The organism is Paenibacillus polygoni, from assembly GCF_030263935.1.
Taxonomy (GTDB): Bacteria; Bacillota; Bacilli; order Paenibacillales; family Paenibacillaceae; genus Paenibacillus; species Paenibacillus polygoni.
In genome coordinates, this window is the sequence record NZ_CP127162.1 from 2,203,704 (window position 1) to 2,319,046 (window position 115,343).

Here is a 115,343-nt window from a genome sequence, read left to right on the forward strand (position 1 = left end):
ACTCACTTTACCTATCGAGTTCCGATCCATTAGCACTGCAATATTCTATTGAAGAAATGAAAGAGAACAATATTTATATTAATAATGTGTATAAGAACCGGCAAGGTGAAGAACAGATGGTTTTACTTATGTCCGTATTCACGTATGGTTTTATCGCGTTAATTACGCTAATATCTGTTGCTAATATTTTTAACACCATCTCAACCAGCATTTCGCTTCGGAAACGTGAATTTGCGATGCTGAAATCAATGGGAATGACGCCAAAAGGTTTTAGAAAAATGATCAATTATGAGAGTATCTTCTACGGGATCAAGTCCCTGTTATATGGTCTTCCTATAAGTATCCTGGCGATGTACCTCATTTACCGATCTATGATGAACAGCTTCACATTCGGATTTTCACTACCTTGGCTTAGTATACTGTTTGTTATCTTAGCTGTGTTTTTGATTGTAAGTGCGGCTATGCTGTATTCCAGCTCCAAAGTGAAGAAAGAAAATATCATTGATGCGTTAAAACAGGAAAATATTTAATTCAGTTACGCTGCTCATCGGATTCAATCCAAAAAGAAGCTCTGCTATTCAAATTTAGTTCTAACGAATAGGCGGAGCTTCTTTTTCTATATTTAAGTGAATTAATTTCATAGCACCTTTAGCTGCTTAAGTCGAAGTTTGTTAGAAGATGCTCCATTTCATCTCTTGTGAGATCTTCTCAAGTAACTCGATCCCGGCTTGACTATTTCCCTTATCATTCAGTGAGGGTCCAATGACCCCAATCCCATAGCGGCCTGGAACCAGTGCTAAAATACCGCCAGACACCCCGCTCTTGGCAGGTAAGCCGACTTGTATTGCAAATTCACCAGAAGCATTATACATTCCGCAAGTTGTCATGAAAGTCTTTGCTATTTGAACAACCCTATGCGGAATCAGTTCTTTTCCAGTCAAAGGATCTGTCCCATCACAAGCTAGAACTAAAGCCATTCGTGCTAAGTCAGCGCAATTGACGAGAATAGAGCAGTGACAAAAGTAAATTTGCAGCACCTCTTCGACATCTCCATCAAGAACACCATTTCCTTTTAAAAAGTAAGCAATAGAACGATTCAAATGTCCTGATTCAAGCTCTGAGTGAAAAACATCTTCATCATGTTTTAGGTTATTATTATTCGCAAGTTCTTTGAAAAATTGAAGAATTCGTTCTGATTTCTCTTGTTGACTGCTCCCATGAATTAAAGAAGAGACCATAATGGCTCCTGCATTAATAAATGGATTGAAAGGAATACCGGGTCTAACGAGTTCAAGCTTAAGCATGGAGTTAAAGTTATCTCCAGTCGGCTCCATACCAACTTTACTAAATACTTTATCTTCTCCATTATCCATAAGAGCTAAAATCAGGGTGTACACTTTAGATATACTTTGCATCGTAAAACACATTTCAAAGTTTCCAGCGGAAGCAAATTCTCCTTTTGTGTTCAAAAGTGTGATCCCTAAGGCATCATGAGAGGCTTTTGCTAATTCAGGTATATAAGAAGCGACTTTTCCAGCAGAGGAGTGAGGTACACTTGATTTAACCCATTCAGGAAGTTGCTTTCGTAACTTTTCAATCTCGATATTCATCATCGGGTGCTCCTTTTCATCAAACATGTAGGGGAGAAAATGAATCATCTTACTTTTCCCACATATCGGAAGGATTATAAGTGAAGGGGGATAATAATTAAGAGTGAAGAAAAAAGGAGGAGACAATGAAATCCTTACTACCCATTCGAGGTACTCGGCTATATGTTGAGGAGTACAATAACACAGGCGAAGAGGCATTATTATATTTACATGGAGGACCTGGAGCGAGCTGCGTAGATTTCTGTTATCATCAGGCATTGGCGTTATCGGAAAAGGTAAGAGTCATTGCTTTTGACCAAAGAGGAGTCCTGAGATCTGATCCTATATCAGAAGGAGAAACGTTTGGCATACAAGATATCATAGAAGATTGTGAGGCAATACGGATTCATTTAGGGATTCGTCAGTGGACTGTATTAGGTCATTCATTTGGTGGATATGTGGCATTTAACTATGCGGTTCAGTATCGGAACAGTGTAAAAAGAGTAATATTCGAAACCCCTTATTTTGATATTAAGAACTCGATGACAAGTTTTATTCAGCGTGCCTTACCTATTTTTCAGTCTCTAGAACATCAAGAGGGGATTAAGGAGTGTCATCGGTATATAGAGGGAGATTTCTCAGCAAGTGATCTTTGGAATGCTTGGGGGGAGATTGGGCAACAATTAGGCGAACATCGTGATCATCTCTATTTTAAAGGCATGGACCCAGAGGTATATAATGAATTGGTAGATCAATTGGTTTCACCGGGTGAACTTTGGGAAAAGGGTCAGATACATATCAATAAACTGCAGGAGGAGGGCGAATTTTTTAAAAGCGTACTTCCAAAGCTCCACAAACTTACTCAGCCTTCCCTGTTAATTACAGGTGTATTCGATCCCGTATGTACAGTAGAACAACAGGGTGCCTACAGACAACAAATATCTGCTCATTCCATTGTAACTTTTGATAATAGTGCTCACTTTCCAAGACTTGAAGAACCGAAGAAGTATCAGCAGGCAATTATCAATTTTATAGAACACAACTAGAACAATACAGGAATGAATGAGACCATGATATGGGAATGGTACATGGAATGGATGTTATTCTGTATAATATTTCGCTGATAGTAAAAAATGCGGCAATAGCAGAAATGTCTGCTACACCGCATTCAATACTTTTATGAATCTTTTTGTTCTTCTTTTACTTCTTGTTCTTCAAAAAACGTTACTTGATTTCCTCCAGATTGCTTTGATCGGTATAAACACTCATCCGCTATTCAAATTATGATACCGACGTTTGGATCATAAAGTCCAAGTTAGATTTATCATGTTTATCACTAACTTATTACAATGCTGTATTCTTCACCTATCATACAAGGGGTTTTGAAGTATATAATCAACTTCATTCGTTATTTGAGTTGTCTTATCCTCACTTTCGCCTAAAAAGAAGCAGATTGACGAGCGACTCATTCTTTTCGATATGTCACGTTTCTTAATTTGACCATCTCTATTGATTCATCTCCAAATAAACCCATTAAATTCAATTCATCTAGTTCGTTCAGCGCCTCGTGATAATTTCGTATTTCATCGAGTTACCCTTTATAAATTAGTTATTTAAAAGTCAATCTGGTACAAATAATGTGTTAGATCTCCAAATAGAGGACTACTAAAAACAAATTCCAAAATAAGAAGCAACAGAACGAAAATAATTAAAAAGGAGATTCCTGCTCCGAGTCCCTTCATTAAATATTTGTAAAAATCCTTCATAAAAATATCCTCCATAATCTAACAATAAAGGCTGATTAAAACGACCAGCTTCATTATCAATATACTACTAATTAGTACATTGTTTCTAGTATGATGTTTTTACATGACACTTTCAAACAAACCATTGTTTATTTAGGGGAATTCCAGGATCCTTCACATAAGTATCATGTAATACCAGCGGAGCTTACAAATAACAAAATAGCGATTATTGTATGTACGGATATAGAAAACAACCAGATACAAGATAGAATATCTAGTAAAGTTATTTCCGAAAAAGGAGATCAGCGGAATCAAAATTGGAAGGTACTTTGGGGAAGCTGGGTTAGAAAATTAAAAGATATCCACGTTAGCTACAACGAAGTGTAGACGATCTAGCTACTGATTTTTGAGCTAAAGGCACTACAGAGCTAACTATAAAATAGGGTTGGGGGACTGATGAATGAGTAAGAATAATGTTATTAAGGATAAAAAGCATTTTGAAGAGGCACTACGTTTGGTTACAAAAATGTTTAACTATGAACAACGACTGCCAAATCAAGTTTATAAAGTTCCTTTTGAAAAGACTGTTGTATTTGATTTCGATCATGCATTGAGTCGTCACTTTTGGAGCGAACTTGAAGAATTGATTGGCTTTTTCGGTGATTCGTTTGCCATTATTGCTGTTTTAGACCCTTATCCGGTAGATTACTATTATAATGAGTTTTCTGAATATAATTGGTGCGTTTTACAAAAGGGAACAACGGCTGATGAATACTGGAGTATTCTTGAACAAGGGCCTGAGGAGAGCCCTGCTGATTCTATTTTAATTAATTCTGAGGTCATAGTATGGATATCTTCGAAGATGAAGTGGGCTATATGGGGAGAACGGAGTTATGGTATTTGTGTTCTGGGTTTAAATGATGGTGACATTAGTGGCTACGAAAGTGAATCATGGTTTACCATGGATCAAGCAATTTCCGAACTATTGCCGCTTAACTTTAGAAATTGTACCGTCCCCGAAGAAATTACCTCGATGTTGTTGAAGTGCTACAAATCCAATTAGCATAGTAAACCCGAAAGTGAAATTATTGCAGACTCTATGGAATTAAACGTCCAGGAGGACTTAGTGCAGCAACTTATCTCGCAAATCAAGAAGGTAAGCTGTGTTTATATTGAACTTCTGAGGGAGCAGCGAGTAGTATAGAGTTCAAGAAAGAACTGGGGAACCTGCACATTACGTAAATCCCATTTATAGACGTAATGGCACATGTCAAACAATTCATTCAAGTAGGATTTAATGATCCTCACTCTCTAGGAACATACGGGAATTAGCTATGGTGGAGGACTTTCCATATGGATCATTTTGCAGACCAATTGTTTTAAAGGTCCTGCTTTTTGAGTGCATCCTCGTCACATCCCACGAAGGAAGAGGGCTTTGTGAATGGAGGAGACTCCCCGAGGGTGGAAAAGAAAAGTATTAGAAGCAGCAGCGAACGTGCTTTTTTGACAGCCCGTTCGCTTTTTCACTATTCTTGGTCAATCGTTTTACCCAGCACTGCCATTCGTCTGGATCATTCATGACCGGTATGCTCTTTCCTTAACACTCGCGTAGAAGATGCACGTTGCAAGGGGCATGACCCAATTGGTAGTGAGTCTTAGAATAACTAGGCAGACATCAAGAGCCACATCCCCGGTAAAACAATTAACAAGCTCAATTCACCTATCACCTGGCTGCAACGATTGCCGTGTCAAGGGAAGATGAGTTGCACGGGAATGACGGCGTTCTTAGGAGAATAAATATCTTCCAATTGTTCACCTAACAGCTTTACAGCTATTCTTGCCATTTCTTGTTCATCCTGCTGGACATAAGCTACGCCTGAGAGATGTGGATTATCGAAAGAGAGCAATTCAATATTTGAGTGATCATTCAGACGACTGATAGCGGCCGATGTAAGACGTGCGGTTTCTTCAGTCAAAGAGAAGGCTGCCGTAATTCCACTATGGTTCCGCAGGAAATCGCTTACATAATCCAATGCTTGCTCCCCGCGCAGGATGTCGAGAGGGATATGACACCACAGACTTTTATCAATCGAGATGCCTTGGTCTGTGTAAGCCTGCTCAAAGCCGAGCGTGCGATCCTCGACGGCTGTATTGGCATTTTCAGGTGAGATAAGCGCAATTTTCTGATGACTCTTGGATAGTAAATAGGAGACCGCCTTGTAGGCACCGCCGCAATTGTCAGATGTAATGGTGTACGTCTCAATGTTTCGCAGATAGCGGTCAATGAACACGCACGGGAATTTATCAAGTGACAGACGCAGTAATGATTCGTTGTACTTCTCATCTTCTGTTGGAAAAACGATTAGCCCCTTCACACCGAGATCCGTTAGTGTACGAATGACGTTTGATTCGATAACGGAGGACTCGCGCGTGATGCTTAGTATCATGCTGAGGCCAGCTTCTTGCAGGAATTGTTCCGTGTAATTAACGAGCTTCTGAATAACACGAGTTCTCATCGTCGGAATGATGAAGCCGATGAGCGGCATGGAGAACGCGCTGTGTGAGGATGGCAGAGATTTAAAACCAGAAACAACAAGACTAGAGGATACGAATGAGCCTTTGCCTTGTACGCGTATAATTAGACCTTCGTCAGCTAGTAGGGTTAGGGCGTTCTTGACGGTTATTTTACTTACTCTAAATTCGTCCATTAGTTCCTGCTCAGAAGGAATACGGTCCGTAGGCCGAAGCTGTCCTGATTTAATTTTCTGTATAATATCTTCTCGAATTTGTTTGTAGAGCGCCAGCTTTTTCAAAAAGTTAATCTCCCCATAAACTTTTATGATTTTATAATCAATTGGTTATATAAAGCATATTTCATTTATATTATAATACGGCATGTAAAGCGCTTACAACCCAATATTTGAGAGTTTGTTGCAAAGGGGTCTTTTCTTTAAACGGTTAGAAATATGTTAAGGATGGTGGTGCCAAGGTAGATTAAACCCGCTTAAATTAACAGAACTAACTTTAAAATGTATAACCATAAAAAGAGAGGATGACGAATAAATGAAAAAACGCAGTACTTTAATCTCCATCGTTACAGTCCTTATTATGTCACTTGTTATTACTGCATGTGGTAATCCTTCTGATTCAAAAAAGGAGACACAGCAGTTAGGCACTAATGCTGGTGAGAATGCTACAGAATTGTCATTCTGGACATTCGTGGATTTGCACGGTAAGCATTTGGATAAAATGCTAGGGTTATGGAATCAACAAAACCCGGAGAAGCAGATTAAGTTGAATGTAACGGTTATGCCTTACGATGATATGCATAACAAGCTTTTATTGGCTGTTACAAGCGGAAAAGGTGCTCCTGATATCGCTGATATCGAGCTAGGTCAATTCCCTAAATTTATGGAAGGTGACAACGTTCCACTGGAATCTTTGAATGATGTATTTGCACCATACAAAGACGTTGTCGTTCCTTCACGTGTTCAGATTTACAGCAAAGATGACCAGGTTTATGGTTTTGATTATCACGTAGGCGCTACGCTTGCTTTCTATAACACTGAAATTCTTGAACAAGCAGGTGTTGACTACAAGACTATCAAAACTTGGGAAGATTATAAACAAGCAGGTATCAAGGTTTATGAGAAAACTGGTAAGTATTTAGGAACTGCGGATACATCAGCTACATGGCAACAATCCCTGCTGCTTGCTCAGCAAAACTCTGATTTCACAGATGAGAATGGTAATCCAAAAGTTAACTCGCCTGAAATGATTAAAGCGCTTGAGATGTTAGTCGATCTGCAGAAAAACAATGTTATTCATACGATCCCTGGTGGACAGCCGGATACAGAAGAAGCTAAAGGTGAATACAACAAAGGCAACTACGCTAGTGCTTTGATGCCTGAATGGTACATGTCCCGCTTTGTAAACGAGATGAAAGATCTTAAAGGTAAGTATGCAATTGCTCCATTGCCTGTATTTAAAGAAGGTGACCCACGTTCCGTTGGACTGGGTGGCACGGGTACAGTTGTTACTAAGAATGGTAAAAACGTTCAGTTAGCAAAAGAATTTGTTGCTTTTGCTAAGCTTTCAAAAGAAGCTACTACTGAAATCTGGAACACGCTTGGATTCGACCCAATTAATATGGATGTATGGAAGGATGAGTCTGTAACTAAAAACCCTGATAACGAGTACGTCCAATACTTCAAAACAAATGCATTTGATACTTTGAATGAAATCAAGGACGAAATTAAAGCGATCAAGTCCGTTAAAGCTTCGCCGACGATCAGCAATATCTTCAATACGGTTACTTTGAATGCTATCTTTGAAGATGGCCAAGACGTGAAGGAAGCCCTGGATGAAGCACAAGCAGCAATTGAACAAGAATTGAAATAAATATGATAAGTAAATGATTTGATTAAACCTGTCGGCAGGTATAGTGGTCGGCAGGTTTAACCATAGTCAAGGGAGATTGAGAATATGATAAAGAGATTTGTATACTCTCAAAAAGTTGCACCTTATGTTTTTGTATTGCCATTTATACTCATATTTCTAATATTCTGGTTCTATCCGCTTGTAAATTCATTCGTAATGAGCTTTCAAGATAGGATGTTGGGACAAGATCCAAAATGGGTTGGTGAAGCGAATTATTCGAAATTATTGACAGATAAAGTGTTTTTGACGGCTATTAAAAACAGCGTGGTGTACATGTTAGGAACCTTAGTGCTGCTAATTCCTTTTCCAATGTTATTTGCCGTTATGATAAACAGTAAGTTAATGGTGGGAAGAGAGTTTTTTAAATCTTCGTTCTTTCTCCCTGCATTGACATCTGTCGCAGTTGCGGGTACCATTTTCCGCCTTACATTCGGTGAGATGGAAGGTTCATTAATGAACAGTTTCCTAGGTCTATTTGGTGTAGAGCCTATTAAATTCTTGAAAAACGGAGAATGGAGTATGGCAGCACTGTTAATCCTCGCATGTTGGAGATGGACAGGCGTTAATATGCTTTACTATCTATCCGGTTTGAAAAGCATTGACAATGAATATTATGAGGCTGCTTCAATTGACGGAGCATCTGCTTGGCAGAAGTTTAGAACGATCACAATGCCTTTATTGAAGCCGACCACGGTATATGTTACGACAATTAGTATTTATGCAGGTTTAGCCATGTTTACCGAGAGCCTGATGATGTTTAACGGTAACAATTCACCCAAAAATATCGGCTTAACGATTGTTGGATTTCTATATAGACAAGGAATTGAGAAGAATAAGCTGGGTTACGCAGCTGCAGTTGGTATTATTCTTTTAGTTATTGCTATGGTTATCAATTTAACACAGTTGAAATTTAGTGGAATGTTCAAAAAGGAGGAGGATTAAAATGGGCAAGAGTCAGACGAGGAGTAATATGATTTCCAGATTAGTAATTATTTGTTTTTTCATTATACTATTCATTATAATTATGATCCCATTCTATGCAGTGGCCCTATCTTCCTTTAAACCAGGTGAATCATTAGTTAGATATGGTCTTAACCTAAGTTTGGATTTTAAAATCATGAGTTTTGATAATTTCATCTATCTGTTTACTGGAGAACACGATTATTTCGTATGGTTTTGGAACAGTATGATTTTAACAATCGTTCAAGTCGTTTTAACACTTTTTGTAAGCGCATTTGTTGCATATGGTTTTGCAGCATATCATTTTAAAGGTAAGAATTTTCTCTTTATATGTGTCTTGCTCATTATGATGGTGCCTTTCGAAATACTGCTGGTTCCTTTGTACAGTCTAATTAATGATTTGAAAATGGTGAATAGCTACTCAGCAATCATTCTGCCGGGTATAGCCAATGCCGCGACAATATTTTTCTTTAGGCAATATCTAAGAAGCATACCCAAAGAGATTATTCAATCTGGGCGGATTGATGGCGCAAACGAATATGCGATTTATTTTAGACTAATTATGCCGATTATGAAGCCATCATTTGCGGCAATGGCCATTCTAAATGGTATGAATAGCTGGAATAACCTGTTGTGGCCATTCATGGTTTTGGGAGATCAGAGTAAATATACACTTCCCATCGGTTTGAAAACGTTGTTAACTCCTTATGGCAATAACTATGACCTATTGATCGTGGGCTCCTTCTTCTCCATTATTCCAATTTTCATATTGTTTATTGCTTTCCAGAAATATTTCATAGACGGTATGACTGCAGGTGCTGTTAAAGGGTAGCTGGAAGTTGACTATAGAAATCGGTTGAAAACAGATCTTTTTCCGAAATGAATTATTCCACTAAAGATATCCATAAGAAAAAGCCGATTGTCTGAACACTGTTCAGCACAATCGGCTGCTTTTTCCAAGAAAGAGCAAGGGTTAAACTTATAATTTCATTTTCGTAATACATATATAAGGAGTATGAACTTCGAAGAGATCGTAAGTAAGATCCATATCCATAACAGCTTAGATGTCAGCTTAAGCATAAAACACCCTCGTGAATATCAAAATCTACAACACTTAAAGCGTAAGTATTTTAATGTGAGAGACTTAATGGTCTTAAAAATTTATAAATTATGTAACATCCATCATAAAATCTAATTGTGTAAGATCTTCTCAGAAAATTAACGGCGTTCAGTAGCTTGGAATGGATGTTATTCTGTATAATATTTCGCTGATAGTAAAAAATGCGGCAATAGCAGAAATATCTGCTGCGCCGCATTCAATATTTTTATGAATCTTTTTGTTCTTCTTTTTCTTCTTGTCCTTCTTCATAAAACGTTACTCGATTTCTTCCAGATTGCTTTGATCGGTATAAACACTCATCCGCTATCCGAATAATGTTACCGACGTTTGGATCATGTAGAGGATAGAATGCCACGCCAATACTGCAGCCAATGGAAACATGATTAAAATCAACGATAAAAGGCTTGTTCATTAAAGTGATGATTTCTTCAGCAAGATCAAGAGACTCTTGATAGGAATCCGCTTGTGGTGATCGAAGAATAAGCAGAAACTCATCTCCTCCCAACCGAACGGTAATGTTGCCGGGTTTCGTAACCATAAGAAGTCTTTGGGCAACTTTCTGCAAAAGTAAATCTCCTACTTGATGACCTAGGGTGTCATTCACTTTCTTGAAGCCATCCAAGTCGATATACATAAACGAAAGTGTCTCGAAGGGAATATCGAGATGTTCAATCGTTTCTTCCAGATAACGTTCAAGCGCGATCCGATTCGGAAGTCCGGTCAATTGATCTTGTTCGGCGAGAAGTTTCATATCTCCGAGTGCCGATTCAGAACGACTTAACGATTCAACTAAACTTCGCAGCGAAGTAGAGAGACTATGTATCTCAGTAAACCTCTTGTATTCAGGAATCGTCACATTATTACCCGAACGAAGCTGATTTGCTGCAGATGTTATTCCGCGAATGGGTCTTGAAATCGTCTCAGCAAGGAACCAACCGATCGTGGCAAATATAATGGATGCTATAATACCAATAAAAATAAAACTGTTCATCATTTGGCTCATTGAAGAGAATGCGACATCCGTAGGTTGTCTAACCAGTACAGTCCAGCCGAGGCCTTCGTAATTCAGATATCCATCTCCATAGGCATAACCCGTAAGATAGCTTTTCCCATTGGGCCATTCTTCTACTTCCCAATCATTCTCCCCTTTTTGACTTTTTGCAACGCTGCTAATATTAAGTTTCTCACCCACCATATTCTTCGGGCCAAGAAGTACCGTACTGTCTGCTTTACTGATAATGAATAATTCTAAGTCTTTTATATGGTCCTTCTGAGGTTCGAGAATTGTTCGCTGGACTTCCTTTGACCATTCCCAGCTTAAGTGAGCAGCAAGTACACCAATAGTAGTTCCGGATTTACCTTGTACGGGTATACTGATATCAACGAACTGTAAGGGTTCTCCCGTTGGATTTGGAAGGAGTTTCGAGAGTAATACAGCTTCATGAACATCTCCGATAAACTTCCCTTTGACACCTTCTTTAAAAACGGGGCGCTCAGCTATGTTGGTTCCTACTAATATTCCGTCGGTTGCAGCAAGCACTTCGCCTTGATCGTCCATAAATCCAACCCAGGAGAAAGAGGGGAAGCTCGCTTTTAATTGATTAAGTAACTTTTGGTTCTTGTCTACATCTTGAGTTTGTTCCATTTTGATCATTGATGCTAGAATTTCAACTTCACCTGCACGGGACCACATGAAGCTATCGAGTTTGTCTGACATTTGATAAGCGATACTCGAAAGGGATTGACCAATCTCATTTTGTAATCTCACAGCCGAACGATTGCTTAAGATGGACCCAAAGATGGTAGTTAATAGAATGACAAATGATGTGAATGTTAGAACAAGAATGGTACGTAATTTAATCATAACAGCCTCCCACGTCTAATATATTTTAAGACTCACAGAACGAGGCCTTTTTTATAAAGTGAACAGAGTGAACATAACATAAGCAGGAAAAATAATCCATAGAACTTGTCGTTTTTTATCACTATTTGATATTTTTTTTGCATTAATATGAAAGTGAATTGATCTTACAAGAAAATAGCTGAAGAGTTAAGATGTGTGTATTAATACAGACAGACAACCTTTTAGCCTGTATATTTCTTTGTTGACCCATTGCTACTGTGCGATTTGTATTTCTTATTTTAGTTAAGCCTGAGTAAGAGTGTGGAGGAATGTAATTGAACACGATACGTAATAACAGCCCGGAGGACGGCGTGACATACCATTCTGTGATTTCGGCACTGGAGAAGAACTTAGCAATTATTCGATTTGATCTTGAACGCCGTGTAACGTATGTGAATGAAGGATTTGCGACAAGCATGGGTTATTCGAGAGAAGAAATGTATGGGATGTTACATAAGGATTTATGCTTTTCCAAATTTGTGAATAGTTCGGAGTACGAAGAGTTCTGGAGCAATATTCTTTGTGGGAAAACTTATCAGGATAAGATCGAACGTAAAGATGCGAAGGGGAATCAAATATGGCTAGAAGCTACCTATATGCCAATTTTTGATGATAAGGGCGAGAAGATTCTCGCTGTAACTAAGGTAGCCACCAACATAACGAAACGCCAAAATAATCTTACGGCTGTTGTAGATGAACTCAAGGAAATGTCTATGGTCCTAAACAAACGTGCTGAAATGGGAATTGAAAGCAGCGAAGAGTTGTTGAAAAGTATTCTTTCTATTGCGAATGTATCTGCCATAAATACGCAAACGCTTACAGGTTTACAGGAGGAAGCTAAATCCATTCAAAACGTAGTAACAACGATTCGTAATATCTCCTCCGAGACGCAGCTCCTCGCACTTAATGCGGCAATCGAAGCTGCCCATGCAGGTGAGTATGGCAGAGGGTTTGATGTTGTGGCTAAAGAAGTGAAGAAACTGTCTTCGATGGTAGAGAATTCGATTGTTGAGATACGAGACAGTGTACAGGGCATTACGAAAGAGATTTCAAATATATCTCAAGGAACCATGGAAATTCAGGATTATATTGAACAAAGTCAACAGCAGATTGAGATTGCCATGAAGGATTTTACAGTGGTACTCTCCTCCGCACAGGAACTGGATTCCAAAGCAAAACAAGTGATCACGATTGTATAAATATAATTGAAGGGCATGAAAAATTACTCATGCTCTTTTTAGTATGGGAATTTCAGTCAGGAGATTGAAGTTGAACGAATACCTTGTTATAATTTATGGATATAAATGGGAGGAGGGCGACATGATGCCAGTAATTTTGTAATGAGTTATCTTATAAGGATTATCACCATTACAAGGATACAGAGCAAAGTGTTGGTTTTATCACATAATGCAGTGAATCCTTGAGGAAGTTATCTGTATTATGGGATATGGCTTTCCTGGTCATCAGCTTTGTACTCCTGCTATTATGAGGAGGTTCACATGAAGCGTGTAATCAGTACAAGTGATGAGATTTTAACGATAGATTGCAAAGATATAATGCTGAGAGAGTATATAGAAGAGGACTTAGATGCTTTTCACGATCTGACTTGGCAACCACATTTTCATGAGTTTCTAGTAGATTGGAATGTGTCTAAGGAGCAGAGAAAAGAATGGTTTCATAAATACGAAATCCCGGAGAATAAACGATTCTTACAAGCTGTATCTACAGATGGAGATATTGGAGATATTCGTTTACGTCTTGGAATCATCTCAAGAGCGACAGGTAAGTTCATTGGAGTCTGCGGTACGGGGGTGCTAGACAAAATCACTCCACCCAAGAGAGAAATTTATTACGGGATTTCAAACGAATATCGAAATAAAGGGTATACTACACAAGCGGTGAAGGGTCTCATTCATTACTTGTTTAGTAATACGAATACCGAGCAACTCATTGCTATTGCACAGATCTGCAATCTTCCATCTAATCGGGTGATCAATAAATCCGGATTTGTGTATGAACGTGATATAGAGATTGAAGAAAAGAAGTTTCACTATTACACAATAAATAAAGAATAAGAGAAAGACGAAAAGGTTAAGGGTTGCCATTTAGGCAGCCCTTTCCTTGGTTAGAGGGGATAAATAGATGAAAGGAGCTGTTAGAGTGGAATTAATCGCTGAAATTTCCGACATAGATCTAGGTTTAATGAGCAGTAACTTACCTGATCAGGTTCATATACGAAAAGCTGCAAGAGCAATCATCTTAAATGAATCTAATCAAATTGCCCTCCTTTATGTATCGGAAAAGAACTATCATAAACTGCCAGGGGGTGGGGTGGAGGCTAATGAAACATGGTCAGAAGCTTTACAGCGTGAAGTAAAAGAAGAGGTTGGGGCGACGATCGAAATGATCGCTAATCTTGGATCAATTATTGAACATCGAGGTCGGCATCATTTAATACAACAATCCTGCTGTTATCTAGCTAGAGCGGTCGAAATGAGCCATACACCATCTTTTACAAAAGAAGAACAAGCAAATGGATTCCAATTGAAATGGATGAATTATGACCAAGCTGTTTCATTAATAAAACATGATAAACCAAAAGATTATGTCGGCCAGTTTATTCAAAAAAGGGATTTTCTTTTTTTACAAAAAGTGAAGATGTATTGCAAGGGTATGTAAATGCATTTATATCAAAACTTTAAATCTTAATTTTAAAATATAAGAGAGACTTGATTTTATGATTCTCTTAATGTTATACTTCTCTGTGCTAAAAATCACTGTTTACGAGATTTATTGTGAAAGATTACTAACATATAAGTAAGCTTGTTCCCAGAAAGCTCGTGACAGATTATTTTACATACAGGAGGAACATATAATTATGGAACGCGTACAAGGTAAAGTAGCTATTATCACAGGTGGAGCATCAGGTATTGGTCTTGCAACAGCACAAACTCTTGCTAAAGAAGGTGCTAAAGTTGTTATTGCAGACTTCAATCAAAAAGGTGCTGAAGCAGCAGCTCAAGAAATCGTAAATCAAGGCGGCGAAGCAATCGGAGTATTCTTGGATGCTTCTAAACTTGAATCTATTAAAGAAACAGTAGATAAAACCGTTGAAACCTACGGAACGATCAACATTCTGTTTAATAACGTTGGTTTGACGAACTTGAAAAAAGATCTGGATGTAGTGAATTTAGATCTTGAAGAGTGGGATCACCTAGTCAACGTTAACCTGAGAAGTGTACTTGCTGGATGTAAATATGCAATTCCTCATATGGTTAAAGCTGGCGGGGGTGCAATCATTAACACCGCTTCAATGGCTGGATTCGCTTCTGATATTATTCGTACAGCATATGGTACAACGAAAGCAGCTGTCGTACATTTGACTAAATACGTTGCTACACAATACGGTAAACAAAATATTCGTTGTAATGGTGTTGCACCAGGTCTTATTCTTACACCAGCAGCTAAAAATAACTTGTCTCCTGAACTATTAGATACATTTATGAAATATAATGCTCTTCCTTACCACGGAGAGCCAGAAGACATCGCTAATACCGTTCTTTTCCTTGCTTCAGACGAATCTAAGTTCATCACAGGACAAACGATCCAAGTAGAAGGCGGACATTACCTTGCTAACCCAACGGTTCCGGACTTCGTTGCAATGAGTAAAAACCAATAATAATGATATCGGCTTTATAAAGTGATTCGGTTAATATCTATATCTGATAAAAAGCACTCTTCCATTTCTATGGGGGAGTGCTTTTTGACAATTACAGTTAGCCGATTACAGTGACATGTTTAATTATTAAACCGATTTGGCGGAGATGATTGATAAGGCGAGTTGTACTGGATCAGACTTTTCACAAATGGTACGCATCCAATCGCAGGATAACATGTATAAACATTTATAGAATAAATGTGTTTATACATTATATGAAGACCAAAAAAAGGAGGAAACCAATGAGGTTAAAGTTAATAATAATATTACTTATATCAGTTTTACTCGTTGCTTGTTCCAATGATAAATCTATCCAAGTTAAAAAGGAGGGAATCGAGAACACTACTATAGAACAAACGGAAAACGAGACGAAAATAACAAAAGAATTCGTAGAAAAAAACGCCAAGATCGGTTTATCTTATGATGAAGTTAGAGAAATATTTGGAACAGAACAGTATTCTGGAATCATGGATCGTACAATGACGTATGTTTATGATTCCACAACTTATAAGCCATTCACGTATAACCAAAGTGGTGATGCAGTAGCTTCGGAAGAATTAAAATCAGGTAAACTAGATTATCAGTTGTACATTAATTTTTTTAGAGAAAAGGCTTACTATTTTCAGTATTATTTTGAAGGCGAAGATGGTGAGGTATGGGGTTATCAAGTATCTAGTGAAGGTGAGTTTTTGACTAGAACAACGGGCAACTGATTTAAGTGAAAGAATAAATGAGTACATTCAAAAAGAACTTACATTACGAGACAGGGGATGCTTGTATGATATATGTGATTAGACATGGTCAAACCGATCTGAATAAAGAAGGCAGGCTCCAGGGAAGAAAAGGATTACCGCTTAACGAATATGGAATCGAACAAGCAGAAATAACAAAAAAAGAAATGAATGGTGTAAAATTTGACTATGTGTTTTCTTCCCCGCAGGTAAGAGCAATCCAAACCGCTGAGATCGTGAGTGGAATGAAAGCAACCATAGATGCAAGACTAGATGTTTTTGATCTGGGAGAAGCTGATCTGCTACATAGAACAGAAGTGATCATGAGCGGATCAACGCCTGATCCGTCGATTTATCAAGGTGTTGAAGACATAAATGAATATATCAAGAGAGTATTTCATTTTATGAAGGAACTTGAATCAATGTATGGAAACACTCAAGTGAATATTTTGTTGTCAGGTCACAGATGTACAACAGGATGTATTGGAGCATACTTCTTGGGTACTCCAGAGGACGGAAATTTACTACAATTTGCATCGGTGAATGGAAAATATAAGACATACCATTTCACATCAAATGAAACTATAATGGCTGATGCAGCTAATCCTCTTGAAACAGGGCAATAAAATGCCGGGCACTTTTAGAAAGATAGCGATCCTTTAACCAGACAATCCCTACATCCGATTCAGAGTTTATGTCCGCAATGGACAGCATTTTAATAACAGGTAACGGGAAAGAGGCCATTACCGATCTTGGGAGAATCGTTCCTCCAATTCCTGATGCTACAAGTGCAATAATGATGGCTACACTCGAACACTCGCATATGACAGCAGGTTCAAAGCCGTGTCGTTTACATTCATTCATTACCCGGTTATGCATGGCCGTCGTTTCGTCTGTCTTTAATGTTAGAAAGGGGATATCGGCTAGATCGTGCATTCTTATTGAATCATGAGTTGAAGCTAATTCCCAATCACTTGGGAGTACGGCAACAAAAGGATCCGAAGGCAGATGTAATACAGAATAGGGACTCATTTCAGAAGTCGCTTCAAATGGCAATCTAGCCACAATGAGTTCAATTGTTCTTTGCTCTAATTGTTTAGCTAATAGAAAGTGATCGCCTTCACTAATTTTAAAGGTTACTTCAGGATATTGCTCACGAAACATCTTAATTTTTGGTGGCAGAAGGGAGATACAGGATACAACTGCGCCGATGGAAAGAATCCCCAGGACGCCTTCTTCCACCTCTTTCACTTCCTGAATCGTTTCATGGAACTGCTGAATGAGGAGTTCGGCTTTTTGCCGCAAAATCTCTCCTGCAGAGGTAAGATAGAGTTTGTGTCCGCTGCGATCAAATAAGGTAACCTCTAACTCTTGCTCCATTTGTCTGAGTTGACGACTTAAGGGGGGTTGTTCCATATTCAACACTTTGGCAGCGCGAGTAATTTGTCCTTCGTTTGCTATGGCCAGAAAGTAGCGCAATTGCCGAATGTCCATCATTCTCTCTCCCAACAATCATACCTAAAAGGTATGCATAATCTATAAAAAAGATATTTACAATATACTTTAAGAGGTGCTACAATTCAACACAATAATAGTTTGGAGAAAGTATGGTGGTAATCGTGTCATTATCAATGGAAATCGAACTTACAAAAACGAAAAAACAGAAGCCGGCTCCAAATGAGCTTGGTTTTGGTAAGTATTATACAGACCATATGTTCATGATGGACTATGATAATCCGGAAGAAGGCTGGCATAACCCGCGGATCATTCCTTATCAACCGATCTCTCTAGATCCTGCGGCTAAAGTATTTCACTATGGACAAACTGTATTTGAAGGAATGAAGGCGTATCGTACTTCTGATGAAAGAATCCTTTTGTTCCGTCCGCAAAAAAACTTTAAACGCCTGAATTTGTCGAATGATCGTATTGATATTCCACAAATTGATGAAGAATTTGCTCTGGAAGCATTGAAGCAATTAATTCAAATTGATCAGGATTGGATTCCTACCGAAAAAGGAACATCTTTATATATCCGTCCATTTATCATTGCAACGGAAGCTTCACTGGGAGCGTCCACTTCAACATCGTACCAATTCATTATCATTCTATCTCCTGTCGGTTCCTATTATCCAGAAGGAATTAAGCCAGTAAGAATCTATGTTGAATCTGAATATGTTCGTGCTGTAAAAGGCGGAACGGGTATGGCAAAAACAGCGGGTAATTATGCTTCCGGATTAAAAGCTCATTCCGGCGTTGCGGGTAGCGGTTTTGCCCAGGTGCTGTGGTTAGATGGTATTGAGCGGAAGTATATTGAAGAAGTAGGAAGCATGAACGTTTTCTTCAAGATTAATGGGAAAGTAGTAACACCTGCTTTAACGGGAAGTATCTTGGACGGGGTTACTCGGAACTCTATTCTTCAGTTATTAAAACACTGGAATATCCCGACAGAAGAGCGCCTGATTTCTATTGATGAGTTGTATGAAGCGTACACTAACGGTACTTTGGAAGAATCCTTCGGTACAGGAACAGCAGCGGTGATCTCACCGATTGGTGAACTTCAATGGCAAGATAAGAAGATGATCATTAACGAAGGAAATACTGGTGAATTATCAGCTAGATTATATAATGCACTTACGGGTATCCAGAATGGGGAGCAAGAAGATGTGCTTGATTGGATGGTTGAAGTCAAGTAACTTCGTAGGTTTTTCATGATAACTTGTAATCTAAATAAAAGAACCTTCATCTGTAGATGAAGGTTCTTTTTTATTACGTATACTATAGCAATTCGCGACGAAGATCTGCTCCTGATTTAGGAGATAAGTAGGAAAGTGGAATATCAAGAACGGTTCTTGCTCCGTTTTGTCCTTCACTGCTGAGACGGTATGCAGCTCTTGCATAAGCGACAAGTACGCTCGCAGTAAACTCTGGATTACTCTCGAGTTTTAGACTGAATTCCATGATTTGTTTTGTGCCTTTGCCTGTTACACCGCTGCGAATAACAAATCCGCCATGAGGCATGCCTTGATGCTCAGCCTTCAACTCTTCTTCCGTGATGAAATGTACATTCGTGTTATAGTCAGCGAAGTAGTTCGGCATAGTTACGATTGCTTCTTTAATCGCTTCAAGATCAGCGCCTTCTTCAGGAACAATAAAACATTCACGAAGATGTTTATCTCTTGTCGTAAGTTCTGGTGTTTCACCGGAACGAATGCTCTCAATGACTTCTTCAACAGGAACAGTGTATTGCACACCTGCTTTTACTCCCGGTACACGGCGAACAGCATCGGAATGACCTTGGCTTACGCCTTTACCCCAGAAAGTAAAATCTTTACCTTCAGGAAGGATAGATTCAGCGAGCAAGCGGTTTAGTGAGAATAAACCCGGATCCCATCCTGTAGAGATGACACTAAGGTTATTTCCTTTCACTGCTGCTTCGTTCACTTTGTCATAAAATTCAGGAATTTTCGCATGAGTATCAAAGCTGTCCACTGTGTTGAACATACTTGCTATAGCAGGGGTTTGTTCAGGTAGATCCGTTGCGGAACCTCCGCACAAGATCATTACATCGATTTTACCTTTATACTGTTCTACGGTAGAGATATGTTCGAATTTCGCACTGCCATTAGCAGACGTCAATTGATCCGGCTGACGACGAGTGAAGATAGCTACAAGCTCCATGTCTGGATTTTGTTTGATGGCAAGTTCCACACCGCGCCCCAGATTTCCGTATCCTACGATACCTATTTGAATAGTTTTACTCAAGAAAAGTCCTCCTCTAGTTGAAAATAGCAAATACATAGTTATAAGTATAAAGATCAGATATCAAATGTAAACTAAAACTTCGAATCCTAATTAGATCTTCACGCAATATAACGATAAATATAACATTTAGTGTAAACATATGTACGATTAATGCAAACCTATGTTGGATTATACAAAGACTTTGAACTTGATAAGTATATCTCATTTAAAGATATTTGACTTATTACCCGTTTGAATTTGGTCGATACCGGTTACTAGAAAAAGAAGAGTTTATACAATTAATAGATATCCAAAATGCTTAATGGATCAAACTTACGAGAAAAATGGAGGGATTCACCATGTCTGAACAAGATCAATATAAAGTGCAGGACCCAACTACTCAGTATCCGAAAGCAACAAGTGAGTGGAAACAAAAGCAACCTGAACCAGGATTACAGAAGGAAATGAATCCCGTGCCGGATGCAGGGGAGTCAAGTTATCGTGGAACCGGACGCTTAGCGGGGCGCAAAGCAGTCGTAACCGGAGCTGACAGCGGAATTGGACGTGCTGCAGCGATTGCTTTTGCTCTTGAGGGTGCCGATGTTGTATTATCATACTTACCTGAAGAAGAGGCTGATGCCAAAGAGGTTGTTCAGCGGATCGAAGAAGCAGGAAGAAAGGCAATTGCCATTCCAGGTGATCTGAAAGATGAGAAGTACTGCGAACAGTTAATAGAAGATGCAGTCAAAGAACTTGGCGGTATTGATATACTGGCGAACGTTGCAGGTAAACAGCAATTTGTAGAAGACATCGCAGATCTTACAACAGAACAGTTTGATGCGACTTTTAAAACAAATGTATATTCCACGTTCTGGTTGTGTAAAGCGGCGATTAAACACATGAAACCGGGAAGTTCGATTATCAATACGTCTTCTATTCAGGCCTATACCCCAGCGCCGATTCTACTCGATTATGCGACAACGAAAGCGGCCATTAATACATTCAGTAAAGCTCTTGCACAGCAAGTCGCTAGCAAAGGAATACGGGTGAACGTGGTAGCTCCAGGTCCGGTATGGACACCGCTTCAAGTGGTAGGAGGACAGCCTACTGAGAAATTAGCAGAGTTTGGTGCAGATGTACCAATGGGTCGTCCTGGTCAACCTGCTGAAATGGCGCCAGCCTATGTATTCTTGGCAAGTCAAGAATCCAGTTATGTGACAGGTGAGACCCTTAATGCCAATGGCGGCGTTCCTTCCCCATGATTTGATGTATATAAATAATATAGAAAAAGGAGCTAGTTTCCAAAGTGAACTGAACCCTATTAAGTAGACAGTTTTAAAAAAAGGATGTGCCGCTGTTTAAGCGGCAATGAGATGACTTCGGTATGCTGCCGGAGTCATCTTTTTTAATGTCCATTGCTTTCTTGTATTGTTATAGTGGTCCATGTAATCATCAACCATTCGTCTTAGTTCTACTATACTGGTTGCTTGTTTATAAGGTATTTCATCTTTCATGTGCCCAAAGAAGGATTCCATTGGCGCGTTATCTAGGCAGTTCCCTCTTCGCGACATAGATTGTAGGAGTCCCATCCTCTTTACACGAGACTGGTACTCCGGATGGGTGTAATGAAAACCTTGATCCGAGTGAATCATGGCTTCCGGATGTAGTCGATTCCCGATAAAGTCTTCTAGTTTGCTTAACGTTCGATAGACAATTTCCATCCGTAAACTCGTTGAAAGTTCATAAGCGACAATTTCCCGTGTCGCCACATCTTTTACACAAGACAAATAAGCCGTTTTACCACCCTGAATTTGCAAGTAAGTAATGTCGGTTACGAATGTTTTCCCAGGTTCCTCTTGGTTGAACTGACGTTTTAAGTGGTTTGGTACCTGGCGGTGAGCTTCTGTAGCTTTGGCTAGCGTACGATAAGGATTTGCTCTTCGTACTTTGGCAAAGAACTGAAACTTGCGCATTAAACGTAAGATTTTTTTATGATTCATGGGCTGACCGGCCTTTTCAGCAACTTTCATATACAAACCACGATAACCAATTTTCCCATTGGCTTGATCATAAATTTCTTTTAGAAAGAGATAATCTTGATAATCTGATTCTTCACTCAGGGTTCGTTTTTCTCCGTTTTGAAGCCACTTGTAATAGCCACTAGGACTTACTTTAGCTACTTCACATAAGTAACGGACCATGTTTTTTAATTGATAGAGTCGAATCGTTTCATTGATGGCTTGGTATTTCTCTCGAGCTGTTAACGACGATTCTTCTTCGCCTGCCTTTCTAACTCGTCTAGCTTTTTTAGTAAAGACAACTCCGCCTCTAGCAATCGAATACGAGCTTCTGCTTGAGATAATTTCCTTTCTGCGGAGGCATTTTCTTTCTTAGGACGTCCTTTACTGCCTTTTCCTCGACGTTCTTCAAAAAAACCATTTTCTCCATAGGTTTGAAAGGTTCTGCGCCAACGATCTAAAGCACTTCGTGCTTTACTTAGGCCAATCACCTTCAAATCAAATCCAGCTTCTGTGAAAATTTCTGCCGGTCCTTTGCCAGCTTGGTTTTGTTTAACCGCTAGTACTTTGAAGTCAGGAGTATATTGAATCGTTCGATCTGTCACGATTCTAACATTTGGATTGGCCTCTAATTGTCTTTGTTGGTGTTCATTAAAGATAATCTTACTCATGAAAAATACTCCGTTCTAAAAAATTGTAATGTTAGTATAACGGGACTTTTCTAGAAAGAAAATAGAAAAACCCCGAATGGCAGTCACTTTTTTAAGTGTCTACCATTCGGGGATCAGTTCAAAGTGGGAATTAGCTCCTTTTTATTTGTTCTAAAATCGGCGTCCTGTATACTGATCCCGCTATGTATTTTACTGTTACATGATCCCAGATAGCAGGGTTATAGTATGTACAACTTGTTTATAAATAAAGGTTTGTATATATATTCATAGAATAACTGTATATGCAAATTTAAAATATGAAAATTTAAGGATTCCAGGATTGCTTCAACAAAGGGAGGAACTTCAACAGTGGAAAATGAAATCACAGCAGCTTTTGGTCGCGTAAATATAGACGAGGTTGTAAGCCGATATGGTATAAAAGCAGAAGCTTTACGTTATATTGGCGGTTTTCAGAACTTCATTTACGAATGCCAGGTGGAGAACAAAGAGTACATCATGAGATTTACTCCAAGTGCGCATCGTGACCAAAGTGATGTGCAAGCAGAGCTAGAATGGATTCTTTATTTAGCTGAGAATGGGATATCTGTATCTTCACCAGTACCCTCCACTTACGGAAGGTGGACTGAAACTTTAGAATTAGAAGAGATGTATGTTACAGCTACACTCTTTGACAAAGCCAAGGGAAAGAAAATAGATTACCCCGATTGCCTTAAAGATCAGGAACTATACGAGAGATTAGGGAGAGTAACGGGTAGAATGCATGCTTTATCAAAATCGTATAAACCTTTAAATCCTAAGACTATAAGACATCACTGGACGGATAATTATTACTTGAAAAATATCGATATCTTGCCAGATTCCCATACTAGGGTAAGAGAATGCTATTTAGAATTGGTACGTTCGATTCAGAAGCTGCCAATAAGTGAAGAAGCTTACGGATTGATTCATGGGGATATTAATAATGCGAATTATTTAGTCGGTGAACAAGGCGAGATCACATTGTTTGATTTTGATGAAGCCCAGTATAGTTGGTTTGTGGAAGACATCGCTATACAGCTGTATTATCTGGTGTATGTATATGGGGGAGAGGAAGGCAAGAAACTTAGAGAAGATCAAGCGAGTAGATTTATGGAACCTTTTCTAAAGGGGTACCGCGAAGAGAATCAGCTTGAAGATCGATGGTTACAACAAATGCCTTTATTCTTAAGACTCAGAGAACTTATTGTATACATAGGAGCTTTTCGAAATTTTGAGGGTGATGAAACCTTCAGCCATTCGGATAACCCGTGGTTTAAAGATTGGATTAGAGAAAGCAAGACCCGTTTAGAAACAGGAGAACCAATCGTGAATATATGGGGGTAATTGAGATGACAACGAAGTATATGGGTGCAGCGGCTGTTATTTTAAATTCGGAAGGACATATTTTGTTAGTAAAACACAGCTATGGCAAGAACAATTGGGATTTGCCGGGAGGGAAATCCGAAGAGAAGGAGTCAGCAGAGGAGACAGCGATCAGAGAAGTACGTGAAGAAGTTGGAATTACCGTACATACCGAGCAGTTAACGGGTGTATATTATGATCCGAACTTTGACATGCATCATTTTGTATTTATAGCAAATAAGTCTTCTGATCAAAAACCTGTGCCATCTTCGCCCGAGATTCTAGAATGCGGGTTTTACGATATTGCGGACTTACCTAGACCCATTAGTGATTTTACCTACAGACGTATCCAAGATGCAATTCGAACAGAACGTCAACAATTATTCCATACCATTGGACCGAGACAGTGGATTGAATAATTCTTCGTCTAACAACAGTATAATAAATAGAGAGGGCCGCCTTATTCAGGCGGTTTTCTTATGAGGATTTTTGAGAACCTAGATCTATAACAATTTCGTAACCTCAATCGACCTTTTTTCGTATTACTGCTATGAACATGTCTTATTAACAGACTGAATAGGATGTAGATTAGTTGATGTTTATGGAGAAATCTCTTACAAAGCATAAGTAGACATGATGAATATAAAGAAGTTGAGGTAATCCATTAGATGAATAAAGAAATGAAAGTTCGTGCGGAACATTGGTATCAAGAAGCAAAGCAGAAAGCATCAGCGTATTATGAAACACTTTATAAGCAGTTTGTAGATAAAACGTATGTATCTTTTTTAACAGAAGACATTTTGTTATGGAAAAAAGATCACGTTCGTGAGCATTCCATTATCCAATTCGTAAAGCGAAGAAAGAAAACACCGGATTCAAATGACTATTATCAGTACATGAAATGGCTGCATTACACAGGGAAATTGGATGATTATTTAGATCGCAGCGTCTCCTACATTTATATGAGAGACCTTGGTAAAGCACTGGATGATCCGCATACGCAGATTCGAATTCAGCGTTTGATTAGAGATATTAAAAAGTATCTGCTTACTCCTGGAACAGCGAGTAATCGTGAAAAACCTGATTTCATTAACTTTGCTTCCTTTTATAGATGGGCACAGAAGGAAAAAGTAGAGAATGCAACCATTTGGGTAATGAACAAACTGAAGCGTGTCTCTGCTCATATCCCCAAAGAGATGGACGCTGAACAAGCACAGCGTAAACTAATGAAGATCATTATTGGGGTTGTACTTCACGTAATGGAAGAGATGGATGATGAGGTATCGCCAGAAGAACGAGCTGAGAGATTAGATGCAGCCATTCGTTTGGGGTATTCGTATGGACTCACTTATCCATTCATAGACGACCTATTAGATTCGGATGTACTGAGTAAAGAGGAGAAAGAACAATATTCAGAGATGATACGAATCTCGCTTCTCACCGGATCAGTTCCGGATCTAGAAGAGTGGACTGGAACAAACTTAGAAATGGTTCAGTATATTCATACTGAGCTTCGAGAAGCTTTTGAATTCATTCGGGATTATCAGCGAGCAGAAACGCAGGCTACTTTCTTAGAACAATCGTATGTATTTTTTCAATCTCAAGATCAAGATCGTGTTAAGGATCTATCTAATGGAAGTTATACAAACGAAGACATTTATCTGCCGATCATTATCAAATCTTCATCGTCGCGTCTTATCGTTAGATCCGTGATTAGTGAACCTATGGATGAGGGATTTGAAAATCGAACTTTTGCTTATGGCATCTACAATCAGCTCGCGGATGACTTTGCAGATATGTTTGATGATCTGCGGGACGGAGCAGTCACGCCTTATACTTATTATTTAACATACCGACACCAGCGGCCGGATTTAATTAATCCTTTTGAACTGTACTGGGCTGTTATCTCCAATCTAATTCGTAACGTATACCATTCGGATGCAAAGACTCGTGAAGTGATTCTCGATCGTGCTATTAATGGATTAAAACGCTATAAAAAACGTGTAGGTCCTGGCAAATACAATGAGATTATGGATATTTTCACATCCAGCATACCGGAATTTAACCGGCTAATTCAGCAGATGGTTGAAAAAGCAGAAGACGTGGATTTTTTTGATAAACTGCTTCGAGATCAGCTGCTGACCGTGATGAAGAACGAGCGTCTTGAAAAGGAAGAATTTATAAACACGATAAACACAGCGCAAACCGAGATTAACCGCCTGCTGAAAATATCGAAATCGGCTCAGGCTTCATTGCTGAAAGAACCGCTTACGGATGCAGCCAACTATAGTCTTGCAGGCGGAGGCAAACGAATTCGTCCCGTTATGGCTTGGGTTATGGCAGTGAAGGAATATGGCTTACGATCATCCGCTATTGCACCGCTGCTGCGTTCGCTCGAATATATGCATACGGCATCACTTATTTTCGATGATCTGCCCACACAGGATAATGCGGCAACTCGCAGAGGACACGCTACTTTACATGAAGTGTATAATAGTGCAACTGCAGAATTAACAGGGCTATTTCTAATTCAAAAGGCAACGCAGGAGCAATCTTCACTAGATGCATTTGACCCAAAATCTGTCCTGGCTTTGATGCAATATTCTTCTCAAAAAGCAGGAGAAATGTGTATGGGTCAGGCGATGGATCTAGAGTCCAAGGGGAAAGAACTCACGCTAGATGAACTGAATACCATTTGTTTTTACAAAACGGGAATTGCATTTGAAGCTTCTCTAATCATGCCGGCCATTCTTGCGAGCGTAGAAGAAAAGGAAATCGCAACTTTAAAGAAATTTGCTTATCATGCAGGTATTGCTTTTCAGATAAAGGATGATCTGCTTGATCTGCAAGGAGATATGCAGTTGCTTGGGAAACCTACGGGAAAAGATGTACAGAATAATAACTCGACTTTTGTAACCGTACTTGGAGCGGATGGTGCAGCACAAGCCATGTGGGAACACTATTGTTATGCTGTAGATGCTCTAAAAGAGATGCCTCGGAATAGTGCTTTTCTTAAGCATATACTGAACTATATCATCCATCGAGACCAGTAGTATGCTCGTAAAACTTATCAGATGAAAAAGAAGTGTTGGCATATACGCTAACACTTCTTTTTTTGCTTATGTATTAGCTGTAAATTTGTCATTTGAATATAGCTATTGCCTTTAGAATCTCATGGTAATAATCTCTCCATATTTTAGTATTAGTCACTTCGCTCTGTAACCCAGTCTTTTGTTTATCAGTTTCCTTTTGTATCTCGTGTTTATGAAATTCTCTATCTTTCATGTTGATCACGTCCCTTCTATATTTCATTTTATAGAGTTAAAAGACTTAATCACATGACGAATATAACGTATTTTTAGGTTATACTATTAATATGATACAAAATGGGAAAGGATTTGTTTACAAATGAAAATTGATGATATCGATATTTCTATTTTGGCAGAACTTACGAAAGATGCACGGCTTTCCATGAGGGAACTCGGGAGACTGGTCAATCTGTCAGCTCCGTCCGTGACAGAACGGGTGAAAAGGTTAGAAGACTATGGAATGATTGAGGGCTATACGATTCAAGTCAATCGTAAAAAGCTTGGATTCACCATGGATTGTTTAATAGAAATAACGATTCAACATGGGGATCACAAACGCTTCAGAGCTTTTGTGGAAAATTATCCTACCGTCTTATCTTGCTACCGAATTGCAGGCAGGGCGTGTTATATGGTGATGCTGACCTTAAGTCAATTAGAGGATATCGAAACGTTTTTAGATGAAATTTCAACGTATGCTTCTACATCTACACATGTGGTTTTTTCTGAAGTTAAAATAAATACAGCATTAGAACAGCACACGCCGCTTTTGTCGTAACATACGAATCATACTACTCAAGAAAATAGCTTTACAAAAAAGAAGAAAGCTTACAGAAATTAAATAACGAGAGGTATGACGCTATGGCGCTTGGAGTATTATTTATTATGTTTGTTATTATATCGATCCTGAGTCTCGTTAGTATCGCACTAATGTTTATGGTAAAAGATAGGAAGGTAAATAATATTGCTTTTTCTATTACAGTAATTCTTGGTTTAGTGATTGGATTTATGAATGTTACCGCACTCCCAAGTAATGAAACTACAGAGAAAATCACTGTAGGTGCTGTTGGAACAATGGCCTTAGTTGCGGTTATTTGTAAACTCATGAAAAAGAACGTCCTTGCCAGGATTCTGGCTGCTGCTTCCGTTATATTAGGAATCTTTCTGCTCTTCTGGTAAAACGATAGCATCCACGCTTTTCTAGTTGAAGTAACAAGAAGCGCGGGTGTTTTTTGTTGTCACATCAAAATCTGTTTAAGCAAATACCAATGCGTGGTGGAATTTCAAGTGAATTCAGGGTTAGGTTAATAAAAATGAAAACATTTACAATTATGATAACATCTATATAATCAAAACTAAGAAGCATGTAAAAAAGAGGGAGGAAGGTGGGATTGTATGGCTATGTATATCATTGTGATTGTCGTAGCAGTAATTGGGGGAGTCGGTACCGTACTTGTAGGTTTATCAAAAGAGAATGCAAAGCAAAACCATGAATATGAAAGTAAATCCAAAGAAAATATAGGTAAGATTGTATTATTTTATCTGGTTGCGATTATAGCTTTTATTATTTTGTGGGTGCTGTTAATGGATTAGCAAACCGACATTGGTTGAATTTCATAAAATGACATATAGTTGTCAAGATTATAGTGCCATTTAGTGCTCTTTTTACTTTACAATAAATGCATTGGCAGATGAAAGGAGCAATCACATGGAATTCGTTACGATGATGGCTGTAGTTATACTGTTATGCTGTTGGTGGGCATTGGCTTTGTTCTTCAGACTTGCAAAAGATGACCATTAATAAACAAACAACTCATGAACGTAATAACAACAAAATATGAGGTCTAACAAATACATAAGGAGCCGCGGAAACGCGGTTTTTTTGTTTGGAATAAATACATCCTTTGTCCGGTCCTACGAACAAAGGATGTATTTTTATTATATAAATCGTATGGACAGCGATCTGAGATAAGAACATGAAACTGAACTATTTTTACTATAAAAACCTGGTATGTATGTTTATTACATTGACGTGGCATGTAAATTTCGTTTATAGTACGACTGTACTTCAATACACAAAAGCCAAAAAGCAAAAAAGCTTAAAAGTAAAAAAGTGAATTTGACTTACGTATGATAAATATTGAAAACGTGAAGATATGAGATCATATCTAAACAGGTATAAGGAGCTTCCATCATGGACAGACAGCTTAGTTTTTCAAAAAGTATGACGCTTATTATTTTTATTCTCGCATTATTATTTGTATCCATATTTCTATTAAAAGCAGAGCCGCACATCCCGCTTCTCTTCACTACAGTAGGTGCAGCTGTGTTGCTTCGTATATTCGGAGTTTCTTGGGAAAAACTAGAGTCCGCTATAATCCAGGGGATTCAAACGGCGATTATGCCTATTCTCATACTCTCACTCATTGGTATTCTGATTGCGGTATGGATGATGAGCGGAACGGTGCCGACCATTTTATTCTATGGTATGGATTATGTTAAACCTCATTTTTTTGCAGTGAGCGCATTATATATTACCATTATTGTCTCTATGTTTACCGGCAGTTCTTTTACTACGGTGAGCACGGTAGGTGTTGCTCTGATGGGAATTGCTTTAACGACAGGTATTACACCGACAATTGCAGCAGGGGCCGTTATTTGCGGTGCATGTTTTGGAGATAAAATGTCACCGCTCTCGGATACGACGAATTTTGCTCCTGCGGTGGCGGGTATTTCTATTTTCACTCATATTCGTAATATGCTGTTTACTACACTGCCTGCACTAATTCTAACAACGGTCTTTTTCTTATTTTTACCTATGCCGGCTGCCATTGATCTATCGTCTATTCAAGCAATCAAGTTTGCATTACAAGATGGATTTCATATTCATTGGTTAACGTTGTTGTCTCCCATTGCCGTGATTGTATGCTCCGTCAAGCGGGTACCGATTCTTCCAACACTTGTGGTTGGGATTGTCAGCGGATTACTTATTACTGCACTTATTCAACAGCAGACGTCTGTTAGCTTCTGGTTCAGCGTGATGCAGAGTGGTTACGTCAGCTCGATTACGAATGAGACAGTAGCTTCGATCGTGAATAGGGGTGGACTTCAGTCGATGATGGGATCTGTATCCCTGATCTTGATCGCCTTATCGCTTGGTGGATTATTACAATACTGCGGTGTAATTGAAGCCTTTTTCCGGAAGTTGATTCAGCCGCTGAAACGTAAGAGCAATATTGTTCTGATGACGGGAGCCTCCTCCATCGCGGTTAATGGAATGACAGGTGAGCAGTATTTGTCTATTCTCTTACCAGGTCAGATGTTCAAGGATGAGTATACTCGCAGGGGGATTCCTGCCAGAACATTGTCGCGAACACTGGAGGATTGCGGGACACTAGTTAACCCACTGATTCCTTGGGGGGTTAGCGGAGCCTTTTTCGCAGCAACTTTAGGGGTGCCAGTTATTGAATATGTTCCTTATGCTACATTTTTATGGCTAAGTCCAATGATTACGTTTGCTTATGTTCTAATTCCCAAGTTGCAGAAACAATCGTTAGAATAGGAATAAGGAATAGGAATGAGTAATAAGAACAGTGGATGTAAATGTAAATGCGTTTAACTAAATACTTTCTAAGAAGAGTCGCGTAGATCGCGACTTTTTTTTGTATAGCTGGTGGGAAAAAACGATTTTAAAATGAATAGTATTTTGTAAAATATTACATAAAAATAAAGGATGTAGTATAATTCGGTATGCTCGTTAATCTGATGAAATACTTTTGCGAAGCGTTGAGATTAGATTTGTTAGAGGAATCTTATTTACATACATTAAATTCTGGAGGTTATCATGAGAGAAATAGATTACACGGATTATTTTTGGCAGGATGAGAAGGTGAGGCTGCGAACAATACAGGAAGAAGATTGGGAAAGCAGTTACATTAGTGATTTCGATACGCCTGCTCGTATTTTACTAGAATGTGCTGTGGAGTTACCGCCTACCATTGTAGGAGCGAAAAAATTCGTAGAAGATAACGCAAACTTTTCGTCCACAAATGGACGGATTATGTTCACTATTGAAAACCTGGATGGCGATAATATTGGCGGTATTAATCTAAACAGTATCAACGAGAGGAACGGGACATTTAGTATAGGGATTGTCATTGATAAAGAGTACCGCGGTAAGGGTTATGGAACGAGCGCCATGAAAATTCTATTAAAATATGCATTCCTAGAACGAAGACTTAATAAATTTAATGATTATGTTCTTGAAGGAAATGTCGGTTCGGCGCAGATGATGAGGAAACTCGGTTGTATTCAAGAAGGGGTCCGACGCCAGGTGGTATACGTTAATGGTAAGTACTTAGACTTTATATTGTTCGGGTTAACGAAAGATGAATTTATTGAAAAACAAAAGGAAGATGGAGCATGAATAACAGGGGGAAGCAAACGCAGACGTATTTTCCAGTTTCTTATTCAACGTTATCTGATACGGCACTACGGAAATTTATAGGAATGACTTATGGTCTGAATGATATTACGGAGTTTCGTTATTTGCTTCGCGGGATGAATGATACCTATCTTATGAAAACAACAAAAGTTAACTATGTGTTTAGAGTTTACAGGGCGGATCGAAGATCTGAGTATTCTGAAGTTGCTTTTGAGATTGAATTGTTAACCTATTTAGATGGGAAAGGGATCCCGGTATCTCTACCCATAGCTGATCAGAGCGGGAATTTCATTCAAACGCTGAACGCTCTAGAAGGCAACAGATTCGGCGTGCTCTTTTCATTTGTAGAAGGGACCGAAAGGTCTATTGATGATGAAGAAATAAGTCATCTATTTGGTAAATCAGTAGCTGATATTCATACGAAAACAGATGGTTTTCAGTCTGAATTTACGAGACAGCCATTAGACTTGGCGTATCTTATCCACCAATCATTCGTCTCGATCGAACCCTATATGAATCATCGAAGTGTGGATTTTGAGTGGCTTAGAACGTTTGCCAAACAATTAGAAGAAAGACTGCTTGAATTCCCGCTAGAAGAGTTGGACTGGGGAATCTGTCATGGTGATCTTCACGGAAATACGAATGTAAGCTTCAAAGAAGATATGTCATACACTCATTATGATTTCGATCTATGTGGATTTGGATGGAGAGCATACGATATTGCGGAATTTCGACTCGCGAGGGAAGTACGACTTCGTCATGATCCGGACAAATTAGAGCGACTATGGAATGCATTTATTGAGGGCTATCAATCGGTAAGAAGTCTCAGCGAAAAGGATTTACAGGCAGTACCGATGTTTGTGGGAATAAGGCAGCTCTGGTTAATGGGGTTATGTCTAGGAGATTCTCATATTCATGGAAGTATTGATTTTGACGATGATTTTATTAGCGAGAAACTAGATTTCTTTAAGAACTTGCAAGTTTAAAATAAATTTGAATGCGATTACACTGTAAAATGTATTAAGGCAAGAAGCCTGCTTTGTTCGATATTTGGCTGAAATCAATAATAAAGGCCCATACCTATCCATAGAGGCTAGAAGGTGAATTATACGGAGGAGATAAACTTATGAAGATTAGATCTGTTTCCCTAGGAATCATTAGAAAAGAAGATCATATTCTGTTTGAAGTTATTCGCTTTCCTGGCATAAGTACAACATTCTATCGACCGATCGGTGGAACAATCGAGTTTGGAGAAAATAGTAAACAAACATTAATAAGAGAGATTAGGGAAGAAATAAATCAGGAAATTGAAGAGCTACAATTAATCTCTGTCATAGAGAACATTTTTGGTGTTTTGGATGATAGAGGACATGAAATAGATTTTATTTATGATGTGAATTTGAAAGATAAGACCTTCTATGATCTTGAAGAGGTGGATGGATTAGAAGGAGACCAGGCTTATAAAGCTCAATGGAAACCACTACATTTTTTCGAATCGAATTCTGACGTGAAGTTGGTTCCAGATGGGCTGCTAGATTTACTCTCACAACGAGATAACAACCATATTAGTGTAATTAAGCACGTGAAAACGAACTAATGTCGTTGAGAGTAGCAATAGATTCGGCGCGGATCAAGCTGTGCATTATTTGCATAAGCTTGAACGTAATTCAAAGCAATTCAAAGGGCGTGAAAACGTATGGTTAGGTTAGTAAAGCCAAATGTAGAATTGGAGAAGGAATATTTATCTTTTTATGAAGAGTGGAAGGAATCAGGTGAGGATATGGTTCCATGGGTCATAAGTCAAGATCCAAGTGATTTCCCTAAGATGCTTAGACTATTGTCAAATAATGAAAGAAGTATGGGCCAACCAGAAGGCAGGGTTCAAAATTCAACTTTTTGGCTGGTTGACAAAAGTAATAAAGTATTAGGGGCGGTAAATATTAGGCATCAATTAACACCACATTTGTACAATGCAGGAGGGCATATTGGTTATGGTATTCGCCCGTCTGAAAGATTAAAAGGTTATGCAACCAAACTATTAGAACTATCCTTAAGTGAAGCTAAGAAAATCGGAATAAAAGAGGTATTAGTTGTCTGTGATGCTGATAATATGGGATCGGAAAGAACCATCATGAAGAATGGTGGGAGAGCCGATGCAGATTACATAGAAGATGACGGAAATATAATTAAACGATATTGGATTGACATTGTCTAACTCGAATAAGCCATAGACATCTAATAAGAGCGATTTCTTAACATCCTAAAGGGAAGGGAGGATCCAATACATTATGACACCATATAGATTAGAGCAGGCAGATAAAAATAAGTTTGCAGTTCATCAAGTAATCTATTCTAACTCTGATATTGAGATGTGGTATGACTGGAATACTCGCCTAAATGACACAAAATTCACAAACCAATGTTTTTGGATCATGCGCGGCGAGGATAGAATTGGAGGGGTGATAAAGATGAACGATACGGCAATGTATCCGTTTATGATCCCGCCTTTTTCTGATCGACAACAACTGTGGAACATATTATTAACATGTTGCCATGATCTAAGGCGTATCAATGGAGTTCTGCAAGAGGATGTAAATATACTGCACTCATATGGTTTTAAAATAAATGTAATTAAGCAGGTTATGTGCTGTCCGGCTGGTACGCATAAGGAACCGGTACCTCCCAGTGGATTATCCCTGTACTTATTAGATGATTCTTTTGATATAACAAGATTTAGGAATGTAATGAAAGAAGGATACAGTGGTGGAATAGATTACGAGATCTTTGGTGTTCCAAGTGACGAGAAGATATTAGAGGATATCTCGTATCTTATGCAAGTATACAAACATAGGAATCTTTCCGTATATGTCGTAGATGAACAAAACAATGAAATTGTGGGACTTTGTATCGCAGGTATCAGTGAAAAAATGCCCTTGGGTTTTGCAGAAATCGGGGAGTTATGTGTTGTCCCTCAGTATAGGCACAAAGGAATTGCAGAGTACATGCTTAACTACATAAAACAATCAGCTAGTGCGTATACGGAAGTAATAAAATTATGTGTTACTGTGGGAAATAATGCGGAATTGCTATATAAGAAAACAGGATTCCAGGCAGGACCACGATTTGCAAGGATGACAAAAAGATAATGAATCGATCTAAAAAAATTATGCGAAACTACTAATCTTTTTAATAGAGAGGTGTGGAATGAAGCTATTTCATTTTAGTGAAAATCCAGATATTAAAATCTTTAACCCTCGAACAATTTATGATCAAACAGATGCAAAAGTCTGGACAATTGATAAGTATCATGCTCCCCATTACTATTTTCCAAGGGACTGTCCAAGAGTCTGCGTTTGGCCTAAAGAAGATACAAAAGAACAAGATATTACTCGGTTTTTTGGAATGTCTCAGGTGAACCGGATGATTGCAATTGAAACAGATTGGTATGATCGAGTCAGAAAAGGATCTATTTATCGCTACGTTTTTGATTCAGCAGACTTTGAATTAGAAGAAGAAAATGCAGGATATTATGTAGCAAGACGCCCGGTTATGCCAATCGATGTTGAAAGAATTGATGACTTGGTCACAGCTATTTTGAATGAAGGGATAGAACTCAGGATCACTCCTTCTTTGATGCCTATGATAAAACATGTACTGGAGTCTACAATCAACTTCTCCATGATCCGGATGAGAAATGCAAACAGGAGTAACCGAACATGAGGATCATCGTGACGGGCGGAGCTATTATAAGAGACAACGAAGGACGAATATTACTTCAAAAAAGATCGGATTATGGCAAAGAAACATTAAAGCTCGAATTTAAATTTATTGAAGATATTAATATAGAAGATATAAGCACTGTACAAAGACCCGTATTTGAAGATGTAAAGAGAGAAGTAATAACCATACTCAGAACTTAAACCTGTAAGTTTAATGGAGAGCTAAGAACCGTATACGAAAGGACTGGAGAGATTGAAGTATAAAATACTTGTCGCATCAGTCATTGTCCTTTTCTTCATATTCATTTCAATACAATATGTACCCGCATTTTTTGAAAGTGAAAAATACTATTTATCAATCCAGGAGGGAGAATATTTCATCTCAACCATTCCTTTAATTCACATCGTAGAAAACAGCTTCCCTTCAGGATCAGTTTGGTATGACACTCAGGGCAATGAAATATTAAGAATGGGTATATCTAATAATGATATCTTATGAGAAATTCATCAAGATGATCATCAAGATGACAAAGCCTGACAAATTATATCTAAGGAGCAAGTTTATGAATATCAAAGTGCAGTTAACCAGTAAAGAGGAATCACACATTATAAAAAATATATATCCTTTATATCTCTATGATCTATCAGAACACTATATGAGGTATCCAAATGTTCATGGGATTTATGAAGAGAGTGATGATTTTAAAACACTAAGTGATCAATACGATGTTCAAAATATTTGGTGGGAAAAACCAGAGAGCTTGTATCCCTATTTAACTTTAGTAGATGATTGTCCAGCGGGATTTATCCTCATTGCTACTTCCCCGTATTGTGCAGAGAATGTTGATTATTTTGTACATGAGTTCTTTTTACTGCGTCCTTATAGAGGTCGAGGTATCGCGGAACAGGCTGCTACCAAAGTATTTGAGCAATTGAAGGGGAGATGGGAGTTGTTCACCAATCCTTCTGAAAGAAACCAAACAGGACAAAGATTTTGGCGAAAGACGGTTTCTAATTATAGTAAAGGCGATTATGTTGAGTTAAATGATGATACCTTTGACGGTCGAAAAATAGTATTTCGGTTTAATAATACAGAGAAGTAGGTTTTTAAATAGGATTCTCCAAAAGGAGGAACTCAAATCTTGATTGTATTTTTGTTTATTGCTGTTTATATAATGCCAATATTAGGTTTTTTGTTCATAGTCGCACTATTAAGAGCAATCAAAAAAATTGTGAAAAATAAGTCATATACAGCTGAACTATTTTGGAGTGGGCTTTTATTTGGCATTATTGTGTGGTGTATTGCTATAGTTGCTATATCTAGTGAATTGTAACAAACACTCCACCTCGAACAGTCATCTTTACCGCAGTGAATCAACTATTCATACAAAAGGAGTTGTTAAAAGTGGATCAGAAAGCAGCAGGTATTGCAGCCAACGAAACACCAGAAGGAACACAGATTATATACGGGGATTTTGCAGGGGGAGAATCTTACTATTCATGCAGTTACCGCCCTGACGTAGTTTATGCCAAATATGGCGATGTGGAACGAAGACTGCAGATCGTAACGCCCTCCCGAAGCGGATACAAGTTTCCTCTAATCGTATATATACAAGGATCCGCATGGAGAAAACAGGATATATATGCTTCCATTCCTAATCTCGTTCAGATGGCGGCTAAGGGATATGTGATTGCCAGTGTAGAAATACGGGACACGGATGTTGCACGTTTTCCAGCTGCTGTGGAAGATGTGAAATGCGCGATTCGATATATGCGTAAGAATGCAGAGGAGTATGGGATAGATCCGGAAAGCGTAGCGGTATGGGGCGATTCGTCGGGCGGACATCTTTCCTTAATGACGGGTCTTACGATGGGCGAGTATGATAACGGTCTATACAGTGAGGAGTCAGACGAAGTTAGTGCGGTCATCGATTATTATGGGGTTACGGACCTGCTGACTTTAGGAAAATACAATAATATTCTTGATCATGATGCGGCTGATTCTCCGGAAGGCTTGTTCATTGGTGGTAAGGTACAGGAACATACAGAATTGGCGAAGAAGGCAAGTCCTCTTCATCAAGATCTAGATAAGTCGCTTCCACCGATTCTTATTGTTCATGGAGACAGTGACCATGTTGTACATATAAACCAGAGTATAGAGATGTATAAAGCGTTAAAAGAGCATGGACAGAGAGCATTCTTCTATAAAGTAGTAGGCGCAGATCATGGACCCGGCTTTTGGAATTCACAAGTGCTTGACGTCACGGCGAAATTCTTATCTACTCACTTACATCGACCTCGATGAACAGGGAACGTATGAATTAGAAGAGGTGCTCACTGTACATGTTAAAATAAGACATCATATCCTGTCGGTAATTTCCAATTATCTTATGATTATTTTATTCCTTTTTCTTTTACAAACTGTTCAAGAATTTTATAATCTTCCGTAACCCTTTTAAAGGGTAAAGTTTCAAGTACCTTCTCCCTGTAATCCTTTTTGGCTGCAATGGATAGACGGGAATCGAGTATGCTGAGTACACCAAGGTCAGTCTCACTGCGAATCAGACGTCCGGTTCCTTGTCTTAACCGAAGCAGCATGTCCGGTACGAACACTTCTTTCAAGGGATTCTCTACCAGAGAGGCCTTGTATTCATAGACAGGATCCGAAGGAACAGGGAAAGGCAGACGGAAGATAATTAACTGCGACAAATCGGAACCTTCAATATTTATGCCTTCCCAGAACACACCGGTACTTAGAAGGACGCCTTTACTGCTTCGAAATTCAGCAATCACCCCGTCCTGAGATGAGCCTTCTCTTTGCACATGTAACGTCCATGCAAGCTTCTCAGCAAGTAACTTCTTATGAACATACTTCATATCCTCCTTAGCTGAAAAAAGGACCAGTGTTCGTCCGTTCGTTACATTACAAAGCCTTATCAGTTCCTTGTATGCCGCTTCAAGATAATGTTCTCGGTTCTTATGGTTATAGTAGGGCACATCTTTGGCAATATACATCATGGTATGGCAGTCATAATTAAACGGTGAAGCTTGGCGCTCCATATAATCTCCCCTGTATCCAAGGGACTGTGTAAGATATGAGTATTGTTCCGAAAGTGTCTCACCACTCTGGCAAAGCGTTGCTGATGTTAAGATAACCGAAGTCTTGCCGTTAAATAAGGAGTATTTTAAAAATTCGCTAATGCCTTTTGGACAGATACTTACGGTGGCATCGCGCTGAGTTTTACTTGCCCAGATGAGATAGTTGTCCTCCACACCAGCAAGCACCTCAAAGAGATCGATCAGTCCATTCATGGCTTCATAAATATGGTCGATTTCTCGTTCATGCCGGGAAGTTAAGACAGAAAGGCTGAGATTAAACTCTTTCAAGATCTGCACTCCACGTTTTAAGGGAATGCCTGTGATCTTTGACACTTTAATCCGGTCATTGTCCTGCTTGGCTGTCTGAAGCAGGTCTGTCTCTACTTGTTTGAAAATATGACTGACACACTTTTTTAACCACTTAAATTGCGTAAAAAGATTCTGATCTGCAGATTGCTTGTAAAGAAGCTGTAGAGCATCATCCAAAATACGGCACGTTCGCCGGAATGTGAACTCGAGCGTTCTCGCATCTCTAACCTTTGCTTCTAGATTATGAGCTTCATCAATAACGATTAGAGCCGGCCGTTCAGTGATTAATCCCATGGAACCTTCTTTTTTCTTCATTAAATCACGAATGAGCAGGTCCTGATTTACGATAATAAAATCCATGGCATTCGTGCTGGCATTCGTGCTGGCATTCATTTTAGCTCGCATCTCGTAAAATGAACATGTGCTTTTATACTGGCAACGTTCAAATGTACAATCATTTACACAGACGTCGGACCATAGTGAGTCACTAACTCCGCCCTTAATATCTGCTCTTTCATCAATATCATAATTCACTATACGCTGAGCTAGCGTAGACAATGGGGAGTTTGAATTACCTGACTTACCTGACATCATCAGGTCTGCTGCTCTAAATCGGCATGCATACTGTCCCATACCTTTTCCAACCACAGAGCGAACAGATGTAAATCCGAGCCGGCTCCCGATGAATCTTAGATCTTTATGGATCTGTTCTGAGAGCTGTATGGAGGAGGTTGCAATAATGATCGGTTGCTGCGAGATCAGGTTAATGAGCAGACTAGGAATGAGATATGCAAAGGACTTACCAATACCGACTCCAGCTTCAATCATCGCATTATGGCTATGTATATAAGCATCAGCGATATCCAGAGACATATCTTGCTGACCCATCCGCTCATTAAGGCCTAGTCTTGAAAATTTATCATACATTCGGAAGATGGCATTTATTAATGGGGTTTCCATATCCTTTTTTGTTCCCTGCTTCTGTAATTTGTAGAGATCACTTAACCCGCTAATCACGATCGCCTCTTTTCAAAATCAATCATCTAAATACTACAATTTTTGGTGTGGTTGTAATTATCTTCGATGCTATCTTAGCCGTCAAGTGCCTGTACCTATCTCTGAAAGGTTGTGAATTCATGTTGAATTATACGAATACCACGAAAGAACTCTTTGAAAGCGGTATCGATACAGCAATTATCTCAATCGGTGCTACCGAACAGTTTGGTCCTTATTTGCCTATGCATTTAGATAATTTAATTGCGGAAAGATATGCTGAAGTATATGGCAGAGCGCTAGATGCATATGTACTCCCTACCATACCTTTTAATACTTCTGAGGAACATGCGAATTATAAAGGAACGGTAACCATTAGCCCGAGCTTAATAATGATGATGCTAGAAGAGATTATAAATGCGTTAACGAGACAAGGATTCAAGAAGTTTGTGATATGCTCAGGGCATGGCGGTTCTTACTGGGAAGGGGCATTCATTAAGCACATTAATTATAAATATCCTGAAATAATAGTCATTCATCCGCATCATAATCATGATGCATGGTCAGTTGCCATACAGGCAGCAGAACTGGAAGGATTAGATGAAATGCACGGCGGTTTATTGTCGGTATGTACTGCCATGTGGTTATGCCCGGGTCAGGTCAAATTAGAATCTATGGGATCGAAAATCCCCAGTGTAAACAGAAACTATGCTGACTTTATGGGCTGGGATAAGTTAACCTCAGACGGGTGTTGGGGTGAATTTGATCCAGCATTATATACTCCGGAAGAGTTAGCCGTTAAGGGAAAGATATTTTGGACTACTTTTATGGAGAGAAAAGCAGAAGGGCTCAAGGAACTTTTAGAGGATGCATATAACAGAAAGATTCATATCTCGAAAAATCTATAGAAGTCAAAACTTAGGAGCAGAAAATATGAACCAATTAGTTAATGAAGCTGTAATAAAACTAGCTGAAACCATTCAGTTACCTGAAAGGGTATTTCATATTGATGATTTACCTTGGGTTCCTTTTGATGGCGGTGATGAAGAGGATGTTAACTGTTACTTTAAACCGCTGCGATTTGATCTATCCACGGGGACTTGGACGTACCTTTTTAAAATAAAGAGCAATAAAGTGCTAACTCGTCACCGTCATACGGGTGGATCTGTTATTGGTTACAATATACAAGGACAATGGACATACGAAGGACGTAACTGGACTGCGAAACCTGGGACTTTTATTTTTGAGCCTCCTGGAGATATACACACTCTGATGACTGGTAATGAAGAGGTCATTACACTATTTATTTTAGGCGGTTCACTTCAATATTTTGACGTGAATAATAATGTTATTGGTCAGGATGATGTCTATTCCGTATTAAATAAGTATAAGGACTATTGCAGTGAAAAGGGAATAAAAATAGTGGATGATCTTATTTATTGAGTAGTAATCTTAAGGTTTAAGGTTTAAGGTTTATACATCGTATAACAATGTAATTTCAATAGGGATAAGCTGATGTGTACGATCTTTTTCAAGAAGTAAGGGGGTGTTTTCCTCTGAGGATGTTTTATAAAGAATTAGGTGCTTCTGAAGATTCTCTCCTTGTTTTCATACATGGGGGAGGAGTCAGCGGTTGGATGTGGGAGAAGCAATTGGAATACTTTCATAATTATCATTGTTTAGTTCCGGACTTACCTGGACATGGTCTCAGTTCAAGAATGGATTTTTCAATTCATAGCAGTGCGGAAGGAATCGGGAGTTTAATTCAAGCAAAAGCGCAAGGTAAACAAGTGATACTGGTTGGATTCTCTCTAGGTGCCCAGATTGCTATTAAAATACTAAGTTTGTACCCTGATCTCGTAGATTACGCAATAATTAACAGTGCGCTTGTTAGGCCGATTCCATTTGCTAATAAAGTGATTAAACCTACGATCCGATTGACTTATAGATTAACAAAAAATCGTACCTTTTCGAAAATCCAAGCAAAACAGTTATATATCGGCACAGAAATGTTTGAGACGTATTATAAAGAAACAACGAATATGGAGCGAAACACGCTTATCAAGATTCTTGAAGAAAACATGTCTTTTGGCATACCGAAAGATTTCAGCAGGTCTAAAGCGAAGATTCTAATTACGGTTGGGGATCATGAAAAACAAATAATGAAAAAATCTGTAACAGACTTGCTGGATAAAAATATGAATTGTAATGGGCTAATCATACCGAGTGTTGGTCATGGAGTATCCCTGGCTTTACCTGATCTATTTAATAAAATGGTTGATGCTTGGATTCATGACAGAGAATTACCTAGTGGTCTAATTCCTGTTATAAAGTAATGCAGTAAAAGATTATTGAGATCCTTTTTGTATGGGGGAATAGCGAAAATGTATTTTGTTCTAGGAATGATCCTGAGTGCGGTCGTTTTTTTGCTTCTTACGTCAACTGGTGGAGAAATGGGAGGGTTTATTTTTCTGATTATATTAGCTGGTTTGATAGGATCACTTTACGGTCAGAATCAAAAATTAAAAGAGAGACTAAATAATTTGGAAAAGTTCCATGGAATAGATGAAACAAGTGAATTTAATATGGATGATGAAGACATTGAAAAAGAATTAGAACAGTATATCGAACCGAGAGACAATAATAAATGATGGAGATGAATGAATGCGGAACCGTGTTATCCTATTTCTTATATTTCTTATTATTTTGGTTGGATGTAAATCAGGTAAAGAGACTGTGGTAAGACCAAGTCCAACATTTTACTCAGATCAAGTAGCTATGATTGGCGTGGAGAAGAAACTCGGAATACTTGGGCCTGATTTCGTTGTAAATACAGCAAACAAATATATGTGGCATTTTTGGGATACTAATGAAGAACTTCAATTAAAATCTTTGAGAGTGGAAGCTATAAACGTTAAGACAAAACAAAAAGTAAAAGGTTTAGTGAAAGATGTCAGTACCCCTCAAGAAACATTAGTCTGGGAATATGATTCTATTGGCGGTCCTAATAATGGAGCTGATGCACATACACCTTCCATTCTCATGCTTCCTTCAAGTGGACTTTGGCAATTGGATGCCTATCTTGGAGGGGAATATTTTGAATCCATTATTGTGAATGTCAAGGATCCGTCATAGTGGAAGGAGTCACAAGTAAAATAACTTATTCCCAAGGAGAGGATTGTTATACTGCTAGTTTACTGGCGATATTTTCTCTATGTCATCGATCATAAGTTAAATGTATTGATTGAATGTTGGAAAGAAGGATTATATATCGAGGGCATCATACATGATATGTCTAAATTTTCACCTAAAGAGTTTGCTCCTTATGCTCGTAAATTCTATTCAAATCAGAAGGATGAGAACACAGAATTAGCGTGGAGATATGCATGGCTGAATCATCAAAACCATAATAAACACCACTGGGAGTACTGGGTCGTAAATAAACAAACAAAAGAAGCTTTACCCATGCCAAAGAAATATATGATTGAAATGGTTTGTGATTGGAGGTCGTTCTCTAGGAAATGGGGACGAAAGGTTAAAGACTCAAATTTGGTAGAAAGAATGGTAAACTCGAACAACATTCTATTCCATCCAGAGACTAGGGAAGAACTCGAAAGATTCATAAGGGAAAAATAACATCAAACAAAGTGTTGCATGTAATCGTTTAAAATATAAAAAGGAGAATTTTATGAAACGAATATGTATCATTTTATTTAGTGTAATCTTACTAGCCGGATGTTCAAAATCGAAAACAGATGTATTAATTGATGAAGTTAAGCACTTGGATAATGACAACTCCGTTGTAGATCTAATGGTAAGTAAGTTGGACCCGTTAGGTAACAATGCTGAGTTTCAATTCTCAGTTAGAAATGATAAAGATGGTTTAGAGGGAGACTTAATATTTAAGATAATTGACCAGATATTTGATCTTGAAGAAGTCACTACAAAACCGGAAATACCGGATTATAACACCGGTTTAACTTTCTCGGCACAAAGAAAAGAAGACTTGAAGTTTTATGAAATCCGAATGATGGTCGATTCTGAATTAAAGTATGTAAAGTTGTTCAATGTTCAGTCTGAGAATACAAAAGTAGATTACAACAAGTTTTATTATTTAACTGATACGCTTAAAGCGGATATTAAAAAAATTTTAGATATGAATAAATAGTAGCGCTCAAGAAGGAGGGGGTGAACTCATTTGATCGAGTATTTGTATTCACTAGAGAATCTTACAGAGGATGACCTTGATACAGGATTTTTTGTAGGATGGCCTAATCCTCCATCATTAAGTACATTCTACGATATATTAAAAAACTCAACCTACATTGTGCTTGCGTATGATCAAGACAAAAGTAAGGTTGTTGGATTTATAAATGCACTGTCAGATAAGGTGTTATCTGCATATATTCCATTACTTGAAGTGATTCCCGACTATCAAAATCAGGGAGTAGGCACTAAGTTAGTAGAACTAATGATAGAACAATTAGCAGATCTTTACATGGTTGATTTACTCTGTGATCATGAGCTGCAAGATTTTTATATGAATAAAGGAATGAAAAAGGCAGAAGGCATGATGATAAGAAATTATAAATATCAATCAGGAAGATTATATTAAGTTCCTTAACAGGTAAGGGTGTTACTTAATGAGATCCTATGCAGATTCAAAAAAGGAAGGTCAACAGATGCAACAGATGAAGGTCGCCATTATGAAAGCTGCTCTAAGCGATAGAACAATAATAGAGAATTTATTGCAGTTATATGTCTATGATTTTACGGAATATACGGCTGCTCCAATTGGTGAAAATGGCGTATATCAAATTATGCCGGATTTTGAATCGTACTGGTCGGATGAAAGTAGTCAACAATCGTATGTTATTAAAGCAAATGGTGAAATCGCAGGGTTTATAATGATAAAGGAAAAAGAAGAGACTCCGAAAGATCATGTTCTGTCTCATTTTTTTATACTTCGTAAGTTTCGAAGAATGGGAGTAGGCAGAAAAGCAGCTATATCCTTATTCAAAGGAATGAAAGGAGTATGGGAATTATGTCAGCTGGAAGATAATATTCCCGCTCAAAAGTTCTGGGATCAGATCATAAAAGAAGTATCCTACGGAGAAGTAAAGAACAAAACAGAAAACGGAAGAAGATATCAAAACTTTATTTGTAAGTAGAGCGTGTTGATGATTAAAAGATCAAACCGGCTTAGGAGGCGAGTATATTGCAGGGTTACAATGTTCTCATGGTTTATAGTAATGATTTACATAAAGTTCTTATGTGCAGACGTTTAAAAGAACCTTATAAAGGTCTTAGTAACTTTGTTGGCGGCAAGATTGAATCAGGAGAAAGCGGTATGGAAGCGGCATATAGAGAGTTATTAGAAGAGACAGGGATTCCTCGGGAAGCTATTGTATTCCATCATTTAATGGATTATAAGTACTATTTACAGGATTGTTATGTGGAAGTTTATGTTGGTCAATTAAAGTGCGATGTTGAAATCACTGGTGACGAGAATGATCTATATTGGTCTGGTTTAGATGAAGATTTTTTTGATATGTCGTTATTCGCAGGTGAAGGAAATATAGGACATATGATTGAACAGGTGAAAATGTATGAAGATAAAATATTCAATGTACATACTGATAAATTGCATATGTAAGAGAAGGGCTAATTAAAAATAACAAGAAAATAAAACGAAAAGGAAGTTATGAAAAAGATGCCAATTTGTATAAATCAAAAAGGTGATATTTTTGAAGAGATTATTGATCTGCCCGAAGATAGAATTGATCAATTGACATTAAATCACCCGATAACTCATGCATTAGTCGTCGCAAGAAATAAAGATGGTTTTTTACTGCTATTTAATAAGTGGAAACAAAACTGGGAACTCCCGGGCGGGATTCGTGAAGCAGGAGAAAGTCTTAGAGCTTGTGCATTACGTGAACTGCTGGAGGAAACGAATCAAATACCGGGGAGAATCGATTTCAGGGGGTTAATGAAATTCAAATTAAGGAATGGAAAAACTGAATACGGCGGTCTTTTTAGTGCAGATATTGATAACGAAAGACCATTTTTAGTTAACGAAGAAGCGGAAAAGGTGATCTACTGGGATTTACATACGGACATAGGGTACATCGATGAAATTGACAAGGAACTATTAAAACACTATTAGGCCGAATGGAACCTTATAAGCTCATATTGAGTTTGATACTTAATAACGCTTGGTAGACTCAGTGAGAAAGAGGCGGATGATATGAAAAATAACATAAACATACAATGAAGACATATATGAAATTCAGAATGAAGAAGTGAATAAAAGTGAGATTGAGGATGAGATTGGTGAAGTGAAACAATACTCCGATTTTGAGGGCATTTACTCTAATGGGTTCTCAAATGAATATCCCGTAGGAACGAAACTATATAAAATAAAAGGAATAGATACAGCAGAGAATATTGCAGTCGAATCAGAGCAAGGACGGTACATAAACGCTAAAAACAACGGCAAATACAAGGGGAAATGAACCTGATCACGAATCGAAGAGAGTGAACGATATGAGGGATTGTTATGAACTGCATCATGTTAATATTGAAGAATCTACGATCGGCAACTTACAAGTTGCCATGGAGAAGGGGGAAGTTAGTTCTAGAGACCTTGTTATGTATTACCTGCACCGTATTGCAACCTATGACCAAGACGGACCAAACATAAATTCTGTTATGGAAATAAATCCTGACGCTATTTTTATCGTGGAGGCACTAGATTGTGAAAGAAAAAATGTGGGTGTTAAAGGGCCATTACACGGAATTCCAGTTCTGCTTAAGGATAATATAGAAACAAAGGATAAGATGCGTACAAGTGCTGGGGCAATTGCTTTGGAGAATCATATCAGTTCAAGAGATGCTTTTCTTGTACAGAAGTTAAGAGAAGCGGGCGCTGTTATTCTAGGAAAGACGAACATGACAGAATGGGCTAATGGGATGTCTACGGAGATGTGGGCGGGATACAGTTCAAGAGGAGGACAAGTCTTAAACCCTTATGGTGACTTTTTTGCGGGAGGTTCAAGCACAGGTTCCGCTGCAGCGGTAGCAGCGAATTTCATTACAGTTTCAATAGGGACGGAAACTTCTGCATCCATATTAAGTCCCGCTATTCAGAATTCGATCGTGGGTATAAAGCCGACAGTTGGACTGATCAGCCGTTCGGGGATCATCCCTTTTTCTTATTCACAAGATACCCCGGGCCCAATGGCGAAAACGGTTACGGATGCAGCCATCTTACTGGGTGCACTCGCAGGGAAAGATGAGAATGACTCCGCAACCTGGAAAAATCCAAATCCGAATATGGACTATACGACGTTTTTAGATGGTGATGGATTAAAGAATGCAACCATTGGAATCTTTAGAAATGCACCTATAGGTCGGTATCGTGATGCAGATGAATATGATGCGGAATTGTTTGAGGATGCGATAATAAAGTTAAAACAAGCAGGCGCTAATATTATAGAAGATATAGAGATCCCATCGTTTCTTAGAGAGTGGGGATGGAACAAGATAAATTACGAGTTTAAGCATAGTGTTGAAAATTACCTGCAGAGTCTTCCACCTCATATTCCGGTCCATTCTCTTCGTGAGCTGATTGATTGGAACGAACAGAACGCTGAAAGGGCACTCAAGTATGGACAAAATCTTTTAGAGCATAAAGAACAATTAGATAATCCACTCAAGAATTCAAAATACATAGTAGAAGTGATATCTGATCTATACCAATCACAAAATAACGGTATTGATTACGCAGTCAATAAGTATGGTCTAGATGCAATCCTTTTTCCATCTTATGTAGGTGCTGATATCAGCGCTAGAGCAGGCTATCCTTCGATCGCAGTTCCTGCAGGTTATAAAGACAGCGGAAGACCATTTGGAATTACATTTGCAGGTACAGCATTCAGCGAACCTACTCTGATACGTATCGCATTTGCATTTGAGCAACTAACTTCGTGTAGAAAAAAACCGAACTTCTAGAATCTAATTTCCACTCTCATCTTCATGAAAAGGAGGAAGTCTATGATAAAGCGAATATTATCAATCCTACTAATCATATCATTGGTACTAATTCAGCTAATGACTTTTCTTTCTTCAAAAGCATATGCATGTAGTTGTGCCTTTCTTGAGACAAAGGAGAAATTAGAACTCTATTCTGCAGTTTTTGAAGGGACAGTCATTGAAATTGGTGAAACGAAAAGTTTATCCCCATATAGTCAGGTGCGTGATTATACTTTTGAGGTGGAGAGAGGATGGAAGGGTGTTAAGGATAAAAAGGTTATCGTCACGAGTCTAGATGGCGGTTCAAATTCATGTGGTTATCAGTTCAGTAAAGACCAAACCTATCTTGTGTACGCGAGCCTGGATAAAGATGATACGCTCATAACGAGTCTTTGCAGTAACAACCTTCTAAGTTCGGAAGCAGGAGAAGAACTGAAGCAATTAGGAGCCGGACAGCACATAAATAGTAACAATGAAGAAGGCACTCCATCCTCAATTATCCTATATAGCATCTTGATTCTCATATTATTATTAATCATCGTAGCGGTATGGAGAATTAGAACAAGAATAAGAAAATGAGGTTATCTGTTACCGCTTGAAGGAACCGTTCCATCTCCAGCGAATTACAGATTGTTGACAACGTTTTCAAATTAAGTGGATATGGTGAGGATGATTTATGAAAAATCGTTTTCGGTTTTCTCTGCGATTCAAATTTATTACCGGATTTTCGCTGATTATGGTGCCGCTAGTTCTATTCCTCTACTTTAATAACGTCTATGCAATGGGTGTAGTACGCGATCAGGTCTCTCTGACGAATCGCAATTATGTTGTTAAGAATGTGGAAGAGAATGAACGGATTTTGAAGGAAACGAATCGATATTTATACAGTCTGGGAGAACAGGACCCGGATATCATTTCGCTATTTTTCTTATCTTATGGAAGCGGCGATTACACGATTGCCAAGCAGCGGATTGTCAATAAGTTTAGAACGGATCTCGGATTTTATGATCTGCTGGATGGTTTATTTCTATATGATATCGTTCATCAGGACACCGTGCTGGCTACGCAAAATGGATATGATGAAAAAATTACAGCGATTAAGGAATTGATGCCGGAAGCTTCCCGCAAAAGAGCAGACGTTCCTACGTATAAATGGGAGATTGTTCAGATCAAAGACCGCTATCACCTCGTGAAAACGGTGCGAATTAATGAACAGTTTATAGCCGGAGCCTGGGTACCGATAGACAGTCTCAATCAGCGGATCCACAGCACAGAATGGGGGGAAGGCGGCGGCTCAGTTATTTTATCGAATCGGGGGACTCCGTTATCAAGCACGGAGATACCAGGGGAAACCGTACAACTGGCTTCACAAAATAGATCAGCCTTCACCTCGTTATATCAGGTTGTGGAACAAGGGGAAGAACATGATCGTTATCTAATGATCGGCGTACCTGCTCATGAGGCAGTCATTAACTATGTGGTTATGTTGCCAGAGTCAAGCATTATGCGAAACTTGCCTGTATTCCAGCAAATTATCCGCCTGCTCCCCTTTGCCGCATCCATTGTACTTCTTCTCACGCTCTTCTTTCTAAGACAAGTTCTGTTCAAACCAATGAACACACTGATCCGAGGGATGAAAAAGGTCAGCCGAGGGGAACTGAATGTGAAACTCGGTCCATCGTCTTCTCCTGAATTCACCTTTGTAACGGAAACCTTCAATCAGATGACGGCAGAAGTACAGGATTTGAAAATCGGTATGTACGAAGAGCAGCTCCGTGTTCAAGAGGCGGAACTGAAACAGCTGCAAATGCAAATCAATCCTCATTTTTATTTAAATTCACTTCATATTATTCACAGTTTAGCAGCCTTGCATAAAAATGATCTAGTTCAGAAAATGGCAGAACACCTAGCTGGTTATTTTCGCTTCAGTATGCAAGCCGACCGCAGCTTCATTCCGATCAAAGACGAACTAAAACATGTAGAGAACTATCTTGAAATTCAGAAACTGCGATTTCCGAATCGACTACAGTACGAGTGGGAACTAGACCCAAGGTGTGAAGAGATCCTTCTTCCTCCTTTAACCCTTCAGCCCTTTGTTGAGAATAGCGTGCTCTACGGTTTTAAGAAGGGAAGAGATATACTCTGCATTACGATCAGGGTCATCTATTTACCAGAAGAGAAGCAGCTTTGGATACGGATTCAGGATAATGGTCCGGGTTTCCCAGAAGATGTGCTTGCTAGGCTGCAAGAGGGTGAATATACACCCGAGGAAAAAACGGGGAAAAGTATTGGCATCTGGAATGTACAGCATCGTCTTCGGAAAATGAAAGAGGCGAATGCAGAGCTTTATTTTGATAATGAGATCGGCGGCGGAGCGAAGGTACAGATAAAAATGAACTGTCTTAGTCAATTGGGGGAGGAGATAACGAATGTACAGCTTGCTCATCGTGGATGATGAATATTATGCAGTTGAAGCTATGCTGCACGCTGTAGATTGGAAAGGAATCGGGATTGATCATCTCTATACAGCGATGTCAGCGGATGAAGCTCGAAGCGTACTTATCAACAGCGAGGTTGATATTATGATCTGTGATATTGAAATGCCGGAGGAAGACGGATTATCTCTTCAGATCTGGGTTCAGCAGCATGCAGCTCAGGTGGAGACCATTTTTCTAACGGGCCACGCCGAGTTTTCGTATGCACAAAAAGCGATTCAGCTACACAGCTTCGATTATCTCTTGAAGCCTATTGCTTCAGCCAGCTTAATGGAAACCGTCAAACGAGCATTAGAAAAACGAATGCAAAACCTTGAATTCACTAAATTAACAAAAACTTATGAGGCTTATGCAAAAGAAGATCAATCTTGGAAACCAAAGCGAATGACCCGATTCTGGAAAGATCTCTGCTCTTCTCGTTATCCCATGAATGAAGCGAAAATTAAGGAGTTAAAGTTAATTTATCATGTGGATATCGATCCAGGAACCTTCATTCTGCCCATATTATTCCGCGTTGAGGAATGGCTAAGAAAATTCCCTGATCAAGATCTTGATATTATGGAGTTTGGACTGTGTAATGCCGCGGAAGAATTCGTTCTAAATGGAAGTATGGGGGATGCGATAGCAGATCAGCGCGGTTATGTTCTGGTCTTGTTATATGCATCTGAACCGCTTCCACAATTTCCAGATCCACTCGAACTCACCTGTAAAGATTATATGGCTAGGTGTACTACTTATTTGTCATGCCGTCTGTCCTGCTACATTGGGGAATGGACACTGCTAACCAATATGCCGGAGTCTTATCGAAAGTTGAAGCAAGTCCACAGGCATAACGTGGCAGGCAGTGACGGAGTTCAGTATATGCGACCGAGTTTGGAGAAACAAGCATCTACATCTGAACTTATTCCTCTGCCGTGGGCATCTGACATATCACTACTTATGGAGACAGGAAAAATAAAGGAAGTACTATATAAAGCAGACGAACTCATTGATTGGATCGAAGATCATAAGAATGGTTCAGCAGAGCATTTGCAATCTTACTATCACGCAATGCTCCATTCCATTTACCCATTACTTCATAAGAATGGTATATCGCTATATCGTATTTATCCTGCAGAAGAACCTTTGGAAACGGAGGTAACAAGATCCTTGGCGGCACTTCGGGAGTGGGCGCATGATCTCATCTCTCGTGCGGGTCTGCTGCTTCATCCGGATGGAGAGGATACGCACTCGGTAGTGGAACAAGTATGTCTATATATTGATGCGAGGCTGGAATATGATCTCGGGAGAGAAGAAATTGCAGAATTCGCTCGGTTTCACCCAGCCTATTTATCGAGACTGTTTAAGAAGGAAACAGGGATCTCTCTTAGTGACTACATTCTTCAAGCAAGGATAAAAAAAGCACAAGAGCTACTGCTCAACTCGAATGCCACAGTTACTGAAATAGCAAGCAAAGCAGGTTATGTAAATTACACTCATTTTACTAAAATGTTTAAGAAATATACGGGTCTTACTCCCCAGCAATACCGTAGACAGAATGGGAATAAGACAGATCAAAAGCGGACGCTGTGAGCGTTTCGCTTTTTTTATGCCAGATGTCATCAAATGACACAATAAGAGGTTACGATACGGAGTATTTGAGCTGCGGCCTGAATCTTATAATGAAGTTAACCACTGAAGTGAGAGGGTGAACAGTGAACTTATAACAAAGAGGGAAAGGTGTAGAGCAATGCCAAAGCCGATAAAGAAAAAGAAAACCATGCTGTACAATCTGGGCAAATACAAAGTGCTGTATCTGATGTTTTTGCCAGGGGTTGTGTTTCTGCTGATTAATAACTATTTGCCGATGTTTGGAGTCATTATCGCTTTCAAAAATGTGAACTACACGGATGGGATTCTCGGAAGTCCTTGGGCTGGACTGGAAAATTTCAAGTATTTGTTCGGCACATCAGATGCATGGGAAATTACACGAAACACACTGGCTTACAATGTGGTGTTTATTCTGCTGAATCTGGTGCTCGGCGCAGGTCTTGCTATTTTGCTGAGTGAAGTGAAAGGAAGATTTACATCCAAGTTTTATCAGTCGGTCATGCTGCTTCCATACTTTCTATCCATGATCGTAATCAGTTATCTGGTACTCGCTTTCCTTGGTAAAGACTCGGGGTTCATGAACACAAGCTTTCTGCCGTTCTTTGGGAAGGAACCGATAGACTGGTATTCTGAGCCGGAATACTGGCCGTATATTTTACCCTTTGTGAACACTTGGAAAAACATTGGTTACTATGTGGTCATCTACCTGGCAGCTGTCATCGGAATCAGTGAAGAGTATTATGAGGCAGCCATACTTGATGGGGCGAGTAAGTGGAATCAGGTCCGCTTTATTACGGTTCCGTTCCTATATCCGCTGATGATCGTCATGACGTTACTGCAGATCGGCCGTATTTTTTATGCGGATTTTGGATTGTTCTATCAGGTTCCGCTCGAATCCGGCGCTCTATTCCCCGTAACGAATGTACTAGATACCTATGTCTATCGTACGTTCCTCATCGGGGGTGACATTGGTATGTCTTCAGCAGCGGGGCTGTACCAAGCAGTTGTCGGTTTTGCACTTGTGCTGCTGTCCAATTCCATTGTTCGTCGTATCAATAAGGATAACGCATTATTTTAGAAGGAGGAGAGTTCTTTGCATATGGGTCCCACCGATAGCCCGCTTCATGTCTCCAAACGATCAGGAGCTGTTATTCATGCTTTTTTCATCTTCTATGCAGCTCTGTGTATCTTGCCGCTCATACTTGTGCTCTCGATTTCGTTATCCGATGAAACGACCGTCATTGCGAATGGATACCGGTTTATTCCAGAGACATTTAGTGTAAGCGCTTATGAATTTTTGTTCAAAGATATGGATCAGATCATTCGATCGTATGGAGTATCTATTTTCGTTACGGTCGTAGGTACAGTGATCAGCGTTGCCCTTACGGCTTGTTATGCTTACCCGCTGTCCAGAAGTGATCTGCCGTATCGTGGATTCTTTGCATTCTTTATTTTCTTCACCATGCTGTTTAATGGCGGTCTGGTACCTTGGTACCTGGTCTATGTGAACTTACTGGATCTTAAAAATACCTTATGGGTATTGATTATGCCGATGCTCATGTCACCTTTTTTTGTGCTCGTCATGCGTACCTTCTTTTCAAGTTCCATTCCAATGTCGATCCTGGAGTCGGCCCGTGTGGACGGCGCAGGAGAATTTCGTACCTTTGTAAGGATTGTTCTTCCGCTGTCTCTGCCGGTACTCGCAACGGTTGCCTTATTCAGCACACTGAATTATTGGAACGATTGGTATCTCAGCATGATCTTTATTTCTGATAATAAAACGATTAGTCTTCAGTATCTCATGTACCGAACATTGCTTGATATCCAGTACCTTACTTCAAATTCCAATGTGGCTTCGCAGATTTCTTCACAAGGAGGGATGCTCGACCTGCCGAATAAGACTTTGCAGATGGCTATGGCTGTTGTGGGGATCGGACCGATTGTCCTCGCCTATCCTTTCTTCCAGCGCTATTTCATCAAAGGACTGACGGTTGGTGCGGTAAAAGGCTAGGTCGTGAAACAGAAGTCCGCACGTACGGAAAATGTTAAAAAGAAAGACAGATCAGAATGAGTAACAAGAAAGCTGTGTAAAAATGAACTCATTATTAAATGAATCAATTTCATAATACCTTTAGTTGCTTTAATCAGGGGTATATATAGATCAAAAAGGTTTTGTTTGTCTATATATAGTTACAAATTCATCATTTTAATGAGTTATGAAATTGATTCAAATGCGTAAATTATATAAGGGAGGTCATGTCATGACCGGGTTTCAGGTTGGACGTTTAGTCAAACGGAAAAGATCCATCATATTGGCAACATTCACTGCATTTGCCCTAGTTCTCAGCGCTTGTTCGGGGGGAGGAAGTGGAAGTACTGCACCTACGGATGAGCCTAAGACGGGTGGAAATGCCGAAGTGAAAGCGGAAAAGTCCTACGAAGTATCTTTGTTCTATCCAGGGACACCGCAGAAAGATGTAGAGAAGGTACAGGCCGAGATTAATAAATATATAGAACCTAAAATTGGAGCCACACTGAAAATTAACGCGATTGACTGGGGACAATGGGACAACAAGCTGAATCTCATGATCTCCTCTGGTGAGAAATCAGATATTATTTTTACGGCGGCATGGCAGAATTACACCGTGAATGTTGCTAAAGGTGCTTTCTTACCATTAAACGATCTGCTGGATAAAGCTGGCCCGGACATCATTAAGAATCTTGACCCTGCATTCCTGGAAGGATCGAAGGTAGACGGGAAGAATTACGGTGTTCCTACCAATAAGGAATTAGCAGCAACTCGAGGTGTACTCGTTAGAAAAGATTTGCTCGAAAAATATAACCTTGATATTACGAATGTGAAAACGTGGGCCGATCTTGAGCCGCTGCTCAAAACAATTAAGGAAAACGAACCTAGCGTAACTCCGTTTTATATGTCCAATTCTACAGGCAACGGACTATTAGATAACCTGGATTGGGACTATCTTGGCGATGCATCCGTTCCTGGCGTCATTCGTAAAATCGGTTCTGACACGACCGTCATGAACGAAGTAGAGACCCCTGAATTTAAAGAAGCCGCTGCCCTTGCTCGTAAATGGTATGAAGCGGGATATATTAATAGTGATTCTGCAACTTCTACCGTATTCCCGAAAGATCAGGCGAAAGCCGGCAAAGTCTTCATGTGGACAGATGGAATGAAACCCGGAAAAGATAAGGAAGAGGAGAGTTATGTCGGCTTCCCGCTGACTCAGATCGAACTTACACAGCCTACGATCACTACAGGAGACGCGTCTGGAGCGATGCTCGCGATCTCTCGTACTTCGGAAAATCCTGAAAAAGCAATGGCAGTCATTAACCTGCTCCACTCGGATCCGTACGTGAATAATTTGCTCAACTTTGGTATTGAGGGCGAACACTATGTGAAAAAAGAAGGCAGCGAAAATATCATCAGCCTGCCTGAAGGCACAGATCCAAACAACCGGACCTACAACCCAGGAGCTCAGTGGCAGCTTGGTAATCAGTTCCTGAATTATCTATGGGACAATGAAGATCCCGAAAAATGGGCAAAATTCAAAGATTTTAATGCAAGAGGTGTAAAATCCCCAGCACTTGGATTTACGTTTAACAGCCAGTCTGTTAAAAATGAAATTGCCGCAGTAAATAACGTCAACAAGCAGTTTAAACCAGCACTTACTTCCGGAGCAGTAAATCCGGATGAAATGATTCCAAAATATGCAGAGAAATTAAAAGCTGCCGGTATAGATAAAATTATCGCTGAGAAACAAAAACAGCTGGATGCTTTTTTGGCAAGTAACTAGTTTTACATTGTAATTATTTAGAAGAACTGTACCCGAGAATGAGGGTATGGTTCTTTTTTATTCAACTTACCAGGGGATGCAGGACCACATTCTGAACAAATTAGTACGAATGATTTTCGCGAATATCGTGTTACTGCTTCCAAATTCACAGCGCGGGGTGTAAACTATTACATGTTTACCAATTAATCACATTTAGAGTTGAAAAAACTCCATTATGGGCATGGCGCTGAGCTTCCTTGGGTTTATATAACGAGTTCGTGAGCTAAATGTTGGAATTATAACATAAAACATGATTTAAATGTATAAGGGGAGTTCCATGTGTCACATATGAATGCTATGAATAATAATGATTCTTTAGATCCTTTGAGAGCCGACTGTTTGGAGTGTTTTGGATTATGCTGTACGGCGTTGCCTTTTGCAAAATCTGCCGATTTTTCCTTTGATAAAGAGGGAGGCACGCCATGCACAAACTTACGCGCGGACTATCGATGCGGGATTCATCAGGATCTAAGAGAGAATGGGTTAAAGGGTTGCACCGTGTATGAGTGTTTTGGTGCAGGTCAGAAAGTCTCTCAAGTCACATATAACGGTAAGGACTGGAGAAGTGATCCGGCGACTGCCGAAGAAATGTTTGCTGTATTCCCCATCGTGCAGCAAATACAAGAAATGTTATGGTATTTACACGAAGCTCTTGCTCTTGAAGTGACCACTTCTTTTCATAAGGAACTTCGGGTTCAAATCGAAGAATGTGAACGACTGACTCGGGAAAGTCCCGAGAACATACTTCGAATAAATCTACCCGAGCTAAGAGCAGACGTGAATAAACTTCTTATACTAACAAGTGAACGTGTTCGTTCCCAAATACAGAAGAAAAAGAGTCCGAAAAAAATGCGGAGAAGTGATTTTATCGGCGCGAATCTAAAAGGTGCTGATCTTGCAGGGGCTGACCTTAGAGGCGCACTGCTCATTGCGGCTGATCTCAGAGGAGCTGATATGAGAGTTACCGATCTGATCGGTGCAGATCTGAGAGATGCCGACTTACGTGGTGCCGATCTGACAGGCTGTATCTTTCTAACACAGGTTCAAGTGAATGCAGCAAAAGGAGATTCATCCACTAAACTTCCATCTTATCTGAAGATCCCCGCGCATTGGGTGGAGTAAGATGGAAGAGTTGTTTTTGAAAGAGAATACCAGATGGAGAACCCTAAAGGTATAGCTTCGGGGTTCTTTGTTATGTAAATTATAAACATTGATTGTTTATTTAGTGTGATAGAGAATCGGAGATAAAAGAAAAATAACAAATATTTCAAAATAAGTTATAATCTAATGGTGCGCATATGTTTGTTAGTAGCCGATATTTGTGAAGTTCGTAGACAATTGTTATGTGAGGTTGTTTGCGAAGTTCGTAGATAAAGAAGTTAGGCGAAATACACTTTTCAACGGAGGAAGATATGAATAATTCAATTCAAAAAACATTAGGCTTCATCAAAAGGCCTCATGTTCAAATATTTCTTGATGTTTTTAGGATTATTAGCGCAACATCGTTAATTTTATCTCTTTTCGGGTTTTTCTTTTATACAGTTGGGTATTCATTTTTGTATGGTTATTACATCTCAGGAAATGAATCTAGCTTTGTATCGACTTTGAATGTAATAACAAATCCTGTGCCATTTAATCACTACACGGTATTAATAATTTCTTCATTGTTAATGATAAGCGTGGTTTTTTTGATTTCTGCAGTTGTTGTCTATAAGAAGAAAAAAGTACATCTCAGTCTCGCTACATCAGTCTTTATATTAGTTTTTCATATTTGTTTATCAATTTTTTTCACAAATGGACAAGAAGTACCGAATAGAGCTCTCTCATTTATAATAGTATGGGCAGTTCCGATTTTTATTACAATAATGGTTTTTTGGATGGTTAAGGCCCCTACAAGACTTGGTACAACTATATCGGGATCTCTTTATGGAGCTATAATTCCAGCTATTTTATTTGTTTTTTTTGATTTTCATGATATATTGGCCCAGCTAATCCTGCCATTATCTACGTTTCTTGTTGGCATAATTTTTACATTTTTAAAAGAGCAGTGGTTCCAAAAATATATCTTCAAGTTCTTGATATTTTTACCATATACCTTCACTGGTTGTTTGATTATTGTGATTGTTATTCAGGATTTGCTGCAGTTTGAAATTACTAAAATGATTCGTTTCGTATTATTATTTTCTTCATTATTAATTAATATCGTAATTTCATTTAGAAAGATTAAAATCCAACAAAATGATTCTACGGGCAGTGAGAATGAAGGAAAGACAAAACATGAACAATACTTTAAACCCCTAGAAGAAGCAGGCAAATCAAGTGTAATTACAACTATTACATTAGTCGTAGTTGCACTCGGGACACTAACTCCTTATATTGCGGTAATTGGAGGACAGTATATAAGAGATTTTTCAAATAGTAATAGACAGTTACATATAATACAAAATGATCGAGGGATTATTTTATCGAAAGGAACAATTATATCAGTTAAAGATGGAGTTTATTATATTTCAGACGAAAATTGGAAACTCACTATTGTTAAAGGCGAAAATATCATCGTTGTTGATTCGAAGAAGTAAATGTACTACGCCTAACAACATATTCACGCATCGGGCCATTCGGCCCTCAGTCCGGCAGAAGTAGATGTGATTCGAAGGGGGATTTCAGCAGCAGGAAGTTATTCAGCCGGACACAACAATCCCCCTAAGATAAGAGCTATCTAAGGGGGATCGACGTCGTGAACACCTGAACGTTATAGAAAATCAGCGCTATTACATATAGTGAATCTAGGAAAATTATGATGAATAAGGAGCAAGATGCATGAATATTGAACTGGTTAGAGCGCAAGTAGCTGATGCTCAGAAGATATGGAGTATGCAGAAAGAAGCTTTTGATGAGCTTTTTAAGAAGTATCAAGATTTTGATACTAATCCAGCAAATGAGTCATTAGAGAAAGTAAAATATCGTTTAGAACAAGATGATACATATTACTATTTTATTCGAATAAATGACGAAGTTATTGGAGCAGTGAGAGTTGTTGATAAAAATGATAGTAGTATTAAAAAGATCAGTCCCATATTCATACTTCCGAAGTTTCAAAATAATGGATACGGGCAGTTTGCAATGAAATCAGTAGAAGAAATTCATGGTGAACATGGTTGGGAATTAGCTACGGTTTTACAAGAGTCTAGAGATTGTTACTTTTACAAAAAAATGGGATATAGCCGTACAGGAGCACAAACAATAATCAACGAAAAAATGACTATTGTGGGCTATGCAAAATAATAAGTGATTGGAAGAATCATTTGTGATAATTATTGAAACGACGCATGGAAAACTCCTTCATTAGATATGTAAAATCAAAGCGTATGGGGATGGAATACTTGATTAAGTAACTCGAAGAAGGCACTGTAATCCTATAACATAACATTCAACGCTTCGGCCGACTTCGTCGACCTTCGGTCCCGGAAGCAGAATGCGAGGAAGCGATTGCCGGGACACATCCACAATTGTTGGACGTCGTGAATGCGGAACGTTATACGCAACCCTTGCTAGAGTAAATAAAAGGAAAGAGGTACAAAATGAAGCGATCCCATGATGCCTCAGGAATTATCATTATTGATGAGCATAATAGAGTGCTATTGGTTCATCAAACATATGGAAAAAAACAATGGTCTGTACCAGGCGGAGTAGTAGAAGAAGGTGAATCAGTGTGGGATGGTGCAAGAAGAGAACTGAAGGAAGAAGTTAATATTGAAGTCAATGAAATGGATTTATCAGGTATCTATTTTATGCCTCATCGGAATGGATACATTTATACTTTTAAGACAGATGGATATGTTGGTAGCATAGAAGTTGATAATAAAGAAATAGATGAATATGGATTTTTTAATATTGATAATTTACCAAAACCGATTTCAAATTTTACAGTAGAAAGATTGATAGATGCAGTAACGAACAACAAAACCGTATTTAAAGATCAACACATTGATAATTACCTCGTAATAGAATGAATAAAGAACAATATGATAGTCACTTAAGAGGGCAAGGGCAGCATATAACACCATATTCAAGCTTCGGTCCATCCGGCCCTCGGTCCGGCAGAAGTACGATGTTATTCGCAGAGGCATCTCAGTAGCGGGGAAGCATATTCGGCCCGACACATCCGGACCACCTAACCGCATCACGGCGCCCTTCGGGCTTAAGGTGGTGGGACGTCGTGAATACCTGAACGTTATATGAAATCATTGCTTAATATTATTAAGAATATAAAACTATTGAGGGTGTTTTTCTATGAAGTACAGATGGCCATTTGATGATCCAGAGAATGTAGCAACCATTACTACTAAGGACATTATCGAAAGAACTAAACAAATTAAATATGTTAGTCATGATGATGAAGATGGTATGTGGCAATTTCATAGTGGGGAACTAGTAAAAGAAGAAGACGGAAGAATAGTTAGTTTACAAGAAATAATAATAATTGATCCAACCGTTATGGAATTAGTCCATTTACCCTTAGGTTGGATAGCAATTAGAGATAACATTAATGACAAGTGGAAGAGAATAAATAAACAAAAGACATATGAATAAATTAAAGACCTATAAAACTATTAGAAAGAATTCTGTTCAGATTAATCAAAGAAGGCAACGACTCCATATAACAACTTATTCGCGCTGCGGTCCATTCGGCCCTTGATCTGCCAGAAGGATATTCGAGGAAGAGGATTCGGGGCGGATACATCCATTCCCCTAAGATAAGAGCTATCTAAGGGGAATGGACGTCGCGAATACAACAACGTTATGCGAAAGCACTAATAACATATATTTAATGAGAGGTTCTCCAATGAATAATAAAACAATACTTTACTTAGTAAGACATGGACAGACTGAATGGAATGTTTTACATAAGATGCAAGGACACCAGGACTCACCATTAACTGATTATGGAGTAGAGCAAGCTAAATGGCTGGGTGATTCTCTTCGAAATGAAAGTATAGACCTTATTTATTCTAGTTCTAGCTTAAGGGCACGGAGAACTGCAGAGATAATTCGTGGGGAACTCGAAGTCAACATCATTGAATGTGATGAGTTTAGAGAAATAAATCTAGGCGTATGGGAAGGGAAGTCTCAGTCTGAAGTAAGAGAGTTGTATCCTATGGAATTTGATAACTTTTGGAATGACCCAGAAAAGTTTGATTTAATAGGAAGTGAAACTTTCAATGATGTATTTATTCGTGCTAGAGAAAAATTGCGCGAAATAATTACTGCTCATAAAGGAAAAACGATATTAATAGTTACCCATACTGTTGTAGTGAAATTATTAATGGCTTACTTTGATAATCGACGACTAAAAAATATTTGGAAACCTCCATTTATACATCCAGCGAGTCTTTGCAAGGTTGTTATAAATGAGGATGATAACTCGGAAATCATATTAAATGGTGATATAAGTCATTATAAAGAGATACCTACTGAGGGTTAATCAATGATGCCAGGGCAATCGCATAACATCATGTTCAAGCTGCGGGGGTCAAGCCCCCTTGATTCGCCCGAGGTTATAAAGCTGGATTCAGCACAGGCGAATAACCTTGCACCCGACGCTTTGCGCCTCAAGCCTCTCAGGTTCGTGAACACAACGACGTTATCTGACATACTGCTAGAGTGGAGGGATTATAATGAACCAACAATTTATCACGAATATTAGTGATATGGTTTTTATTCAAAGGCAATATATTTTTTCTAAGGCAGATGTAGTTATCTATCATCCAGGTCATTTTCCAGAGTTGAATATTCAAATATTTAATTTATATAAGAACGAAGGATTTAATCATTTATATATACCTGATATACATAATAATTTCTTGGAAGCCAATGAATTTATGTTTCATAAATTAAAGTTACTTGAACTGGGAATTCCAGAGGAAATCATCTATCCGATAACAGGAGAATTTAAGGATGGAAGTGAGGTTGTACTAGGAGCAGTTAAACAATTAACAAGCGAAATGAATAATGTTTTATTAGCCGGAAAAGCATTTTTTTGTAGAAGGTTTTTAATTCTTGCAACATTAAACAATTCGAATAGAATCTTTGATGTATTGCCTTTAATAGATGATCGGGGATTTGACAAAGAAAATTGGTATAAATCAGATAAAGGGAAAGCAAGAGTTTTTAATGAAATTAAAGTGATCAATAATATTTTGAATGGATTAGATTAAGCTGTATGTGGATCGAAGAAGAGCAGTACGTCAGATAACACCAAATTCACGATTCGGGCGTTCGCCCTTGGTTGGAAGAGAAGTAACTCACCAACACATTGATTTCCCTAAGATAAGAGCTATCTAAGGGAAATCAACGTCATGAATCCACGAAACGTTATCTGAAACAAGTGTAAAATCGAGGAGAATGAAGATATGAGTGAGTATTTAACTTCTGAAATAGAATTTGATTATGAAGAACATAAACAAAAAACTATTTTGGAATATTTACAACTGCAACCTCAATATGAAGCTTTTAGTTCGTCATTAAAAAGTATTCTAGAACATTGTCTAGAACAAAGCGGAGTTTATTACCATTCAATAGAGGCGCGTGCAAAATCAATTCAAAGTGTTGGAGAAAAAGCAGTCAGGCCATCTAAAAGTGATCCTAATAGACCGAGGTATACTGAACCAGTAAAAGAGATTACTGATTTAGCAGGGGTATGAATCATCACATTTTTCACAAGTACTCTTCAACAAGTGGATGAGATAATAAAAAGAGAATTTATTGTGTTAGAACGAAGTGACAAAAGCGAATTGCTTGATGAAAAGTTGGGCTACTTGAGTATTCATTATCTTGTAACACTCAATGATACTAGAAATAATTTGCTTGAGTATTCAAGGTTTAATCAGCTAATAGCTGAGATACAAGTTAGAACTATACTGCAACATGCTTGGGCAGAAATTGAACATGACATCCAATATAAATGGGAGGTCTCAATTACAAAATCAATAAGGAGACGTTTTACGGATCTATCAGGCTTACTAGAAATAGCGGATAGAGAATTTCAATCTATTCAAGAAGAAGACGAGAAATCTCGAAATGAATCTCGTGCAAATGTTCGAGAAGGTCGATTAGCAGAAGTAGAGATTACTCCGGATGCGTTAAAGGAATATCTAAATAAAAAGTTCGGAATTGATGGTCGAATGACTGATTTTTCCTATAAATATTTTGCTTCACATCTTCTTGAAATGGGATTTAGTGATTTCAAACAAATAGATGATTGCATTAATGGTCTTGATTCAATTTCTATTAGTAGAACAAATTGGGGTCAGAGACAAGGACAGCTTTCTAGATTCGAAGATGCACTTCTAACTGGAATGGGTGAAAACTTTAAAAGATTGCACCCGTATGCAAAAAGGGAGGACAGAGAAGAGTGGTACTCCTATTGGGAAAGAAGATTGAAGATTTAAGAAGCTTGAAGAAGCTGATATTGAGATTAGTAATTATAATCCTAATGTTTCTTGAGTTATGAAGCATACTCGAAGGTGACACTAGCATCAGATAACATAATATTCACGCTGCGGACTTTCGTCCTGGTTCTGGCATAAGCCAGACACCCAGCATTCGCTGGGTCGTGAATACAGGAACGTTAAGTGAAATTACAAAAGATATTTAGTGATATTTAATAATAAGGATAATCCTTAAAATTTAGTAAAGAGGAGGAAGGTTAATGAGTTATCAAAAGTTTTCCTTAATAACTGGTCAAATAGACATTGTTACTTCTAAAGGTGAATCTAATTATCAAGAGGTTCTGAATGATTTTGATTCAGCAGAATATATTTTTGTGACGACCTATAATATATCTCAGAATAGAGAAGCGTTATTGAATTCGTTAAAAGAAGCAGCTACACATGCAGAAGTCAGAATTGTAACCAATATACCAAATCGTTATGAAAATTATTATGGAGATAAGGTACGTAAAAAAGCGAGTGAAAGTATAAATAATTATACTAAGAAACTTAGTAGCAATGATAACGAAGAATCAATAGGTGCTTTCTTTAACTTTCAAAATCATTCTAAAGTTATTCTTACAAATAACATAGCTTATATTGGTTCCGCTAACTTTTCTGAGCAAAGCAGTAATAATAGAGAAACTGGATTTATAATAAGAGATAGAAGTCTCGTTCAAGTAGTGATAGATAATCTTGTTCCAATAATCTTAGATGAAAGTATCAGATATTATGGGAATTCTTTCGAAGAAAAAAAGCTTGTATTGTCGTTACTTGCTTCTCGACTAGAGTCTGCTTCTATAAAAATTGAAGAGGAATCCTATACGTATGTTGGAAGATTTGAAGAAGTGAAAAATTATAATTACTGGGATCCACAACTTCGCCAAGAATCATTAGAAGATGTGCTAGGGCTTTTAGAAGAAATCGAAGATGAAATATACAGAACCAATGAATTGTATGAAACGGATGAATTTGCAGACTTAATAGATTCAGAATCTATTGAACAAATTAAAATTCTTTTTACAGAAGACGACAATATCTCAGAATTGGCAAAGTTCAGTGAGACAAACTATGCTTCAGATTTGATTGCTGAATGGAATGTCCACAATGAAGATATGGATGAGGCTGCGCAACGAGCCTCAGATCAGACTTCTGAGAGAAAACAAGGGTTAGCGGAAGCTGCACAACAAGATATAGAGAATTTTTTTCTGTATGTTCAAAGAATTCAGAACAGTTTTGAATTAATCATTAAGAAGCTTGAAGAATTACAAGATGAACAAGAAACAAGTATTGATAACACATAATTCGAAAAATGAGTGAGTTGAAATTAAAGTTTAAATTAAGATTGACGAGAAAAACAGTAACTTCACTTAACATAATTTTCACGCTGCGGGCATACGCCTGTGTCCGGCATTTGCCGGACACTCAACTTGCGCTGAGTCGTGAATACAGGACGTTAGACGAAACTGCTTGAAATAATTATTTTTGGGGGAACACACTGATGATTATTCAACAATTCAAATCGCATATTGAAGAGTTATTTGGTCATTTACTCAAAGATTTTAAGGAAAATGATGAGTATGGTTATTGTAATTTTACAACAGCTCATTACAAAAAATTAGGCTGTGCAACAAACATTACTCCAGAGATCGTCTTGCAGGCTGCAGAGAAAAATGTTGATTTAATTGTTACCCACCATGATGCGTGGGATTTTGTTTATGGAATGAAAGAACGATGCGTAGAGTTATTGAAAGAACATAATATTGCGCACTTTTATATTCACTTGCCATTGGATTATGCTGAGTTTGGTACATGTAATTCATTGCTTCGATTATTAGGTGCTAGTAATATTATTCAACAATCTCACCATGTCGAAGGTCAAAGTACGATAGGAATTGGGGAGTTTGGTACTTCTATAATGATAGAAGAGCTAGTAGGAGTAATGGAGAATTTATTAGGTGAAAGAGTTTATTTCCAACGAAATAACAATAAAGTAATTAGAAGAATAGGTATGATAACAGGGGCAGGAAATGGAACGAACCAATTAAGGGAAGCTTTGAATAGAAATTGTGATGTTTATATAACTGGTGAAAAAACATTATACACCGTTCAATATGCCAGATTCATAAATATGAATCTAATTATTGGGAGTCATACATTTACCGAGATATTCGGAGTAAGATCACTTGCTCACAAGGTTCAAGAAAAATTCCAAAATGTAGTAGTTATACAGTTAAACGAAGAACATCATGAAACAATGGAATAATTTATAGAAGTGCTGTTGATTGTTAATTCGAGGAGAAGCAGCATCGCCTAACACGTATCGGGGCATCTGCCCCTCGGTCACTGAGATGCATTTGAGAGAGAAGATCATTTAAGTGACAACCCTGCGAACCTAAGTCTATCGACCCGTTGCGCTGCGCACCACTTAAGGTTCTCGGGTTCGTGAACACAGCAACGTTATGCGAAAGTACTGCAGAAATTGAAATGAGGAAAATATAAACCATGAGTATATCTCGAATTATTAATCAAATTAGAAACCACAATGACTGTATTGTCCTTCCTCCATCCGGACTACCGATTATTAGAAAAGGCTTAATGATACCAAAACAAGTGATTGACTTTTATTCTGTTTGTGGTGGTCTTATTTTGTTTAAGAGCTCTGATAATTGTATTGAGATTTTACCACCAACGGATGTATTACCTTCGAACAAAGTAATTCTAAGTGAAGAAACTTACAACGAATTATTGTTGGAAGATGAATTAGATATTTCAATGAATTGGTACACTATTGGGAAATATGACTATAATGAATATATTTCAATTGATTTTAGTACAGATCTAAATCGGGCTGGACGTTGTTATGATAGTTTTCATGAAACACATGGGATATCTGGAAGTAACCAAATCATTTCAAAATCACTTGAAGAATTAATTGAGAGGGCGTTTATAAATAACGGAGAGTATCCTTATTTTTGGTTAAGAGATGATTTTGAATCCATTGGAGATGCATATGAAGATTATTGAATTTAACCTCAAGTAGGCAGTACCTTCACATAACATCATATTCGTGCATTCGGCCATTCGGCCTTCGGTCCGGCAGAGGCATTTCGAGGGAGTTGAAGCAGCCGGACAACCCTGCACTGGCTAAGTCCGTCGGACCCGCGCTTACGCGCTTAAGCCAGTGAGGGTTCGTGAATACAAACGTTATAAGAAATCCCCGCAAACAATTAAACAAAATAATTACATGAGGTGCTGGAAGATGAACGAATTTAAGATTAATTATGTACCTCAGCCAGATTTTTCATCTTGTGATGAGGCATGCTTAGCAATGATAGCACAAATTTCTATTGAAGAAGCAATGGCTGCAATGAGAGGAAAGAAAAGTTCAGGAAGTTCAGTTTTTTATAAAGCTCTAAAAAGGTATAAGATTGATTACTTGAGTTGGCGTGATATTGATACGATTGATGAACTTCCACCACTTTGCGTATTACTTGTTAAGTTTCCAACATATACACATAGTGTGCTTTACTGCAACGGAACTTTTTATGATCCGGAATTTGGCGTATTTGAATTGAAATATGAACCTAATGGGGAAATTACGCATTTTATGGAGCTCTACATTGATGAAACCTATAAGAACAAAGAAATAAATGTGAAGATTCCACAGGATTTCAAAGAAGCATTTGAGAAAGATGAAGTAGCAAACAAACTTTTTCAGAACTTATCGTATCCTGAAAAATCAAAATTTATAAATGGGATAAGCCACTTTAAGAACCCAAAGACAAGAAAAAAGAATATTGAGATGAGAATGACAGAACTTAAGAAGTAAGTGGGATCAGCTTCGAAGGCGGAGACATCTTATAGCACCATATCTACGCTGCGGGCTTTGCTCTTGGTTCGCGAGAAGTGATATGCAGAGAAGTTGATTCATCTTACAACCCTGCGAGGCTAAGTCCGTCGGACCCAGTCGCTGGCGCTCCTTTAAACCTCTTGGGTTCGCAGATTCTGAAACGTTATCTGAAAGGAAGGCTAATTATATTAAAACCATATTTAAAATCAGAGATCAAAGTCGTTATAAGAACGCTTGTACGCAGAGGTAAATAAAGGTAAAATATAACTACAATTGAATCTTGGGTGGGCATGGTTTCCCTTCGGAAGGAGGTGAAGCCATGGAAGTGAAAGACGCAATAACGATCATGCTCCTATTTGGAACATTCATACTTGCTCTTTTAACATACATCAATAATAACAACAAGAGAAAGTAAAAACCCACCCGAGATTAGTAGCCAAAGGTGGGTTTAGTTCCTAGATGACTTGAAGGGAATATACCATCCAAGCCAATTGTTTAGACCAAGTGTTAGCGCACTTGGTCTTTATTAAATATATATTACCATAATTGAAAAAATGTATCAAAGAATTAAATGAAGACATTGTGTAAAGACATAAAAAAAAGCAAGTTGCTCAAAGAGGGCATTCCCATCAGATAACACAGTATCTACGCTTTCGGGCTACGTCCCTTGGTTCGCAAGAAGAGGTAAGCATAGAAGTGAAATCAGCTCACAACTCTGCGAAACTAAGTACGTTGGGACTATTTGCTGTCGCTCCTTTAAGCCTCTCGGGTTCGAAGATGCCAAAACGTTATACGCAAGTTCGTTAAACCTTTATGAAATATCTAAATTTTCAATATCGATTTTCAACTCATATTTATAGAGGAAGTCGACACCCAATATTACATCGAAATCATAAGGTTCTTTGGTAAGTCCTAGTTGGATAGTAAATTCTTTAAGCAGAATGCTATCAATAGAGAGGTCTGAGACAATCTATTGGTAACACAACTCACTTTAGCCACCTATTCCATCCATCCGAACCGACTTTCCGTTGATAAAGTCTATATACAGGCCAATAGGTTCAACAAGATCAGTATCAAAGATAGTTGTGGAGCATCCAGTATCTAGTAAGACATTATTGAGAAGCGTTGATTTATTCTTGTAAGATAGAGGAAGAGAGACAATAGGCAGTCCATTTACAAGATGTATTTTCATCTAAGCCCTCTAATTCCTGTAAAGGGTTGCTCAATGACTTCAATGAATTCATTTCCAGTGTGGAATATATAGAGTTCCCTAACAGGCTCTGACAAATGAAGTTCTTTATAAGAGGCCCATGCATGTTTAGGGTCGTCATATTCAGAAACAACTGACATTTCTTCAATAATTCTTTTGTTATTATTAGAATGAGTGGTAAGTGCTTCAACTAATACCCAACGATTAGGATGGATCTTACGGATATGACTCCATTTCATACATAAACACCTCCGAAAAGACTTATAAATTAATTGTACAACTCCATGTAAGAACAAGCAATGATAGTGAGTTCGGAGAAGAACGAATCGCGTGTAATACCGTTTTCCTGCTGAGTCGCATTCGCTCCTTGTTCGGCCCGAAGCTATCCAAAAGGAGATCCTCAGGCAGACAACCATGCGAGGCTAAGTCCGTTGGACCCGTTCGCATGCGCTCCCTTAAGCCTCTCGGGTTCGTAGATACAGAAACGTTAGGTGAAATTAATGCTAATACAAATATGTGAGGAGATTCAAGATGATTAATGTCATACGTACAAGTCAGGCAGTATTGTTATTCCCACTTACAATATTTCAACAAGTTAAAGAGAACAAAGACATAAAAAGAATTAATCCTTTAGGTAGATTTTATCAGATAGGCAATCATACATTACATGTAAATGTCCAAGGGGATGGGAAGCATACTGTAGTTTTCGACTCTGGTTTGGGAAGTTTCTCGTTAGATTGGACACATATTCAACATGACTTAATTACTGATGCTGTTACTGTTTCATATGATAGAGCTGGCTATGGATGGAGTCAACGTGTTAATCGGAATACCACAAGTAAAGAATGTGTTGGAGATTTACGACAATTACTTCGGGAGGCTGGACTAAAACCTCCTTATTTGTTGGTGGGTCATTCGTTTGGCGGATTAAATATGCGACTTTATGCACAAATGTATCCTGATGAAGTTTCTGGATTGATACTCATTGATCCAACTAGTGAGTATCGATTTTTACCTGAATATACAGACAGTGAAAGACGTAGTCAGTATTTTGGAGCACTCAGACTATATAAATTGGGATACGCACTATCGATTATCGGAATGACTAGAATGTTCAAAAGACCGGTGTGGAATCGGTATCTATCCAAAAACTATATTGCATTAGGTTTCAGAAAAAGTGCTTACGAAGCAATATATAAGGGATATAAGAATATTGAGGTTAGTTGCAGGGAAGTTGCTACGCAGAATCTAGTCGATAGAATTCCAGTGACGATATTATCTGCGGGTAAGATGAATGATTCGTGGAAGAACGATCAGAAAAAACTAGCTAAATTGTTTTCAAATAGCAGGCATATTTATATTGAGGATTCTTATCATAATATTCATTTCGAACGACCAGATACTGTATCAAATGCAATTAGAGAAATGATTGATTTGTTGGTAATCAGAGAGGGCATTAACTTCACCTAAACACCGTATTCACGCTGTGGGTTCGCCCCTTGGTTGTAAGATGTATAATCATGGAAGAAGCTCAGACAACAAACGACCTAGCCTAAGATAAGAGCTATCTACGGCTGGGGCGTACCATGAATACACGAACGTTATCGGAAAATTGCCTGAATTTATAACTGGGGGGTTGTTCATGGAAGCAGATGGTAAAAACAAACTGCCTCGTCAATTTGAAAGCTTAATCACAAATGATGATAAAGTAGCTTTTCGTTGGGAGAATGTTGCTCAAACCTTCTATATACAAAGTGAGAATGGGAAGAGTAGATATTTAAAGATACAACCAGCGGGTTTAGCAGAGTCACTTGAAAGACAAGCGAAAAAACTAATATGGTGTAAGAATAAGATACCTATACCGGAAGTTATTGATTTTGGAGTATTAGAAGATTATGAATATCTGCTGACATTAGAGTTGCCTGGATTTGATGCAGCTAGTGAGTTCGCTAAGCACAATGTGAAAGAACTGGTTGTGTTAATTGCTCACGGACTTCGAACCATTCATGATGTTTCAATTGAAGATTGTCCTTTTGATAATTCAATTAATCAGCTAATAAAGATTATCAAGACCAATCATGAACAAGGATTAATGAATTCTAAAGATATTTACAATATTTTTGGGAAAACCAATATTATTGGAGTGATTAACGAGTTAGAATTCTACTTTAGCTCTTCGAAGGAAGATCTGGTTTTTACCCATGGTGATTATAGCATGCCAAATATATTAATTAATAATGCAACTATCAGTGGATATATAGACCTTGGAAATTGTGGGATTGCCGATCGTTATTATGATTTAGCAGTAGTAGAGAAGAGTATTATAAGAAATTATGGTATTGAATATGTTGAATTGTTTTTTAATAGCTATGGGGTAAGCAAGGTCGATAAACAAAGGATACAAAACTATAAGATCGTTGAACAATTAGTTTGGGCGTAAACAATGAAGAGTCAACTTCCGATAACACAAAATTCACGCATTGATCTATCCGGCCCTCGGGCGGAAGAGGGATTTCGGGGGAAGAGGAAGCAGACCGGACAACTCTGGCACTGGCTAAGTCCGTCGGACCCGGGGCTAGCGCTTCTTAAGCCAGGTGAGGGATCGTGAATACAAAGACGTTATCGGAAATTCCCGAATTTCTATAAGGACGTGGAGATATGGTACAACGATGTATAATGATTTTTCCGAAATTTCAGAACAATAATTTAATTGAAGAAATTAGAAAACAACACGATCCTTTATACCAATTAGTCGATCCTCATGTAACACTTGTATTTCCGTTCCATAGTGACTTCTCTAAGGACCAATTAAGAGAACATATTGTGAGTGCATTAAAAGACATAAATACATTTTATTTAAAGATATACGGCGTTAGTGGAGGGAGTGGAGGATATCTCTTTTTGAATGTAATAGAAGGTAAAGATGAATTAAGTGAGATACATAACAGACTTTATACAGGGATGTTAGAGCAATACAAACCGGATTTTTTATATAATACAGATTACATACCACATATGACTATAGGGCGTATAGCTGACAAAGAAGAATTAGAGAGATTGATAGAGCATTACAAGACAATGAATGAAACATTTGAAGAACTTATTAAAGAAATAAGTGTGGAAATTATAGGTGATGATGAAGAATCAATAATAGAAATGACAATAGAAATAAATTAACTATGATACTCAATTCAATATAGCTGGGAACAATCGATAACAACGTATTCACACCTCGTCGCTAAGGCTCCTTGATTCTCCTGAAGCTGAAGAACCTGGGGGTGAAATCATGCGAATAACCTCTACGAGACTAAGTCTTCGACCCGGCGCTGACACGCCTTAAGTCTCTCGGGTTCGTGAATACAACAACGTTATGTGAAATCCCTGAAGAGATTGGAGAGAAGATATGGAATATTTTGATATTCTTATTCAAAATCAAGAAACTATACAAAATAAAATAGAACAACAGTTAAAAGAATTTCAAGTGGAGACAGTTGGCACTGGCTATATTGATCTTATTACTTCACTTAAGTTTGTAAGGCCGTTGATTGATCAATTTACAAATCTAGGAGTGATTGTTTACGCAGTATCCTGGTGGTGTCATTGTACAGATGCTTCAAGAAATGAGTTGGGGTGTCCGCACGGGTTAAGAGGACCTGAAAGTTCTTATCATGAAGGATGGTTCAGCGAAACTGATTTTTATTTCGGGATAGAGAATGAAGAATATGAAAACTTGAAATATAACGATTCAAATGATGAAATTACTAAAGTCAATAATAAAGTAATTCAATATATTGAAGAAGATTTTCCTAGCAACTCCTTTTACACTGAATGTTTAACTCCATCACTATGTCTACTTGTTCCTGAAGAATGGAAGAGAATTAATAATTTTCTTTAGTAATGCTACGGGGTCAGGGACATCACATAACAATGAATTCTCGCTGTGTTCCATCAAGCTGTCCCTTGGTCACCAAGAGGTGTTTCGGAGAAGTGGATTCAGGTGAAAACGACTACCGCATCGCGGCCGTTCCCTTAGGTCACTTAAGTCAATGAGGTTTCGTAAATATGAAAACGTTAGTTGAAACGATCGAAGAATGATTAAAAGGAGAGCAACCAATGAAAAAATTGAAGATAATTCTAGTTCCTTTATTCTTGATCATCTTATTTGGATGCAGTAATAATCTAATTAGTGAAAATTCAAAAAAAGAATATAGCAAAGCAGAACGTTTTATTACCGATAAGGGCTATTTAATAACTAGTAATGAAGGACTTGTTTCTGAATATTTATTAGATAAAAAGCTACTGACGGAAATGCCTTATTTACAATATTGGAGTGTTCAAAGCGTTGATCCTCTCTCTTATGTAGGTAAGAGAATAACTACAAGTAAGTTCATTGTTAAAAACCACCCCTTAGATAACGAGAATGATAATAGAAATAAACAAACCATTATTTTTCTGATGGAAGCAGACAATGAGGTTGTAGGAGGTTATAGTTTTCCTGATTACGATGAATTAAATAAGGGCTGGGTTTACACAATTGATGGAAAAACACTCGAAGAGTTTACTGGAATATCTTATCCAAAATGGTCAAATGAATGGAATTTAAAATATAAATAATATCTTGAAAGTATCACAAATTTGCATCGCCTAACAAAGCATTCTTGCTTCATCACTGACGCTCCTTGGTCGTCAGATGTATAATTATAGGGAGAATCAGACGATGACCTGTTCCCGTTGGTCACTTAAGCTGCTTGAACGTCAGGGATGCCAATCTTTTATAGGAAATCAGCTACAATCCATGAAAACAAAATATTTATATTTAAGGAGCTTGTATATGATCTCTACCTTCGTTCGACGCATTCAAGAAGTTTACCCAAACTTACATATTCAAGATGTTAAACAAAATGAGATCGGACAGAATAATAACGTATTTATTCTTAATGAATCTCTCGTTTTTAGGTTTCCTAAGTATAAGGAAGGATTAGAGAAATTAAAGCGAGAAACCGAGATGTTAGAAACTATTTGTAAGACTGTAACAATGCAGATTCCATATCCAGCCTATAAATCTTTTAATGAGATGGAGGTAGGTAAGGCTTTCATGGGCTATAAGCTGATTGAAGGAGCTCCTTTTTGGAAGGAAGAATTATTAACCATCAAAAGCCAAGACCTATTGGATACGATTGCCTCACAACTTGTTACTTTTCTTATTGAACTCCATTCTATGGAAATACCGAAAGCAGTTGTTATTCAAAAACAACATGAAAGTGTACATAGAATTATAGAAAATCTGTTTATTAGAATAAGAGAGAAACTCTTTCCATTTATGCGTGTAGATGCGCAAAAAAAAGTAGTAGATAACTTTTATACATTTTTAAATAATACGCATAATCATAATTTAGAGAAAACCTATATTCATGGAGACTTTGGAGCAGGCAATATTATATGGAATCGAAAAGAAAACAGAATAGAAGGAGTTATTGACTTCGGAGGATCAGGACTTGGGGATCCAGCATATGATTTCGCAGGAATTCTCTCCAGTTACGGAAAAGAGTTCTTTGAAATATGTACTAATCTGTATCCGGGAGGAAAACAAATTTCAGAACGAGTTCACTTTTATAGAAGCACCTTTGCTTTACAGGAAGCTTTACATGGGATAGATCATAATGACCAAGAAGCTTTTAAGAACGGAATTAAGGAATTTAGATAGTTCAAAGAGGGCTGACAACCTATAACAAAGTATCACGCTTCGGACCGTTCGGTCCTTGGTCTGCAAGAAGCGACTCTGAGAAGTGAACCAGCAGACACTCCTGCTAGGCTAAGTGCTGCGCACCCAGTCGCTGACGCTCCTTTAAGCCTCTCGGACTCGTGAATACAAGAACGTTATCCGAAAGGGCTGCTAATGTATTAAATCTATATTTAGAATCGAAATCCATATACATAATAAGAACGCTTGTACGTAGATAGAAATAAAGGTAAAATATAACTACAATTGAATCTTGGGTGGTCATGGTTTCCCTTCGAAAGGAGGTGAAGCCATGGAAGTGAAAGATGCACTAACGATTATGTTCCTATTTGGATCATTCATTCTTGCACTTTTAACTTACATTAATAATAACAACAAGAGAAAGTAAAAACCCACCCTAAGGTTGACCGCCGAAGGTGGGTTTCCGATCTTAAATGACTAAGAAGGGATCACCCATCCAAGCCAATTGTATGGACCAAGTGTTAGCGCACTTGGTCTTTATTAAATATATAATACCATACTTGAAAAGATGTATCAAAGAACTAATTGAGTTAGAAATCTTTGTTAAACAGACATACAGACTGATATTGAAGAGTTATTCGAAGATGGCATCCCCATCAGATAACATCATATCTATGCTGCGGGCCGTTCGGCCCTTGGTTCGCAAGAAGTGAAAGCGAAGAAGTAGATACAGCTCACAACCCTACGAGGCTAAGTCTATCGGACTCGGCGCTTGCGCGCCTTAAGCTTCTTGGGTTCGTAGATACAAGGAAGTTATGTGAAATCAGTCAAGTGCATAATGTAAACCTAAAACTAGAAGGAGTGATCACTTGATAATTATGATTAACGGTTCATTTGGATCCGGCAAGACGTCGACTTCTCAAAAGCTGCAGCCTCTAATACCTAATAGTATGATTTATGATCCTGAAGAAATTGGATATATGTTGAGAAAAATCATAACAGAAGACATCTACTTTGAAGAAGAACGGACTGATGATTTTCAGGATATAGAACTATGGAGAATACTTGTAGTACAGACAGCTCGAGAATTAATAAATAGGTATAAGAAACATCTTATTGTTCCAATGACAATATATAAGTCAGTAAACTTCAATTACATATTAAATGGATTTAGAAGTATTGATCGAGATACTTTTCATTTTTGCCTCGTAGCATCTGAAGAGACGATCAAAAAACGAATTGAAGAACGGGGAGACAAATTTGATGTTTGGTATCAGAAGCAAACAAACGCGGGTGTAATTGCGTTTAATGATATTAAATTTCAAGAACATATTGACACAGATAATAAAGAAACAGAAGAAGTTATAAGAATAATTCTAAGGAAGATTTCAAAAATCAATGTGTAAGTAATTCAACAAAGTGACTGACTACACATAACAATGTGTTTGCGAATCGATATGCCCTCGGTTCGGCAGAAGTTAGAGGTGAATTCATAGAGGCAAATTCAACAGCAGGAAATGGAATCAGCCGGACACATCCAGCTCCCTAACCGAATCGCAGCGATCTTCGGACTTAAGGGGGTTGGACGTCGTGAATACAAGAACGTTATGTGAAATAACCAAGTGATACATACATTAAACCAAAGGAGATTTACAATGACTAACCTTAATGGGGGTTCACTGTTGGTTGGGGAACGCTTGTTTTAATTAATGCAGGATTAGCTCAAGGTAAAAATAGAAGCGGACTGAATTGGTTTATTTGGTTTCTAATTTCACTATTAATTGGTCCTTCAGCAACGCTATTTATTTTTGTGTGGTCTAAGAGATAGACAAGATCAATCAGAGTATCAGTTTGTTAGCTGTATTTCGAAGATCAGATTTGAAAATTGGTTTCAAACTCGTATCTAAAGATCTGGATAATAGAAGTCAGAATAAAAGATTAAATTGCAACTCAGGTTAAAGTTCGTTATTTAAACAGATATAAAGCTTGTAAGTTATTTCAAGGAGTCGATCTCACCACATAAACCAGCTAATCAAAGTCAAGCATATCTGCCAAAATAATCAGACAGCTAAAGGCTAGACATACTTAAATAAACCTGCCCGAAAGAGAAGGAGATAATGAAATATAAATTCCAGTTTTAAAGTTAATCAGCTAGAAAATCTACCAGAATTCCACATACCAAAAAATAATGAGCAAAAGCTTGTGAGAAGCAGCCACAATTGTGACTTTTGCAGGACCATGAATCTGCTTGGAAATGGCTGATACAGTAGCTTGATACAAGGCAGTTCGAAGGTAAGAAGAGGGAACCTTTTCATATCTCCTTAGCAATTTCGAGTAGTTGCTGAAGCTTGGATTCGTTCCTAACACGACCACGACGGTTGGAGAGAAGCAGCTCGAAATACGAAATAGAAGAATACTTTTCGTAAGCATTTTAAAATAAACTCATGGTTGTCGTATGCACCTAGAATGAAGATATCTTATGGAGCGATAAGTCAATAACAGGTATCTAGAAGTAGCGGATGGCATCAGCTAAGGAAACGCGAGAAATTAAGGCTAAGTGATTCTCCATAGAGAGGTAATCTAACAACTTTGTGGAATAAATATTTAGACATATCATCCAAGCATGAATACATACTGACATATCTTGTAAAGGAGGCATTTTTGTCTTGGACTGCCAGCAAAAGTGAGCCCTTAACAATAAACAAGTTAGAAATGGAGGGGTATGATGTTCTATTCGTCATAAAAAAGCAAATCTTCAACAACATTTTTATTAGTAAAGGTTTAAAAAAACAAAATCCAAATATGGGATACTCTAAAACGAGATTTTAGGGGTTGCCTTAAGAAAAGGAGCAAAAAACTACGATGAAAGTTGACAAACTCTTAATCCACGTTTCTCGCTACCTCTCAGTCATCATACTGTTCTCCGTATTCGCGTTTGACCCTGTCCCGGCCGCCGCGGTCGGAGGCGAACGGACACTTGTCTGGAATGGCGACGCTGACAAAGCTGTATCCCTTAAAGTCGAAGGTGATGCGAATTTAACTCGCGTCAACGCTTCTGGAGCGAAGATCACATCTAACGCCCATAGCAATGATTTCCCAGGCATCTATTTCATTTATGATGCAAAAAAGAAGGACAAAGGCTATTTGAAAGTCGATGCCGAAGTATTTAAGAAATTTTCTAGCTTCACAGTAACCACAAAAGAAGGAAATGCCTACACAGATTACTTAATTGCTCCTGTATTTGGTCAGAAAAAAACCAACGACGATTGCTATGTTTTTTTCCTTGAAAACGTAGCGTCCGGCAGAAATATCAACATGGTTTTCATCGATGACGCTATCCTGATTCCTCTTGAGAGCGTCCCGTATCCTGAAATTATGGTTGAGCTGAACGACCTCATTGCACAAGCTGAAACTTTAAAAGCTGGCAACGAGGAATTCCCGCTACAGATTAGCTATACCGATGACGGATCTGATGTGAACAAAGCTTTCCCCTGGGTGTACGCCGACGAACTCGAAGGTCTTGATAACGTGCTTGAGTTCGCGCGCAATGCACTCATTCCCTGGGCAGGCGAAGCCATAGCCAGCCTCGAAGACGCCATAGCCAATTTTAAAGGAAAGATCAAAGCGGACGGTTCAGATCCCTATTTCCGTCTTGATCCGGGTCTGGGTAGAATACCTATAGATATCACGGCGCCTACCAATGCCTGGACCTCAAGAACCCCGCTTGACAATCGTGTTCCCGCCAACTTTGCTGGTGGCACATACGCAATGATTCCATATCCATTTGCAGATTCCGAAGGCAAAGCTGATGTACTCCAGATCAATTACGCCCATAACGGAGCAAGCGTGTTCGGCGGAATCAGCATTCAATCTCCGTTGTCCCAGACTGTAAATGTCCCTACAGGCTCAACTATTGAGTTTGATGTGTACTACCCCAAGAGCGCGCAGGGCAAATACATGAGGTGGAGAGTCAGAAATACCAACTCTGACCTGGATAGCTACCTTAGGGGTTACCAGTACGATAATCTTAACCCTGACTGGGTTGGCAGCTACAACGGTGAAACCTGGTTGAGGGATCACCACAGCATAAGCGCCTCAACAGGCATTTCTTCGGACTTCATTCTTGAGCTCCATGGCGAGACAAGTCGTCCCGCAGAAACTGGCATGCTTCTTGTCGCCAACATAAAAATAACCACACCCGATCCCAATGGCATTGCGCTTCCTAACGTAGTCAACAGGGAAAACGAGAGTGTCGTAGCGCCTTTAAAGAGTGTATACAGCAGGGAAAATGATCTGTTCATGGTCGGCGCAATCGGAACCGGATCAGTAACCGGAACCAGAGCCAATCACTATGAGATCTTTGTCGACGGCAACAATCTTAAGGCCGATAGCACGCATCCCCGCGGTCCGAACTGGCTAAGAAGCGTTAATGGCGCTACCCTGAGCGGTGCATCCACCCTACCTGGCATAGGTGAATACAGTTTCCCTACCAACTCTTATCAAGCAATCAGGGATTCTGGTACTCCCGGACAGTACAAATCTCACGCTCATGTGTTGGCATGGTACAACCAAGCCCCAGCTTGGATGAGACAGATTATTCCCGCGAACCTTCCATCCGGATATAACGGCACAACTGATTTCTATGGATTGGGAAACGGCGTTACAGCCCAAGTTGAGGTAGACAAAGAAATGGCCAGAAGAGTGCAGTTTAACCACACAATGTATGTGATGCGGCACTTCCTGACGAGTGATGTGAAGTATGGCTCAAGCGTATCCCGTGGAGTAATTCCCTTCAATTCATGGGACGTTCTCAACGAAGAGATCCACGAAAGCCGTCACAGCGAACTCATCCCGGCCGATGTGAACAACTGGAGGACGAGTCTCAAACACACGAACTGGCTTGTTGCAATGTCGGATGAACTAATTGGCGGTGATATCACCGAGCATTATATTTACTTACTTTTCAAATATGCGCACATCGCAGCCCCTAACAACCAGATGGCGGCGGCTTATAAAGCCAACTATGCTGACCTTCCCGAGTATATGAAGCTCGACGGACATGATGATGATGGCAGTATTGACGCCTATATCGTAGACAATCCTCCGAAACTAACCTACAACGATTACGGCATTGCTTCCCGCAGCAAGGCGAGGACTGTATTCAACATGGTTCGCGAACTGAACACCGCATGGCTCTCCGATCCGCTGTATGACGGAAGACCCCTTATCGAAGACATCGGTATTCAGGGACACGATTCGATTGGAAAGACACTTGCAAGCGATAACCAATATGCCATGGCCCTCTATGCTTCTCTCGTTGACCAAGGACTTCTTTCTGGCATATCTTTCTCAGAATTTGACCTTAAGGTACCGACCAATGCTCCCGGTGGCGGTGCGACCGCTCCTGAGGTGCTAAATGTCAGACAGTCAGACGCCCTTGGTTATGAGTACGCGTTAATGTACAAACTGTTCACCAAGTTCGCCCCTTACATCGATCACATCATCAGCTGGGGCGTATCCGGTTCAGGATGGCAGGGAAGCTATGTATTGTTTGACAGTCAGAGCAATGCCAATGCTGGTTACTACGGCGCCATGAATCCGGACAGATTTATTCTTGGACATTCATACCTAGATGATTACTTTGAAGGCGAATACGAGAAACTCCAGGACAGCTATGAAATTGACCTAGGAGATCTTGGAATCTATACACGCTGATTATAATCTTGCAAACAACCTCCAATTCCACCTATGATAAAGTGGAGATGGAGGTTGTTTTTACATACGAAATTAGTGATATATAAGATCGAGAGGGAAGACAAGGAGTGATGCTCGATTAATATTTGAAGTATGGGCATAGAAGAATAAATATGAATATGTTATTAATTTTATCATTCACTAACCAACTAGGGATTTCGAGGATGCTGTTACATTCGATAACACAGTATTAACGCTTGGGTGCACACGCACCTCGGTCTGCCCGAGGCAATTTGAAGAAGTAGGTACAGGCGGACACACCTGCGAGACTAACTGCGCAAGCGCAGCCGGGGACTTCTCGGCGTCGCGTATACAAGAACGTTAGAGGAAATCTGGGTAAAGCATTAAAACAGAAAATCTCAACAAAGAAATCTTAATAAAAGGGACGGATTATTTTGGACTTGAGCCAAAGAAAGCATTGGAATGAAAATCATAAGAAACTAACCAATATTATTCTAAAACCAAGTGAACATCAGAATTCAAAAGAACTTTTCTTGAGTCAACATAGTCTGTTACATTCATCAAAAATAAGTAACTCACCAGTTGCTACGCTTGAAGATGATTTACTAAAAGATTTACTGGAGGAATCATACCGTAAGTATCCTATTAAAGCACCCGATACACGAAACTCTATTGTATGGCATGTGTGGCATGTTACACGTATTGAAGATATGACAATGAATATTCTCGTAGCTGAAGGTGATCAAGTATTACATACCGATAATTGGGCTAAGAAACTTAACGTAGATTATCCGCATTCAGGAAACGAAATGACAGAAATTGAAATTGCTGATCTAAGTGAGAATATTGATATTAATGCATTATTGGAATATAGAAACGAAGTAGGACAAAAAACTCGAGAAATTGTATCAAATTTATTACCAGGTGAATTTAGAAACAAAGTAGAGACAAGAAAAATTAATATTCTTAAAGAGCAAAATGCAGTAAAGGAAGAAGCCTCTTGGCTGCTTGAATATTGGGGGAATAAGACTACAGCTGGATTAATACTTATGCCTGCGACAAGGCATATATTTCTACATTTGAATAAATCGATCAGAATCAAACAAAGAATTCAAAATAATTAGGGGTATCAGAATTTTGAAGAGAGGTTTACTTCCTATAACAACATATTCTCACATCGATTATTTACCCTCGGTCCGGCTTACGTCGAGTCGAGAATACAATAACGTTAACTGAAATTCGTAAAAACATGAGGGAGATGAACCAATGATATTAAAAGAATTTGATTTGGATCTGCCTTACATTAAAGAAGATGCTGAGGACTATGAGCAAAGTTGGAAGCCTAAGCGGCTTCAGTTTAGAAATGAATGCCGCTGTATAGCTTCGATGATGGAAAGATATTTCAAAAATTACCGGTACAAGACTTCATTTTCTTGGAAGCTGATGATTGAATGTTATTCAGATATTAACAAATCGCGAAAAAAGTTTGTTAAATCTGAAGTATACGAAGTTAGCATGGAGTTTGATATTTCTAGATATTTCAATTTGGCATCAGAAGAAAAGAAATGGATGATTTTTAACGTATTGAAAGAAGGGGCTTTTGAAGTACTTAAAGAAGAGGAATGGAATAGTGAACCGTTCATAGAAGTATTTTCGAAAATGGAAAACGATAATCTATTAAACATGTATCAATATGGTAAAGCAGTGTATAATCCCAAGCGTAATTTAAAGGCAATGGTTATATGTGAGCATGGAATAAGCGAGATTAAAATATATTTATGTATAACAGACAAAAGTGGTAAAGAGATTGCAAGAAAACTTGTAATCAAAGAAGTACCAAATGAATGGAAGTTTCATATTCATTTAGGTAAACTACAATGGATTTCTGAGAAAGAAGTAGCTTTAAAAAACAAAAACGGAATAATAGTAGGAACTTTGCAGGGAACTCAGTGAAGCCAACGAACATTAGTTAACAATAAACAATTTAAAGGGAGGTAGCACAGGATGAGTTTTAAAGAGAAATTCAAAGTCTTTCCGACTTTAAAAACTGAAAGACTAACACTTCGAGAACTCTCACAAGAGGATGTTAATGCATTTCAAATTATTAATTCTGATAGTGATGTGTTGAGATTCATGGCAATTGAAGGACAAGGAATGACGATTGAGGAGACTTCTAAATGGATAGATACTATGAATTCAAGATTTTATAAACATAGAAGTGCATTTGTTTGGGCAATAGCACTAAATAATAGCGATCGTGCAATAGGTTACATTGAGTGTACAAATTTTGTTAGAAGTTCGATGACTGATATAGCTTACTATCTTTCAAAGGATTACTGGAATCAAGGAATTATGAGCGAAGCAATTAAGGAAGTTATTAAGTTCGGATTTAATTTTGTTGGATTTCATAGAATACAAGCAACAGTTGCCGTTGAGAATAAAGCTTCTATTAGAACATTAATCAAATTAGGATTTACAAATGAAGGTGTATTACGTAAATATATGCTAGGTAAGGAATTTAGAGATGTAGCTATGCTTTCGATTTTAAGTAAAGATATAGATTTTTGAACGTATTTCGAAGAAGCCGGGGGGGTCGTGAATGCAAGAACATTATGCGAAAATTCAGAAATGCAAGTGAAAGGGAATTTCAAATTAAAAAGAGTGCTTTACCTGCTCGTAAAAAGGAGAAACGGATGGATTATATCAAATGGATAAGAAGTAAGGTAGGCAGTGAAATGATCATTCTTAACTTTGCAGGAGCAATTATTGTGAACGAAGCGGGACAAATATTGCTGCAACGTAGAAGAGATAAAAATGCTTGGGGCTTTCCAGGAGGAGCTATGGAATTAGGCGAATCTGCTGAAGAGACGGCTAGCCGTGAAGTGAAGGAAGAAACGGGATTAACAATCCATATTGATAAGCTCATAGGCGTGTATACCAAATATTTTGACGAGTATCCAAATGGAGATCAGGCACAAACGATTTCATTTTTTTATCAGGGAAGCATTTCCAATGGAGAACTGATTAGTAGTAATGAAGAAAGTATAGAGCTTCAATTCTTTAATCCTGATGAAATGCCTGATTTAGTCAATCAGCAACATACTGATGCTTTTAATGATTTCAGGGCTCAACGAGTCGGAGTATTTAGATAAAGCAAAGACTTAGACCTGAAGGCTGATTCGAAGACAACTGATCTATCATATAACAATAGATTCACGCTGCGGACATTTATCCTGGGTCCGACATTCGCCGGACACCCCAGCATGAGCTTGGTCGAGAATACAGAAACGTTATACGAAAGACTCTTAAGAGCGAGGAAAACAAATGACAAATTTATTTTTAAACCATTTTTATAATAGCATTAGTTTGGAATCATCATTGGATTTAAAAGACATCCAAGAGATTGATTCAAAACTAGGATTTATTTTACCTAATGATTATAAAGAGATAGTCAAAGTGTTGAATGGTTTTGAAGGAACAATTTCAAATTCTTACATTGTATTTTGGTCGGTTAATGAAGTGATTGAACTAAATGAAGGATATGGAGTTGATGATTTTGCTCCAGGAATCTTTTTGTTTGGAAGTGATGGTGGAAATCAAGCATACGGTTTTGATGTAAGGGACGATGAAATGAGGATAATTACGATTCCATTTATTGTAATGGATATAGATGATATTGAAATATGTGGAGAAGACATGAATGAGTTTTATCAATTTCTATTGGATGTTTAATCAGAGGGAATGCTTCGTGTAACCACATAACCACGCATCGGGCCTGATGGCCCTTGGTCAATAAGAAGCAATATCATGAATGATAAAGAATTCGTAAAGGAAATTTATAGTTCAATCGTTAATGAAATTAAGAGTCTTTATAGAGACTTATTTTTAAATTCAGATGAATAAAGCGAAAGACGGGTACTGGAAAGATGCACTAGTATTTTTCAACGAACTATCAGATGAGAATAAAACAATATTTTCAAGATAATAGAACAAATTCAGGTTGATACGATCTCAAATCTTTTAGGAATAATCGATGGTGTTTGCACCTTTTCTAATAGGGATATAAAGATAGATCTTTTAATAAATAATGAGAATATGAGTGGAGAGTTACAAGATAATTTTCTAGAGCATGATGAAGAGGTTAGATAATAAACGGAAAATGCCAATCATGGGAATTAGAAAAGGAGAGAAAGTCGATGGTTTATTCACTCATCTTTGATATGGATGGAACACTTTTTCAAACAGATAAGATTTTAGAAATTTCACTCGAAGATACTTTTAATTATCTGAAGTCACTAAACGAATGGGAGAGAAAAACACCAATTGATAAATACCGTGAAATTATGGGTGTGCCTCTACCTAAAGTATGGGAAGCATTGTTACCCAATCATTCCATAGAAGTCAGAGAACAAGCGGATGCATATTTTTTAGGGAGATTAATTGAAAATATAAGAAGTGGAAAAGGTGAATTATATCCTAATGTAAAAGCAGTTTTCGATTATTTAACAGAGAATAATTATTCAATATACATAGCAAGTAATGGCTTAATGGAGTATTTAGCTGCAATTGTAAATTATTATAACTTAGACAATTGGGTTACTGAAACATTCAGTATCCAGCAAATAGAATCGCTAAATAAGTCAGATTTAGTTAGGATTATTATTGATAAGTAAGTATCATATTACTCATGGTGCAGTAGTAGGGGACCGAATTTCGGATATAAATGCAGCTAAGGATAATGGATTAGTTGCAGTAGGATGTAATTTTGATTTCGCACAAGAAGATGAACTTTCTCTGGCTGATATAGTTATAGAAGATTTAAATGAATTGAAATCAATTGTATCTCAGCTAAAGGCTAACGGATATTAATGTAGGGTCTCTCGGATTTGTAGATACAAAGAATGTTAGATGAAACTACCAAAGTCAACTAATATAAAAGAGGTTGAAATGCAAACATATAAAAGATCAATTCAAATGGTACTTTTCACAACAGTCATATTTATGATAACAGGTGTAATACAGTTAATCGTTAATATATACTATGATCGAGTGTTTTTCATTTTACTATTTCTAATTTTAACTTTAGGATTTTTAGTATATACAATTATTCTAACACTTGATTTGATCACCAAGGATATAAAAATGATGGAAGTAATAATAATTGAATGAAACACTGACATCATAAAGGTATTAAAAACGGATGGAAAAAAACGCGGAATTAGAATAATAAAATCGGAGAGTAATAAATATCAAATAAATCAAGAATTAGTGCTAACATTAACAAAACGTACAGGATTAATTAAAGATATTACTGTTAGGTAATTCGAGAAAGTGGTAACATCATCTAACATAGTACTCACGCAGCGACTAAACCTTAGTCGTGTTGATGATTTTGGAAGAGTAATAGAATCCGTGACAACTTGCTGCTCGATTTCGTGAATACCTGAACATAAGATGAAGTCATATGACAAAATCAATCAAAGAAAACGAGGAAATAAATTATGTTTACATACAAAATTGATGATCATTCTTATTTATCACTTTTAGAGATTCAACATGCAGACAAGTTATATAATTTGATAAGACGGATTGTCAATCCAAGTGCGACACTTCTTCTTCAAATGATTCGTGAGCTGTTTTCCAACCTAAACATTTCCTTGGTCTGCTGTTAATGAGATGGAGGGCGTGTTCTAGTTCTTCCTCAGTCACTTCTGCAAAGTCCTTTCCTTTTGGGAAGAACTCTCGAAGAAGCCCGTTTCCATTCTCATTGGAGCCTCGTTGCCATGAGGAATAAGGATCTGCAAAATATACCGTCATACCGTGTGACTCTTCCAATTCACGAAAGCACGCGAACTCTTTACCACGGTCTACGGTAGCTGTCTGGAAGGTTTGGGCAGGGTACTGTGCAGCAACTACACCAATAGCAATTTCCATTGATAATGAAGTGCGATCTGGCATTTTAATAGCAGTGTATAGCCTTGTTTTTCGCTCGATACATGTAGCGACACAAGCCTTACTTTTTCCTCGGCTGGAGACGACCGTGTCCAGTTCCCAGTGTCCAAAGGTTTCACGGGAACGAATCTCTTTAGGCCGTTGTTTGATAGAAGTGCCTACGAGGAAGCGACCTCGTTTTTCTTGGGATTTTTGTCTTTTTCCTTTGTGTCTTAACTGCTGAACGGTGTTACGAATCATACGTCCTTGATAAAGCCAGCGATAGATCGTTTTGAACGAAACCATGGGCTCTCCTTTCAGTCTATAACGCATAGAGATTTGCTCAGGAGACCAGGTTTCGTGAAGTCGCTGTTCAATTTCTTTTCCGAGTGTCTCCGTCCATTTTTCTCTAGGTTTCTGAGCTTGGCGAAGATGCTTATAACGATGCTCTGATGCTACCGCTTGATAACCATTTAGGCATTGATTTTTCCTCAGTTCCCGGCTGATCGTGGAATGATGACGATCCAATTCGCGAGCAATGGCTCGGGCGGACAGCCCCAGTTGATGTAATACTTCTAGTTTACTGCGTTCAATTATGCTAAGATGTGTGTAGCTCATGGCGGATTCTCCTTGTAGGTGTTGTGTGGTAACTCCATTCTACACGAACCCGGCCATGGGCCATTTTTAATTTTGAACTAGGTGTCGCACTTCATATTACAATCTGTCATAAATAAAAATAGGGAGCATATTGGGGAATGGCTGAAATTTCCGAGTTTGACTTTAAAAGTAGAAGATTCTCAAGCCTTTATCGAAAGAACAAGGATCAGTTACGCCAAAGAGGAAGGGTACTGGTTAGGTATATGGAATGAAGGTCAATTAGTTGGTTCTATCGGGTACCTATACGTAGATAAAGAGAATAAGAAAACGGAAATTGGATATTGGCTAGGTAAAGAATACGAGGGAAAAGGACTCATTACGAAGTCAGTTATAGAACTTATCAATCATGCTTTCGACAAATATAAATTAAATAAAATTGAAATAGGAGCAGCAACAGAAAATAGAAGGAGTCGTGCAATTCCTGAGAAATTAGGATTTAAACAAGAAGGTGAATTGAGAGATTATGAATATATTCAAGGTAGGAATCTAAACCGAATAATCTACGGATTAAAAGCAAGCGAATGGAAAAGTAAAAAAGATTAAATAAGGCATATGACATCATCTAACAAAATATTTACGCTTCGGGCACACGCCCTAGGATCGGCATTTGCCAGACACCCAGGATGCACTAGTCTTGAGGACAAGAACGATATCTGAAATCAGTGGGATAACACTCATTCAAAACTAACTAAAGGAGTGACCTAAATGATAAAGTCGCCCGGAGGTTCACTTTTTCCATATTATTATAAGGGTGGAGAAATTCATTGTCTTAAATATGGAAGTAAGTATAAAAAATATGAAGAACTTTTTGAATTAGGAAGAAGAATTTATTTTCAAAACGAATAAAAAGCTGAGAATATGGATTGATCTGTATGAAACATCTACAATAGAAATAGTTCTTCAAGAACTTGTAAACAATCTAAAAAACTTAAATGGCTATGTAACGAAAATCTCATTTGTTGGACTTTCAAGTATAAGTAAATGGAAGTTAAAGCGTAAAGTAAAGATTTTAAAGCTAGAATACCCTGTTTCATTTTTCTCAGATCCAGAGGAAGCAAAGACTTGGCTGATTAGTGATAGATAGTGAATGTAGCTAAAAAAGGCAATGATATCTGTTAACACACGATTCATCAGCGGGCCATAAGATCCTTGTTCCACAGAGACATATCGTGGAAACGTGTTCAGCGGATAACCGCCTGCGGAGGTTCGTGAATGCAAGAACGTTAGCTGAAATTACTAAGAGAGTGAAATCAATTAAACCAGGAGGACTAATATGGTAATTCTGATTGTCGTTGTAGTAATAGGATTTGCTGGTGTTATTGGAAATCAAAATTCAGCCTTAAGAAGAATGGAATCGATTCAAAGATCTTTGGATGAAATAAATCAGAAACTACGAGATGAAAAATAAATGAATGTGAAAGTTAAAGCAGACCGGACAAACTCGACTTCGTCGGACGTCATGAATACAGAACGTTAGTTAAAAATTAATGGAGGGTAAAAATAATTATGAGTCATAGACTACAAAATTATATATTACTTACCATAATTCTTGTTCTGATCATTGCATTAATAATTACAAATAAAGATAAAATTACTACAGAAGAATCCGGGAATGAGTTTTTCTTGGTCAACTTTGATAGAAAAGATTTTAAACGACTAGAAGTTCTGGCTAATAGATTCAAAGAGGGAAAGGGAGATAATTTGATGTTAATCCCTCCCGTATTTGATGGAGGATATTGGATACATGACGTGATGTCAAACGGAAGAGAAATATACTGGACGGTGGATAATACAAGGGATGGAATGAGCTCTAATACGGGTAAGCAGGAATACATTTGTAAAGGAATAGACATAAGAGAATCGGAAGATCACTATACTTTTGAACTTAGTAAATGCAGTAACTATAAGGAAGATGAAAAATTGGTAATGGTTTCTTTCTTAAAGGAGAGATTGAAAAAATAATAATTGTGGTTCGATGAAGTGAAGTCCTTAACACCAGCTAATAGTATGTTCACGCATTGGCGGGACAAGCTGCCTGGTCAACGGCGGGGAAGCAATTGCGAATTAGCAGACAATTTCACACTTACTAAGCCAGTCGGACCCGGAGCATTCGCGCCTTAAGCCCGGTTAGTAGATACAGCTACGTTATGTGTAGTTGAGACAAGAGCTAATCAAGTTCAAGTCAGGAGTGATTTAATGTTCGATTCGTTTAAGAAAGCCTATGCTATATCCATTTTATTTATAGTATTGGGAAGTCTATTGTTCTTCTATCATTTATTAAATTCTTTATCCTTTTCGGTAGAAGGAATAATTATAATGATAGTTGGCTTAGGGCTTTTATTTGTAATAAAGGCATCTAAATTTGAATTAAATAAGTTAAGACTTGAGGACATAGAAATGAGAAAAAGAATAGAGGAAGTTGCAAAATATAAGAGTCACGAATGATATACAAAATTATTGTATATTTTAATAAAATAAGGTTCATCTATGAACTGAAAGATATAAAAAGCTTAAAGGAAATGTAAATGATGTAGAATATTTTGTGTAAGTGAATCAAGAAGGCTTCTACAATCATTACATAATATTCACACAGCGGATCGGCTTAATTGAGTCCTTGATCCGTCAGGGGTAGCAAATCAGGTAAACATATCCTTACCGACTAACCCTACGCCGACGACTGCTTAGAAATCTTAAATCGGTGGAACGATGGGAATACGAGAATGCTTTTGAAATACTCAAACGTATTAAAACCACCAGTAATTGAAAAATCGATTAAATGTTATAGAAAAAATAATGAGGTGAAAAGATGAAGAAAATAATATTTTGGGGTAAGGACGAGAACGACGATAGACTTATAAATGAAGTGATTTTAGGGATGAAAACCGTTACCTGCACACCAAAGGTCTGGTACTATAATGATCCAATAGAAGAACCGACTGTTATTGGTGATTTAGTAGCAGTATTTGATAGACGAGGAAATCAAAGATGTACTGTAGAGATTACAGAAAACTATGAAATTCCTTATGGCTTAGTTGATGATAGAATTGCTAAGGGCGAAAATTGTTTATCTGTAGAAGAGTTTTATGATGATCATAATTTTTGCTGGGAAGAACCTTTGAGAAATGAAGGCCTGAGTTTAACAAATGAAACAATAATTGTTGTAGAATATTTTAAACGACGGATTGTAATATGAAGTGCGACACCTAGTTCAAAATTAAAAATGGCCCATGGCCGGATTCGTGTAGAATGGAGTTACCACACAACACCTACAAGGAGAATCCGCCATGAGCTACACACATCTTAGCATAATTGAACGCAGTAAACTAGAAGTATTACATCAACTGGGGCTGTCCGCCCGAGCCATTGCTCGCGAATTGGATCGTCATCATTCCACGATCAGCCGGGAACTGAGGAAAAATCAAAGCCTAAATGGTTATCAAGCGGTAGCATCAGAGCATCGTTATAAGCATCTTCGCCAAGCTCAGAAACCTAGAGAAAAATGGACGGAGACACTCGGAAAAGAAATTGAACAGCGACTTCACGAAACCTGGTCTCCTGAGCAAATCTCTATGCGTTATAGACTGAAAGGAGAGCCCATGGTTTCGTTCAAAACGATCTATCGCTGGCTTTATCAAGGACGTATGATTCGTAACACCGTTCAGCAGTTAAGACACAAAGGAAAAAGACAAAAACCCCAAGAAAAACGAGGTCGCTTCCTCGTAGGCACTTCTATCAAACAACGGCCTAAAGAGATTCGTTCCCGTGAAACCTTTGGACACTGGGAACTGGACACGGTCGTCTCCAGCCGAGGAAAAAGTAAGGCTTGTGTCGCTACATGTATCGAGCGAAAAACAAGGCTATACACTGCTATTAAAATGCCAGATCGCACTTCATTATCAATGGAAATTGCTATTGGTGTAGTTGCTGCACAGTACCCTGCCCAAACCTTCCAGACAGCTACCGTAGACCGTGGTAAAGAGTTCGCGTGCTTTCGTGAATTGGAAGAGTCACACGGTATGACGGTATATTTTGCAGATCCTTATTCCTCATGGCAACGAGGCTCCAATGAGAATGGAAACGGGCTCCTTCGAGAGTTCTTCCCAAAAGGAAAGGACTTTGCAAAGGTGACCGAGGAAGAATTAGAACACGCCCTCCAACTTATTAACAACAGACCAAGGAAATGTTTGGGATGGAAAACTGCTCACGAATCATTTGAAGAAGAAGTGTCGCACTTGGATTGACAATCCGTCAAACTAATATCGATAGTGGAGAAACAGTAATAATAAATTTAAAATAAAATTGTAATGAGAATTCATGAGGTAGATCACTTCAGATAACAAAGCATCCACACGGTGACTTCGCCTTGGTCACTGTTATTCTTTTGTCAGAAGTAGTAGATTCAGTGACAACTTGCTGCGCAAGTTCTTGAATACTTGAATGGTTGGTGAAATTACCAAGAACATGTTAAGAGACATTTCATAATCTTTTGGTATGTATCTACTACTTTTATAACTTTCAAGGTCAGGTGATATTTTGAATAAGATAAAAGGAAATTATATGAACTCTGAGAGATTTGTAGAAATCGTTAAGGAAGTAAGAGATGCAGCAATTGAAGACACATTCTCTTTCTTTGAAAACCCACCTGGAAGAAAACCTCGAAAAAGACATATTGAGCTTTCTCGGTGGGTAAATGCTCTAGACGCTGAAAATAAGTTGATGTTAAGAGAATTAGTTAAAGAAGGGATAGATTTTAGTTTATTTGGGTTACTTTGTGCATTTGATGGTGTCCGTAAAGTTGAATCTGGAGAATTTAAATTAACATACATAGAGGATGACAACGAGAGTTTATTAAATGATCCTGATACGGAAGATCTTCACGACTTATATAATTTTCTGATTCAAAATGAGCATTAACGTTAGCTAAAATCGTGGTAAATATGCTAAAGCCATAGTAATCATATCAATACAGTGAAGAAGTGAAGCTGGAGAAACACAGCATTCCTGTTACGGGTATTTCGCCCTCAGTCGCGTAGAAGGATTCATGAAGATTGATCAGGTGATACATTTAATCGCTAAGTCTTAACGACCAGTCCCTATGGTCAATCAAGCTGCTTAAACGTCACGAATTCCAAATGTTATTAGCAATAACTGTAAATTTGAAAAGTGATTTTAAAGGATTTCTTAGTTAGCATTTTTCAAATTACATCAACATAGACATCATTAATGGTGCTGTGAAAACATTCGTTCTCACAAATTTAAGGGAATTGTGGTTACCAGTGTATCAATATAAAGAATTTATTGGTTCTTCATATAACCATAAAGGATACGAGTTTAAATATTAGAGACTCTACCAAGATTAACGAAATAATGGTGAAGGCATCGAAGGAGATAATAACATCGGATAACAACATATTAACGCTACTAAACTTACATCCCTTGGCTGCCCAGATATTTAAAAGATAACGATTAAGCAGAGGCAGACAACCTAGGGGAGTCTAAGTAATAGAACGTCGCTACGCAACTTTAAGCCTCTCAGGTTCATGAAAATTATTGAAAAAGACAGAAAAATTTTAGTTCAAAAATAATACTTGAAAGAAAAATATCTAGAAAAAATCTAGAAAGGGTGAAACTACAATGATGCAAAAGATCAAATTCTTGTTGCGATTATGGATGAACGAGCCTATATGGTTTAAGTGTCTGACTGTTTCAACATTAATCATTTCAATTGTATTTAGTAGTTCATTTTTTTCCTATAATACGAATTATCAAAGTTTGGCTAAGATGGCTACCGCAATTTTTTTCTGTGCATTTGGAATAATTTTTCGTAGAAATCTAAAGGTTTCTATACTCTTTTTTTCCATTGTAGTAATTTGTATGTTTTTAGCATGGAACAGTTTTGATTACGCGAGGTTATAAATTAAAAGTGTTCGTGAATACAAAGCGTTATATGACAGAATTATTCAAAAAGATGGAGGTGCTTATGGATCCGTTACTAAGCCTAAGAGAACTCGATGAAATAGCTAAAGGAGCCTTAGGTCGGATGGACGTCGTGGATACACGAACGTTAGACGACATCCTACGAAGGAGAAATCAATGAAGATTATCCAGAAAGATCAGTTAAATAATGTCCTATCAGAAAAAATTCTTCATCGAGAAATCATTGATAAATCAAAACATGGAAGAATTATTGAAAGGCTCATTTTAAGTTCAAAATCTCTCTTGTTGAAATATGGAACTGATGATGGAATTCAAAATGAAGTAATGATTTATAAAAGAATTGGTCGTAAAACCAGTGAAGTTCCACATGTCATATTGAGTGACGAAATCGAAGGTGTTTATTTTTTAGTATTGAATTGGATTGAGGGGACGCACCCTAATTTTACAAATCCGCAAGATATCATAATAGTTTATAAAGCGATAGGAAGTTGGGCTGCAGAATGGTCAAAAAGAATTGATGAATTAATGGATATCAAACATGACTCTTTAAATGCTTTTGAAAAGTTAGAAAATTTACTTTCAGAAAGAAAGGATACAATAAAACAGATTATCCCTTCACAAACATTTGGCTTGCTGAAATATGTCATACAAAAACAAGATTATATTCTGAAGTTATTGAGGGAAACTCCCTTAACCCTAGATCCAGGTGATATTTCGCTACATATTATAATAATAAGAAGTGACGATGAGAATGTGATATTTATTGACTTTGAATCATCCTCAATTAGACCAATGATTATGTTCTTTGAACATTACGGAGAGGGATATGAATCAATACCAAATACTCCTAAAGATATTGACCTCGCAGAACGATCATTTTTAGAAGCTTGGAATGATCAATCCGGTAGAACAATTGAGTGGGAGTGTTTTCGACATAGTCAAATATGTGCGATGATTTATTATAAAATTTACAATCATGTTTATTGGATTCAAAAATTTTTAGATGGAAATAGCGTAGAAGAAACAACGGAATGGATTAATAATGATTCAGAAAAATTAAAAGATTTGATAGTTAAACTAGAAGCTGCAGACATCCTCTAACACATAATATTTACTCAGCGGGGCTTACTTCCCTCGGTAAACAGATGTATAATTGTGGAATATTTTCAGGCAACACCAACCCAGCCTAAGACTGGGTTGTGTCGTGAATAACAGGAACGTTAGCCATAGCTATTTTGAGAACACTTTTAATACAATGGCTTCTTCCAGAAAACCCTTCGTGTAACAACAGAATTACGCTCAAAATTCACACTGAGAAACGAGTGGTTATAGTCAGCCCCCTAAGCTCGTCGGGACGTCACTGCTTTAGGTGTTCAGTAAGCCTAAGCTTTAAGCAGCGACTCCTAGGGGACAAGACGTCATCAATACAAAAAATCCGCTGAGATTCGTGTGGAGTTTATAAGAAGGAGAAGTATATGAACAAAATAAAAGATCTTCTAAGAGATGTACAAAATAATAATTTCAAAACACCTATGGGAACAGACATAAATCAACTAGTCAAAGAAATGATTCTATACATTGGGTCAGTTGATCATGAATTGAGAGATAAGCTCATTTATGGAACTTTATATAGATGGATAATGGATCAAGAGCTAAGTGTAGATTTAGTAAGACAATTGCTATATGTGACTTTAGATGATGATCATTTATTCCATGGAATAGGTGATATCGATCAAGATACAGTATTTACACGTTCCTTTTCAGTACTGTTTGTACCACTTGCATTACATTATAACGATATCTTCAATTACTTAACTGAATCTGATTATGAATATGTATACTCGAGAGTAACCTTGTATTTCGAACGCGAGAAGGATTTTAGAGGATATATATTAGATAAGGGTTGGGCACATTCTATTGCACATGCAGCCGATGCTTTAGCTTCGATTGCAGCTGCGTCCTATTATTCTCGTGAACATTTATTGTTTATTTTAGAGTTAATAGGAGAAAAGAGTTATTTTAATAACTATTATTTTATAAACGGAGAAGATGAAAGGATGGCAGAGGTAGTCATTCAAATTGTAAAACGCAATAAACTAAAGAAAGATATTTTACTTAATTGGGTGCAACAACTTGGTGACTTTAAAAGATTAGATATATATCCTCAAGATGATATAAAGAGAGGAAATACAAAAAATCTTTTGCGTAGTGTCTATTTCAAATTACTGGATATTAATGGGTCTGAGGTTATAACAAATGAAATAGTAAAAACATTAAAAAAATCTAAATCTATTTAAATCAAAGAAGTTAAGGACGTCTAATAACAACCTATACTCTACATATTACTTACTCTACTAAATCGCTTGAAGGGGAAAGTGCCAAGAATATGAACATAGTTGAATAACCTTTGAATACAACAACATTATATGTAGTTGGACAAGTTATTATTTGGGGAACAATAGAATGGAGATCACTATGATAATTCGTAAAAGTAAATTTGCTGTCAAGGGATTAAGATACAACATTAGAACTGCCATCCATGGAGATTCAAGTTATTTGTCCGAAGTAAGATTACAGATAGATGGAGAAACAGAAAACATGGACAGGGAAAGAGGAGAGGCATTTTTAGATAAGTCAGGTTTAGAAGACATAATTAAATTAGACAGTGAACATTCAAAAGCTTTATTTTTAGTTGTTGAAGTTAAAGATCGAATAGTTGGATTTTCGCGCTGTGTGGGAAATGACTTAAAGAGAACTAAGCATAGGGTTGAATTTGGTGTGTGCATCTTAAAGAACTATTGGGGTTATGGGATGGGAAAGAACTTGTTAAAAGAAACAATATTCTGGGCAGATTCTATCGGAATAAAGAAAATAGAACTGAATGTACTGGAAACCAATGAAAGTGCCATCGAACTATATAAATCTTTCGGTTTTGAAATTGAAGGCGTATTAAAGTATGATAAATTACTTTCAGACGGCAAATATTATAACACCATAGTCATGGGGAGAATTAATCAACATGTGCTTTAACGATAAACGACAGCAAAAAGTAGGTGGATTTCTGTCGTGAATATAATAACGTTAGAAGAAAGTGCGCGAGATCCTAAGAACGGGAGTGATTATTATTAAATTCGTATTGTTATTTGGACCCCAAGCCGTTGGGAAGATGACTGTTGGTCATGAATTAACAAAGATAACTGAATTAAAGTTATTTCACAATCACATGTCTATTGAATTGTTCCATCCTTTCTTTGGTTTCGGCAGCGAAACATGGAGACTATCTGAAATCGTAAGAAGAGAGTTCTTTGAATCGTTCTCGAATAGCAACCAGTATGGGCTTATTTTTACTTACGTATGGGGGTTTGATCTTCAAGCAGATTGGGAATTTGTTAAACAAACATGTGATATCTTTGAATCGAAAGGTGCCGAAATCTATTTCGTTGAATTAGAAGCAAATATAGAAGAAAGAATAACAAGAAATGCAACGGATTTTAGACTTGATCAAAAACCAACAAAAAGAAATGTTGAACAATCTGAAATGGACTTGATCAGTACGATGGAAAAACATAGACTCAATTCTCATAAAGGAGAAATTACAAGAGAAAACTATTTGAGAATTGATAATACTAATTTAAGTGCAGATGAAGTCGCAGGAATTATTAAGGACACATTCCAATTTTAAAGCTTACACAGGTAATTCAAGTGAGTGTCAATATCTTATAACACCGTGTTAGACATCTGTTCTATATGATTCCAGCTTTCCTTATTGACTACAAGTTTTTAAATGAAACACAGTCGTTATTATTTGTACCCATGAACATATCCGAATAATACAACTACAAAGTAATCTAGCAAGGATTCGCAGATCTGAGACAGCATCTATGAATTGAAGCCAAACAAGTTTACATAAGGCAATACTTTATATGACGTGAGTTTCGAAATATGGGATTCGGAATTGCTGGAATAGAACTATTGAGAAGCACACGCAGGACGTAAAAAGGATTGCGCATATGCCTCTCAGGTTTGTAGGTACATTATGTTAGGCAATAACCGCGAACTACACTAAAAAAACAAAAAGGAGTTAGAAGCGAAAATGGAATTAAAACTTGTCCCAGTAAATTCTGAAAATAAAAGTATACTCATTAATTTATATGAACTGTACGAGTATGACTTCAGTAAATATACAGGTCGAGATGTCGATAGAAACGGCAAATTTGAAGTAAACATAGATTACTATTGGGAAGGCGACGAAAGGTGGAATCCATTTTTTATAAAAGTAGCAGATATAATCGTAGGTTTTATAGTAGTTCTTTTTGAGAATATGGATACGATCCAGATCCGACGCATGTGATATACGATTTCATGGTTTTACAGAAATATAGAAGATCGGGTATAGGTCGTAAAGCAGCGATAGAAGCATTTAAAATGTATGAAGCAAATTGGAAAATTTCGCAAATGGAGAGCAACCTTCTGGCAAGAACCTTCTGGAAAAATGTAATAGAAGGTTATAAAGGAACTAATTACACTGAACATTATGTACAAGACCAGAAAAAATATATACAAGAATTTAGTACAAGAAATTAAAGCATTTTTTGAGGGGGATTCAGTACGGTATTGTTTAATAAAATATTCACCATCGATCCGGCTGGTACTGACCCGGAACCGGTTTGAGAAATTCCTTAAAAATAGTATGGGGCAGAAAAATGCGATGCTAACTGTGTGGGCATAGCCGGTAGCTCTGCCACCATTAGCTTCTTAGGTTCGAGAACTCAAATACGTTATAAAAATTAGAGCAAGTAATAAAGAACTATTATTAATTTTGAACAGGCAGATTAACCCCTAACCCCTTGATTTATTTATTATGTAGAAAGTATAATTTTATATGGAAAATAGATACATAAAAGTAAATTTAAATTTGGAAAGGGTGAACGTAATGATTTTTTGGCGAGGATGGGGAATTATCGGTATCATTTTTCCTGTATTAATAGTTGCTATACTCGCATCACTAGGATTTAATGATGAAAATTTCCAATGGTATTACTTTATCGGTTTAACCTTATCCGCTATACTTATATGGTTTATCGGTAAGCGTTTGAATAGAGATAAAGATGAAATTTTCATGAATGAAAGAACAGGAGAACGGTTTAAAATAGGAAATCGCCATACACTATTTTTTATCCCCCTACAATACTATGCGATAGTTTATCCCGTTTTAGGCATCATCCCATTCTTTGCATAAAATTAATAAAAAAACACGTTTATTTTGCATTGTCAAAGAAAACGTGTTTTTTTATTAATTAAATGGTCTAGGGTCGTTAAGATAAAGGGGAACGATAAGAATATAACGGATAAAGGGGGTATCAGAAATATGGAATAAAGATCTCAAGAAGAGCACAAATATCAATGTGTAACCAAAGGAGCATATAGAAACTATTGATTTATTTTTAATTCAACGCTTTTTATTACATTTCGCAGTTAGCGGACTCTTCAGTCTATAAGTCGGTAGGACGCCTTGAACAATAGAATGTTATATGAAACGTTATGGCCTAATGGTTGCCGCAACTGACAAAGGAGACGAAACAATGAAAAAGTATATACTCTTCGATCATGATGGTGTTTTGGTTGATACTGAATTCTGGTATTACAAAGCGGGAGAACGCGCTCTGGCCGACATTGGATTTACTTTGAACAAAGATCAATACCTCCGCGACATGACCCAGTCATTGGGCACGTGGTCCCAGGCAAGGGCGGCAGGTATTGATGAACAGACCATCAGCAAGCAGCGGGATGTCCGTAACATCTATTATCAGGAATATCTTAGAACAAAAGCTATAGAGATTGAGGGTGTAGTTGAAACTCTAGCTGAACTTTCAAAGTACGTTCGCATGGCCATTGTTACAACTGCAAAACATGCTGATTTTCAACTTATACATGAAAAGCGCAAGATTAGACAATTCATGGATTTCGTCCTTGTTCGCGAAGATTACGAGCACACTAAGCCACACCCGGAACCATACGTGACTGCCCTAAAGCGTTTCGGAGCTACTAAAGAAGAGACTCTGATCGTAGAGGATTCAAATAGAGGATTGAACTCAGCCGTGGCAGCTGGTATCGATTGTGTCATTGTACATAACGATTTCACAAAAACTCATGACTTCTCGCAGGCAAGTTACCGAATTAAGACACTGATTGAACTAAAGGATATTATTCTGAGTGAAATCTGAGCAGCTTTGTGACGAAGCAGGATGTTCATTTTCAAGCATGGGAATCAAGAAGGTGTATTTATTTATAGATCCTTTATAGACCATTAAAGCTCTCGGGTTTGTACCCTGATCGTAGATGCGATCAAGGAATGAATTTGTGTGTTTTTTGAGTAAGTTAGGTGGAATATCATATAACAATTCATTCACGCATCTGTCCGATCCCCTCGGTCGCAGACGTGAATTGGAAGAAGCAGATGCTGCGACAACTCCTACGCTAGTTCGTGAATACAAGAACGTTATATGAAACAATTGCAAATAATGTTACTCGGGTTATCAGGGAGGATCTATGAAAAATAAAGCTTTATTTGCTACTCTTATCATTATTTTTCTAATCTTTATGTTTGGAAATTCAATGACCACAACCCCAGGTCGAAGTTCTGGTAACGGAAATCCTGCAATATTGTTATTACTTCCATTGTCCATATTTTTCATAGTCTTGACCTTTCAATGGTTCAAATTTTTTAAAGATAAGATGATAAGCAATAAAACAGTCATTATCTTATCACTGCTAATCATCTGTCATCATGCGATCGGATTATATTATCAAATAATAAGCTTTCAAAGTTACCGTATTCTTTTGGCAGAAGTATATGAAAGGCAGTTTGGAACAATTGATTGGGATTACATTAATTCGATTACTTCGGGACTATCCATTCACATCAACAATCAATATTTTAATATAAATACATATTTTTTGTTTTTGAGTCTTTCACTTTTGATTTGGTTGTTGAGTCAAATGATAATAAGTTGTCGGAGAAACATGAGAGAAAAAAGTGGGATTAAGATAACATTTTAAGTAAGGGTTGCTCAATGACTTCAATAAATTCAGTCGCTCTGCTCTTTGAGCCTCTCGGGTGGGTTCAGGAATACACAAACGATAAAGGAGATTACGAAAAATATTTTAGAAAATATTGTGAGGAGATAATTCATGAAAGGTAAAATATTATTATTATTTTTTGTTATGATAATGTTTACATCTTGTCAAAAAAATAGTCAGTCGATTACGTTAAACAGCGAAACCAATTCAACAATGAATTCTGAACTGGAAATAACGGAAGGTCAATTAGAACCTTCTAACAATGAAGTGCTATCCATGAGCATTGGGAACTATGATTTGAAAGGAGAATTTTATGATGAAATGCTCCGAAATCCTATAGATCATGATTATGAAGTGGATTTTAATGAATTTCAAAATTCCAAAAAGATTATCACAACATTGGAATGGGGGGCGTTGGAAAGCAAATATATAGAGATTTGGGATAAAGAATTGAATCAAATATATAAAAAGCTTCTTTCTAAGTTGGATAGAGAACCAAGAGAATCACTAATTGAATCGCAGAAAGATTGGCTACAGTACCACTTAAGGGAAACAAAATTTGTAGAGAAGACATTTATTACGAATGGTTACCTTGGATCCAAAGGATCGGTAAGCCTAAGCACGGTTATACGGGAGAGAATTAGGGAAAGAACAATGCAATTATTTGAATATCGATATTTGCTAGATGGTGAAGTTGAGTTTGTATACCAAAGTGAAAAATAGAGTTGTAATCTTGATCAAAGTTTATAGGCGATGCCTCGATGATACTAACATCGTATAACAAAGTATTAACGATGTATGGCTATCATCCCTTGGTTTTCAGATGTATAATCATGGAAGAAGACTCAGACAACAAACGGCCTAGCCTAATATAAGAGCTATTTAAAGCTGGGTCGTTTCGTGAATATAAAAACGTTATGTACAATTCGGGGATAAACATATATCTAAGGAGAATTTTCATGGATGGAAACAATCAATTTAAGATTATGGATATAACGGGAATGAATCATCAAATTAGTCAACTCGTATCAATGATGAACTATGCAAGATTTACAACAATTAATGCAGTTCAAGGGCTAACGATTGATGAACTTGATTATTTAGAAGATCCAAATAGTAATACGATTGGTGCTTTACTGCTTCATATAGCTGCGGTTGAGATTGGTTTTCAAATTGAGATTTTTGATAATAGAACACCAAATGAGGAAGAATTAAAAGAATGGCTTGCAGCTTATGAACTAGGCGAAAAGGGACGGAATGAAATTAGAGGTAATTCTCTTGATTACTATGTAAACAAGCTTGAACAAGTACGCCTTAGAACTCTAAAAGAATTTAGACAAAAAGATGATAATTGGCTTTATGAAGAGCGGAAATGGTCTGGATTACCTTCAAATAATTATTTCATTTGGTTTCATGTATTTGAGGATGAAATAAATCATCGGGGACAAATCAGATGGTTAAGACAGAGACTTCCTAGGCCAATTGTAAAATGAATAGTAAATAGATTTGTAAGAAGATTCAAAGATGATCCGAACTTCACATAACATTATATTCACGATTAGAGGCATTCGCCCCTCGGTTTACTAAGAATTGAATTGAGCTTACTGCGATCCGGCGGCGGACACATCTGCACGGACTAACCGCATCGCGGCTGGGCTTGTGGCCCTTAAGTCGGTGGGACATTGTGAATACACATACGTCATATGCAATCGGCGTAATCAGGATTACCTTAACCTCGTATAAAGGAGTTCATATCAATGGATATTTTTGCAGAATTAGAATACATACAAAAAGCTCTCTTTGATCAAGATCTTGATAGTTTAGAAGAGAAATACTTTAGCTTATGCTGTGAATTAGCAGGAAACAAAGAAGCCGAACGAATTCGAAATATTAAATTACATGATTATGAAAAAAAACTAAAGGAAACTTTGTTAAGGACAATTTTAAATACTAATCAGCATTCTGATCAAGCAATATACTTTGAGTATGATCTTGATAATTCATGGAGAAGTACGTTTTTCATCTGTAATGAATACAAAAATCTGACAGAAAAAGATGATGAATGGGCTTGTGATTGGGTTGATGAAGTTACTGGACCAGAATTAGAGAAATTTGCAGATATTTACAATGAGTTTGGATTTGATTCATCCAATGCGTTATATTTAATTACTCGTACTGTGACGGTATTCACAAAACTATGTAGGAACATAACTTATGACAAACCTATCTGTATAGCATTTCATGATCAAGATCCCATAATGAGAACAAAAAAAGAGTAGAGTATTTTTCTTTTTTAAGGGAGAAAAACTAAACATCTGATAACATTATATTCACGCTACAGGCATAGGGGTCCTCGGTCTGATCGAGGATTTATAATGAAATGAATCATGTAGACACACGAGGCTAAGTCTTGTGGACCCCGTTCGCTAAGAGACCTTATTAAGCCTCTCGACGTCGTGAACACGGGAACGTATATAGGAAATCCGCATAAATACATTTAATGAGGGGATCAATTCAATTGCCAAATACTAATTATGTTGAAATCTCTAAGAAAGCTTTGAAAGAGTATGATCTCAATGATTATGAGATTGAGTATATTGGTCATAGCGGAAATGTCGTATATTGTGTTAACGAAACGGATAGTACTAGAAAGTTTTCTCTTAGAATTCATGAATCACGATCCCAGGGATTTGAAGAGATGTGGAGTACAAAGGAGTCTATTCATTCTGAAGTGACATGGTTAGATGCTCTTTCTAGAGCAAGTGATATAGTAGTTCCAAAACCAATATATAACCAAAATAATAATCTGATTACCGAAGTTAATCATTGCGACAAGGTTATGTATTGTACTTTATTAACTTGGGTTGATGGGGAACAAAAGCCATATGTTCCGACTGCTAAAGATGCAGGTAAAGTCGGGACGATGATTGGAAAGCTCCATTTTGAATCTAGTAAATGGATCGTTCCATATGGATTTTCACGACCGACTTTCGATGAACATAAACTCGATAAATCATTGGAACGAATTCAAATTGCCATTGAGAATGGTACTCTAATTAAGAGTGGAGAAACACTTATTTTAGCAGGACAAAAAGCGAAGAACATTATAATAAATCTTGAAAAAACAAATATTAATTGGGGAGTAATCCATGCTGATTTAATACCTTCTAACTATATATTTCACAATGATATAGTTAGCCCTATTGATTTCGGTGCTTGTGGTTTTGGATTTTATTTATTTGATCTTGGGTGGACATTTTCATATATTCATCCTTCATTTAGAGAAAGTTTATTGAAATGTTATTCAAACGTATTCCCATTACCGTCAAACTATGAATCGTTACTTGAAACATTTTTTATTGCAGGTCAATTAGATACCTTAGGTTTTTGGTTAGGGATGCCTGATTCTAATGAATGGTTGGAAGGTCACATAAGTAGTCTAGTAAGTAGAGAATTTAGTAGATATTTAAGTAATGAGTCATTTCTATATACAGGCACACCCTATTGGGAATAGATTATTGAGGTAACTCAATGGAGGAGCCAACATCCGATAACAACGTAGCTACACTGGAAGCTAGGCCTTAGTTCGCAAGAAGAGGAAGGGCAGAGAAGTTGATTCAGCTCACTATCCTGCGAGGCTAAGTCCACCAGACCCGGTCGCTATTCTTTTAAGACTCTCGGGTTGTTAGATACGGGAAAGTTAAGTGAAAGATCTGCACAAATGAGAGGAAGATGTTACATGGATGTAGGAAAGTTATTTGAATCTTCACATACGTTTGAAACAGATCGATTGATAATCAGGAGATTAACACCAGAATATGCATTGGAGTACTTCGAAATTGCCTCGAGCCCAATCGTTTCTGCAGAAACGATCTGGAATAGACATCAAACATTGGAAGACACCATTGGCTACCTTCAAAGGGTTTCGAATCGATTCGAGAAAAAAGAAGAGATTCATTGGGGAATTATATACAAAGAAACTGATAAATTGGTCGGACGAACGGGGCTAATAATGATTGATTCAGAGCATGAAAAGGCTGAATTAGGATATGTTATTTCAAATCAATATTGGAATCAGGGAATTGCAACAGAAGCTACATATCCAATCCTTGAATATGCATTTAATGAGGTTGGCTTTAATAGGATTGAAGCCAGATGTCGTACCAACAATGTTGGTTCGTATAGGGTAATGGAAAAGCTAGGATTCGTATTTGAAGGGGTACTAAGAAAGCAGTTAAAGATAAAAGGGAAATTTATGGATCAAAAGTTGTACTCTATCCTGAAGGAAGAGTTCATTAGCAAATAAGGGGAAGATAGTACCGCCTCAATAACATGGCATTCGCGCTGTGAGCATCTACCGCGTTCCTTAATTCATTCGCTGACTAGAGAATAAGAGATCAGATGAAAAACGCTGTAACACCAACTTATAACTTATCGCGGACATTAGCTCTGGGTGGATAAGCCTTATCTTACCCTCCTAGACTTCTTTAAGTCAGTAAGGAGGGTAGTGTATACCTGAACATTATATACATTCGGCGTAAAGCTATAAAACATTAAAAAATACAGGTATGATGCAATAAAGGTTTTCGTTAATATTGTGGCTGAAAGGATGATGAGATACATGTTCAGTCGTAAAGATACTAGAAAATTACTGGGGATTTTTTTCGGGATTACCTTTCTAATTACAAGCAGTTTGACAATTTACTTATTGGAAACGAATAAGTCACATCCATATATAAGTGGATTATTAACTCTTTCTCTATTTGTGTTTTTCCTAACAGCAGTAAACTTTATAATATTGATTTTGAAAAAAATGCAGAAGAAAAGAGAGTTGTTAAGATCGCAGAACTAATGTTAATAAAAGCTGATAATAAATAATTTTAAAAGATCATATTGATTTGCAGATGGATATCTGGGAACGGATACAGCCCGGACACATGCAGCATTTGTTTGGTTCATGGATGCGAGAAGTAATTAGTTATCCAGATACAATAACTTTATACTACATTTCTATTAAATTTGATAAAGACAGGAGCGAATCCATGGATATTAGCTCATTAATATTTGCTCAATTAGTAGGAAAATTTGAAGAAATTAGAGATACTCTGAAAAAGGGGTTAAATCAATTAGACGATGATGAAGTGAATTATCGTCCTAATTATGAGAGTAATACAATAGCAAATTTGGTTGTTCATATAGAAGGGAATATTCTTCAAAGAATTGGAACAGGTATCCATGGATATCAGGATGAGAGATCTAGAGAAAATGAATTTAGCAGAGAATTGTATGTTACAAAGGACGAGTTATTAAACAGAATTGACCATTCATTTGCGTTTTTAATTGAAAGTACAAAAAAATTGCAATATGAGGATCTATTAAGAGAAATAGAAGTACGAGGAAAACCAAGAACAATATATGAGGTTTTACAACAGTGTGCGTCTCATTATTCCGAACACCTTGGTCAAATTCTTTATATATCCAAAATATGTTTAGGATCATCATATAAAACAACTTCAATTTATAAGAAGACATTTTGATATAGGGTTGAGGTAATGAAAGTAGATATGAAAGCGTATTCGAAGATGCTATCAACATCGTCGCATAACACGATATCATGCTTCAGGCCATCTGGCCCTCGGTCCGCAGATGCAAGGAAGCGGGAGCAGCCGGACAATCCTGGCTAAGTCGGTCGGACCGCACATTTGCGCTTTAAGCAGTGAGGGTTCGTGAATACAAAGTCGTAATCCGAAATAAGAATATTGGAGGGTTCTATATGGAAAACAAAGAAACTTTCAATTTCATTGCCAGGGAATATGAACGATATAGACCCACATATCCTAATGAAATGTTTGATGATATTTTAAATTACTCGAATATTAAGAACGATGAAAAGATACTTGAAATTGGTTGTGGAACAGGACAAGCAACTGGGGGATTTGTACACAAAGATTTTAAAAATATTACCTGTATTGAACTAGGTGATAAATTAGCTCATTTTACCACGGACAAATTTAAATCAGTAAATACGATTAAAGTAGTAAATACATCATTTGAAGATTGGGACGGTTCAGGCAGTCCTTATAAACTTGCTGTGTCAGGCACCGCATTCCATTTTATTGAACCTGAATTCGGCTACAGAAAAGTGTGGGAACTCCTTGAAGATACAGGATCCATTGCTTTCTTTTGGACAGTGCATGTCCCACTTTTCGATGTTGTAAACAATGAAATAAGATCACATTATCAAGAGCTAGCACCGCATTTAGATGATTCAAAGTATAAATTGCCTGAAGAAACTGTATATGAGAGAAAGATGATTACTGAGAAAACTGGAATTTTTACAAACATTATCGTGAAAGAATATAGTCAAACTCAATCACATACCAGTAATGATTTTGTCTCATTATTAAATACAAATTCAAGACACAGACAACTATCTAAACCAGTAAAAAGCACTTTGCTAGAGAAGATAAAAAAGACTATTGATAAAGCAGGTGGATATGTAAATAAAGAACATAGAGTTGCACTTTTTTTGGGGAAGAAGTTGACATGAGAGTATTTTAAGATGTCGGTTACATCCGATAACCCATATCTACGCTTGGGGCTGGTCTCTGGTTCACAAGAAGAGAGGGGAAGATACGTCTCAAATAAGCAAACGTTAGGTGAAATTCCTGGAAATAAACAAGAGTAATACTTTCTTTCTAAGGGAAGTTTGATTCTCTAGGGGGCACATATGTATCTAATGTTAGGTATTTCCTTGTTGTTGTGTAATAATAACCCCTTTAGGAAAAATAGAGAAATATACTGTATTCGTTTGGGCTATGATCATATTGATCTCTGTTCCTTTTTTTAGTGATAAGTATATTTTTAAGATGCCTATTCATTATGAGAAGGCACTGCCCATATTCGGATTTCTTATCTTGGTGTATATCGTATCATCTCGCTTCTCGGGATATAATCCGATTGGAGAGTATAATATAGTAAATTTTATTATTACTTATCCAATAGTAGAGGAATTTATTTTTAGAGGATTGATATTGCCAAATTTAGAGCAGGTCTTTGTCTCATCCAAAATTATACAAATTCTTTATATGCCTGTAACAACTCCAGTTATTGTTTCTGCGATTCTCTTCGCAATCTGTCACTTACAGTATTATAAATTATCAGCGCAAAGTATCAGATTTATAATTAATGCTTTCTTGGGTGGGATTTTGTTAGGTGCCATCACTGTGATGACACAATCGATATTGTTTGCGCTCATATTACATATTGTATTTAATTCATTTTCCGTGATTTTTGCAAAGAGAATGTCAAAAAACACTATTCGAAATTCATGAGATTATATCGTTTACGATTGGGAAGGGAAAGAGGAAATATACAGTCGATTCGTATGCAAAGATTTTTGTACATCATGATAAACATCATCAAGGGCAGATAGAAAATGTACGATCTTTATACAAAGCAAATCAGAGATGACTTGGAAATTATCATATGAAAACTATCATATGAGGTTCACACAAATCCAACTGTTGTAAGGCAGTGAGTGTTGATAGATACAAGATCATGAAACTACTGGAAGAAAAGAGGGGGAAGATCTATATGAATCTCTCTATTATTAAGAAGATTATTGATGAAAAGAGTAAGACTTCGAAATTTTCCGGATCCATTTTATTTGGGAATCAAGAACAAGAATATACGAAAGTATATGGCTATGCTAATCGTAGTGAAGGAATTAAGGCTAAAATTGGTAGAGACTGAATGAATCAGTCAGTAGCATCAGATAACGCAGTATTTATGCTATGTACCTTGTCCTTATTGTCCTCACGATGAGGAAAGAAGAGAAGTTAACTCAGTTCACAACCGAGCGAGGCTAAGTCCTTCGGAACCGGCGAGTGCGCTTTATCTTCTTCTCTTCATGTTTGCTCCAGCAGTAACTACGGAATCAGTTCCCTCTTCTTGGATACGTAGATGCAGTACACGGTAGGTGAAATCATAGCGATTGTTTTAAAAATATGAAGCGACTTAGGGAGGGTTATATGAAGACCATTATTTATATGGTTAGACATGCCGAGTCACCATATACAGAAGGAAATGAAAGAACTAGAGGGCTTACCTTAGATGGAAAGCTGAATGCAGAGAAAATAACGGAAATATTAAAGGAAGAAGGAATAAACGTTATTATTTCAAGTCCTTATGTTCGAGCAATTCTAACACTGGAAGGTTTGGCCAAAGAGTTAGAGTTAGATATTCAAATTTTTGAGGATCTAAGGGAAAGGCATTTTTCAGACTATATGATTTCTCACGAAGAATTTATGCCCGCTATGACGAAGATGTTTGAAGACCCTGACTATGCATTGCCAGGAGGAGAATCAAACATGATCTGTCAGAATCGTTCAGTTGCAGTTTTAAAGAATATCTTAGAGGTACATAAAGGAAAGAAGGTTGCTATGGGAACACACGGGAATGTAATGACATTGATGATGAATTATTTTGACTCAGATTACGGATTTGATTTCATGAATCAAGTAAAGAAACCAGACATTTATAAATTACAATTTAAAGACCTGACTTTAGAAAAAGTAACAAGACTATGGAAAGACCAATTAATTTGATGGTGATAAAAGAGAACTTTAACTTCGTGTAACATGAAATTCTCGCATCTTGATTTTTATCGGCTTTAGGAGGGGGAGTTCAAGTAAATGATTTCTTTTCTGATATCGATATTACTATATTCATCTCCGAAAATTGAGTTTTCCGATGAGGAGATTGTTCATTTTGAAAAATTAGCTTTATCAATTAAGGATGGACATTTAATTAACTACCATTTACCATATCAAAAGTTTCGCTTCTTATCGTATTTGTCTTTGAAAGGAGATTACGTTTTTCATGGTTCAAATAATCATAGTATTGAATGCTTTGAACCACGAGAGCAAACATTATATCACGGTGAAATGACGAAAGCAGTTTTTGCATCATCAGACCCAGTTTGGTCTATGTTTTTTGCAGTATTTAATAGAAATAAATTAGTAGGAAGCTTTAGGAATGGGTGTATTCTTGGTCGAAGAAAGAAATATCACTTTTATTCAATAAATGAATCAACAATGAAAAATAAACCATGGACCAATGGAATGATATACATTCTTCCAAAAGATAAATTTTCAACATCAACTCAAGGAAAAGTCCATTTTGATGAATGGGTCAGTAAAGAGTTAGTAGTACCCATCGGAAAGGTGAACGTTTCATTGGAAGATTTTTATTACCGAAATCAAATAGCAACACATAAGGATAACGAATCATTGTTAAAAACATGGATGTTGTACAAGGCAAGAACTATGTCACCAAATCGGAAGAGGACAAGGAACAGCACTTAACATCATATACTCCGCCCGGGTCGCTATGTTGCTTGGTGTGGCCGAGGGTTTTTGAGAAAAGCGAATCAACTAGACTACCCTGTAGGTTCTGAGGTTGTGAGTTGTACGGACAATAAACCTTGCGCGAATAAGTCTTCGACCGGACTTACAGGCAGTGACATTCTATCACAAAATACAGTCTAAAATGCTGGAGCATATATAAGAACTTCACATAAAAATTTTGGAGTAAATATATTATGATGGAGGACAATGATGCTTAAGATTTCAGCTGTTTCATATGAAGATAAGTTGATTCTACAAAACTTAATTCAACTATATAGATATGATTCTAGTGAGTATGATGGCCATGTGCTTAATAAACATGGACTATACCAATATAAATATTTGGACCATCAGTGGACAGACGAATACAGACGTACATTTTTTATATATAAAGATGAAGAATTAGCTGGGTTTGCTCTTATTATGCTTGGAGTACCGAGGGAGTTTGTTAAGCTAAGTGATGTTCAAGAAACTAATGTGATGAGTGACTTTTTTGTTTTACGGAAATACAGGGGACAGGGTGTAGGAAAGCAGGCAGCATTTGATATATTTGATAAGTATCCAGCCGCTTGGGAGATCAGACAAACACAGCGAAACCATCCAGCGAATCAATTCTGGAATAAAGTAATAAATGAACATACAAATGGGTCGTATAAAGAAGAGTATTTAAATGGAAGTTGGGACGGTCCTGTGCAGTGTTTTCAAAGTAATAAGTATGATTAGTAAGTCCTTAAGGAGATAAGACATCCTTTAACAACATATGTACGAAGCAGGCTCTGCCCCGTGAGAAGAGATAGACTAAAGAAGATTCAGGTCACAACCCTGTAAGGCTAAGTCCGCATGGCCCGAAGTAGGTGCGCTTTAAGCCTCACGGGTGTAGATACAGGAATTGTAATTCGAAAGGCAAAAGCTACTACTTATTAAAGGGGAACTATTCATGGAAGAAATTATTCGCTTCTACGATGTTGTTGACGAAGAATTACGATTTCAAAGAAATTCTAGGAAAATTGAATATCTAACTACCTTAAGTGCATTAGAGGAAGTGATTAAAAATCAATCGAGCATACTCGAGACGCACATTGATTGAAGAATCATTAAGAGTATTATCTTCCGGCGGTATATTAGCAATAGCGTATATTAATAAGCATTCAGTGGTTCCCATGCTTGTCAGGAAAATACCTGAATTTATTAATGAAGGCACAATTAGTAAAGTAATGGACACCGGAAGTTTAAAGGGAAGGGACCCAGAATCATTTTGGACAGATTCTCATTATACAACCCCCTTAGAAATTGAAAATTATATGAAGCAATTTGATGTTTCAATAGTAGATCATTTAGGGACAGATGGGTTAAGTCACACTCTTAGTAATGAGGTAGATGGACTTTCTGAACAAAAGTTTGAGATTTATAAAAACTATCATTTTAAGACTTGTAGGGAAAAAAGTATTCTAGGGATTAGCTCACATGGATTAGTAATTTGTAGGAAAAACTAAGAAAAATTAAGATAATCGAATGAATGCCGTTACATTTTTTTGAAAAGAAATTTAATGAGATAGATAGAATCAAATTTTCGCATAAGTAAATTAAGTTAAATTGATGGAGGTTTAATTTATGTTTTATAGAAGAAAATTATATATAGTTAACAATGATTTCGTAGAAATTCTTAACAAACATTTCATAGAAACCAATTTACCGAATCAATTGCGTAATGGAGCTCGTTTAGTCGGAAGATGGATGGCTCCAAGTTCTGAGACAACAACAGAAATATTCGCTATCTGGGAATATGACAGCTATGAAAAATATGAAGAAATCGAACGGAATATCAGAAGCAATAGTGAACACCTGAAGAAAATTAACGATTGGTATGAACGCCATGGCGGCAGAGAACGCATATTTAAGGAATGTGTCATTCAAGTAAAAAATGAAGAACTCATTTCAACATTATTAGACTGAATGATTCGTACCGGATATCGCTGGCATGACTTCTAATCTTAAGATTAGAATGCTTTATCACGTCATGAAAGGTTTTTCAGTCATTGTAGAATTTCGAATGTATCAGATAACAACATGTTATCGCTCCGGTCGATTCGGTCCTCTATAAATTTCTATTTTTGTAGCGAACATTACAACAAAATTGTAGTATTTATATACACAATCTACATCAGAAAATCCAGCTTCGGTCAGCCATTGTAACTGATGATCAAGAGTAGACATTCTGTCAAGTTTCGTTCTCTCTATCGCTGATGATATTTCAGCCTGGTCTAGTCCTGAATTTTCGATGTATTTTTTCCAATCTGATTTGTAAAGGCTTTCTAAATAGTCAGTATTCCCAAGAACTTGATCCACGTTAATAAAAATGCTGCCGGGGGTCATTATGGAATACAGTTTTTGGAACAACTTCTGCTTTTCAGGATCATTCATGTGATGTATAGAAAGTGAAGAAATTACTAGATCGTATGGTTCACTGTAGTCGAATTCAGTGTAGTCACTTGCGATGTATGTAATGTTAGAATGGTTGCTGAATCTTGCTCTAGCAATCTCAAGCATACCATCGGAAAGATCAATTAGTGTTAGATTTGAGTTGGGGTATTTTTCAAGAATAAAACTAGACATGAGTCCTGTCCCTGCACCCAAATCTAAGACTGAGGGAGTATCATTTTCTAAAATTGCTAGTGCAGCAGCAATCCTATAAAGATCCTCAAAGCAAGGAATAAGTTTCTTTCTTTGTTCGTCGTATCTTTGGGATACCTTGTTAAATTGTGTTCTTATATCGATCCTGTCATTTTTCATCTACTCGCTCCTCCATTCTTCATACTATGTTATAGTGTAATTCAACCCACATCCAATATATGTAACTAATTAATCTAATAGACAGTACCTATAAAGACGTTCAGGTTCGTAAATACTGGAATCTTTGTTTGGATATAGGTACTGAAATATAGAAATAGGAGATGTACATATGAAACTTAAGGGGAATAGGGTTACTCTTTCAAGTGTTACAAATGAAGATCTTGATTTCTTATGTGAATTAGAATGCAATGAAGACGTTTGGCTTTATGAAGAGTTTGTGGAGAACGATCATAATATTATTAAATCAAAGTATCTAGAACAAATGAATTCAAATACTCACGTTGATTTTATCATGACAATAGAAGCAGACAACGAAATAAAGCGAAGTGGATTGGTTCAGGTTTGGAGTTATGTAGCTCATAGAAGCAGCTGGGAACTTGGTTTAGGCATCCTGCCAGAGTATCAAGGATATGCGTATGGATATGAAGCGGCTAAGCTCATGTTTGATTATGTATTTAAGGAACTAGAAGCTCGTAAAATAGTAGGTATGTGTAATAGTCTTAATCAAAAATCGATCAACCTCATGGAGAAATTAAAGATGACGAGAGAGGGTACATTCAAACAAGAATTAAAATGGAATGATGAGTGGCATGATCAGCATTTTTATTCAATTTTGGTTAGTGAATGGACTAACGTCATAAGAAATTAGCAGAAAACCGCTCCGAAAATATTCAGACATAACTGCTATGTGAACTTGAATATTGGGGTGGGAGAGTGGATATGGATATTGCATTGAAATACTCTGATAAGTTTAAAGCATTACTAAAACTACAGAATGAAGTTAAAGGCATACATCCATTGCTAAAAAATCATTTCCCAATTGCGATTGTTGAGAATAAGAAACTACACATCTTTGAATATAAAAATGCAGAATACGATTTATCTCATAATTAGCTTGAATCATGGAGGGAGAAATGAACCTTATAGCCGTTCTACTTTTTACGAGATGGGTTCAAAGTTGATTGAACTTATCGTTCAAGCTTCGCCTGATTCACTTTATAGAATTGAAGATCTCTATTACGCATTGGCAAATGATTTGTATTTTGGGCTAAATGAAGAGATGTAAGGAATTGTCTATGTATATCCTAATGTATCAATTCATACACCATTAGAATCAAATGTTTTAAACAGAAAAGTTTTAAAAAGAAAATCAATAATTATAATAGGGAGTTAGGGCATATGAAACTTACAATTAGGAAAAGAACAGAAGATGATATCAATCAGTTCATTACTTGGACTTATGATGGGATATATTCTTTTTATGATAACAATATCCAGCAAGAAAAGATTGATGGATTTAAACATAGTATCCATTCAGAAAGGGCATTTTCGGTATTTGATGATAAAGAAAATTTAATTGGGAACTGTGAGTTTTTTGATATAAGTGATGGTGGGGTAGAAATATTAGCAGTTGGAGTACAAATGAAACCTTCAATGACAGGACAAGGTTACGGTTCGATATTTATTAAAGCAGTTATTGAACAAGGAAGGGAATTATTAAAGTTTAATCATTTGGAATTGTGTGTAGTGGATTTTAATAAAAGGGCAATAAGAACATATGAAAAAGAAGGTTTTAGAAAGAAAGATGAATTTCTAAATGTAATCAGAGGCAATACGTACAATTTTATAATTATGGAAAAAGATTGGAATTAAAATTATCAAAAAAGGATTTCAGGGAATGAGATACTTTTATAATAGAGTCCGGAGTGAAAGCTATGCTTGGAGTAAAAGTAGAAAAAATCAATGATGATCTAATTATTAAGTGGCAATTATCTAAAATAGAAATCCCCAAATCTGAAATTGTAAACATATCGCATGATGATACTTATGGAGGAGAACAAAAGGATGCTATTAGAATCGGTACTCCATACGGCACCACCGATAGAATTATAATAAAGACTAATTCCCAAACTTATATTCTATTTACAACGAATGTAACCTCATTACATAAAAAAATCAGTACGATTATAAACTTATGAATCATACTATTCCTCGGTTGATTACCGGTGAAGAATAAATCATATAAAGGTAATGAAATAAAGTGCGATACAGTAACTTTAGGTTCCTGTCTTTGAGATAGGTACATGTTCACGTTATTTGCTCCAAGCTTATGCTTAATCTTTTAGGAGTATTTTCTGAGATGTGACATAAGTAGAATACATCCGATTAGATGAAGTATTAATAAAATTGGAGGTTAACGATGACTGATGTAACTATAAGAATGGACGAGATCAAACGAAAATTGAGGAAACTTAAGAAACTGGAACTAAAAATTCGCATGAACAGTAGCATTCAGCCTGAGAAAAAACTCATTTGGGACAATTATTTTGGACATCATGGAGCAAATAACTGTAGAGCAAAATACTCATTACTTATGTTGGCTTCGATGAACCGCGAAGAATATTTGAGCGTTATTAATGAATATCTTTCAATTGTTTATTACGAACTTTATAAAGAAAGCGGAATTATTTACGAAGAAGGAATGTATGACCCGGATATACTATCAAAGCTAGGTATACCAACAAATGCGGATGAGAACAGTATCAAAAAAAGATTTCGAGAGCTGGCAAAGAAATATCATCCTGATACGGGTGGGGATGCGTCTATGTTTATTGAACTTATGGATAATTATAAAAAGTTAATGGGAGGAAAATCATGAAATGTTTATGGGAATAACGTAAGATGACTTTAACGAATGTATTTACCTGTACATCGAAGACGAACAGAAGAAATATGTAGCAGCCAATATTTATTCAATTGCGGGTGCTTAACATTCACCTGCAAGTACTATTTTGAATGATATGATTGTAAAATATGCTAGCTCAACGAATGTAATGACTACTTATAACAATGAATTTACAATCTTTGTGAATACTAAATTAGTGGGAGGTAACAGGATGCAAAAAGAAATGAGTGCTATAAATCGAGAGCAATGGAATCATGAGCGATATCAAGCTTGGATAAATCGATTTGGTTCCATTGAGCAAGAAGCCAAAAGAATTATGGATGATCCAAAGAAGAGAATAAAGATTTTAGCTGATTATATTGGTGATGTCAGAGGAAAACGTGTACTAAATCTTCTCGGATCAAACGGGACAAAGGCAATATCGATTGCATTGATGGGCGCTAAAGAAGTAAAGGTTGTTGATATCTCACCAGAAAACGCAAGATTTGGAATGGACCTCGCAAGAGCTTGTAACGTTGAAATAAACTATATCGTTTCTGATGTAATGGATCTAAAAGTAGAGGAACTTGGTGAGTTTGACCTTATTTTTATTGAAATGGGAGTACTCCATTACATCTATAATATCGAAGAATTATTCAAGATAGTAAATAAATTGCTATGCAAGGGTGGTAGATTTGTACTTAGAGAATATCACCCAGTACTTTGGAAATTACTAAAAGAAGTAGACGGGCAATACATTGCTAGTGGTAATTATTTTGAACAAGATGTGGTCGGAGAAGAGATGAAGTTAAGGCGCTGGATACTTGGAGAAGTAATAACCTCGATCGTAAATGCGGGGTTGACAATCAAGGCTTTACATGAGGAATCGGGAGAAATACAGAGATGGATTTTTAAGGATCTACCAGAAGGCATAGAAGATAGAATCCCTGGAATCTATGCTGTAATTGCGACTAAAGAATAGTGGGTAATTCGAATGCGGTTCGTATAACAATGTGTTTTTGCTGTTTGAGACAATAAGTAGGTTAGCGTACTAATTGACACAAACACCAGCTAAGATAATGCTATTGAAATCGATGAATACATATCCAAACTATAAAAGGAAATGATGAAATGGATATATTGCTTGAAAGAGTTTCGGAAGATCAATTGATGTCATTAAAGAATTTGTTTGTACTTGC

126 protein-coding genes and 1 pseudogene (2 of these 127 cut by a window edge) are annotated in these 115,343 nt (G+C 37.5%); 115 read left to right on the forward strand and 12 right to left on the reverse strand.

Features of this window, described 5'->3' with window-relative positions; genetic code table 11:
* A protein-coding gene (locus tag QPK24_RS10570) for an ABC transporter permease (protein WP_285748503.1) crosses the window boundary here: on the forward strand, positions 1 to 530 show its 3' end. It extends 2,077 nt beyond the left edge of the window; only the last 530 of its 2,607 coding nucleotides appear in the window; the start codon falls outside the window, past its left edge; the stop codon is at positions 528 to 530.
* A gap of 141 nt (positions 531 to 671) precedes the next feature.
* Here the strand turns inward: QPK24_RS10570 and glsA are convergent, their stop codons facing one another.
* Complete coding sequence (gene glsA, locus QPK24_RS10575) at positions 672 to 1,610, reverse strand: glutaminase A (RefSeq protein WP_285749259.1); 939 nt, start codon at positions 1,608 to 1,610, stop codon at positions 672 to 674.
* A 125-nt stretch (positions 1,611 to 1,735) separates the two neighbouring features.
* Here glsA and QPK24_RS10580 point away from each other — a divergent pair, with 125 nt between their 5' ends.
* Positions 1,736 to 2,635: an alpha/beta fold hydrolase gene (locus QPK24_RS10580; protein ID WP_285748505.1), complete on the forward strand. Its 900-nt coding sequence runs from the start codon at positions 1,736 to 1,738 to the stop codon at positions 2,633 to 2,635.
* Positions 2,636 to 3,202: 567 nt separating this feature from the next.
* Here QPK24_RS10580 and QPK24_RS10585 read toward each other — a convergent pair.
* A complete protein-coding gene (locus QPK24_RS10585) occupies positions 3,203 to 3,355 on the reverse strand; it encodes a hypothetical protein (protein ID WP_285748507.1) in 153 nt (50 codons plus the stop codon).
* 439 nt (positions 3,356 to 3,794) lie between these two features.
* On the opposite strand from QPK24_RS10585, the gene QPK24_RS10590 reads away from it, so the two are divergent.
* Positions 3,795 to 4,397: a hypothetical protein gene (locus tag QPK24_RS10590; protein ID WP_285748509.1), complete on the forward strand. Its 603-nt coding sequence runs from the start codon at positions 3,795 to 3,797 to the stop codon at positions 4,395 to 4,397.
* A gap of 685 nt (positions 4,398 to 5,082) precedes the next feature.
* On the opposite strand, the gene QPK24_RS10595 is transcribed toward QPK24_RS10590, so the two are convergent.
* Positions 5,083 to 6,147, reverse strand: a complete 1,065-nt coding sequence (locus QPK24_RS10595) for a GntR family transcriptional regulator (RefSeq protein WP_285748511.1) — start codon at positions 6,145 to 6,147, stop codon at positions 5,083 to 5,085.
* Positions 6,148 to 6,397: 250 nt separating this feature from the next.
* Between QPK24_RS10595 and QPK24_RS10600 the strand changes: the two genes are divergently transcribed.
* From QPK24_RS10600 to QPK24_RS10610, 3 genes are all read left to right on the forward strand, one after another.
* Positions 6,398 to 7,735 (forward strand): ABC transporter substrate-binding protein, encoded by a 1,338-nt coding sequence (locus QPK24_RS10600; protein WP_285748513.1) that lies wholly within the window; start codon positions 6,398 to 6,400, stop codon positions 7,733 to 7,735.
* Between the two features lie 84 nt (positions 7,736 to 7,819).
* Entirely contained in the window at positions 7,820 to 8,716 is an 897-nt protein-coding gene (locus QPK24_RS10605) for a carbohydrate ABC transporter permease (protein ID WP_285748515.1), read from the forward strand.
* 28 nt (positions 8,717 to 8,744) lie between these two features.
* Positions 8,745 to 9,566 (forward strand): carbohydrate ABC transporter permease, encoded by an 822-nt coding sequence (locus QPK24_RS10610; RefSeq protein WP_407083008.1) that lies wholly within the window; start codon positions 8,745 to 8,747, stop codon positions 9,564 to 9,566.
* A gap of 493 nt (positions 9,567 to 10,059) precedes the next feature.
* On the opposite strand, the gene QPK24_RS10615 is transcribed toward QPK24_RS10610, so the two are convergent.
* Positions 10,060 to 11,718, reverse strand: a complete 1,659-nt coding sequence (locus QPK24_RS10615; RefSeq protein ID WP_285748519.1) for a GGDEF domain-containing protein — start codon at positions 11,716 to 11,718, stop codon at positions 10,060 to 10,062.
* 314 nt (positions 11,719 to 12,032) lie between these two features.
* Between QPK24_RS10615 and QPK24_RS10620 the strand changes: the two genes are divergently transcribed.
* From QPK24_RS10620 to QPK24_RS10645, 6 genes are all read left to right on the forward strand, one after another.
* Positions 12,033 to 12,956 carry a methyl-accepting chemotaxis protein gene (locus QPK24_RS10620; RefSeq protein WP_285748521.1) on the forward strand — a complete coding sequence of 308 codons (924 nt, stop codon included), beginning with the start codon at positions 12,033 to 12,035 and terminating at the stop codon, positions 12,954 to 12,956.
* A gap of 300 nt (positions 12,957 to 13,256) precedes the next feature.
* Positions 13,257 to 13,832 (forward strand): GNAT family N-acetyltransferase, encoded by a 576-nt coding sequence (locus tag QPK24_RS10625; protein WP_285748523.1) that lies wholly within the window; start codon positions 13,257 to 13,259, stop codon positions 13,830 to 13,832.
* Between the two features lie 67 nt (positions 13,833 to 13,899).
* Positions 13,900 to 14,436, forward strand: a complete 537-nt coding sequence (locus QPK24_RS10630) for an NUDIX domain-containing protein (protein ID WP_285748525.1) — start codon at positions 13,900 to 13,902, stop codon at positions 14,434 to 14,436.
* 199 nt (positions 14,437 to 14,635) lie between these two features.
* A complete protein-coding gene (locus QPK24_RS10635; protein WP_285748527.1) occupies positions 14,636 to 15,436 on the forward strand; it encodes an SDR family NAD(P)-dependent oxidoreductase in 801 nt (266 codons plus the stop codon).
* Positions 15,437 to 15,717: 281 nt separating this feature from the next.
* Positions 15,718 to 16,188, forward strand: coding sequence for a hypothetical protein (locus QPK24_RS10640; RefSeq protein ID WP_285748529.1), 471 nt, complete (start codon positions 15,718 to 15,720; stop codon positions 16,186 to 16,188).
* A gap of 65 nt (positions 16,189 to 16,253) precedes the next feature.
* A complete protein-coding gene (locus tag QPK24_RS10645) occupies positions 16,254 to 16,832 on the forward strand; it encodes a histidine phosphatase family protein (protein WP_285748531.1) in 579 nt (192 codons plus the stop codon).
* Here QPK24_RS10645 and QPK24_RS10650 read toward each other — a convergent pair.
* On the reverse strand, positions 16,807 to 17,700 hold the full coding sequence (locus tag QPK24_RS10650) for a LysR family transcriptional regulator (protein ID WP_285749261.1): 894 nt from the start codon (positions 17,698 to 17,700) through the stop codon (positions 16,807 to 16,809). The genes QPK24_RS10645 and QPK24_RS10650 overlap by 26 nt on opposite strands.
* A 122-nt stretch (positions 17,701 to 17,822) precedes the next feature.
* On the opposite strand from QPK24_RS10650, the gene QPK24_RS10655 reads away from it, so the two are divergent.
* The gene (locus QPK24_RS10655; RefSeq protein ID WP_285749263.1) at positions 17,823 to 18,899 is read left to right on the forward strand and encodes a branched-chain amino acid aminotransferase; all 1,077 of its coding nucleotides are present in this window, start codon (positions 17,823 to 17,825) and stop codon (positions 18,897 to 18,899) included.
* Between the two features lie 82 nt (positions 18,900 to 18,981).
* Here QPK24_RS10655 and QPK24_RS10660 read toward each other — a convergent pair whose 3' ends face one another.
* Positions 18,982 to 19,968 carry a diaminopimelate dehydrogenase gene (locus tag QPK24_RS10660; protein ID WP_285748533.1) on the reverse strand — a complete coding sequence of 329 codons (987 nt, stop codon included), beginning with the start codon at positions 19,966 to 19,968 and terminating at the stop codon, positions 18,982 to 18,984.
* Between the two features lie 338 nt (positions 19,969 to 20,306).
* Here QPK24_RS10660 and QPK24_RS10665 point away from each other — a divergent pair, with 338 nt between their 5' ends.
* Positions 20,307 to 21,209: an SDR family oxidoreductase gene (locus QPK24_RS10665; protein ID WP_285748535.1), complete on the forward strand. Its 903-nt coding sequence runs from the start codon at positions 20,307 to 20,309 to the stop codon at positions 21,207 to 21,209.
* Between the two features lie 96 nt (positions 21,210 to 21,305).
* Here QPK24_RS10665 and QPK24_RS10670 read toward each other — a convergent pair.
* Positions 21,306 to 22,636 (reverse strand): IS3 family transposase gene (locus QPK24_RS10670; RefSeq protein ID WP_285746947.1). Its coding sequence is split into 2 segments (ribosomal slippage): positions 21,306 to 22,258 and positions 22,258 to 22,636, totalling 1,332 coding nucleotides; the frame shifts between segments, so codons are not numbered across the junction.
* 348 nt (positions 22,637 to 22,984) lie between these two features.
* On the opposite strand from QPK24_RS10670, the gene QPK24_RS10675 reads away from it, so the two are divergent.
* From QPK24_RS10675 to QPK24_RS10755, 17 genes are all read left to right on the forward strand, one after another.
* Complete coding sequence (locus QPK24_RS10675) at positions 22,985 to 23,998, forward strand: phosphotransferase enzyme family protein (protein ID WP_285748537.1); 1,014 nt, start codon at positions 22,985 to 22,987, stop codon at positions 23,996 to 23,998.
* A gap of 5 nt (positions 23,999 to 24,003) precedes the next feature.
* Positions 24,004 to 24,435: an NUDIX domain-containing protein gene (locus QPK24_RS10680; protein ID WP_285748539.1), complete on the forward strand. Its 432-nt coding sequence runs from the start codon at positions 24,004 to 24,006 to the stop codon at positions 24,433 to 24,435.
* A 249-nt stretch (positions 24,436 to 24,684) separates the two neighbouring features.
* Complete coding sequence (locus QPK24_RS10685; RefSeq protein WP_285748541.1) at positions 24,685 to 27,069, forward strand: polyprenyl synthetase family protein; 2,385 nt, start codon at positions 24,685 to 24,687, stop codon at positions 27,067 to 27,069.
* A gap of 355 nt (positions 27,070 to 27,424) precedes the next feature.
* Entirely contained in the window at positions 27,425 to 27,880 is a 456-nt protein-coding gene (locus tag QPK24_RS10690; RefSeq protein WP_285748543.1) for an Lrp/AsnC family transcriptional regulator, read from the forward strand.
* A gap of 83 nt (positions 27,881 to 27,963) precedes the next feature.
* On the forward strand, positions 27,964 to 28,281 hold the full coding sequence (locus QPK24_RS10695; RefSeq protein WP_285748545.1) for a hypothetical protein: 318 nt from the start codon (positions 27,964 to 27,966) through the stop codon (positions 28,279 to 28,281).
* Positions 28,282 to 28,497: 216 nt separating this feature from the next.
* Positions 28,498 to 28,695 (forward strand): hypothetical protein, encoded by a 198-nt coding sequence (locus tag QPK24_RS10700; protein WP_285748547.1) that lies wholly within the window; start codon positions 28,498 to 28,500, stop codon positions 28,693 to 28,695.
* Between the two features lie 601 nt (positions 28,696 to 29,296).
* A complete protein-coding gene (gene nhaC, locus QPK24_RS10705; RefSeq protein WP_285748549.1) occupies positions 29,297 to 30,664 on the forward strand; it encodes a Na+/H+ antiporter NhaC in 1,368 nt (455 codons plus the stop codon).
* Between the two features lie 282 nt (positions 30,665 to 30,946).
* Positions 30,947 to 31,528, forward strand: a complete 582-nt coding sequence (locus QPK24_RS10710; protein ID WP_285748551.1) for a GNAT family N-acetyltransferase — start codon at positions 30,947 to 30,949, stop codon at positions 31,526 to 31,528.
* Complete coding sequence (locus tag QPK24_RS10715) at positions 31,525 to 32,532, forward strand: phosphotransferase (protein ID WP_285748553.1); 1,008 nt, start codon at positions 31,525 to 31,527, stop codon at positions 32,530 to 32,532. The genes QPK24_RS10710 and QPK24_RS10715 overlap by 4 nt, the downstream gene beginning before the upstream one ends.
* Positions 32,533 to 32,672: 140 nt before the next feature.
* Entirely contained in the window at positions 32,673 to 33,143 is a 471-nt protein-coding gene (locus QPK24_RS10720) for an NUDIX hydrolase (protein WP_285748555.1), read from the forward strand.
* A 99-nt stretch (positions 33,144 to 33,242) separates the two neighbouring features.
* On the forward strand, positions 33,243 to 33,761 hold the full coding sequence (locus QPK24_RS10725) for a GNAT family N-acetyltransferase (RefSeq protein WP_285748557.1): 519 nt from the start codon (positions 33,243 to 33,245) through the stop codon (positions 33,759 to 33,761).
* Positions 33,762 to 33,834: 73 nt separating this feature from the next.
* On the forward strand, positions 33,835 to 34,692 hold the full coding sequence (locus tag QPK24_RS10730) for a GNAT family N-acetyltransferase (protein ID WP_285748559.1): 858 nt from the start codon (positions 33,835 to 33,837) through the stop codon (positions 34,690 to 34,692).
* A gap of 58 nt (positions 34,693 to 34,750) precedes the next feature.
* Positions 34,751 to 35,266 (forward strand): DUF6886 family protein, encoded by a 516-nt coding sequence (locus tag QPK24_RS10735; RefSeq protein WP_285748561.1) that lies wholly within the window; start codon positions 34,751 to 34,753, stop codon positions 35,264 to 35,266.
* Entirely contained in the window at positions 35,263 to 35,466 is a 204-nt protein-coding gene (locus QPK24_RS10740) for a hypothetical protein (RefSeq protein ID WP_285748563.1), read from the forward strand. Before QPK24_RS10735 ends, QPK24_RS10740 begins: the two co-directional genes overlap by 4 nt.
* A 362-nt stretch (positions 35,467 to 35,828) precedes the next feature.
* Complete coding sequence (locus tag QPK24_RS10745; RefSeq protein WP_285748565.1) at positions 35,829 to 36,368, forward strand: GNAT family N-acetyltransferase; 540 nt, start codon at positions 35,829 to 35,831, stop codon at positions 36,366 to 36,368.
* Positions 36,369 to 36,407: 39 nt separating this feature from the next.
* Positions 36,408 to 36,599, forward strand: coding sequence for a hypothetical protein (locus QPK24_RS10750; RefSeq protein WP_285748567.1), 192 nt, complete (start codon positions 36,408 to 36,410; stop codon positions 36,597 to 36,599).
* Between the two features lie 71 nt (positions 36,600 to 36,670).
* A complete protein-coding gene (locus tag QPK24_RS10755; RefSeq protein ID WP_285748569.1) occupies positions 36,671 to 37,570 on the forward strand; it encodes an alpha/beta hydrolase in 900 nt (299 codons plus the stop codon).
* Positions 37,571 to 37,659: 89 nt separating this feature from the next.
* Here QPK24_RS10755 and QPK24_RS10760 read toward each other — a convergent pair whose 3' ends face one another.
* Entirely contained in the window at positions 37,660 to 39,690 is a 2,031-nt protein-coding gene (locus tag QPK24_RS10760) for an ATP-dependent DNA helicase (RefSeq protein WP_285748571.1), read from the reverse strand.
* A gap of 119 nt (positions 39,691 to 39,809) precedes the next feature.
* Here QPK24_RS10760 and QPK24_RS10765 point away from each other — a divergent pair, with 119 nt between their 5' ends.
* From QPK24_RS10765 to comI (QPK24_RS10925), 33 genes are all read left to right on the forward strand, one after another.
* The gene (locus QPK24_RS10765; RefSeq protein ID WP_285748573.1) at positions 39,810 to 40,574 is read left to right on the forward strand and encodes a creatininase family protein; all 765 of its coding nucleotides are present in this window, start codon (positions 39,810 to 39,812) and stop codon (positions 40,572 to 40,574) included.
* Positions 40,575 to 40,599: 25 nt separating this feature from the next.
* Complete coding sequence (locus QPK24_RS10770) at positions 40,600 to 41,109, forward strand: 2,4'-dihydroxyacetophenone dioxygenase family protein (RefSeq protein WP_285748575.1); 510 nt, start codon at positions 40,600 to 40,602, stop codon at positions 41,107 to 41,109.
* A 119-nt stretch (positions 41,110 to 41,228) separates the two neighbouring features.
* Positions 41,229 to 42,002, forward strand: coding sequence for an alpha/beta fold hydrolase (locus QPK24_RS10775; protein ID WP_285748576.1), 774 nt, complete (start codon positions 41,229 to 41,231; stop codon positions 42,000 to 42,002).
* Positions 42,003 to 42,050: 48 nt separating this feature from the next.
* Positions 42,051 to 42,317, forward strand: coding sequence for a hypothetical protein (locus QPK24_RS10780; RefSeq protein WP_285748578.1), 267 nt, complete (start codon positions 42,051 to 42,053; stop codon positions 42,315 to 42,317).
* Positions 42,318 to 42,330: 13 nt separating this feature from the next.
* On the forward strand, positions 42,331 to 42,801 hold the full coding sequence (locus QPK24_RS10785; protein ID WP_285748580.1) for a DUF4871 domain-containing protein: 471 nt from the start codon (positions 42,331 to 42,333) through the stop codon (positions 42,799 to 42,801).
* 51 nt (positions 42,802 to 42,852) lie between these two features.
* Entirely contained in the window at positions 42,853 to 43,302 is a 450-nt protein-coding gene (locus tag QPK24_RS10790) for a DUF5662 family protein (protein WP_407083009.1), read from the forward strand.
* A 52-nt stretch (positions 43,303 to 43,354) separates the two neighbouring features.
* Entirely contained in the window at positions 43,355 to 43,834 is a 480-nt protein-coding gene (locus tag QPK24_RS10795; RefSeq protein WP_285748584.1) for a putative periplasmic lipoprotein, read from the forward strand.
* A gap of 30 nt (positions 43,835 to 43,864) precedes the next feature.
* Positions 43,865 to 44,281: a GNAT family N-acetyltransferase gene (locus QPK24_RS10800; protein WP_320416917.1), complete on the forward strand. Its 417-nt coding sequence runs from the start codon at positions 43,865 to 43,867 to the stop codon at positions 44,279 to 44,281.
* 67 nt (positions 44,282 to 44,348) lie between these two features.
* Positions 44,349 to 44,837 carry a GNAT family N-acetyltransferase gene (locus QPK24_RS10805; protein ID WP_285748586.1) on the forward strand — a complete coding sequence of 163 codons (489 nt, stop codon included), beginning with the start codon at positions 44,349 to 44,351 and terminating at the stop codon, positions 44,835 to 44,837.
* Between the two features lie 47 nt (positions 44,838 to 44,884).
* Positions 44,885 to 45,322, forward strand: a complete 438-nt coding sequence (locus QPK24_RS10810) for an NUDIX hydrolase (RefSeq protein WP_285748588.1) — start codon at positions 44,885 to 44,887, stop codon at positions 45,320 to 45,322.
* A gap of 57 nt (positions 45,323 to 45,379) precedes the next feature.
* Positions 45,380 to 45,835 carry an NUDIX domain-containing protein gene (locus QPK24_RS10815; RefSeq protein WP_285748590.1) on the forward strand — a complete coding sequence of 152 codons (456 nt, stop codon included), beginning with the start codon at positions 45,380 to 45,382 and terminating at the stop codon, positions 45,833 to 45,835.
* A gap of 136 nt (positions 45,836 to 45,971) precedes the next feature.
* Entirely contained in the window at positions 45,972 to 46,184 is a 213-nt protein-coding gene (locus QPK24_RS10820) for a hypothetical protein (RefSeq protein WP_285748591.1), read from the forward strand.
* Between the two features lie 31 nt (positions 46,185 to 46,215).
* Entirely contained in the window at positions 46,216 to 47,682 is a 1,467-nt protein-coding gene (locus QPK24_RS10825; RefSeq protein ID WP_285748594.1) for an amidase family protein, read from the forward strand.
* 42 nt (positions 47,683 to 47,724) lie between these two features.
* Positions 47,725 to 48,282, forward strand: a complete 558-nt coding sequence (locus tag QPK24_RS10830; RefSeq protein ID WP_285748596.1) for a hypothetical protein — start codon at positions 47,725 to 47,727, stop codon at positions 48,280 to 48,282.
* 97 nt (positions 48,283 to 48,379) lie between these two features.
* The gene (locus QPK24_RS10835; RefSeq protein ID WP_285748598.1) at positions 48,380 to 50,158 is read left to right on the forward strand and encodes a sensor histidine kinase; all 1,779 of its coding nucleotides are present in this window, start codon (positions 48,380 to 48,382) and stop codon (positions 50,156 to 50,158) included.
* Positions 50,133 to 51,770, forward strand: coding sequence for a response regulator transcription factor (locus QPK24_RS10840; protein WP_285748600.1), 1,638 nt, complete (start codon positions 50,133 to 50,135; stop codon positions 51,768 to 51,770). Before QPK24_RS10835 ends, QPK24_RS10840 begins: the two co-directional genes overlap by 26 nt.
* A 157-nt stretch (positions 51,771 to 51,927) precedes the next feature.
* Positions 51,928 to 52,866: an ABC transporter permease gene (locus QPK24_RS10845; RefSeq protein WP_285748602.1), complete on the forward strand. Its 939-nt coding sequence runs from the start codon at positions 51,928 to 51,930 to the stop codon at positions 52,864 to 52,866.
* 21 nt (positions 52,867 to 52,887) lie between these two features.
* Positions 52,888 to 53,799 carry a carbohydrate ABC transporter permease gene (locus tag QPK24_RS10850; protein WP_285748604.1) on the forward strand — a complete coding sequence of 304 codons (912 nt, stop codon included), beginning with the start codon at positions 52,888 to 52,890 and terminating at the stop codon, positions 53,797 to 53,799.
* Positions 53,800 to 54,049: 250 nt separating this feature from the next.
* On the forward strand, positions 54,050 to 55,606 hold the full coding sequence (locus QPK24_RS10855) for an ABC transporter substrate-binding protein (RefSeq protein WP_285748606.1): 1,557 nt from the start codon (positions 54,050 to 54,052) through the stop codon (positions 55,604 to 55,606).
* A 327-nt stretch (positions 55,607 to 55,933) separates the two neighbouring features.
* Positions 55,934 to 56,767 (forward strand): pentapeptide repeat-containing protein, encoded by an 834-nt coding sequence (locus QPK24_RS10860; RefSeq protein WP_285749267.1) that lies wholly within the window; start codon positions 55,934 to 55,936, stop codon positions 56,765 to 56,767.
* Between the two features lie 290 nt (positions 56,768 to 57,057).
* The gene (locus tag QPK24_RS10865; RefSeq protein ID WP_285748608.1) at positions 57,058 to 58,224 is read left to right on the forward strand and encodes a hypothetical protein; all 1,167 of its coding nucleotides are present in this window, start codon (positions 57,058 to 57,060) and stop codon (positions 58,222 to 58,224) included.
* A gap of 241 nt (positions 58,225 to 58,465) precedes the next feature.
* Positions 58,466 to 58,930, forward strand: coding sequence for a GNAT family N-acetyltransferase (locus QPK24_RS10870; RefSeq protein WP_285748610.1), 465 nt, complete (start codon positions 58,466 to 58,468; stop codon positions 58,928 to 58,930).
* Between the two features lie 296 nt (positions 58,931 to 59,226).
* Positions 59,227 to 59,658: an NUDIX domain-containing protein gene (locus tag QPK24_RS10875; RefSeq protein ID WP_285748612.1), complete on the forward strand. Its 432-nt coding sequence runs from the start codon at positions 59,227 to 59,229 to the stop codon at positions 59,656 to 59,658.
* 280 nt (positions 59,659 to 59,938) lie between these two features.
* Positions 59,939 to 60,238: a hypothetical protein gene (locus QPK24_RS10880; protein ID WP_285748614.1), complete on the forward strand. Its 300-nt coding sequence runs from the start codon at positions 59,939 to 59,941 to the stop codon at positions 60,236 to 60,238.
* 253 nt (positions 60,239 to 60,491) lie between these two features.
* Entirely contained in the window at positions 60,492 to 61,130 is a 639-nt protein-coding gene (locus tag QPK24_RS10885) for a histidine phosphatase family protein (protein ID WP_285748616.1), read from the forward strand.
* A gap of 193 nt (positions 61,131 to 61,323) precedes the next feature.
* Entirely contained in the window at positions 61,324 to 61,863 is a 540-nt protein-coding gene (locus QPK24_RS10890) for a hypothetical protein (RefSeq protein WP_285748618.1), read from the forward strand.
* A gap of 195 nt (positions 61,864 to 62,058) precedes the next feature.
* Positions 62,059 to 62,349 carry a nucleotidyltransferase family protein gene (locus QPK24_RS10895; protein ID WP_285748620.1) on the forward strand — a complete coding sequence of 97 codons (291 nt, stop codon included), beginning with the start codon at positions 62,059 to 62,061 and terminating at the stop codon, positions 62,347 to 62,349.
* Positions 62,350 to 62,352: 3 nt separating this feature from the next.
* Positions 62,353 to 63,096 (forward strand): GTP pyrophosphokinase, encoded by a 744-nt coding sequence (locus QPK24_RS10900; protein WP_407083010.1) that lies wholly within the window; start codon positions 62,353 to 62,355, stop codon positions 63,094 to 63,096.
* A gap of 260 nt (positions 63,097 to 63,356) precedes the next feature.
* Positions 63,357 to 64,439 (forward strand): phospholipase D-like domain-containing protein, encoded by a 1,083-nt coding sequence (locus QPK24_RS10905; protein ID WP_285748624.1) that lies wholly within the window; start codon positions 63,357 to 63,359, stop codon positions 64,437 to 64,439.
* A gap of 197 nt (positions 64,440 to 64,636) precedes the next feature.
* A complete protein-coding gene (locus tag QPK24_RS10910; protein WP_285748626.1) occupies positions 64,637 to 65,401 on the forward strand; it encodes a Nif3-like dinuclear metal center hexameric protein in 765 nt (254 codons plus the stop codon).
* 239 nt (positions 65,402 to 65,640) lie between these two features.
* Positions 65,641 to 66,162 carry an SMI1/KNR4 family protein gene (locus tag QPK24_RS10915; protein WP_285748627.1) on the forward strand — a complete coding sequence of 174 codons (522 nt, stop codon included), beginning with the start codon at positions 65,641 to 65,643 and terminating at the stop codon, positions 66,160 to 66,162.
* A gap of 235 nt (positions 66,163 to 66,397) precedes the next feature.
* A complete protein-coding gene (locus QPK24_RS10920) occupies positions 66,398 to 66,967 on the forward strand; it encodes a YdeI/OmpD-associated family protein (protein ID WP_285748629.1) in 570 nt (189 codons plus the stop codon).
* A gap of 340 nt (positions 66,968 to 67,307) precedes the next feature.
* On the forward strand, positions 67,308 to 67,403 hold the full coding sequence (gene comI / locus QPK24_RS10925; RefSeq protein ID WP_285748631.1) for a competence inhibitor ComI: 96 nt from the start codon (positions 67,308 to 67,310) through the stop codon (positions 67,401 to 67,403).
* Between the two features lie 773 nt (positions 67,404 to 68,176).
* On the opposite strand, the gene QPK24_RS10930 is transcribed toward comI (QPK24_RS10925), so the two are convergent.
* Entirely contained in the window at positions 68,177 to 68,437 is a 261-nt protein-coding gene (locus QPK24_RS10930; protein WP_285748633.1) for a hypothetical protein, read from the reverse strand.
* Positions 68,438 to 68,729: 292 nt separating this feature from the next.
* Between QPK24_RS10930 and QPK24_RS10935 the strand changes: the two genes are divergently transcribed.
* The 8 genes from QPK24_RS10935 to QPK24_RS10970 all read left to right on the forward strand — a co-directional run bounded on the left by QPK24_RS10935 (position 68,730) and on the right by QPK24_RS10970 (position 75,305).
* Positions 68,730 to 69,668 (forward strand): alpha/beta fold hydrolase, encoded by a 939-nt coding sequence (locus tag QPK24_RS10935; RefSeq protein WP_285748635.1) that lies wholly within the window; start codon positions 68,730 to 68,732, stop codon positions 69,666 to 69,668.
* Positions 69,669 to 69,840: 172 nt separating this feature from the next.
* On the forward strand, positions 69,841 to 70,638 hold the full coding sequence (locus QPK24_RS10940; RefSeq protein ID WP_285748637.1) for an aminoglycoside 3'-phosphotransferase: 798 nt from the start codon (positions 69,841 to 69,843) through the stop codon (positions 70,636 to 70,638).
* Between the two features lie 218 nt (positions 70,639 to 70,856).
* Entirely contained in the window at positions 70,857 to 71,375 is a 519-nt protein-coding gene (locus QPK24_RS10945) for a 2'-5' RNA ligase family protein (RefSeq protein ID WP_285748638.1), read from the forward strand.
* Between the two features lie 226 nt (positions 71,376 to 71,601).
* Entirely contained in the window at positions 71,602 to 72,093 is a 492-nt protein-coding gene (locus tag QPK24_RS10950; RefSeq protein WP_285748640.1) for a hypothetical protein, read from the forward strand.
* 218 nt (positions 72,094 to 72,311) lie between these two features.
* The gene (locus QPK24_RS10955; RefSeq protein ID WP_285748642.1) at positions 72,312 to 72,812 is read left to right on the forward strand and encodes a hypothetical protein; all 501 of its coding nucleotides are present in this window, start codon (positions 72,312 to 72,314) and stop codon (positions 72,810 to 72,812) included.
* Between the two features lie 103 nt (positions 72,813 to 72,915).
* Positions 72,916 to 73,902 (forward strand): phosphotransferase family protein, encoded by a 987-nt coding sequence (locus QPK24_RS10960; RefSeq protein WP_285748643.1) that lies wholly within the window; start codon positions 72,916 to 72,918, stop codon positions 73,900 to 73,902.
* A 328-nt stretch (positions 73,903 to 74,230) separates the two neighbouring features.
* A complete protein-coding gene (gene comI / locus QPK24_RS10965; RefSeq protein ID WP_227011709.1) occupies positions 74,231 to 74,326 on the forward strand; it encodes a competence inhibitor ComI in 96 nt (31 codons plus the stop codon).
* A gap of 451 nt (positions 74,327 to 74,777) precedes the next feature.
* Positions 74,778 to 75,305: an AAA family ATPase gene (locus QPK24_RS10970; RefSeq protein ID WP_285749269.1), complete on the forward strand. Its 528-nt coding sequence runs from the start codon at positions 74,778 to 74,780 to the stop codon at positions 75,303 to 75,305.
* Between the two features lie 754 nt (positions 75,306 to 76,059).
* Here QPK24_RS10970 and QPK24_RS10975 read toward each other — a convergent pair.
* Positions 76,060 to 76,329 carry a hypothetical protein gene (locus QPK24_RS10975; protein ID WP_285748648.1) on the reverse strand — a complete coding sequence of 90 codons (270 nt, stop codon included), beginning with the start codon at positions 76,327 to 76,329 and terminating at the stop codon, positions 76,060 to 76,062.
* 432 nt (positions 76,330 to 76,761) lie between these two features.
* On the opposite strand from QPK24_RS10975, the gene QPK24_RS10980 reads away from it, so the two are divergent.
* From QPK24_RS10980 to QPK24_RS11010, 7 genes and pseudogenes are all read left to right on the forward strand, one after another.
* Positions 76,762 to 79,614, forward strand: a complete 2,853-nt coding sequence (locus QPK24_RS10980) for an endo-1,4-beta-xylanase (protein ID WP_285748650.1) — start codon at positions 76,762 to 76,764, stop codon at positions 79,612 to 79,614.
* Between the two features lie 434 nt (positions 79,615 to 80,048).
* Positions 80,049 to 80,738 (forward strand): DinB family protein, encoded by a 690-nt coding sequence (locus tag QPK24_RS10985; RefSeq protein WP_285748651.1) that lies wholly within the window; start codon positions 80,049 to 80,051, stop codon positions 80,736 to 80,738.
* 142 nt (positions 80,739 to 80,880) lie between these two features.
* Positions 80,881 to 81,567 carry a hypothetical protein gene (locus QPK24_RS10990; protein WP_285748653.1) on the forward strand — a complete coding sequence of 229 codons (687 nt, stop codon included), beginning with the start codon at positions 80,881 to 80,883 and terminating at the stop codon, positions 81,565 to 81,567.
* A 51-nt stretch (positions 81,568 to 81,618) separates the two neighbouring features.
* Positions 81,619 to 82,182, forward strand: coding sequence for a GNAT family N-acetyltransferase (locus tag QPK24_RS10995; RefSeq protein WP_285748656.1), 564 nt, complete (start codon positions 81,619 to 81,621; stop codon positions 82,180 to 82,182).
* Between the two features lie 125 nt (positions 82,183 to 82,307).
* On the forward strand, positions 82,308 to 82,766 hold the full coding sequence (locus QPK24_RS11000) for an NUDIX hydrolase (RefSeq protein WP_285748658.1): 459 nt from the start codon (positions 82,308 to 82,310) through the stop codon (positions 82,764 to 82,766).
* A gap of 172 nt (positions 82,767 to 82,938) precedes the next feature.
* Positions 82,939 to 83,346: an SMI1/KNR4 family protein gene (locus tag QPK24_RS11005; protein WP_285748660.1), complete on the forward strand. Its 408-nt coding sequence runs from the start codon at positions 82,939 to 82,941 to the stop codon at positions 83,344 to 83,346.
* Between the two features lie 464 nt (positions 83,347 to 83,810).
* Positions 83,811 to 84,483: pseudogene (locus tag QPK24_RS11010) on the forward strand (HAD hydrolase-like protein).
* Between the two features lie 723 nt (positions 84,484 to 85,206).
* Here QPK24_RS11010 and QPK24_RS11015 read toward each other — a convergent pair.
* Entirely contained in the window at positions 85,207 to 86,163 is a 957-nt protein-coding gene (locus QPK24_RS11015; RefSeq protein WP_285748662.1) for an IS30 family transposase, read from the reverse strand.
* Positions 86,164 to 86,244: 81 nt separating this feature from the next.
* Between QPK24_RS11015 and QPK24_RS11020 the strand changes: the two genes are divergently transcribed.
* From QPK24_RS11020 to QPK24_RS11160, 29 genes are all read left to right on the forward strand, one after another.
* Positions 86,245 to 86,745, forward strand: a complete 501-nt coding sequence (locus tag QPK24_RS11020; RefSeq protein WP_407082975.1) for a GNAT family N-acetyltransferase — start codon at positions 86,245 to 86,247, stop codon at positions 86,743 to 86,745.
* A gap of 730 nt (positions 86,746 to 87,475) precedes the next feature.
* Complete coding sequence (locus tag QPK24_RS11025; protein ID WP_285748666.1) at positions 87,476 to 87,610, forward strand: hypothetical protein; 135 nt, start codon at positions 87,476 to 87,478, stop codon at positions 87,608 to 87,610.
* Positions 87,611 to 87,708: 98 nt separating this feature from the next.
* On the forward strand, positions 87,709 to 88,164 hold the full coding sequence (locus tag QPK24_RS11030; protein WP_285748668.1) for a DUF4362 domain-containing protein: 456 nt from the start codon (positions 87,709 to 87,711) through the stop codon (positions 88,162 to 88,164).
* Between the two features lie 234 nt (positions 88,165 to 88,398).
* Positions 88,399 to 88,647 carry a hypothetical protein gene (locus QPK24_RS11035; protein ID WP_285748669.1) on the forward strand — a complete coding sequence of 83 codons (249 nt, stop codon included), beginning with the start codon at positions 88,399 to 88,401 and terminating at the stop codon, positions 88,645 to 88,647.
* A 361-nt stretch (positions 88,648 to 89,008) separates the two neighbouring features.
* Entirely contained in the window at positions 89,009 to 89,395 is a 387-nt protein-coding gene (locus tag QPK24_RS11040; RefSeq protein WP_285748671.1) for an ASCH domain-containing protein, read from the forward strand.
* A gap of 91 nt (positions 89,396 to 89,486) precedes the next feature.
* Positions 89,487 to 90,443, forward strand: coding sequence for an IS30 family transposase (locus QPK24_RS11045; RefSeq protein ID WP_285741540.1), 957 nt, complete (start codon positions 89,487 to 89,489; stop codon positions 90,441 to 90,443).
* A gap of 292 nt (positions 90,444 to 90,735) precedes the next feature.
* Positions 90,736 to 91,116: a hypothetical protein gene (locus QPK24_RS11050; RefSeq protein ID WP_285748673.1), complete on the forward strand. Its 381-nt coding sequence runs from the start codon at positions 90,736 to 90,738 to the stop codon at positions 91,114 to 91,116.
* A gap of 1,179 nt (positions 91,117 to 92,295) precedes the next feature.
* Positions 92,296 to 93,240 (forward strand): hypothetical protein, encoded by a 945-nt coding sequence (locus tag QPK24_RS11055; protein WP_285748675.1) that lies wholly within the window; start codon positions 92,296 to 92,298, stop codon positions 93,238 to 93,240.
* A gap of 374 nt (positions 93,241 to 93,614) precedes the next feature.
* A complete protein-coding gene (locus tag QPK24_RS11060) occupies positions 93,615 to 94,436 on the forward strand; it encodes a DUF2785 domain-containing protein (RefSeq protein ID WP_285748677.1) in 822 nt (273 codons plus the stop codon).
* 178 nt (positions 94,437 to 94,614) lie between these two features.
* Positions 94,615 to 95,169: a GNAT family N-acetyltransferase gene (locus QPK24_RS11065; RefSeq protein ID WP_285748679.1), complete on the forward strand. Its 555-nt coding sequence runs from the start codon at positions 94,615 to 94,617 to the stop codon at positions 95,167 to 95,169.
* 94 nt (positions 95,170 to 95,263) lie between these two features.
* Positions 95,264 to 95,821 carry a DEAD/DEAH box helicase family protein gene (locus QPK24_RS11070; RefSeq protein ID WP_285749271.1) on the forward strand — a complete coding sequence of 186 codons (558 nt, stop codon included), beginning with the start codon at positions 95,264 to 95,266 and terminating at the stop codon, positions 95,819 to 95,821.
* A 411-nt stretch (positions 95,822 to 96,232) separates the two neighbouring features.
* Positions 96,233 to 96,490 (forward strand): hypothetical protein, encoded by a 258-nt coding sequence (locus QPK24_RS11075; protein WP_285748681.1) that lies wholly within the window; start codon positions 96,233 to 96,235, stop codon positions 96,488 to 96,490.
* Positions 96,491 to 96,501: 11 nt separating this feature from the next.
* Positions 96,502 to 96,723 (forward strand): hypothetical protein, encoded by a 222-nt coding sequence (locus tag QPK24_RS11080; protein ID WP_285748682.1) that lies wholly within the window; start codon positions 96,502 to 96,504, stop codon positions 96,721 to 96,723.
* 298 nt (positions 96,724 to 97,021) lie between these two features.
* The gene (locus QPK24_RS11085; RefSeq protein ID WP_285748684.1) at positions 97,022 to 97,378 is read left to right on the forward strand and encodes a hypothetical protein; all 357 of its coding nucleotides are present in this window, start codon (positions 97,022 to 97,024) and stop codon (positions 97,376 to 97,378) included.
* 343 nt (positions 97,379 to 97,721) lie between these two features.
* Entirely contained in the window at positions 97,722 to 98,363 is a 642-nt protein-coding gene (locus QPK24_RS11090; RefSeq protein WP_285748686.1) for an HAD family hydrolase, read from the forward strand.
* A gap of 967 nt (positions 98,364 to 99,330) precedes the next feature.
* Positions 99,331 to 99,942, forward strand: a complete 612-nt coding sequence (locus QPK24_RS11095; RefSeq protein ID WP_285748688.1) for a lysozyme inhibitor LprI family protein — start codon at positions 99,331 to 99,333, stop codon at positions 99,940 to 99,942.
* 236 nt (positions 99,943 to 100,178) lie between these two features.
* A complete protein-coding gene (locus tag QPK24_RS11100) occupies positions 100,179 to 100,712 on the forward strand; it encodes a DinB family protein (protein ID WP_285748690.1) in 534 nt (177 codons plus the stop codon).
* Between the two features lie 264 nt (positions 100,713 to 100,976).
* Positions 100,977 to 101,498 (forward strand): hypothetical protein, encoded by a 522-nt coding sequence (locus QPK24_RS11105; RefSeq protein ID WP_285748692.1) that lies wholly within the window; start codon positions 100,977 to 100,979, stop codon positions 101,496 to 101,498.
* Between the two features lie 239 nt (positions 101,499 to 101,737).
* Positions 101,738 to 102,733 (forward strand): phosphotransferase enzyme family protein, encoded by a 996-nt coding sequence (locus tag QPK24_RS11110; protein WP_285748694.1) that lies wholly within the window; start codon positions 101,738 to 101,740, stop codon positions 102,731 to 102,733.
* A 225-nt stretch (positions 102,734 to 102,958) separates the two neighbouring features.
* Positions 102,959 to 103,525 carry a GNAT family N-acetyltransferase gene (locus QPK24_RS11115; protein WP_285748696.1) on the forward strand — a complete coding sequence of 189 codons (567 nt, stop codon included), beginning with the start codon at positions 102,959 to 102,961 and terminating at the stop codon, positions 103,523 to 103,525.
* Positions 103,526 to 104,261: 736 nt separating this feature from the next.
* A complete protein-coding gene (locus QPK24_RS11120; RefSeq protein ID WP_285748698.1) occupies positions 104,262 to 104,756 on the forward strand; it encodes a DUF1572 family protein in 495 nt (164 codons plus the stop codon).
* Positions 104,757 to 104,992: 236 nt separating this feature from the next.
* Entirely contained in the window at positions 104,993 to 105,769 is a 777-nt protein-coding gene (locus tag QPK24_RS11125) for a class I SAM-dependent methyltransferase (RefSeq protein WP_285748700.1), read from the forward strand.
* Between the two features lie 319 nt (positions 105,770 to 106,088).
* Positions 106,089 to 106,553 (forward strand): CPBP family intramembrane glutamic endopeptidase, encoded by a 465-nt coding sequence (locus QPK24_RS11130; protein ID WP_285748703.1) that lies wholly within the window; start codon positions 106,089 to 106,091, stop codon positions 106,551 to 106,553.
* A gap of 262 nt (positions 106,554 to 106,815) precedes the next feature.
* Positions 106,816 to 106,974, forward strand: a complete 159-nt coding sequence (locus QPK24_RS11135) for a hypothetical protein (protein WP_285748704.1) — start codon at positions 106,816 to 106,818, stop codon at positions 106,972 to 106,974.
* Between the two features lie 278 nt (positions 106,975 to 107,252).
* The gene (locus tag QPK24_RS11140; protein WP_285748706.1) at positions 107,253 to 107,828 is read left to right on the forward strand and encodes a histidine phosphatase family protein; all 576 of its coding nucleotides are present in this window, start codon (positions 107,253 to 107,255) and stop codon (positions 107,826 to 107,828) included.
* 87 nt (positions 107,829 to 107,915) lie between these two features.
* The gene (locus QPK24_RS11145; protein ID WP_285748708.1) at positions 107,916 to 108,587 is read left to right on the forward strand and encodes a hypothetical protein; all 672 of its coding nucleotides are present in this window, start codon (positions 107,916 to 107,918) and stop codon (positions 108,585 to 108,587) included.
* A gap of 249 nt (positions 108,588 to 108,836) precedes the next feature.
* A complete protein-coding gene (locus QPK24_RS11150; protein ID WP_285748710.1) occupies positions 108,837 to 109,352 on the forward strand; it encodes a GNAT family N-acetyltransferase in 516 nt (171 codons plus the stop codon).
* A 356-nt stretch (positions 109,353 to 109,708) separates the two neighbouring features.
* Positions 109,709 to 110,122 carry a hypothetical protein gene (locus tag QPK24_RS11155; protein WP_285748712.1) on the forward strand — a complete coding sequence of 138 codons (414 nt, stop codon included), beginning with the start codon at positions 109,709 to 109,711 and terminating at the stop codon, positions 110,120 to 110,122.
* A gap of 118 nt (positions 110,123 to 110,240) precedes the next feature.
* Positions 110,241 to 110,582: a cytoplasmic protein gene (locus tag QPK24_RS11160; RefSeq protein ID WP_285748714.1), complete on the forward strand. Its 342-nt coding sequence runs from the start codon at positions 110,241 to 110,243 to the stop codon at positions 110,580 to 110,582.
* A 117-nt stretch (positions 110,583 to 110,699) separates the two neighbouring features.
* On the opposite strand, the gene QPK24_RS11165 is transcribed toward QPK24_RS11160, so the two are convergent.
* Positions 110,700 to 111,419 carry a class I SAM-dependent methyltransferase gene (locus QPK24_RS11165; protein ID WP_285748716.1) on the reverse strand — a complete coding sequence of 240 codons (720 nt, stop codon included), beginning with the start codon at positions 111,417 to 111,419 and terminating at the stop codon, positions 110,700 to 110,702.
* Between the two features lie 169 nt (positions 111,420 to 111,588).
* Between QPK24_RS11165 and QPK24_RS11170 the strand changes: the two genes are divergently transcribed.
* From QPK24_RS11170 to QPK24_RS11200, 7 genes are all read left to right on the forward strand, one after another.
* Complete coding sequence (locus QPK24_RS11170) at positions 111,589 to 112,128, forward strand: GNAT family N-acetyltransferase (RefSeq protein WP_285748718.1); 540 nt, start codon at positions 111,589 to 111,591, stop codon at positions 112,126 to 112,128.
* Positions 112,129 to 112,199: 71 nt separating this feature from the next.
* Complete coding sequence (locus tag QPK24_RS11175; RefSeq protein WP_285748721.1) at positions 112,200 to 112,373, forward strand: hypothetical protein; 174 nt, start codon at positions 112,200 to 112,202, stop codon at positions 112,371 to 112,373.
* A gap of 285 nt (positions 112,374 to 112,658) precedes the next feature.
* Complete coding sequence (locus tag QPK24_RS11180; protein WP_285748723.1) at positions 112,659 to 113,132, forward strand: GNAT family N-acetyltransferase; 474 nt, start codon at positions 112,659 to 112,661, stop codon at positions 113,130 to 113,132.
* Positions 113,133 to 113,194: 62 nt separating this feature from the next.
* On the forward strand, positions 113,195 to 113,458 hold the full coding sequence (locus QPK24_RS11185) for a SunI/YnzG family protein (RefSeq protein ID WP_285748726.1): 264 nt from the start codon (positions 113,195 to 113,197) through the stop codon (positions 113,456 to 113,458).
* A 221-nt stretch (positions 113,459 to 113,679) separates the two neighbouring features.
* Positions 113,680 to 114,138, forward strand: a complete 459-nt coding sequence (locus QPK24_RS11190) for a J domain-containing protein (protein ID WP_285748728.1) — start codon at positions 113,680 to 113,682, stop codon at positions 114,136 to 114,138.
* 238 nt (positions 114,139 to 114,376) lie between these two features.
* Positions 114,377 to 115,126: a class I SAM-dependent methyltransferase gene (locus QPK24_RS11195; protein ID WP_285748730.1), complete on the forward strand. Its 750-nt coding sequence runs from the start codon at positions 114,377 to 114,379 to the stop codon at positions 115,124 to 115,126.
* A 149-nt stretch (positions 115,127 to 115,275) separates the two neighbouring features.
* A protein-coding gene (locus tag QPK24_RS11200; RefSeq protein WP_285748732.1) for a GNAT family N-acetyltransferase crosses the window boundary here: on the forward strand, positions 115,276 to 115,343 show its 5' portion. The gene runs 418 nt beyond the window's last position; only the first 68 of its 486 coding nucleotides appear in the window; the start codon lies at positions 115,276 to 115,278; its stop codon lies off the right edge, out of view.

What these genes read in the sequence shown, in the direction of transcription:
- glsA (WP_285749259.1), bottom strand. Translation starts at nt 1,610, where the DNA reads ATGAATATCGAGATTGAAAAGTTACGAAAGCAACTTCCTGAATGGGTT.
- QPK24_RS10580 (WP_285748505.1), top strand. Translation starts at nt 1,736, where the DNA reads ATGAAATCCTTACTACCCATTCGAGGTACTCGGCTATATGTTGAGGAG.
- QPK24_RS10585 (WP_285748507.1), bottom strand. Translation starts at nt 3,355, where the DNA reads ATGAAGGATTTTTACAAATATTTAATGAAGGGACTCGGAGCAGGAATC.
- QPK24_RS10590 (WP_285748509.1), top strand. Translation starts at nt 3,795, where the DNA reads ATGAGTAAGAATAATGTTATTAAGGATAAAAAGCATTTTGAAGAGGCA.
- QPK24_RS10600 (WP_285748513.1), top strand. Translation starts at nt 6,398, where the DNA reads ATGAAAAAACGCAGTACTTTAATCTCCATCGTTACAGTCCTTATTATG.
- QPK24_RS10605 (WP_285748515.1), top strand. Translation starts at nt 7,820, where the DNA reads ATGATAAAGAGATTTGTATACTCTCAAAAAGTTGCACCTTATGTTTTT.
- QPK24_RS10610 (WP_407083008.1), top strand. Translation starts at nt 8,745, where the DNA reads ATGATTTCCAGATTAGTAATTATTTGTTTTTTCATTATACTATTCATT.
- QPK24_RS10615 (WP_285748519.1), bottom strand. Translation starts at nt 11,718, where the DNA reads ATGATTAAATTACGTACCATTCTTGTTCTAACATTCACATCATTTGTC.
- QPK24_RS10625 (WP_285748523.1), top strand. Translation starts at nt 13,257, where the DNA reads ATGAAGCGTGTAATCAGTACAAGTGATGAGATTTTAACGATAGATTGC.
- QPK24_RS10630 (WP_285748525.1), top strand. Translation starts at nt 13,900, where the DNA reads ATGAAAGGAGCTGTTAGAGTGGAATTAATCGCTGAAATTTCCGACATA.
- QPK24_RS10635 (WP_285748527.1), top strand. Translation starts at nt 14,636, where the DNA reads ATGGAACGCGTACAAGGTAAAGTAGCTATTATCACAGGTGGAGCATCA.
- QPK24_RS10640 (WP_285748529.1), top strand. Translation starts at nt 15,718, where the DNA reads ATGAGGTTAAAGTTAATAATAATATTACTTATATCAGTTTTACTCGTT.
- QPK24_RS10645 (WP_285748531.1), top strand. Translation starts at nt 16,254, where the DNA reads ATGATATATGTGATTAGACATGGTCAAACCGATCTGAATAAAGAAGGC.
- QPK24_RS10650 (WP_285749261.1), bottom strand. Translation starts at nt 17,700, where the DNA reads ATGGACATTCGGCAATTGCGCTACTTTCTGGCCATAGCAAACGAAGGA.
- QPK24_RS10665 (WP_285748535.1), top strand. Translation starts at nt 20,307, where the DNA reads ATGTCTGAACAAGATCAATATAAAGTGCAGGACCCAACTACTCAGTAT.
- QPK24_RS10680 (WP_285748539.1), top strand. Translation starts at nt 24,004, where the DNA reads ATGACAACGAAGTATATGGGTGCAGCGGCTGTTATTTTAAATTCGGAA.
- QPK24_RS10685 (WP_285748541.1), top strand. Translation starts at nt 24,685, where the DNA reads ATGAATAAAGAAATGAAAGTTCGTGCGGAACATTGGTATCAAGAAGCA.
- QPK24_RS10690 (WP_285748543.1), top strand. Translation starts at nt 27,425, where the DNA reads ATGAAAATTGATGATATCGATATTTCTATTTTGGCAGAACTTACGAAA.
- QPK24_RS10695 (WP_285748545.1), top strand. Translation starts at nt 27,964, where the DNA reads ATGGCGCTTGGAGTATTATTTATTATGTTTGTTATTATATCGATCCTG.
- QPK24_RS10700 (WP_285748547.1), top strand. Translation starts at nt 28,498, where the DNA reads ATGGCTATGTATATCATTGTGATTGTCGTAGCAGTAATTGGGGGAGTC.
- nhaC (WP_285748549.1), top strand. Translation starts at nt 29,297, where the DNA reads ATGGACAGACAGCTTAGTTTTTCAAAAAGTATGACGCTTATTATTTTT.
- QPK24_RS10710 (WP_285748551.1), top strand. Translation starts at nt 30,947, where the DNA reads ATGAGAGAAATAGATTACACGGATTATTTTTGGCAGGATGAGAAGGTG.
- QPK24_RS10715 (WP_285748553.1), top strand. Translation starts at nt 31,525, where the DNA reads ATGAATAACAGGGGGAAGCAAACGCAGACGTATTTTCCAGTTTCTTAT.
- QPK24_RS10720 (WP_285748555.1), top strand. Translation starts at nt 32,673, where the DNA reads ATGAAGATTAGATCTGTTTCCCTAGGAATCATTAGAAAAGAAGATCAT.
- QPK24_RS10725 (WP_285748557.1), top strand. Translation starts at nt 33,243, where the DNA reads ATGGTTAGGTTAGTAAAGCCAAATGTAGAATTGGAGAAGGAATATTTA.
- QPK24_RS10730 (WP_285748559.1), top strand. Translation starts at nt 33,835, where the DNA reads ATGACACCATATAGATTAGAGCAGGCAGATAAAAATAAGTTTGCAGTT.
- QPK24_RS10735 (WP_285748561.1), top strand. Translation starts at nt 34,751, where the DNA reads ATGAAGCTATTTCATTTTAGTGAAAATCCAGATATTAAAATCTTTAAC.
- QPK24_RS10740 (WP_285748563.1), top strand. Translation starts at nt 35,263, where the DNA reads ATGAGGATCATCGTGACGGGCGGAGCTATTATAAGAGACAACGAAGGA.
- QPK24_RS10745 (WP_285748565.1), top strand. Translation starts at nt 35,829, where the DNA reads ATGAATATCAAAGTGCAGTTAACCAGTAAAGAGGAATCACACATTATA.
- QPK24_RS10765 (WP_285748573.1), top strand. Translation starts at nt 39,810, where the DNA reads ATGTTGAATTATACGAATACCACGAAAGAACTCTTTGAAAGCGGTATC.
- QPK24_RS10770 (WP_285748575.1), top strand. Translation starts at nt 40,600, where the DNA reads ATGAACCAATTAGTTAATGAAGCTGTAATAAAACTAGCTGAAACCATT.
- QPK24_RS10775 (WP_285748576.1), top strand. Translation starts at nt 41,229, where the DNA reads ATGTTTTATAAAGAATTAGGTGCTTCTGAAGATTCTCTCCTTGTTTTC.
- QPK24_RS10780 (WP_285748578.1), top strand. Translation starts at nt 42,051, where the DNA reads ATGTATTTTGTTCTAGGAATGATCCTGAGTGCGGTCGTTTTTTTGCTT.
- QPK24_RS10785 (WP_285748580.1), top strand. Translation starts at nt 42,331, where the DNA reads ATGCGGAACCGTGTTATCCTATTTCTTATATTTCTTATTATTTTGGTT.
- QPK24_RS10795 (WP_285748584.1), top strand. Translation starts at nt 43,355, where the DNA reads ATGAAACGAATATGTATCATTTTATTTAGTGTAATCTTACTAGCCGGA.
- QPK24_RS10805 (WP_285748586.1), top strand. Translation starts at nt 44,349, where the DNA reads ATGCAACAGATGAAGGTCGCCATTATGAAAGCTGCTCTAAGCGATAGA.
- QPK24_RS10815 (WP_285748590.1), top strand. Translation starts at nt 45,380, where the DNA reads ATGCCAATTTGTATAAATCAAAAAGGTGATATTTTTGAAGAGATTATT.
- QPK24_RS10825 (WP_285748594.1), top strand. Translation starts at nt 46,216, where the DNA reads ATGAGGGATTGTTATGAACTGCATCATGTTAATATTGAAGAATCTACG.
- QPK24_RS10830 (WP_285748596.1), top strand. Translation starts at nt 47,725, where the DNA reads ATGATAAAGCGAATATTATCAATCCTACTAATCATATCATTGGTACTA.
- QPK24_RS10835 (WP_285748598.1), top strand. Translation starts at nt 48,380, where the DNA reads ATGAAAAATCGTTTTCGGTTTTCTCTGCGATTCAAATTTATTACCGGA.
- QPK24_RS10840 (WP_285748600.1), top strand. Translation starts at nt 50,133, where the DNA reads ATGTACAGCTTGCTCATCGTGGATGATGAATATTATGCAGTTGAAGCT.
- QPK24_RS10845 (WP_285748602.1), top strand. Translation starts at nt 51,928, where the DNA reads ATGCCAAAGCCGATAAAGAAAAAGAAAACCATGCTGTACAATCTGGGC.
- QPK24_RS10850 (WP_285748604.1), top strand. Translation starts at nt 52,888, where the DNA reads ATGGGTCCCACCGATAGCCCGCTTCATGTCTCCAAACGATCAGGAGCT.
- QPK24_RS10855 (WP_285748606.1), top strand. Translation starts at nt 54,050, where the DNA reads ATGACCGGGTTTCAGGTTGGACGTTTAGTCAAACGGAAAAGATCCATC.
- QPK24_RS10860 (WP_285749267.1), top strand. Translation starts at nt 55,934, where the DNA reads ATGAATGCTATGAATAATAATGATTCTTTAGATCCTTTGAGAGCCGAC.
- QPK24_RS10865 (WP_285748608.1), top strand. Translation starts at nt 57,058, where the DNA reads ATGAATAATTCAATTCAAAAAACATTAGGCTTCATCAAAAGGCCTCAT.
- QPK24_RS10870 (WP_285748610.1), top strand. Translation starts at nt 58,466, where the DNA reads ATGAATATTGAACTGGTTAGAGCGCAAGTAGCTGATGCTCAGAAGATA.
- QPK24_RS10875 (WP_285748612.1), top strand. Translation starts at nt 59,227, where the DNA reads ATGAAGCGATCCCATGATGCCTCAGGAATTATCATTATTGATGAGCAT.
- QPK24_RS10880 (WP_285748614.1), top strand. Translation starts at nt 59,939, where the DNA reads ATGAAGTACAGATGGCCATTTGATGATCCAGAGAATGTAGCAACCATT.
- QPK24_RS10885 (WP_285748616.1), top strand. Translation starts at nt 60,492, where the DNA reads ATGAATAATAAAACAATACTTTACTTAGTAAGACATGGACAGACTGAA.
- QPK24_RS10890 (WP_285748618.1), top strand. Translation starts at nt 61,324, where the DNA reads ATGAACCAACAATTTATCACGAATATTAGTGATATGGTTTTTATTCAA.
- QPK24_RS10895 (WP_285748620.1), top strand. Translation starts at nt 62,059, where the DNA reads ATGAGTGAGTATTTAACTTCTGAAATAGAATTTGATTATGAAGAACAT.
- QPK24_RS10905 (WP_285748624.1), top strand. Translation starts at nt 63,357, where the DNA reads ATGAGTTATCAAAAGTTTTCCTTAATAACTGGTCAAATAGACATTGTT.
- QPK24_RS10910 (WP_285748626.1), top strand. Translation starts at nt 64,637, where the DNA reads ATGATTATTCAACAATTCAAATCGCATATTGAAGAGTTATTTGGTCAT.
- QPK24_RS10915 (WP_285748627.1), top strand. Translation starts at nt 65,641, where the DNA reads ATGAGTATATCTCGAATTATTAATCAAATTAGAAACCACAATGACTGT.
- QPK24_RS10920 (WP_285748629.1), top strand. Translation starts at nt 66,398, where the DNA reads ATGAACGAATTTAAGATTAATTATGTACCTCAGCCAGATTTTTCATCT.
- comI (WP_285748631.1), top strand. Translation starts at nt 67,308, where the DNA reads ATGGAAGTGAAAGACGCAATAACGATCATGCTCCTATTTGGAACATTC.
- QPK24_RS10930 (WP_285748633.1), bottom strand. Translation starts at nt 68,437, where the DNA reads ATGAAATGGAGTCATATCCGTAAGATCCATCCTAATCGTTGGGTATTA.
- QPK24_RS10935 (WP_285748635.1), top strand. Translation starts at nt 68,730, where the DNA reads ATGATTAATGTCATACGTACAAGTCAGGCAGTATTGTTATTCCCACTT.
- QPK24_RS10940 (WP_285748637.1), top strand. Translation starts at nt 69,841, where the DNA reads ATGGAAGCAGATGGTAAAAACAAACTGCCTCGTCAATTTGAAAGCTTA.
- QPK24_RS10945 (WP_285748638.1), top strand. Translation starts at nt 70,857, where the DNA reads ATGGTACAACGATGTATAATGATTTTTCCGAAATTTCAGAACAATAAT.
- QPK24_RS10950 (WP_285748640.1), top strand. Translation starts at nt 71,602, where the DNA reads ATGGAATATTTTGATATTCTTATTCAAAATCAAGAAACTATACAAAAT.
- QPK24_RS10955 (WP_285748642.1), top strand. Translation starts at nt 72,312, where the DNA reads ATGAAAAAATTGAAGATAATTCTAGTTCCTTTATTCTTGATCATCTTA.
- QPK24_RS10960 (WP_285748643.1), top strand. Translation starts at nt 72,916, where the DNA reads ATGACCTGTTCCCGTTGGTCACTTAAGCTGCTTGAACGTCAGGGATGC.
- comI (WP_227011709.1), top strand. Translation starts at nt 74,231, where the DNA reads ATGGAAGTGAAAGATGCACTAACGATTATGTTCCTATTTGGATCATTC.
- QPK24_RS10970 (WP_285749269.1), top strand. Translation starts at nt 74,778, where the DNA reads ATGATTAACGGTTCATTTGGATCCGGCAAGACGTCGACTTCTCAAAAG.
- QPK24_RS10975 (WP_285748648.1), bottom strand. Translation starts at nt 76,329, where the DNA reads ATGCTTACGAAAAGTATTCTTCTATTTCGTATTTCGAGCTGCTTCTCT.
- QPK24_RS10980 (WP_285748650.1), top strand. Translation starts at nt 76,762, where the DNA reads ATGAAAGTTGACAAACTCTTAATCCACGTTTCTCGCTACCTCTCAGTC.
- QPK24_RS10990 (WP_285748653.1), top strand. Translation starts at nt 80,881, where the DNA reads ATGATATTAAAAGAATTTGATTTGGATCTGCCTTACATTAAAGAAGAT.
- QPK24_RS10995 (WP_285748656.1), top strand. Translation starts at nt 81,619, where the DNA reads ATGAGTTTTAAAGAGAAATTCAAAGTCTTTCCGACTTTAAAAACTGAA.
- QPK24_RS11000 (WP_285748658.1), top strand. Translation starts at nt 82,308, where the DNA reads ATGGATTATATCAAATGGATAAGAAGTAAGGTAGGCAGTGAAATGATC.
- QPK24_RS11005 (WP_285748660.1), top strand. Translation starts at nt 82,939, where the DNA reads ATGACAAATTTATTTTTAAACCATTTTTATAATAGCATTAGTTTGGAA.
- QPK24_RS11015 (WP_285748662.1), bottom strand. Translation starts at nt 86,163, where the DNA reads ATGAGCTACACACATCTTAGCATAATTGAACGCAGTAAACTAGAAGTA.
- QPK24_RS11025 (WP_285748666.1), top strand. Translation starts at nt 87,476, where the DNA reads ATGGTAATTCTGATTGTCGTTGTAGTAATAGGATTTGCTGGTGTTATT.
- QPK24_RS11030 (WP_285748668.1), top strand. Translation starts at nt 87,709, where the DNA reads ATGAGTCATAGACTACAAAATTATATATTACTTACCATAATTCTTGTT.
- QPK24_RS11035 (WP_285748669.1), top strand. Translation starts at nt 88,399, where the DNA reads ATGTTCGATTCGTTTAAGAAAGCCTATGCTATATCCATTTTATTTATA.
- QPK24_RS11040 (WP_285748671.1), top strand. Translation starts at nt 89,009, where the DNA reads ATGAAGAAAATAATATTTTGGGGTAAGGACGAGAACGACGATAGACTT.
- QPK24_RS11045 (WP_285741540.1), top strand. Translation starts at nt 89,487, where the DNA reads ATGAGCTACACACATCTTAGCATAATTGAACGCAGTAAACTAGAAGTA.
- QPK24_RS11055 (WP_285748675.1), top strand. Translation starts at nt 92,296, where the DNA reads ATGAAGATTATCCAGAAAGATCAGTTAAATAATGTCCTATCAGAAAAA.
- QPK24_RS11060 (WP_285748677.1), top strand. Translation starts at nt 93,615, where the DNA reads ATGAACAAAATAAAAGATCTTCTAAGAGATGTACAAAATAATAATTTC.
- QPK24_RS11065 (WP_285748679.1), top strand. Translation starts at nt 94,615, where the DNA reads ATGATAATTCGTAAAAGTAAATTTGCTGTCAAGGGATTAAGATACAAC.
- QPK24_RS11075 (WP_285748681.1), top strand. Translation starts at nt 96,233, where the DNA reads ATGGAATTAAAACTTGTCCCAGTAAATTCTGAAAATAAAAGTATACTC.
- QPK24_RS11080 (WP_285748682.1), top strand. Translation starts at nt 96,502, where the DNA reads ATGGTTTTACAGAAATATAGAAGATCGGGTATAGGTCGTAAAGCAGCG.
- QPK24_RS11085 (WP_285748684.1), top strand. Translation starts at nt 97,022, where the DNA reads ATGGAAAATAGATACATAAAAGTAAATTTAAATTTGGAAAGGGTGAAC.
- QPK24_RS11090 (WP_285748686.1), top strand. Translation starts at nt 97,722, where the DNA reads ATGAAAAAGTATATACTCTTCGATCATGATGGTGTTTTGGTTGATACT.
- QPK24_RS11095 (WP_285748688.1), top strand. Translation starts at nt 99,331, where the DNA reads ATGAAAGGTAAAATATTATTATTATTTTTTGTTATGATAATGTTTACA.
- QPK24_RS11100 (WP_285748690.1), top strand. Translation starts at nt 100,179, where the DNA reads ATGGATGGAAACAATCAATTTAAGATTATGGATATAACGGGAATGAAT.
- QPK24_RS11105 (WP_285748692.1), top strand. Translation starts at nt 100,977, where the DNA reads ATGGATATTTTTGCAGAATTAGAATACATACAAAAAGCTCTCTTTGAT.
- QPK24_RS11115 (WP_285748696.1), top strand. Translation starts at nt 102,959, where the DNA reads ATGGATGTAGGAAAGTTATTTGAATCTTCACATACGTTTGAAACAGAT.
- QPK24_RS11120 (WP_285748698.1), top strand. Translation starts at nt 104,262, where the DNA reads ATGGATATTAGCTCATTAATATTTGCTCAATTAGTAGGAAAATTTGAA.
- QPK24_RS11125 (WP_285748700.1), top strand. Translation starts at nt 104,993, where the DNA reads ATGGAAAACAAAGAAACTTTCAATTTCATTGCCAGGGAATATGAACGA.
- QPK24_RS11130 (WP_285748703.1), top strand. Translation starts at nt 106,089, where the DNA reads ATGCCTATTCATTATGAGAAGGCACTGCCCATATTCGGATTTCTTATC.
- QPK24_RS11135 (WP_285748704.1), top strand. Translation starts at nt 106,816, where the DNA reads ATGAATCTCTCTATTATTAAGAAGATTATTGATGAAAAGAGTAAGACT.
- QPK24_RS11140 (WP_285748706.1), top strand. Translation starts at nt 107,253, where the DNA reads ATGAAGACCATTATTTATATGGTTAGACATGCCGAGTCACCATATACA.
- QPK24_RS11145 (WP_285748708.1), top strand. Translation starts at nt 107,916, where the DNA reads ATGATTTCTTTTCTGATATCGATATTACTATATTCATCTCCGAAAATT.
- QPK24_RS11150 (WP_285748710.1), top strand. Translation starts at nt 108,837, where the DNA reads ATGATGCTTAAGATTTCAGCTGTTTCATATGAAGATAAGTTGATTCTA.
- QPK24_RS11160 (WP_285748714.1), top strand. Translation starts at nt 110,241, where the DNA reads ATGTTTTATAGAAGAAAATTATATATAGTTAACAATGATTTCGTAGAA.
- QPK24_RS11165 (WP_285748716.1), bottom strand. Translation starts at nt 111,419, where the DNA reads ATGAAAAATGACAGGATCGATATAAGAACACAATTTAACAAGGTATCC.
- QPK24_RS11170 (WP_285748718.1), top strand. Translation starts at nt 111,589, where the DNA reads ATGAAACTTAAGGGGAATAGGGTTACTCTTTCAAGTGTTACAAATGAA.
- QPK24_RS11175 (WP_285748721.1), top strand. Translation starts at nt 112,200, where the DNA reads ATGGATATTGCATTGAAATACTCTGATAAGTTTAAAGCATTACTAAAA.
- QPK24_RS11180 (WP_285748723.1), top strand. Translation starts at nt 112,659, where the DNA reads ATGAAACTTACAATTAGGAAAAGAACAGAAGATGATATCAATCAGTTC.
- QPK24_RS11185 (WP_285748726.1), top strand. Translation starts at nt 113,195, where the DNA reads ATGCTTGGAGTAAAAGTAGAAAAAATCAATGATGATCTAATTATTAAG.
- QPK24_RS11190 (WP_285748728.1), top strand. Translation starts at nt 113,680, where the DNA reads ATGACTGATGTAACTATAAGAATGGACGAGATCAAACGAAAATTGAGG.
- QPK24_RS11195 (WP_285748730.1), top strand. Translation starts at nt 114,377, where the DNA reads ATGCAAAAAGAAATGAGTGCTATAAATCGAGAGCAATGGAATCATGAG.